The sequence below is a fragment of the Rhizobium sp. 862_C5_N1_2 genome, assembly GCF_051811205.1.
In the GTDB taxonomy this organism is placed as follows: domain Bacteria; phylum Pseudomonadota; class Alphaproteobacteria; order Rhizobiales; family Rhizobiaceae; genus Rhizobium; species Rhizobium leguminosarum.
In genome coordinates this window covers 3925695-4022500 of the sequence record NZ_JBPWPT010000001.1, presented here as the reverse complement: position 1 = coordinate 4022500, position 96806 = coordinate 3925695, and the positions used below count along the sequence as shown (strand labels likewise).

The 96806-nt window shown below is 60.6% G+C and carries 76 protein-coding genes, 1 tRNA gene, 2 rRNA genes, 3 pseudogenes and 1 riboswitch (1 of these 83 only partly in view); of the genes and pseudogenes, 37 read left to right on the top strand and 45 right to left on the bottom strand.

Annotated features, from left to right (window positions below; genetic code table 11):
- Positions 1 to 161: 161 nt before the first annotated feature.
- From ACD590_RS19895 to ACD590_RS19870, 6 genes are all read left to right on the top strand, one after another.
- Positions 162 to 3041, top strand: a 23S ribosomal RNA gene (locus ACD590_RS19895).
- 242 nt (positions 3042 to 3283) lie between these two features.
- Positions 3284 to 3398 (top strand): 5S ribosomal RNA (rrf, locus tag ACD590_RS19890).
- Positions 3399 to 3646: 248 nt separating this feature from the next.
- A tRNA-Met gene (locus ACD590_RS19885) sits at positions 3647 to 3723 on the top strand.
- Between the two features lie 545 nt (positions 3724 to 4268).
- Positions 4269 to 5270 (top strand): NADH-quinone oxidoreductase subunit NuoH, encoded by a 1002-nt coding sequence (nuoH, locus tag ACD590_RS19880; RefSeq protein WP_024319306.1) that lies wholly within the window; start codon positions 4269 to 4271, stop codon positions 5268 to 5270.
- A 10-nt stretch (positions 5271 to 5280) separates the two neighbouring features.
- Complete coding sequence (locus tag ACD590_RS19875; RefSeq protein ID WP_017961924.1) at positions 5281 to 5847, top strand: NADH-quinone oxidoreductase subunit I; 567 nt, start codon at positions 5281 to 5283, stop codon at positions 5845 to 5847.
- Positions 5848 to 5893: 46 nt separating this feature from the next.
- Positions 5894 to 6334 carry a CBS domain-containing protein gene (locus tag ACD590_RS19870; protein ID WP_018243737.1) on the top strand — a complete coding sequence of 147 codons (441 nt, stop codon included), beginning with the start codon at positions 5894 to 5896 and terminating at the stop codon, positions 6332 to 6334.
- 56 nt (positions 6335 to 6390) lie between these two features.
- Here ACD590_RS19870 and nuoG read toward each other — a convergent pair whose 3' ends face one another.
- The 14 genes from nuoG to ACD590_RS19800 all read right to left on the bottom strand — a co-directional run bounded on the left by nuoG (position 6391) and on the right by ACD590_RS19800 (position 20771).
- The gene (gene nuoG / locus ACD590_RS19865) at positions 6391 to 8958 is read right to left on the bottom strand and encodes an NADH-quinone oxidoreductase subunit NuoG (protein WP_439003217.1); all 2568 of its coding nucleotides are present in this window, start codon (positions 8956 to 8958) and stop codon (positions 6391 to 6393) included.
- Positions 8959 to 8991: 33 nt separating this feature from the next.
- A complete protein-coding gene (nuoF, locus tag ACD590_RS19860) occupies positions 8992 to 10257 on the bottom strand; it encodes an NADH-quinone oxidoreductase subunit NuoF (protein WP_439003216.1) in 1266 nt (421 codons plus the stop codon).
- A gap of 4 nt (positions 10258 to 10261) precedes the next feature.
- Positions 10262 to 10774, bottom strand: a complete 513-nt coding sequence (gene nuoE / locus ACD590_RS19855) for an NADH-quinone oxidoreductase subunit NuoE (RefSeq protein WP_182566445.1) — start codon at positions 10772 to 10774, stop codon at positions 10262 to 10264.
- 16 nt (positions 10775 to 10790) lie between these two features.
- On the bottom strand, positions 10791 to 12005 hold the full coding sequence (nuoD, locus tag ACD590_RS19850; RefSeq protein ID WP_018243733.1) for an NADH dehydrogenase (quinone) subunit D: 1215 nt from the start codon (positions 12003 to 12005) through the stop codon (positions 10791 to 10793).
- Positions 12006 to 12034: 29 nt separating this feature from the next.
- On the bottom strand, positions 12035 to 12571 hold the full coding sequence (locus ACD590_RS19845) for an NADH-quinone oxidoreductase subunit C (protein ID WP_427149402.1): 537 nt from the start codon (positions 12569 to 12571) through the stop codon (positions 12035 to 12037).
- Positions 12568 to 13071, bottom strand: a complete 504-nt coding sequence (locus ACD590_RS19840; protein ID WP_018446419.1) for a NuoB/complex I 20 kDa subunit family protein — start codon at positions 13069 to 13071, stop codon at positions 12568 to 12570. The genes ACD590_RS19845 and ACD590_RS19840 overlap by 4 nt, the downstream gene beginning before the upstream one ends.
- Positions 13059 to 13424, bottom strand: a complete 366-nt coding sequence (locus ACD590_RS19835; protein ID WP_018243731.1) for an NADH-quinone oxidoreductase subunit A — start codon at positions 13422 to 13424, stop codon at positions 13059 to 13061. Before ACD590_RS19835 ends, ACD590_RS19840 begins: the two co-directional genes overlap by 13 nt.
- Positions 13425 to 13558: 134 nt before the next feature.
- Positions 13559 to 15016, bottom strand: a complete 1458-nt coding sequence (locus tag ACD590_RS19830) for an NADH-quinone oxidoreductase subunit N (protein WP_018446420.1) — start codon at positions 15014 to 15016, stop codon at positions 13559 to 13561.
- Complete coding sequence (locus tag ACD590_RS19825; RefSeq protein WP_018446421.1) at positions 15013 to 16488, bottom strand: NADH-quinone oxidoreductase subunit M; 1476 nt, start codon at positions 16486 to 16488, stop codon at positions 15013 to 15015. The genes ACD590_RS19830 and ACD590_RS19825 overlap by 4 nt, the downstream gene beginning before the upstream one ends.
- A gap of 8 nt (positions 16489 to 16496) precedes the next feature.
- Positions 16497 to 18257, bottom strand: a complete 1761-nt coding sequence (locus ACD590_RS19820) for a Na(+)/H(+) antiporter subunit D (protein WP_018446422.1) — start codon at positions 18255 to 18257, stop codon at positions 16497 to 16499.
- A complete protein-coding gene (locus ACD590_RS19815) occupies positions 18250 to 18504 on the bottom strand; it encodes a hypothetical protein (RefSeq protein WP_439003215.1) in 255 nt (84 codons plus the stop codon). Before ACD590_RS19815 ends, ACD590_RS19820 begins: the two co-directional genes overlap by 8 nt.
- The gene (locus tag ACD590_RS19810; protein ID WP_018243726.1) at positions 18501 to 19964 is read right to left on the bottom strand and encodes a monovalent cation/H+ antiporter subunit D family protein; all 1464 of its coding nucleotides are present in this window, start codon (positions 19962 to 19964) and stop codon (positions 18501 to 18503) included. Before ACD590_RS19810 ends, ACD590_RS19815 begins: the two co-directional genes overlap by 4 nt.
- A 4-nt stretch (positions 19965 to 19968) precedes the next feature.
- Entirely contained in the window at positions 19969 to 20271 is a 303-nt protein-coding gene (nuoK, locus tag ACD590_RS19805; RefSeq protein WP_017961910.1) for an NADH-quinone oxidoreductase subunit NuoK, read from the bottom strand.
- Positions 20271 to 20771, bottom strand: coding sequence for an NADH-quinone oxidoreductase subunit J family protein (locus ACD590_RS19800; RefSeq protein WP_017961909.1), 501 nt, complete (start codon positions 20769 to 20771; stop codon positions 20271 to 20273). Before ACD590_RS19800 ends, nuoK begins: the two co-directional genes overlap by 1 nt.
- Positions 20772 to 21729: 958 nt before the next feature.
- On the opposite strand from ACD590_RS19800, the pseudogene ACD590_RS19795 reads away from it, so the two are divergent.
- A pseudogene (locus ACD590_RS19795) lies at positions 21730 to 22290 on the top strand (phosphate acyltransferase); the annotation flags it as partial.
- A 36-nt stretch (positions 22291 to 22326) separates the two neighbouring features.
- Positions 22327 to 23505 (top strand): acetate/propionate family kinase, encoded by a 1179-nt coding sequence (locus ACD590_RS19790; protein ID WP_018243723.1) that lies wholly within the window; start codon positions 22327 to 22329, stop codon positions 23503 to 23505.
- 259 nt (positions 23506 to 23764) lie between these two features.
- Here the strand turns inward: ACD590_RS19790 and ACD590_RS19785 are convergent, their stop codons facing one another.
- The 5 genes and pseudogenes from ACD590_RS19785 to ACD590_RS19765 form a co-directional block, all read right to left on the bottom strand.
- On the bottom strand, positions 23765 to 25084 hold the full coding sequence (locus tag ACD590_RS19785; RefSeq protein WP_439003214.1) for a glucoamylase family protein: 1320 nt from the start codon (positions 25082 to 25084) through the stop codon (positions 23765 to 23767).
- 5 nt (positions 25085 to 25089) lie between these two features.
- A pseudogene (locus ACD590_RS19780) lies at positions 25090 to 28990 on the bottom strand (GH36-type glycosyl hydrolase domain-containing protein).
- Between the two features lie 30 nt (positions 28991 to 29020).
- A complete protein-coding gene (locus ACD590_RS19775) occupies positions 29021 to 31486 on the bottom strand; it encodes a phosphoketolase family protein (protein ID WP_182566436.1) in 2466 nt (821 codons plus the stop codon).
- 404 nt (positions 31487 to 31890) lie between these two features.
- Positions 31891 to 32559, bottom strand: coding sequence for a CBS domain-containing protein (locus ACD590_RS19770; protein WP_439020944.1), 669 nt, complete (start codon positions 32557 to 32559; stop codon positions 31891 to 31893).
- Positions 32560 to 32659: 100 nt separating this feature from the next.
- Positions 32660 to 34348, bottom strand: coding sequence for an ABC transporter ATP-binding protein/permease (locus ACD590_RS19765; RefSeq protein ID WP_439003212.1), 1689 nt, complete (start codon positions 34346 to 34348; stop codon positions 32660 to 32662).
- 548 nt (positions 34349 to 34896) lie between these two features.
- Between ACD590_RS19765 and ACD590_RS19760 the strand changes: the two genes are divergently transcribed.
- Together ACD590_RS19760 and ACD590_RS19755 are read left to right on the top strand one after the other, a co-directional pair.
- Positions 34897 to 37419: a methyl-accepting chemotaxis protein gene (locus tag ACD590_RS19760; protein WP_018243716.1), complete on the top strand. Its 2523-nt coding sequence runs from the start codon at positions 34897 to 34899 to the stop codon at positions 37417 to 37419.
- Between the two features lie 266 nt (positions 37420 to 37685).
- Positions 37686 to 38498: a hypothetical protein gene (locus ACD590_RS19755; RefSeq protein ID WP_439003211.1), complete on the top strand. Its 813-nt coding sequence runs from the start codon at positions 37686 to 37688 to the stop codon at positions 38496 to 38498.
- Between the two features lie 92 nt (positions 38499 to 38590).
- On the opposite strand, the gene ACD590_RS19750 is transcribed toward ACD590_RS19755, so the two are convergent.
- From ACD590_RS19750 to ACD590_RS19705, 10 genes are all read right to left on the bottom strand, one after another.
- Positions 38591 to 41761 carry an efflux RND transporter permease subunit gene (locus ACD590_RS19750; RefSeq protein WP_439003210.1) on the bottom strand — a complete coding sequence of 1057 codons (3171 nt, stop codon included), beginning with the start codon at positions 41759 to 41761 and terminating at the stop codon, positions 38591 to 38593.
- Positions 41762 to 41802: 41 nt separating this feature from the next.
- On the bottom strand, positions 41803 to 42999 hold the full coding sequence (locus ACD590_RS19745) for an efflux RND transporter periplasmic adaptor subunit (RefSeq protein ID WP_018243713.1): 1197 nt from the start codon (positions 42997 to 42999) through the stop codon (positions 41803 to 41805).
- Positions 43000 to 43179: 180 nt separating this feature from the next.
- Positions 43180 to 43944, bottom strand: coding sequence for a DUF4239 domain-containing protein (locus tag ACD590_RS19740; RefSeq protein WP_018243712.1), 765 nt, complete (start codon positions 43942 to 43944; stop codon positions 43180 to 43182).
- Between the two features lie 138 nt (positions 43945 to 44082).
- A complete protein-coding gene (locus ACD590_RS19735) occupies positions 44083 to 45216 on the bottom strand; it encodes a calcium:proton antiporter (protein WP_018243711.1) in 1134 nt (377 codons plus the stop codon).
- Positions 45217 to 45511: 295 nt separating this feature from the next.
- Complete coding sequence (locus ACD590_RS19730; RefSeq protein ID WP_018243710.1) at positions 45512 to 46219, bottom strand: SDR family NAD(P)-dependent oxidoreductase; 708 nt, start codon at positions 46217 to 46219, stop codon at positions 45512 to 45514.
- 177 nt (positions 46220 to 46396) lie between these two features.
- The gene (locus ACD590_RS19725; RefSeq protein ID WP_439003209.1) at positions 46397 to 46747 is read right to left on the bottom strand and encodes a ribbon-helix-helix domain-containing protein; all 351 of its coding nucleotides are present in this window, start codon (positions 46745 to 46747) and stop codon (positions 46397 to 46399) included.
- Between the two features lie 24 nt (positions 46748 to 46771).
- Positions 46772 to 47368: a DJ-1/PfpI family protein gene (locus ACD590_RS19720; RefSeq protein WP_112905321.1), complete on the bottom strand. Its 597-nt coding sequence runs from the start codon at positions 47366 to 47368 to the stop codon at positions 46772 to 46774.
- 106 nt (positions 47369 to 47474) lie between these two features.
- Complete coding sequence (locus tag ACD590_RS19715) at positions 47475 to 47867, bottom strand: DUF779 domain-containing protein (protein WP_112905319.1); 393 nt, start codon at positions 47865 to 47867, stop codon at positions 47475 to 47477.
- A 166-nt stretch (positions 47868 to 48033) separates the two neighbouring features.
- Positions 48034 to 49542, bottom strand: a complete 1509-nt coding sequence (gene adh, locus ACD590_RS19710) for an aldehyde dehydrogenase (RefSeq protein WP_247265226.1) — start codon at positions 49540 to 49542, stop codon at positions 48034 to 48036.
- Positions 49543 to 49708: 166 nt separating this feature from the next.
- Positions 49709 to 50668, bottom strand: a complete 960-nt coding sequence (locus ACD590_RS19705) for a helix-turn-helix domain-containing protein (RefSeq protein ID WP_018243705.1) — start codon at positions 50666 to 50668, stop codon at positions 49709 to 49711.
- Between the two features lie 209 nt (positions 50669 to 50877).
- On the opposite strand from ACD590_RS19705, the gene msrB reads away from it, so the two are divergent.
- Positions 50878 to 51363: a peptide-methionine (R)-S-oxide reductase MsrB gene (gene msrB / locus ACD590_RS19700; RefSeq protein ID WP_018243704.1), complete on the top strand. Its 486-nt coding sequence runs from the start codon at positions 50878 to 50880 to the stop codon at positions 51361 to 51363.
- 49 nt (positions 51364 to 51412) lie between these two features.
- On the opposite strand, the gene ACD590_RS19695 is transcribed toward msrB, so the two are convergent.
- Together ACD590_RS19695 and ACD590_RS19690 are read right to left on the bottom strand one after the other, a co-directional pair.
- Positions 51413 to 52621 (bottom strand): TIGR03862 family flavoprotein, encoded by a 1209-nt coding sequence (locus ACD590_RS19695; protein ID WP_439003208.1) that lies wholly within the window; start codon positions 52619 to 52621, stop codon positions 51413 to 51415.
- 68 nt (positions 52622 to 52689) lie between these two features.
- Positions 52690 to 53112: a MerR family transcriptional regulator gene (locus ACD590_RS19690; RefSeq protein ID WP_018243702.1), complete on the bottom strand. Its 423-nt coding sequence runs from the start codon at positions 53110 to 53112 to the stop codon at positions 52690 to 52692.
- Between the two features lie 71 nt (positions 53113 to 53183).
- On the opposite strand from ACD590_RS19690, the gene ACD590_RS19685 reads away from it, so the two are divergent.
- The 6 genes from ACD590_RS19685 (at position 53184) to ACD590_RS19660 (ending at position 61320) form a co-directional block, all read left to right on the top strand.
- The gene (locus tag ACD590_RS19685) at positions 53184 to 55457 is read left to right on the top strand and encodes a heavy metal translocating P-type ATPase (RefSeq protein WP_439003207.1); all 2274 of its coding nucleotides are present in this window, start codon (positions 53184 to 53186) and stop codon (positions 55455 to 55457) included.
- Positions 55458 to 55620: 163 nt separating this feature from the next.
- Positions 55621 to 55844: riboswitch (cobalamin riboswitch) on the top strand.
- Between the two features lie 265 nt (positions 55845 to 56109).
- Positions 56110 to 56331 (top strand): glutaredoxin-like protein NrdH, encoded by a 222-nt coding sequence (gene nrdH, locus ACD590_RS19680; RefSeq protein ID WP_018243700.1) that lies wholly within the window; start codon positions 56110 to 56112, stop codon positions 56329 to 56331.
- Positions 56332 to 56345: 14 nt separating this feature from the next.
- Positions 56346 to 56750 carry a class Ib ribonucleoside-diphosphate reductase assembly flavoprotein NrdI gene (gene nrdI, locus ACD590_RS19675; protein ID WP_018243699.1) on the top strand — a complete coding sequence of 135 codons (405 nt, stop codon included), beginning with the start codon at positions 56346 to 56348 and terminating at the stop codon, positions 56748 to 56750.
- The gene (nrdE, locus tag ACD590_RS19670) at positions 56729 to 58933 is read left to right on the top strand and encodes a class 1b ribonucleoside-diphosphate reductase subunit alpha (protein WP_439003206.1); all 2205 of its coding nucleotides are present in this window, start codon (positions 56729 to 56731) and stop codon (positions 58931 to 58933) included. The genes nrdI and nrdE overlap by 22 nt, the downstream gene beginning before the upstream one ends.
- Before the next feature lie 87 nt (positions 58934 to 59020).
- Positions 59021 to 59995: a class 1b ribonucleoside-diphosphate reductase subunit beta gene (nrdF, locus tag ACD590_RS19665; RefSeq protein WP_026188536.1), complete on the top strand. Its 975-nt coding sequence runs from the start codon at positions 59021 to 59023 to the stop codon at positions 59993 to 59995.
- Positions 59996 to 60099: 104 nt separating this feature from the next.
- Entirely contained in the window at positions 60100 to 61320 is a 1221-nt protein-coding gene (locus ACD590_RS19660) for an adenylate/guanylate cyclase domain-containing protein (protein ID WP_018243696.1), read from the top strand.
- A gap of 4 nt (positions 61321 to 61324) precedes the next feature.
- On the opposite strand, the gene queE is transcribed toward ACD590_RS19660, so the two are convergent.
- The 4 genes from queE to ACD590_RS19640 all read right to left on the bottom strand — a co-directional run bounded on the left by queE (position 61325) and on the right by ACD590_RS19640 (position 64353).
- The gene (queE, locus tag ACD590_RS19655) at positions 61325 to 62053 is read right to left on the bottom strand and encodes a 7-carboxy-7-deazaguanine synthase QueE (RefSeq protein WP_439003205.1); all 729 of its coding nucleotides are present in this window, start codon (positions 62051 to 62053) and stop codon (positions 61325 to 61327) included.
- Positions 62050 to 62406: a 6-carboxytetrahydropterin synthase QueD gene (gene queD / locus ACD590_RS19650; RefSeq protein WP_018446446.1), complete on the bottom strand. Its 357-nt coding sequence runs from the start codon at positions 62404 to 62406 to the stop codon at positions 62050 to 62052. Before queD ends, queE begins: the two co-directional genes overlap by 4 nt.
- Positions 62406 to 63116, bottom strand: a complete 711-nt coding sequence (gene queC / locus ACD590_RS19645; protein WP_439003204.1) for a 7-cyano-7-deazaguanine synthase QueC — start codon at positions 63114 to 63116, stop codon at positions 62406 to 62408. Before queC ends, queD begins: the two co-directional genes overlap by 1 nt.
- Before the next feature lie 184 nt (positions 63117 to 63300).
- Complete coding sequence (locus ACD590_RS19640; RefSeq protein ID WP_112905307.1) at positions 63301 to 64353, bottom strand: LacI family transcriptional regulator; 1053 nt, start codon at positions 64351 to 64353, stop codon at positions 63301 to 63303.
- A 307-nt stretch (positions 64354 to 64660) separates the two neighbouring features.
- Here ACD590_RS19640 and ACD590_RS19635 point away from each other — a divergent pair, with 307 nt between their 5' ends.
- From ACD590_RS19635 to ACD590_RS19620, 4 genes are all read left to right on the top strand, one after another.
- A complete protein-coding gene (locus tag ACD590_RS19635) occupies positions 64661 to 65920 on the top strand; it encodes an ABC transporter substrate-binding protein (protein ID WP_112905305.1) in 1260 nt (419 codons plus the stop codon).
- 114 nt (positions 65921 to 66034) lie between these two features.
- Positions 66035 to 66988, top strand: coding sequence for a carbohydrate ABC transporter permease (locus ACD590_RS19630; RefSeq protein ID WP_130771960.1), 954 nt, complete (start codon positions 66035 to 66037; stop codon positions 66986 to 66988).
- A complete protein-coding gene (locus tag ACD590_RS19625; RefSeq protein ID WP_112902594.1) occupies positions 66985 to 67953 on the top strand; it encodes a carbohydrate ABC transporter permease in 969 nt (322 codons plus the stop codon). Before ACD590_RS19630 ends, ACD590_RS19625 begins: the two co-directional genes overlap by 4 nt.
- 3 nt (positions 67954 to 67956) lie before the next feature.
- Complete coding sequence (locus ACD590_RS19620; protein WP_028734729.1) at positions 67957 to 69072, top strand: ABC transporter ATP-binding protein; 1116 nt, start codon at positions 67957 to 67959, stop codon at positions 69070 to 69072.
- A gap of 108 nt (positions 69073 to 69180) precedes the next feature.
- Here ACD590_RS19620 and ACD590_RS19615 read toward each other — a convergent pair whose 3' ends face one another.
- From ACD590_RS19615 to ACD590_RS19605, 3 genes are all read right to left on the bottom strand, one after another.
- Positions 69181 to 71424, bottom strand: coding sequence for a glycoside hydrolase family 2 protein (locus ACD590_RS19615; RefSeq protein WP_439003203.1), 2244 nt, complete (start codon positions 71422 to 71424; stop codon positions 69181 to 69183).
- Between the two features lie 203 nt (positions 71425 to 71627).
- Positions 71628 to 72626, bottom strand: coding sequence for a LacI family DNA-binding transcriptional regulator (locus ACD590_RS19610; protein WP_439003202.1), 999 nt, complete (start codon positions 72624 to 72626; stop codon positions 71628 to 71630).
- Between the two features lie 9 nt (positions 72627 to 72635).
- A complete protein-coding gene (locus ACD590_RS19605) occupies positions 72636 to 73643 on the bottom strand; it encodes a Gfo/Idh/MocA family protein (RefSeq protein WP_028734727.1) in 1008 nt (335 codons plus the stop codon).
- Positions 73644 to 73846: 203 nt separating this feature from the next.
- On the opposite strand from ACD590_RS19605, the gene ACD590_RS19600 reads away from it, so the two are divergent.
- The 5 genes from ACD590_RS19600 (at position 73847) to ACD590_RS19580 (ending at position 78940) form a co-directional block, all read left to right on the top strand.
- Positions 73847 to 75139, top strand: coding sequence for an ABC transporter substrate-binding protein (locus ACD590_RS19600; RefSeq protein WP_018243686.1), 1293 nt, complete (start codon positions 73847 to 73849; stop codon positions 75137 to 75139).
- Between the two features lie 105 nt (positions 75140 to 75244).
- Positions 75245 to 76132, top strand: a complete 888-nt coding sequence (locus ACD590_RS19595; RefSeq protein ID WP_130717970.1) for a carbohydrate ABC transporter permease — start codon at positions 75245 to 75247, stop codon at positions 76130 to 76132.
- A 1-nt stretch (position 76133) separates the two neighbouring features.
- The gene (locus tag ACD590_RS19590; protein WP_166480760.1) at positions 76134 to 77045 is read left to right on the top strand and encodes a carbohydrate ABC transporter permease; all 912 of its coding nucleotides are present in this window, start codon (positions 76134 to 76136) and stop codon (positions 77043 to 77045) included.
- A gap of 19 nt (positions 77046 to 77064) precedes the next feature.
- Positions 77065 to 78147, top strand: coding sequence for an ABC transporter ATP-binding protein (locus ACD590_RS19585; protein ID WP_439003201.1), 1083 nt, complete (start codon positions 77065 to 77067; stop codon positions 78145 to 78147).
- Between the two features lie 43 nt (positions 78148 to 78190).
- Positions 78191 to 78940, top strand: a complete 750-nt coding sequence (locus ACD590_RS19580) for a ThuA domain-containing protein (RefSeq protein WP_018243682.1) — start codon at positions 78191 to 78193, stop codon at positions 78938 to 78940.
- 1 nt (position 78941) lies between these two features.
- Here the strand turns inward: ACD590_RS19580 and ACD590_RS19575 are convergent, their stop codons facing one another.
- The 3 genes from ACD590_RS19575 to ACD590_RS19565 all read right to left on the bottom strand — a co-directional run bounded on the left by ACD590_RS19575 (position 78942) and on the right by ACD590_RS19565 (position 82256).
- Entirely contained in the window at positions 78942 to 79853 is a 912-nt protein-coding gene (locus ACD590_RS19575) for an SMP-30/gluconolactonase/LRE family protein (RefSeq protein ID WP_018243681.1), read from the bottom strand.
- 301 nt (positions 79854 to 80154) lie between these two features.
- On the bottom strand, positions 80155 to 80976 hold the full coding sequence (locus tag ACD590_RS19570) for an SDR family oxidoreductase (RefSeq protein WP_018243680.1): 822 nt from the start codon (positions 80974 to 80976) through the stop codon (positions 80155 to 80157).
- A 92-nt stretch (positions 80977 to 81068) separates the two neighbouring features.
- Positions 81069 to 82256 carry a phytanoyl-CoA dioxygenase family protein gene (locus ACD590_RS19565; protein WP_439003200.1) on the bottom strand — a complete coding sequence of 396 codons (1188 nt, stop codon included), beginning with the start codon at positions 82254 to 82256 and terminating at the stop codon, positions 81069 to 81071.
- Positions 82257 to 82351: 95 nt separating this feature from the next.
- Here ACD590_RS19565 and ACD590_RS19560 point away from each other — a divergent pair, with 95 nt between their 5' ends.
- On the top strand, positions 82352 to 83377 hold the full coding sequence (locus ACD590_RS19560) for a LacI family DNA-binding transcriptional regulator (RefSeq protein WP_047623160.1): 1026 nt from the start codon (positions 82352 to 82354) through the stop codon (positions 83375 to 83377).
- Between the two features lie 63 nt (positions 83378 to 83440).
- A complete protein-coding gene (locus tag ACD590_RS19555) occupies positions 83441 to 84658 on the top strand; it encodes an adenylate/guanylate cyclase domain-containing protein (RefSeq protein WP_018447041.1) in 1218 nt (405 codons plus the stop codon).
- 16 nt (positions 84659 to 84674) lie between these two features.
- Here the strand turns inward: ACD590_RS19555 and ACD590_RS19550 are convergent, their stop codons facing one another.
- The 4 genes from ACD590_RS19550 to ACD590_RS19535 form a co-directional block, all read right to left on the bottom strand.
- Positions 84675 to 85454, bottom strand: coding sequence for an SDR family oxidoreductase (locus tag ACD590_RS19550; protein WP_018447042.1), 780 nt, complete (start codon positions 85452 to 85454; stop codon positions 84675 to 84677).
- 82 nt (positions 85455 to 85536) lie between these two features.
- Positions 85537 to 85932 carry a DoxX family protein gene (locus tag ACD590_RS19545; protein ID WP_018447043.1) on the bottom strand — a complete coding sequence of 132 codons (396 nt, stop codon included), beginning with the start codon at positions 85930 to 85932 and terminating at the stop codon, positions 85537 to 85539.
- A 152-nt stretch (positions 85933 to 86084) separates the two neighbouring features.
- Positions 86085 to 87233, bottom strand: coding sequence for a galactonate dehydratase (dgoD, locus tag ACD590_RS19540; RefSeq protein WP_047623156.1), 1149 nt, complete (start codon positions 87231 to 87233; stop codon positions 86085 to 86087).
- Positions 87234 to 87299: 66 nt separating this feature from the next.
- A complete protein-coding gene (locus ACD590_RS19535) occupies positions 87300 to 88055 on the bottom strand; it encodes a FadR/GntR family transcriptional regulator (RefSeq protein WP_003543153.1) in 756 nt (251 codons plus the stop codon).
- 213 nt (positions 88056 to 88268) lie between these two features.
- Here ACD590_RS19535 and ACD590_RS19530 point away from each other — a divergent pair, with 213 nt between their 5' ends.
- The 9 genes and pseudogenes from ACD590_RS19530 to ACD590_RS19490 form a co-directional block, all read left to right on the top strand.
- A complete protein-coding gene (locus ACD590_RS19530) occupies positions 88269 to 89252 on the top strand; it encodes an arabinose ABC transporter substrate-binding protein (protein ID WP_439003199.1) in 984 nt (327 codons plus the stop codon).
- A 69-nt stretch (positions 89253 to 89321) separates the two neighbouring features.
- Complete coding sequence (gene araG, locus ACD590_RS19525) at positions 89322 to 90827, top strand: L-arabinose ABC transporter ATP-binding protein AraG (protein ID WP_026188534.1); 1506 nt, start codon at positions 89322 to 89324, stop codon at positions 90825 to 90827.
- Positions 90828 to 90948: 121 nt separating this feature from the next.
- Positions 90949 to 91899: an L-arabinose ABC transporter permease AraH gene (araH, locus tag ACD590_RS19520; RefSeq protein ID WP_018243671.1), complete on the top strand. Its 951-nt coding sequence runs from the start codon at positions 90949 to 90951 to the stop codon at positions 91897 to 91899.
- A pseudogene (locus ACD590_RS19515) lies at positions 91896 to 92782 on the top strand (aldose 1-epimerase). Before araH ends, ACD590_RS19515 begins: the two are co-directional and overlap by 4 nt.
- A 3-nt stretch (positions 92783 to 92785) precedes the next feature.
- Positions 92786 to 93565 carry an SDR family oxidoreductase gene (locus ACD590_RS19510; protein WP_439003197.1) on the top strand — a complete coding sequence of 260 codons (780 nt, stop codon included), beginning with the start codon at positions 92786 to 92788 and terminating at the stop codon, positions 93563 to 93565.
- Between the two features lie 147 nt (positions 93566 to 93712).
- The gene (locus tag ACD590_RS19505) at positions 93713 to 94144 is read left to right on the top strand and encodes an OsmC family protein (RefSeq protein WP_439003196.1); all 432 of its coding nucleotides are present in this window, start codon (positions 93713 to 93715) and stop codon (positions 94142 to 94144) included.
- 256 nt (positions 94145 to 94400) lie between these two features.
- Entirely contained in the window at positions 94401 to 95009 is a 609-nt protein-coding gene (locus ACD590_RS19500) for a TetR family transcriptional regulator (protein WP_018447050.1), read from the top strand.
- A 49-nt stretch (positions 95010 to 95058) separates the two neighbouring features.
- Entirely contained in the window at positions 95059 to 96198 is a 1140-nt protein-coding gene (locus ACD590_RS19495) for an efflux RND transporter periplasmic adaptor subunit (protein ID WP_018447051.1), read from the top strand.
- A gap of 26 nt (positions 96199 to 96224) precedes the next feature.
- Positions 96225 to 96806: the start of an efflux RND transporter permease subunit gene (locus ACD590_RS19490; protein WP_130717952.1), read on the top strand. 2565 nt of this gene lie beyond the right edge of the window; only the first 582 of its 3147 coding nucleotides appear in the window; the start codon lies at positions 96225 to 96227; its stop codon lies off the right edge, out of view.

Below are 96806 nucleotides of genomic sequence, written 5' to 3'. Positions count from 1 at the left end.
TTAGAAAGCGTGATTGTAAAAGGTAATCACGCATGTTTGGCCCGACTGCACGGCAATCGCAAGGTTGTCCGGATGGTCGGATTTGGCACCCCGCGAGGCGAAAGCGAAGCGGACAAGGTCTGCCAAATCAAACAAAGACGATGAGCATTGGCAATGAGAACGATTAAGTGTCGTAAGGGCATTTGGTGGATGCCTTGGCATGCACAGGCGATGAAGGACGTGATACGCTGCGAAAAGCCGTGGGGAGCTGCGAATGAGCTTTGATCCATGGATCTCCGAATGGGGCAACCCACCTTAAATACCTAGAAAATCTGTTTTGTTGCTTTGGCTGCGAGGGACTTCCTTCGTAGCGCAAAGCGCGTCGCCGGTTATCCGGCGCGCCGTCCGCAGGCCTTTGGCCGTGAGGACAAAACAGGTTTCTAGGTATTGTGATAAGGTATCTACACCTGAATACATAGGGTGTAAGAAGCGAACGCAGGGAACTGAAACATCTAAGTACCTGCAGGAAAGGACATCAACCGAGACTCCGCAAGTAGTGGCGAGCGAACGCGGACCAGGCCAGTGGCAATTGTGATTAAAGTGGAACGCTCTGGAAAGTGCGGCCGTAGTGGGTGACAGCCCCGTACGCGTAGATATCATGATTGTCCTAGAGTAGGGCGGGACACGAGAAATCCTGTCTGAACATGGGGAGACCACTCTCCAAGCCTAAGTACTCGTGCATGACCGATAGCGAACAAGTACCGTGAGGGAAAGGTGAAAAGCACCCCGACAAGGGGAGTGAAATAGAACCTGAAACCGGATGCCTACAAACAGTCGGAGCCCGCAAGGGTGACGGCGTACCTTTTGTATAATGGGTCAACGACTTAGTGTAACAAGCAAGCTTAAGCCGGTAGGTGTAGGCGAAGCGAAAGCGAGTCTGAATAGGGCGATTTAGTTTGTTGCATTAGACCCGAAACCGAGTGATCTAGCCATGAGCAGGTTGAAGGTTGGGTAACACCAACTGGAGGACCGAACCCGCATCTGTTGCAATAGATTGGGATGACTTGTGGCTAGGGGTGAAAGGCCAATCAAACTCGGAAATAGCTGGTTCTCCGCGAAATCTATTTAGGTAGAGCGTCGAGCGAATACCCCCGGGGGTAGAGCACTGGATGGGCTATGGGGACTCACCGTCTTACTGATCCTAACCAAACTCCGAATACCGGGGAGTACTACTCGGCAGACACACGGCGGGTGCTAACGTCCGTCGTGAAAAGGGCAACAACCCTAACCTCCAGCTAAGGTCCCCAAGTCATGGCTAAGTGGGAAAGGATGTGAGGATCCCAAAACAACCAGGATGTTGGCTTAGAAGCAGCCATCATTTAAAGAAAGCGTAACAGCTCACTGGTCTAAATAAGGGTCTTTGCGCCGAAAATGTAACGGGGCTGAAGCCATGCACCGAAGCTGAGGATTTGCGAGCAATCGCAAGTGGTAGCGGAGCGTTCCGTAAGCTGATGAAGGGAGACCCGTGAGGGCTCCTGGAGGTATCGGAAGTGCGAATGTTGACATGAGTAACGATAAAGAGGGTGAGAGACCCTCTCGCCGAAAGACCAAGGGTTCCTGCTTAAAGTTAATCTGAGCAGGGTTAGCCGGCCCCTAAGGCGAGGCAGAAATGCGTAGTCGATGGGAACCACGTTAATATTCGTGGGCCTGGTGGTAGTGACGGATTGCACAAGTTGTTCATTCTAATTGGATTGGATGGGCAGCGGAGCGGTTCCAGGAAATAGCTCCACCGTATAGACCGTACCCGAAACCGACACAGGTGGTCAGGTAGAGTATACCAAGGCGCTTGAGAGAACTATGTTGAAGGAACTCGGCAAATTGCACGCGTAACTTCGGAAGAAGCGTGACCCCATGCTAGGCAACTATTATGGGGTGGCACAGACCAGGGGGTAGCGACTGTTTATCAAAAACACAGGGCTCTGCGAAGTCGCAAGACGACGTATAGGGTCTGACGCCTGCCCGGTGCTGGAAGGTTAAGAGGAGAGGTGCAAGCTTTGAATCGAAGCCCCAGTAAACGGCGGCCGTAACTATAACGGTCCTAAGGTAGCGAAATTCCTTGTCGGGTAAGTTCCGACCTGCACGAATGGCGTAACGACTTCCCCGCTGTCTCCAACATAGACTCAGTGAAATTGAATTCCCCGTGAAGATGCGGGGTTCCTGCGGTCAGACGGAAAGACCCCGTGCACCTTTACTATAGCTTTACACTGGCATTCGTGTCGGCATGTGTAGGATAGGTGGTAGGCTTTGAAGCGGGGACGCCAGTTTCCGTGGAGCCATCCTTGAAATACCACCCTTATCGTCATGGATGTCTAACCGCGGCCCGTTATCCGGGTCCGGGACAGTGTATGGTGGGTAGTTTGACTGGGGCGGTCGCCTCCGAAAGAGTAACGGAGGCGCGCGATGGTGGGCTCAGACCGGTCGGAAATCGGTCGTCGAGTGCAATGGCATAAGCCCGCCTGACTGCGAGACTGACAAGTCGAGCAGAGACGAAAGTCGGTCATAGTGATCCGGTGGTCCCGCGTGGAAGGGCCATCGCTCAACGGATAAAAGGTACGCCGGGGATAACAGGCTGATGACCCCCAAGAGTCCATATCGACGGGGTTGTTTGGCACCTCGATGTCGGCTCATCGCATCCTGGGGCTGGAGCAGGTCCCAAGGGTTTGGCTGTTCGCCAATTAAAGCGGTACGTGAGCTGGGTTCAGAACGTCGTGAGACAGTTCGGTCCCTATCTGCCGTGGGTGTAGGAATATTGACAGGATCTGTCCCTAGTACGAGAGGACCGGGATGGACATATCTCTGGTGGACCTGTTGTCCTGCCAAGGGCATAGCAGGGTAGCTATATATGGACGGGATAACCGCTGAAGGCATCTAAGCGGGAAACCCACCTGAAAACGAGTATTCCCTATCAGAGCCGTGGAAGACGACCACGTTGATAGGCCGGGTGTGGAAGTGCGGCAACGCATGAAGCTTACCGGTACTAATAGCTCGATCGGCTTGATCGTTCTCATTGACTATGCTCATCTCAAGGCGACCGCAAAGCGGTCGTCCGGATCGATGATGCAAGACCTTTGTCCTGACGCGCCAATGGCGCTGCGGACGGCCCGCGCTACCAAGCGCGACGGCCTCTGGCCTGTATGGGTGCCACAAGCATCCGCAGTCAGAAGAGGTTCCAAAGACGTGTTCAAAAAAAGAAAACAGGCTAATGCCTGCCAGCTTCTCAAAACATATAGTTGCGCTTTGCCGACCTGGTGGTTATGGCGGGGTGGCTGCACCCGTTCCCTTTCCGAACACGGCCGTGAAACGCCCCTGCGCCCATGGTACTTCGTCTTAAGACGCGGGAGAGTAGGTCGCTGCCAGGTCTGCAAAGCGCAACTAATCAATCTTCTCATCACCAAACAAACGGCCCAAAGCCGAAACAAAAGGGCCGCTCACAAAGCGGCCTTTCGTGTTATAATACACCAGCAAATCCCAGCGATTTGCTCATGGCGCGGGGTGGAGCAGCCCGTTCGGCCTGAAATCGATCCACTGGATCGATTCCTTCACGGCCTCACCTCGTCAGGCTACGCCTGACAGCGCTCCCGGGCTCAAACAGCTCGGAATACATTAACGCGGGGTGGAGCAGCCCGGTAGCTCGTCAGGCTCATAACCTGAAGGCCGCAGGTTCAAATCCTGCCCCCGCAACCAGATACACAAAGGCCCGCCTCGTGCGGGCTTTTGTGTATCTCGTAACGGGTCGAGGATTTAACGCCTCCTCAGGGGCCCGCCAAGAAGGCGAAGCCGACGCAGCGGGACAGAAACTTCAAATCCTGCCCCCGCAACCAACGATACTTGCAAATTTGCCCATGCAAGTCGCTTGACAGAAAGCTCCTCGACATAACCCTCGAGGAGCTTTTTGCGTTTCTGCTGGGTGTCCAGCTCCCCGGACGTCAGCTGACCTGCCACGGAACTTTCATCAGGCAGCGATGAGAGCCTCGGCGGTTTTTGATACGCAAGATGGCGCGTGCAACTGGCGGAAACGCGAAGCTTTCATCTTGCACAGCGAAACCACTCGTCTCAAAACGTCCTGAGCCCGGACACATCATAGCCAGCGACGACATAACTGCGACGGCATTGTATGAGGTGCGTCGCCGTTGTACCATGTAGTCTGACAAGTGCGCGCAGTGCTCATTGTATAGCCGGAGCCAAAGTCTGGTCGTGCGCTTCAACCCGATGACTAAGTAGCCGGGATCATGGAACTTATCGTCGCCCTTGGCCTGATCGTCTTGAAGGTCGCGTTGCTGATTGCGATCCTGCTGTTGCTACCCTTGCCGCTAACCTGGCTGGAACGCAAGATCGCCGGGCACATGCAGCAGCGGATGGGGCCGATGCGCGTGGGGTGGCACGGGCTGTTGCAGCCGGTGGCGGACGGAATCAAGCTCCTGACCAAAGAGGATCACATCCCGGCCGAGGCCGACCGGTTCCTGTTCAAACTGGCGCCAATCCTGGCGCTCGCCCCGCCCTTTGTGGTGTTCGTCGCGATCCCCTTCGGCGAAACTGTCTCGGTCCTCGGCCACGAGATCACGCTCTACGTCTCCAACATGAATGTGGCGCTCCTTTTTGTTTTCTCGGTGATCGGGATCGAGGTCTATGGCGTCATCTTCGGCGGCTGGGCCTCCAACAGCAAGTACGCTGTTCTGGGCAGCCTCAGGACCTGCGCGCAGATGATCAGCTACGAGATCCCGATGGGGTTCGCGGTCATCGGCGTGGTCATGCTGGCGCAATCCATGAGCCTGCTCGAGATCGTGCGGGCGCAGGCCGATGTCTGGAACATCGTCTACCAACCGGTCGGATTCTTCGTGTTCTTCGTCGCCGGGCTCGCCGAAGCGCAGCGCATTCCCTTCGACCTGGCGGAGGCGGAGGGTGATCTGGGGGCCGGGTTCCATACCGAATACAGCGGTATCCGCTTTGCCTTCTTCATGGTCAGCGAATATGCCATCGTATTGCTTGTGTCGGTCCTGGTGGTGATCCTGTTCTTCGGCGGTTGGAACGGAGTTCTGATTCCCTTGCCACCGCTCCTGTGGTTTGTGCTCAAGATCGCGTTCTTCGTCTATGTGTTTATCTGGTTCCGCTTCACTTTCCCCCGCTACCGCTACGACCAACTGATGGCGATCGGATGGAAAGTCTTGCTTCCTCTTTCAATGGCGAACATAATTATAACCGGTGTACTTTTAGGGGTCGTAGCGGCTCCGTAGCGAGGCGGCGATGTCGCGCGCGCAGGACAGAGTTGGAACATGGATTGGTTGGGCGTTCTTTGCCGATCTGGCGAGCGCCTTGGCTCTGACCTTCGGCTACATGTTCTCCAGATCCGTGACCATGCAGTATCCGGACAAGGAAAAGTGGCTGCCCTACTCCCGCTATCGCGGGCATCACTTCCTGACGCGTGATGAAGAGGGGGAGATCAAGTGCGTGGCCTGCGAACTCTGCGCGCGGATCTGTCCCTGCGACTGTATCGAAGTCGTCCCCTACGAGGACGAGAAGGGCAAGCGGCACCCGGCCAAATTCGAGATCGACACGGCCCGCTGCCTGTTCTGCGGGCTGTGCGAGGATGCCTGCCCGGCGGATGCGATCGCGCTTGGCCAACAATACGAATTCTCGAGTTTTTCCTCAGCTGACCTGGTGATCGGGCGCGATGATCTGCTCGCCAAGCCGGGTAAGGCGGCGACCGGCGGCGGCGTGGTTGCCGCGCGCCTGAATACGAAGAAGGACGTACTTGTCGAGACGAAAGAGACGCAGGGCTACAACTGGTGGCGGAATATCCGGCGAACATGAACGCGCGCCAGCTGTCAAACCGAAGCGCTCGGAAAGAGAGGCTCAGATGTTTGTCGGTGAAATCATGAAAAACAAGGGTGTCGGGGTCATCGCAGTTGCTCCCGATCAGACGATGGTGGAGGTACTGCGGCTGTTTCGAGACAACAATATCGGCTTCGTCGTCGTCAGGCGATCGAACGGCAAATACCTCGGTACGCTGTCGGAGCGGGACTGCTGCAATGCGGTGGCGGAATACGGGGCCGAGGCGGCGGCAAAGCGGGTCGCGGACATCATGAACCGCAATGTGGCGACGTGTTCGACACAGGATTTGCTGCCCGTCGCGATGGGGATCATGACCCAGCGGCGTACACGCCATGTGCTGGTCACGGATGGAGGCGACGTTGTCGGCGTGGTCAGCATCGGCGACGTGGTTAAACACAGGCTCGACGAAGCGCAGCGTACAGAGCAGGATCTGCAGGATTACATATGCGGGACCAGGTATCACTGAAGACGCCGGGGCGGGCAGCTTGCCGCAGAGCCTTGCGGTGCCCCGACCCCAAATCTTCAGACCCCACGCCAGATCCGGCCTGGGCGGTCGACCTCAAGAGTGGCATGCGCCTTCTGAACTTCCACCGCGCATGGATATTCGCCCCGCCGCAGCAGGCTGTTGAGACGCAAGGCTCTATAGTTTTCCGGAACGAAGACGAGGCCCTTGGGAAACTGCCTGTCGACCTTGAGCTGCGCCGTCAGTTCGCCCTGGCCGGAACGCACGATTACCTGATCGCCATCCGAAAGGCCAAGCGCCGCGGTATCCTGCGCGCTCATCGCGACATAGGGATCGTTGGCGACCGTGTTCAGGATGTCCGACCGTTCGGAAAGATATCCGTTGTGGAACAGGCAGTCGCCGGTGATCAGCATGAGCCGGTCGGCTGCTGTCGGGACGGGCGGCGGCGCAGGGAGCATGCCAGCCGATAGTGTTGGCACCGCCTTGGTGAAAGCGCCGTCGGCGCCAAGCCCGTCCTGCGTCAACCCCTGATAGGCCGGAACCAGCCGGGCAATCTCGTCGAAAATTTCGGGTTGCGTCGATGGCCGCAGCGCCTGGCTGCGTAGCGCCGCGACAAAGTCGACAATCGCCAGATTGCCTCGCGCCTCGAAAACGGGCTCACGGAATTTGCGAACATTCTGGATCCGACCCTCGTTGTTGGTGAACGTTCCAGATTCCTCGCCGTAGCCCGCCGCGGGCAAGACGACCTCGGCCATGCCCGCCGTATCCGTGAGGAACGCGTCCTGCACGATCAGGAGATCGGCGGCGCCAAGCGCCCGCGTCACAAAGTTCCGGTCGGGATAGGCGACCAGGGGGTCGGTTCCGACGATGTAGAGCGCGCCCATCCGCCCACCGACACAGAGGTCCAGCATGGCGTCGAGATCCGCGCCGGGTTCAGACGGGATTTCGGCGCCCCAGTTTCGCGCAAGAGTTGCGCGCGCCACGTCATCGGCGACCACCCGCAGCCCCGGCAGAGCCGCCGGCAGGACCCCCATGTCCCAGGCGCCCATCTGGTTGGCACGGTCGAAGAGAAACTGCATCGCCGGGCCTTTGCCGAGCAGGCGGAGAACGTGCAGCAGGTTGTTGAGCTGCCGCAGCGTCGCGCGCGCTTCGGGTGATCTCAGGAGGTCGACGCTGACAAGCACGGTGACGCTGCGGCCTTCCTTGAGCGCGGCGGCCAGGCGATCCGGCCCGTCACTGCCGGCGCCCGCCGCCGGCCTGTCGATGTCCGCAAAAGCGCCGCCCGGCAAGGCCTGACCAGCTGCCGCCACAAGACCGGCCACCACCGCCGCAAGGCTTGCCGCTTCTCCGCCCGGAGGCACACGAACCACCACCCTGGCATCGGCGTCCAGACGCGATGGCCGCGCCGATAGCATGAGCAATCCGGTCTGCCGCCGCCGCGCCCCGTCCCGCAGCAGGTATTCGGTGACTGGGTTCTCCTCGGTTATATTGCCTCCGACGACGAGCACGCAGTCGTTGCCGATTACGTCGTCCAGCGGCGTGCGGCTGTAGAAAGTTCCCAATAGCGGGCCGAGCGTATCGAAGGGCGCGGCCCAGCGTGACGAACAATCAATGTTGTTGGTCCGGAATACCGTTCGCATCAGCTTCTGGAACTGATAAAGCACCTCGTTGGGCAGGCGAGGCGAGGCCAGCCCGCCGGCATCCTTGCTCTCGACGGCCAACAGTCGCCGACGCAGATAGTCCCCCGCTTCGTCCCAGGAAACCGGAACCAGGGCGCCATCCTGACGGATCATTGGCTGCTTGATCCGGTCCCGGCTTGCAACGAAATCGAGGCCGAAGCGTCCTCTCACGCAGAGAGTTTCGTGGTTGACACCTTCGTCCCACTTCGAGCGCACCCGCATGAACTCGCCCTTGCGCGTGCCCACCGTCAGCTGGCAACCGGTGCCACAATGCGGGCAGACCGTGTCGGTCTCTACGAGATCCCAGGGGCGCGCCTTGTAGCGGTAGGGGAAGCTCATCAGCGCGCCGACCGGGCAGACCTCGACGCAATTGCCGCACTGGTCGCAACTCGCCAGACTGCCCTCGAAGCCGGTGACGGCGGTATCCATGCCTTTTTCGACGGTGCCTAGCGCCACCGCACCGACGACCTCCTCACACATCCGGACGCAGCGCTGGCACTGGATGCAGCGGTTGACGTTCATGATGATGACCGGGCTCAGACGAATGTCCTCGGAGTGGAACACACGTTTGTCATCGCGGAATTGGCTTTCGCGTGGCCCGTAGGCCATTACCATGTCCTGAAGCTCGCATTCGCCGCCCTTGTCGCAGATCGGGCAGTCGAGGGGGTGGTTGGCGAGCAGCATGTCGAGCATGGAAGAGCGCGTTTCCTCGATCAGAGGCGTGTTCGTCCGCACGACCATGCCATCGGTGGCCGCAGTGGCGCAGGACGGCTGCAACCGCCGCACGCCCTCGATCTCCACCAGGCACATGCGGCACGAAGCCAGCGGCGGCAGCCGCTTCAGATAGCAGAAGGTCGGGACGTCGATGCCCAAACGCTGGGCGGCCTGCAGCACTGTCGAGCCAGCTTCAACTTCCAGCGTTTGTTCGTCGATCGTGACTTTAAGCATGGTTTCCTCACAACCCTGATCCAGCACACTTCTTCAGTGAAACGGGCACCTCCGCTCCTCGACATGGGCGACGAATTCATCTCGGAAATGCGCGAGTGCTGCACGCAATCCCATCGCTGCACCGTCACCCAAGGCACAAAACGTATTGCCGAAAATGCCCTTGCAGAGCATCTCCAGCTGCTCCAGATCGCCGGGTGCGCCATCCCCGCCTTCAACCCGGCGCAGGACCTTCACGACCCAGTTCAATCCTTCCCGGCAGGGCGTGCACTTGCCGCAGGACTCATGGTGGAAGAACTCGATGATCCTGGTGGCGACCTTGACCATGCAGGTGCTATCGTCGATCACGATAACGCCAGCCGAACCGAGCATCGAGCCGGCGGCAGCCAGCGAGTCAAAATCCATCCTCACGTCCAGCCCGTGCTCAGGGATGACCGGCGCTGAGACCCCGCCCGGGATCACCGCCTTGATCTTGCGTCCCGGCAACGCCCCGCCGGCATGTTCCTCGACCAGCTCGCGCAGCGGTATGCCCATCGGCAACTCGTAGAGGCCGGGTTTGCGCACCTGCCCACTGAGGCAGTAGAGCTTCGGGCCGGGGCTCTTGTCCGGGCCGATGCCGCGGAACCAGTCCGCGCCCCGCGCCACGATATGCGGCACGCAGGCCAGCGTCTCGACATTGTTGATCACAGTCGGGCTGGCGTAGAGCCCGGCCATGGCCGGAAACGGCGGCTTCAATCGCGGCTGCGCCCGCTTGCCCTCGAGCGACTCGAGCATCGCAGTCTCCTCGCCGCAGATATAGGCGCCTGCGCCGCAGTGGATGTGGACGGCGAAATCGAAATTCGAGCCCAGAATGCCCGTTCCCAGATAACCCTTTTCGTGTGCCTCGGCGATCGCCTGCTCCAGGCGACGGATCGCCGTCACATATTCTCCGCGGATGTAGACATAGGCGGTTTTGGCCCCAATCGCATAGGCGCTTACCGCCAGCCCCTCGATGAGTTGATGCGGATCGCGCTCCATGATGATCCGGTCCTTGAAGGTGCCTGGCTCGCCCTCATCGGCGTTGCAGCAAAGATATTTCGGCTTGTCGACCTGCTTCGGCACGAAACTCCATTTCATGCCCGTCGGGAATCCGGCACCGCCGCGACCGCGCAGGTTGGACTGTTTGACGAGGTTAACGACCTCGTCGGGCGTGTATTCGCGCAGCGCCTTCGCCAGTGCCTGGTAGCCGCCGCCAGCCTCGTAGGTCGACAGCAGGTGACTGTCCGGCACGGCGACATTCTTGAGGAGAACCGGCTCGAACATGGCGCTACTCCCCCGGCGGCCGCGCAGAGGCGTGCTCGACGCTCGCAACCCGCCCCACCGTGGCCCGCAGGCTGTCCAAAAGTGCATCTATCCGCGCGACATCAAGGGCGCCGTGGTAATCGTCGCCGACCTGCATCACCGGCGCCATCTCGCAGGCACCGAGGCACTCGACGGAGGAAAGCGTGAACAGCCCGTCCGGCGTGGTGTCGCCCTTCCTGATCGCCAGCGCCGTTTCCAGATGCTTCAGCAGGTCCTCGGCTCCGCACAGCATGCAGGAAACATTGTCACAGAGTTGCAGGTGGAACATGCCCACCGGCTCGGTATGGAAGAGCGTATAAAAGGTCGCCAGCTCGTAGACCCAGATCCGTTCGACTCCGAGAATGTCGGCGACTTCTTCCAGCACCTGACCAGGCAGATGGCCATGCTCCCTCTGCGCGATCAGAAGCGCGGGCATGATCGCAGAGCGCTGGTCGGGATATCGCGCCGCTGCCTCTCTTATCTTTTCGCGCATGGTCATTGCATTCAAATCCCTGCTACTTGTCCACCTCCGCCATCACGGGGTCGAGACTGCCGAGCACGGCGATCATGTCCGCCAGATAGCGGGCGTTGGTCACCCCGAACAGTCCCTGAAGGTTGACGAACGAGGGTGCCCGCACCTTCATGCGGAATGGTTTTGGCGACCCGTCGCTGATGATATAGAAGCCAAGCTCGCCCTTTGGCGCCTCGATCGCCGAATAGACCTCGCCCTTCGGCACCTTGAAGCCATAGGCCGACAGGTCGAAATGCTGGATCAGTGCTTCCATCGAGCAATGCACCTTGTCCTTGTCCACCGGGAAGGCGATTGTTGGCATGTCGATCTGAAACGGCCCCTCGGGCATCTGGTCGAGGCATTGCTCGATGATCCGGACGCTCTCGCGCATTTCCTCGACCCGACATTGCCAGCGCGCATAGCAGTCGCCCTCGTCGCGCGTGATGACGTTGAAGTCGAGCCGGTCATAGATCTCATAGGGCTCGTCGCGACGGATGTCCCAGTCGACGCCCGAAGCGCGCAGGTTCGGACCGCTCAGGCCAAGATCGATGGCGTCCTCGGCGGAGATCACGCCGATCCCCTGCGTGCGCTTCAGGAACACCCGGTTGTTTTCGAGCAACCGCTCATAGTCGCGGATCCGGTTCGGGAAGATGTCGCAGAACTCCCTGATCTTGGGAAGGAAACCGTCAGGCAGGTCCTCGCGCACTCCGCCAACCCTGCAGAAGGACGTGTGCATGCGCGCACCGCTGATCATTTCCAGGAGGTCCATGATCATTTCGCGCTCCCGCATGGCGTAAAGCAAGGCGGTCATGGCGCCGAGGTCCATCGGCAGCGCGCCGGTGATCAAGACATGGCCGGAGATCCGCGCCAGCTCGGCCATCATCACGCGGATATATTGTGCGCGGATCGGTGCTTCTATGCCGAGGAGTTTCTCCACCGCCAGCGCGAAGGCGAGGTTGTTCGACGGTGGACAGAGGTAGTCGAGCCGGTCGGTGAGCGGAAAAATCTGGGTGTAGGTGAAGCTCTCCGCCAGTTTTTCGGTGCCGCGATGGAGGTAGCCGATGTGTGGGTCCACGCGCTTGACGTACTCGCCGTCCAATTCCAGGACGAGCCGAAGAACCCCATGCGTGCTGGGGTGCTGGGGGCCGAGATTGAGAAGCACCTCCTTGGTGTCGAACGCTTCGCCTTGCGGCCTGATCAGTTCGGTGACTTCGGTCATTTTAAGTTCCCGGCGTGGAGCGGCCTCCCTTATGGAATGTTCTTGGTGGCGAGGTCGGGCTGCGTCGGTGGCGTGCCTTCGGCGCCAAACGGGTTCAGCTTGTCTTTGTAGCCACGGAGCGGAAAATCCTTGCGCTGTGGGAAGCCCTCGAACCCTTCCCACATGTAGATCCGGCGCAAATCCGGGTGGCCCGCGAACCTGATCCCGTACATATCCCAGGCTTCGCGCTCATGCCAATTGGCGGTTCGCCAGATCCCCGTCACCGACGGGACCCGCGGCGGATCGGCGAGGCGGCATTTGATGCGAACGCGAAATTTGTTCGGTAGCGAATAGAGGTGGTACACCGTCTCGTAGCGTGGCATCTCAGGATAATGATCGACCCCGCAGATGTCCGACAGGAAGTTGAACCGCAACGCCGGGTGTTCCTTCAGAAACCGGCAAAGCTCGACGATCATGTCAGGCGGAGCGGCGAAGGCATGTACACCATGCGCGAAGCCAAGATCGTCGATTGCCTCGCCGAAACGCTCCGTGATCGTAGTGCGGATGAGGGGCGTCTCCACACTCATGACGCTGCAACCCGACCCAGAGGAGTCCCGGCCAGTGCTCGGGATTTTTTGATCTTCTCCTGAAGTAGCAGGAATCCATGCATCAGCGCCTCGGGCCGCGGCGGGCAGCCGGGCACATGCACGTCCACCGGCACGAAGGTTTCCGCTCCCTGCACCACCGCGTAGGTGTTGTAGACCCCGCCCGAGATGGCGCAGGTGCCCATGGCGATGACCCAGCGGGGCTCCGGCATCTGGTCATAGAGGCGGCGCACCACGGGCGCGAACTTCCGCGTTACTGTGCCGGCGATGATCATCACATCGGACTGGCGCGGCGAAGGCCGGAACACCACGCCGAACCGGTCGAGATCATAGCGGGCGCACCCCGCCGAGATCATCTCGATGGCGCAGCAGGCAATTCCGAAGGTCTCGGGCCACAGCGCCGAGCTCCGGCTCCAGTTGATAACGCTCTCGGCCGTGGTGAACAGCACGCTGTCGCGGATCGCGTTGTTTACGCCTCCCATTCGAGTGCTCCCTTCAGCCAGGCATAGGCGAAGCCCACAAGAAGCAGCACTATGAAGACGAACATCTCGACAAAGCCGACCAGCCCGATGTCTTTCAGGACGGCGGCCCAGGGAAAGAGGAACATCGTCTCGACATCGAAGACGACCAGCAGGATCGCAAGGATAAAGAACGGCACTCTGAAGCGCCCCGCGGCGGCCTCACCCGCGGCGTCCATGCCGCACTCATAAGGCATGTTCTTTTCGGGATAGGGATTGGACGGACGCAGCAGCGAAGAGACAAAAAGCGTCGCGCCCGTCACCAGAACGACTCCGACGATCATAAAAAGAACCGGCAAGAATTCCATCGCAGCCATATCGCACTGCACCGGTTACCCACTGAGTGCTTTCCTCAGGCCGCGACCGTCCTGTTCAGGACCGTAATGCAGTCGCCCCGGGAAGCAACTTGGGCAATCCTTTCTTGAGCTTTGAGTTTATTCCGTCGGACAGATCATTGCAAATTCAATCGGTCAGCCGCCAACACGGAATGCTGGGCAAGTCTTAAAAACCAGGCGGGGAACAGGCCGATGCCGATGGTGCCCGCAGCAGTGAAGGCGAGCGTCGCGCGCACCAAGGGCGTCAGCGCCGGGTCGAACGTCCTTTCCGGCTCGCGCATGTAGATCACCATGACGATGCGGATATAAAAGTAGGCGGCAACAGCACTCAGCAGCACTGCGATCACCGCCAGCATGACGAACCCTCGCTCGACGAGCGCGACCAGCACGTAGAACTTGGCGAAGAACCCGGCCGTTGGCGGAATGCCGGCGAGCGAGAACAGATAGAGCAGCATCAGAAGCGCGAGCCCGGGACGGGACTTGGCGAAACCCGAGTAGTCTTCGATAACCTCGCCCGAGAAATTGCCGTTCCGCATCATGATGACAGTGGCGAAAATGCCGAGATTCATCAAGGAGTATATCAGCAGGTAGAGCATCACGCTGGCGATCCCGTCGGCACCGCCGGCCACCACGCCGAAAAGGGCGAACCCGGCATGGGCGATGCTGGAATAAGCGAGGAGCCGCTTGAAATTATCCTGCACCAGCGCCACGAAACTGCCGAGCGCCATCGTGACCACGGCAATGACCGCGACGATGATCCAAACGTCCGAGGCTGCTACCAGCGGGTTGAGGAACACCCGCAGGATCACTGCGAACCCCGCCGCCTTGGGGCCGACTGACATGAAGGCGGTGATCGTCGTCGGCGCGCCTTCATAGACGTCCGGCAACCACATATGGAACGGCACCGCGCCGACCTTGAAGACCAGCCCCGCGACGATGAAGACCACCGCCAGCAGCAATCCGGGATCGAGCGGATCGCCGGTGACCGCCGCAGCCATCCCGTCCAGCTGCGTCGTGCCGGTGAGCCCGTAGACCAGCGAAACGCCGTAAAGGAAAATCCCGGTCGAGACCGCGCCAAGGATCACGTATTTCAGCGCCGCTTCGTTTGACCGCCGCTCTCGCCGCAGGAATCCGGTCAGCACATAGGTGCAGAGCACCATCAGTTCGAGGCCCACATAGATCGAGAGGAGATCGGTCGCCGAGGCCATGATCATCATTCCCGAAAGCGCAAAGAGCAGCAGGACATAGTATTCGCTGCTCCCGATCCCCTCGATATCCGCATATTTTCGCGAAAGGAGGAATGTCAGGATGGTGGCCAGGTAGAACACGAACTTGAAGAAGACCGCGAAGCGGTCGGCGACGAACATGCCCGTATAGGCCGGCCGCACCTCGCTCGAAAGAATGAGTGTCGCCAAGGCGGCAATCAGCACGATCGCGACGGAAGCCCAGACCAGGAAATATTCCTGCCCCCTGCGCACAAGCTGTCCCAGGATCAGCAGGATGCAGGCTCCAGTGATCACCACGATCTCGGGCAGGCTTGCGAGAGCCGACTGGAAAAGTGCTGCGGCGGTCATGGGCCGCTCCCCTTATCGTGCACCTGAGCCAGCAAATGCTTCACCGAGACGTCGATGATGCCGAGAAAGGGTTTCGGATAGAGCCCGACCCACAGCACTAACACGGCCAGCGGCAGGGTCGCTGCCAGCTCGCGGGCGTTCACGTCGCGTATCTTGAACCGGACGCCGACGCTGGCCGGACCAAGCGCGACTTTCCTATACATGCCAAGCAGATAGGCCGCGCCAAGCAACGCGCCCAAAACGGCGGCCGCGCCGATGGCCAGGTTGGCCGCAAACCCGCCCGACAGGACCAGCAATTCGCCGACGAACGAATTTGTTCCCGGCAGCGCCATCGACGACAGAGTGAACAGCGCAAGAAACGCGGTATAGACGGGTGCGGCCTTCATCAGCCCGCCATAATCAGCGATGCTGCGGGTATGGGTCCGCTCGTAAATCAAGCCGACGAACAGGAACAAGGCGCCCGTCGTCACGCCATGATTGAACATTTGCAGGATACCTCCTTGGAGTCCGCGGAGGTTCAGCGCAAAAATCCCCATGGTCACGAAGCCCATGTGGCTGATGCTGGAATAGGCCACCAGCTTCTTCAGATCGTCCTGCGCCAGCGCAAGCAACCCGCCATAGACGATCGCAAGCGCCGAAAGCGAAAGCATCAGCGTCGAATAATACACCGACGCCTCCGGCAGCATCGGCAGCGAGAACCGCAGGAACCCGTAGGCGCCCATCTTCAGGAGCACCCCTGCAAGGATGATGCTGCCTGCCGTCGGCGCCTGCACATGGGCGTCCGGCAGCCAGGTATGGACCGGCACCATCGGCACCTTGACGGCGAAGGCGATCAGGAAGGCGAAGAACAGCCAGGACTGGACCGGGAACGGCAAATCCTGCGCTGTCAGCGCGAGGATGTCGAAGGTCTCGCCGCCGTTGAAATAGAGCACGATGACACCGATGAGGAACAGGAGGCTGCCCGCCAGCGTGTAGAGGAAGAACTTGAACGCCGCATAGATCCGGCCTTCGCCACCCCAGACGCCGATGATCAGGTACATCGGGATCAGCATTGCTTCCCAGAAAACGTAGAACAAGAACAGGTCGAGCGCGCAGAACACCCCCAGCATCAGCGCCTGCATGGAGAGCAGACTGACCATGAACGCCTTGACCTTGCGGTCGATCGCAACCCACGAGGCGAGCACACAGATCGAACCCAGCAACGCGGTCAGGAACACGAAGAGCGCGCTTATCCCGTCGATACCAAGCGCATAAGTGATCCCGAGCGCGGGCACCCAAGGGCGCTTCTCTGTGAACTGCATCTCGTGGGTCGTGGTGTCGAATCCGGCCAGCATGGCAATGCAGAGGGCGAGGTCAAGGATTGTGACACCCAGCGCTGTCCAGCGCACCGCATCGTCGCCGCGGAGAAACATCAGAACCGCTGCCCCGGCGACGGGCGTGAAAATTATGAAGCTCAGAAGCGGCAATCCCATCGCGCCCCCTATCGCCATACCACGGCGAAGACCACGGCGGCTGCGATCACACCAGCGATCATCGCCAGCGCGTAATGGGTCACGACGCCGGTCTGGAGCCGCCGGAGCCGCCCGCCGCCGCGCAGGATCGAGCGGGCGACGCCGTTCACGACGGCGTCAACGCCGGTGACATCGATCCGCAGTCCCATTCGCGCCGCCCCATGCAGGAAAGGCAACACAGCAGTCTCGGACACGTCGCTCACCGCCTTCTCGTAGCGCGCCAGCGGTTTTCCGGCGATCCACATGAAGACCCGTGCACCCTTGCGGTAGAACCAATCGGTGTCGATGCTGATCGTGTTCTCGGGGTCGAGCGCCCTGAGGAATATGACAAAACCCAAGGCGGTGAACATCAGCACGCCAAGGCTTTCGGTGACATGGACGCCGGTGTAAGGTTCGTAGTCCACCGGATAGGGCAGAAGATCGTAAAGCGGCTGAGGGAACACCCCGATCGCGATGCAGAGCACCGCCGCCATGCCCATCGCAACCAGCATGTTGCGGGGCGGCTCCCGCGCCTCCAGCCCACGGTCGGTGCCAAAGAACATGTAGTACGGCAGCTTCAGTCCGGTGTGCAGGAACGTCCCCGCCGACGCCATCGTCAGCGCGAGCACCATCACAGCGCGGTGATCCTGTCCGGCGGCGGCCACCACCATCGACTTGGTGACGAAGCCCGAGAAGAATGGAAATGCCGAAATCGCGAAAGCGCCAACCATGTAGAGCGCCACGGTCACCGGCATGGTCTTGTAGAGCCCACCAAGCTCGGTGAGCTTGCGCCGGCCGGTGACGTAAATCACCGCCCCAGCACCCATGAACAAGAGCGCCTTGTAGAGGATATGTGCGAAGGCATGACTGGTGGCCCCGTTCACCGCCATCTCGGTGCCGATGCCGACGCCCGCCACCATGTAGCCCACCTGGCTAACGATGTGATAGGCCAGTAGCCGCCGGCAGTCGTTCTCCAGCACCGCGTAGACGACGCCGTAGAGCGCCATCGCGGTGCCGAGCCAAACGAGAAGTTCAGTTCCCGGAAACGCTCGCGCCAGCACATAGACGGCGGTCTTGGTGGTGAAGGCGCTCATGAACACCGCGCCGGTGACAGTCGCCTCCGGGTAAGCGTCGGTCAGCCAGGCGTTGAGCGGCGGCACAGCGGCGTTGAGCATGAACCCGGCAAGGATCAGGTAAGCGCCGACGCCCATCTCGCCTGCGATCGGGCCGAAGAGCAGCGAGCCAGTCGAGAGCCCGTAGAGAATGACGCCGCCAAGTAGGACGACGCCGCCAGTGATATGGACCATGAGATACCGGAACCCGGCGGCGATCGCCTGTCGGCCGCCCTGGGCGAAAACCAGATAGGCAGAGGCAAACGCCATGCCTTCCCAGAACAGGTACAAGGTCAGGTAGTCGCCGGCGAAAACCACGCCAAGCGCGCTGCCGACATAGACGAACGCAGCGACATGCTGGCCGGGGCGCGTCAGGTGCAGAGCATAGACCGTTCCGATCAGCGCCATAATGGTGAAGACCGTTGCGAAGACGATGCTCAGCTTGTCGACCTTCGCGATGAGGATTTCCTGCCCGATGAACGATGCCGCCCCGTAGCTGCCTGACTGCATGGTGAGCACGGTGAGGATCGCAAGTATCGGGATCAGCAGCAGATAGGCCTTGCGGATGGACCCGTTCAGAAAGGGGATCGGCAGGGCACCGAGAATGAACAGCAGGGCGGGATGGACGAAGTCAGTCATAATAGTCCTCGCGCCGCATGAGCCCAGCCCGATGGCCGAGGAACTTGGAAACGAAAATCAGCAGCACGCAGGATAAGAAGCCGTAGACGGCCGACCAGCCCGGCAGACGGTCCCACGGGTATTCGGCGTGTTCGCGCGGCACCAGGAAGTCGGCGATGACGATCAGGACGAGCACCAGATAGAGAAGCCGACGCCGTTCGGTCGCATACTTTCCGTCGCCAAAGAAATCGACAAAGCGCTTTATCACCTGACAACTCCTTCCGCCAAGGCGACGAAATAGTCGGGGAAGATGCCCATCGCCACCGACAGGATGGCGGTCGCAACTAGCGGGATCGTCACCATCGGAATTTCACGGACCGTTGCCGGGCTCCCTTGCGCCTCCGTCCCGAAAAAGGCGACATAGCTGACCGGCAGGAAATAAGCGGCGTTGAGGACCGAACTCGCTAGGAGCACGATCAGGAACGCGATTTCCCCCGCCTCCACCGCGCCTCGCGCCAGATACCACTTGCTCACGAACCCCGCAGTCGGTGGCACGCCGATCATGCTGAGTGAGCCGACGAAGAACGCCCCCATCGTCCAGGGCAACCGGCGGCCGATACCAGCCATGTCGCTGATGTTGCGCTTGCCAGACGCGCAATAGATCGACCCGGCGCAGAAAAATAGTGTGATCTTTGAGAATGCATGCGCCGCGATGTGGATGATCCCGCCGACCATCGCGACCGGCGAGAGCAGAACCGCGCCCAGCACGATGTAGGAGAGCTGGCTGACCGTCGAATAGGCGAGCCGCGCCTTCAGGTCGTCCCGCGTCAGGGCGTAGACCGACGCCATCAGAATCGTGAACGAGACCAGATAGGCCGTGGCGATGCCCAGTCCTAGCCCGTCCACCAGCCCCGTGCCGAACACATGGAACACCAACCGCAGCACGCAAAACACGCCCATCTTGACCACGGCCACGGCATGCAGGAGCGCACTGACCGGTGTCGGCGCCACCATCGCGGCAGGCAGCCATGCGTGCATCGGCATCACCGCAGCCTTGGCGAAGCCGAAGAGGTAGCAGAAATAGACGACTGTCAGCAGCGCCGCCGAAGCATCGCTCCCTGCCAGCAGGCCCCCCGTGACAAAGTCGAGCGATCCCGCAATGTGGTAGGTCAGCGCCAGCGCGGCGAGAAGCACGCTCTTTGACGCTCCCATCAAATAGACCAGGTACTTGCGGCTGCCCATCCATCCCTCTTCGTCTTCGTGGTGGTAAACGAGCGGATAGGTAACGAGGGTGAGCATCTCGTAGAAGATTACCAGCGTGAACAGATTGGCGGCGAAGGCGCCTCCGACCGCTGCCGCGAGACTGGCGGCAAAGCAGGCGAAGAACCGGGTCTGCGCATGCTCGTTCAAGTGCCGCATGTAGCCGATGGAATAGATCGCCGCGACAATCCACAGCAGCGACGAGACGGTGGCAAACACCATGCCGAGCGCATCGACCCGGAAAGCCAAGTCAATCCCCGGCAGAACCTCAAACAGGCGCAATTCGACCGTCCCGCCCGCCAGCACCGTGGGCGCCATCGAGACGACAATTGCGAACATGGCGATTGCCGCCAATGGCGAGACGATATCGCGGAGTTTCTCGCGGTTGTTCAGGAGAAGAACTGCAAGGGCCGCCAGGCCCGCGACGGCGACGGCAAGTAGCGGCCGGATCGATACCACCGGGTCCAAGCCTCTATCCTTTCATCATGGTCACGTCGTCGACCTTGAGGGTAGATTTGTTCCTCACGAGGGCGACCAGGATTCCGAGGGCGACGGCAACCTCCGCCGCGGTGATTGCGATGACGAAGATCGCGAAAATCTGACCGCGGAAATCGGCGTAGTAACGCCCGAAAGCGATGAAATTGATGTTGACCGAGTTGAGCAACAGCTCCAGCGACATCAGCACGACCAGAATGTTGCGCCTGAGCAGCACGCCCGCCGCTCCGATCACGAACAGCGCCACTCCGAGCAAAATATACCACCAGAGCGGAACCATCACCGCTGCTCCTTCTGCGCCAGCACGATGGCCCCGATCAGGGCGGCCAGCAGGATGACGGACGCAACTTCAAACGGCAGGAGATAGTCGGCGAACAGCGTTGTGCTGAGCTGCCTGACCTGATCGCCACCGCGCACGGTGACGGGCTGCGTGAGCGAAAAGCGGCCGCTCCAGAGCACCAGCGCAACCATCTCGATCCCAAGCAGGACGAGCAACACCAGAGCCGCCATGTTGCCGCCCGGCAAGAACCGTTGCAAGACCGCTTCGCGCACATCGATCATCATGATCACGAAGACGAACAGGACCATAATCGCGCCGACATAGACAAAGATCTGGATGACCGCGAGCAGCGGCGCCTCGAGCAAGACGAAGATTGCCGATATCTGCAGGAAGCACGCCATCAATGCCAATGCGCTGTGAACCGGATTGCGCGCCATGACCAGCGTCAAGGCGGTGATCACGGACACCGTAGCGAACAGAAGAAAGAACCCCTGATCCATCGACGCCGACCCTCCGACGCGAACTGCTACCCGGCGCGAGACGGCCGGATTTGAGATTGCGCCGCAACTTCCGATGCGTTCAAAAATTGTGCCCTAAAATCGGATTTTTCACAAGATTATTGTCATTGGCGGAGCAAGACCGGGTCGGTCCGGATGTGGCGAAGGTCGCTTGCGAAGCGCGCGCTTTCGATAGCGCCGTACCGATTTTATTGTTCCATAGGCAAATGGCTTGAGCCGGTCGGTACCGACGTTTTGTTACGGCGTAGTGGGAAATTTCTTCCAAATAACACCGGCTGTTCCGCCGAAGTTACAAGTCGCTGTGGCTTCAGGCCCCCGCAACCAAATCTTTCCCTCCAAAAAACAAAACGCTCCTCGTGGAGCAGCCCGCTCGGCGGGCAATCGAGTCACTGGATCGATTGCTTATTGGAAGCCGCTGGCAAACACGCATGCCCGTAGGGCCGCCGGCAATGAGATCGAGGACGAACATCGCTCCGCCGCTGCGGCCCGACTTTCGGAGATCAATCTCGCGAACTACCGCGTCTTTGCCTAGCCAGCCGTCCGGGCGGCCATTACGCCGCCGGTGGCCGATGCGGCATCCCCACCCCTTGCGCCTCGGCTACGAAAGTCGTGCCAGCGCAGGTCGATTGACGCTGGCTGGGTTCAAGACGATGATGCGAGAACAGTATTTCGTCCTCTTGATCGACGAGCCCGGGTCCTTGGGACAATTCCGGCACTCCTGCCGGCGGACATGGACGAGCGCCGAAAGGCCTTCGAGGCCCTGCGCGAGCTGCTGGTGTCGTCGGGCGTTGGAAGCCGGCGGGAGCCGATTGCCTCGATCGTGTGGCCGAGCTGTTCAGCCTCGGCAAGGAGGAATTCGGCAGCAACCCAGTCCGCGGACCGGCAAGCAAGAGCGCTCGCGTTCGCAACGCATCCTGATCGAAGCAGAGGGAGCTTCCCAATGACCGACCTTTCCACGACCAAACCTGAACAATCAAAATACGACCGACTGATTGCCGCTGCACGGGAGGTTGCGCCTGCCGTCACGATCGTGGCGCATCCCTGCGACGAGACGTCATTGCAGGGCGCGCTTGACGCCGAGAACAGACTGATCGTACCGGTCCTGGTGGAGCCCGCCGCAAGAATTCAGACGGTGGCCGCGGAGAATGGGCTTGATCTGAAAGAGCACGAAATCGTCGACGTTCCAAATAGCCACGCCGCTGCGGCGAAGGCAGTCGTCCTGGTACGAGAGGGAAAGGGCGAGTTCCTCATGAAGGGCAGCCTCCATACGGACGAACTGATGCGCGACGTCACGGCCCCCGCCACCGGCCTGCGCACCGAACGCCGCGTCAGCCATATCTTCGTGATGGATGTGCCTGACCACGCCGACACGCTCTTCATCACCGACGCGGCGATCAACATCTCTCCCGACCTCGATGTTAAACGCGACATCGTGCAGAATGCAATCGACCTCTGGACGACGGTCGGGCTCGGTCAGCCCCGTGTGGTGATCCATTCCGCCGCCCGGCGGCGTGTGACACAAGTGGCGGCCTGAACCATGGACGCGATCCTTGTCGTCAACGCCGGCTCGTCAAGCCTAAAGTTCCAGATCTTCGAGATCGCCGACACCGGCCCCAATTGCCGCATTCGCGGCCAGATCGATGGCATCGGAGTACGGCCCCGTCTAGCGGCGAGCGCCGCCGACGGAACGGTCCTGGTTGATCGTCGATATGCGCCAGACGTAGTCGACCACCTGCCGGCGGCAATCGCTGAAATCCGTGCGTGGTTGCTGACCCTTAAGGGTTTCACGCTCCGTGCCACTGGTCATCGCGTCGTTCATGGCGGCCCGGACTATGCGAAACCGATCCTCATAGACCGCGACACACTCGACAAGCTTGCGACTTTCCAGGAGCTTGCTCCGCTGCACCAGCCGAACAACCTCGCGCCGATCCGCCTCGCGATGGAAATCAATCCGGATGTGCCGCAGGTCGCCTGTTTCGACACCGCTTTCCATCGCGGCCACGCCCCGCATACGGATTGCTACGCCTTGCCCTGGGACTACTACGAGCACGGAGTACGACGATACGGCTTTCATGGCCTGTCCTACGAATACATTGCCGAGCGGTTGGCCGAAGTCGCGCCCGGAATCGCCGGTGGACGCATCATAGTTGCCCACCTCGGCAGCGGTGCGTCCATGTGCGCGCTGAAGGACGGACGCAGCCTTGAGACTACGATGGGCTTCACGGCACTCGATGGCTTGCCGATGAGCACCCGCCCGGGCCAGATGGATCCCGGCATCGTGCTATACCTGCTCGATCACAGAGGAATGACCATGGGGGAGGTTACGGACCTTCTCTACAGGGCGTCCGGTCTGAAGGGGCTGTCAGGCATTTCGGCCGACATGCGCGATCTTCTTGCCAGCGATGACCCGCGTGCGGCCCTCGCCATCAATCACTTCGTCCATCGCTGTGCGCTCAGTGCCGGCATGCTTGCCGCCGCGCTTGGAGGTCTTGACGCTTTCGTCTTTACGGCTGGCGTCGGGGAGAATTCGCCGCCAATCCGCGCTCGCATCGCCGAACGGCTTGCCTGGCTGGGAGCCGAACTCGATCCCGCGGCCAACGAAGCGGGCGCGGTGCTCATTTCCACTTCTGCGAGCCGCGTCGCGCTCTACGTCCTGCCGACGGATGAGGAACTGATGATCGCCCGCCACACGCTTGCACTCATAACAGCACCCTGAAACCGATGTAATGCGCATGATCAACCCTTTCGGCCCGAGAAGCGCCGCGCGCCCAATCACTGGGTAGGAGCTCTATGTGGACGGCGGCTATCATATTGTCGACTGAGCATGCGGCGAACAATACAGCCGCCGACCCCTTGATCCCGCCAAGTTGAAGTAATCCAGCTCGCCTTCGCATGCCCGGAAGATACCAATTGACAACGAAGGCGAGAGTTGGCATCCGCGGGCGTGAGGCGATAGAATCCAAGCGGCATCCAATCTAAAGCCAGCCCCCTGAAAATCCCGCACGTCTCAACCCGGTCACGATGGGCTTGCATTGGCGCATGATGTTCCAGAGCAAGCCGGTCCGATAGTTTTCGATCATCAGCACCACCGGTCCTTGGTCGATGCCGAAGTGATAAGGGCTTACCCACCATCCGGCTTGACTGTTTTCCACCGCATATGTCTGGTTAAACGACGGTTTGAAGCCGTAAAGCCGCGTCATGCCGAGCTTCATCCGCGCAAAGTTGCGGACAGTTGGCACGACAATCTCCGGCGCGAACGGCAGCGAGGCGACAACGACCCATGGCGCGATAGTCCCATCGTCAGGTCCGAAAGGAGCCCCGCGGGCAACGTAGTCGAAGAACTCCCGATCGACCCCAGCTATCGTCCGCTTGCCCCAACCCGGGCCGTCGCATGCGGTGAACCCCCAACAATGTTCGCCATACCCTACAAAGTTCATCGGGTTGCGGATTGCGTATTGTTGCTGGATATATGTCGCATGCCGACTGTTTTCGAAATAGTCGGTGTCATGGTGGCGCATGAACGCATCGCGGATGCCTCGAAAGTCTATCCACATGTGCGACAGTTGATGGGTAAAAAGCGGTCCTGAATACAACAATTCGCGGCCGTAGATATTCCGCCATTCGTAGGTTTCAGTGTAGGTGGCATAGCACTCGGGCGGCAAAGGGTGAGTTGGGGATCCCAGACCAATGATGTAGAGCAGCAGGCCTTCATCATAGCCACGCCACCGATAGGGGATGAAGCCACTCTCTGGACGCCAGCCATGCGTTAAAGTTGCACCGTCATCGCAGGCCCAATTCCAGTCGGCGCGCTCGTAAAGCGCCATCGCGAGCTGGCGGATTTCAGCCTCAGCGGCCGTGTCGCCATCAAAGTAGGTGGCAACGGTCAAGGCACCCGCGAACAGGAAAGCCGAGTCGATTGTCGACAACTCGCATTGCCAAACCCGGCGCCCCGTTTCGATGTCTAGGAAGTGATAAAAAAACCCTTTGTAGCCGGATGAATCCGGCTCCGGCCCCTGCGGGCATGCCATCAGGTATCTCAAGCGATTGCGGGTGATCTTTGCCGCAAATTCGCGGATGAGGACGCCGCGTTCTACAACCACGGGGATGGTCGCCAACGCCATGCCGATCGCCGCGATGCTTGCCGGGGCGTTCGGTTCTGTCTTGTCGCGCACCAGGCCGTTGTCCGGGTTTGTGCATTGGAGATAGTACAAAAGAGTGGTGAATTGCAGCCGAGCGAGGTCCTGGTCCGTTGGCATGCGGTCGAGATCAGCGTCGGTTGAGAGCATTTCGGGCATGGCCGCTAACCAACTATGATGTGGACGTTATGTATGCGTCCGTCATCCACGAGCGAGACGGCTTCGTTCGCGACTGGTTCACCGTCCAGGGTGACGGAGTGCACGCCTCGGCCGATGCCCTTCGCGTTGTCGAAACGGATGCGGTAGGTCGCTGATCCATATCGGTATGCGATCTCATAGGCCGGCCAGCCTGCCGGAACGCACGGCTCGAACCGCAGAAACGGCCCTTGCTGGCGAAAGCCGAGGATTGCCTCGAGCGCTACGCGGTAGAACCAGCTGGCCGATCCGGTGTACCAGGTCCATCCACCGCGCCCAGTGTGTGGCGGCGCGCCATAGATATCGGCGCTGACCGCATATGGTTCCACCTTGTAGCGTTCGACTTGATCTCGCGTGGCGCCATGACAAATCGGATTGATCAGGTTCCAAAGCTTTAAGGTGAGATCGCCGTCGCCTTGCAAAGCGGTCGCCCAGACAACCCAGGTTGCCGCATGCGTGTATTGGCCGCCATTTTCACGGATGCCCGGGACATAGCCCTTGATGTAGCCGGGCTGTAGCAAGCCTTCGTCAAAAGGCGGGTCGAAGAGTTTGATCAGCTTGTCCTCTTGGCGTACCAGCCGGTCGTGGACCGCACGCATCGCGTTTGAAGCTCGTCCAGCATCGGCTTCGCCCGAAATGACAGCCCAGGCCTGCGGGATGGCGTCGATCTGGCATTCGTCGTTCAGGTCCGACCCGAGCGGCGTGCCATCGTCAAAATAGGCCCGGCGATACCAACCACCGTCCCAGGCGTTGGCCTCAAGGGCTGTGCGCAGCGCCTCGACTCGCTCGCGGCACCAGGCGGCTCTGCTTTGATCTCCACGCGACACTGAAATCTCGGCAAATGATTTCAGGACCGTGAGGAAGAACCAGCCGTTCCAGACGCTCTCTCCCTTGCCTTCGGCGCCGACCTTGTTCATGCCGTCGTTCCAGTCACCGGTTCCCATGAGAGGAAGGTCGTGGCTGCCCAATCGATAGCCATGCTCCAGCGCACGGATGCAATGCTCGTAGATGGAGCCGGACTGTTCGCTGGTCGCCGGCTGGCTGAAGTCTTCCTCCTGGTCTTCTTTCAACACCGGCGACGTGATGAAGGGAACCATCTCATCAAGCAGTTGAACGTCGCCCGTCGTGGACACGTAGTGGTGAACGACCAGAGGCAAGAAATAGAGGTCATCGGTGATCCGGGTACGCACGCCGATACCGGATGGAGGATGCCACCAGTGCTGGACGTCCCCCTCCTCAAATTGCCGTGCTGCCGATCGCAGGATCTGGGAGCGGGCCTCGCTCGGAGCGCTGTAGACCAGAGCCATCACGTCCTGGAGCTGATCCCTGAAGCCGTAAGCGCCTCCGGACTGATAATTGGATGTACGCGCCCAGACACGGCACGCCAGAACCTGGTACAGCAACCAGCGGTTCATCATCAAGTTCATCCCGACATCGGGCGTGGTCACCTGGATCGAGTTTAGAATATCGTCCCACTGGCGGACAACAGCCGACAGGCTACTGACCGCACGCTCGGAGTCGGCATGCTCGTGGACCAGCCTGCGGACTTCATCGAGGTCGGTAGTCTCTCCCAAGACAAAGACGATTTCTCTGCTTTCGCCGGGTGACAAGGAGATATCCACCATCAGCGCAGCGCAGGGATCCAGCAATGGACCGAACCGTTCTACAAGATTGGCTCGCAGCATAGCCGCTGGCTGAAATACGGAACCATAGTTGCCAAGAAACTCCGCGCGGTCAGATGTCGCCGAGCGCGCCGGCTGACTGGCGGCTGCGAAAGCCAGCTTCCCGGCAAAGGCTCCGCCCCAGGGGTTTCTGGCGACGATGGCGCCCGACCGCGTATCCCGCGTGCAGACAATCCGCGTCGCCGCGTCTTCGCGGTGGGTCCCAAGTACCCACTCAGCGAAATAGGTTGCGGTGACGTGCCGAGCCCGAACATCATTGTTAGTAAGCCTGAGACGAATGATCTTGACCGGATCGTTGAGTGAAACGGAGACCGTCAGCTCTTGATCGAGGTGACGGCAGTGACCGATATAACGGCTGTAGCCTTGGCCGTGTCGAACGGTCACCGCCGCACCAGGACCGATGGGCAGGGGTGTCGGCGTCCAGATATCTCCGGTTTCCTCATCCCGCAAATAGAGGACTTCGCCCGGCGCATCCGTAACCGGGTCGTTCGACCACGGTGTTAGCCGGTTCATCTGGCTATTCTCCGACCATGTGTAGCCGAGACCGGCTTCAGTCGTCAGACAGCCAAAATGCGGGTTTGCGATCACGTTGCTCCAAGGCGCAGGCGGCAGGGCGGCGGCTTGGGGTTTCAGCGCGCTCACGTGCACCACATACTCCTGTCCATCGGCTGTGAAGCCGCCGAACCCATTCCAGTATTGCAAATCCTCGGCTGGTTTAGGCGGAGGGGCTGTGGGTTGCTCGCTCAGCCCAGTGGTGATGGTGGGCGAAAGAGGTGACGTGGCCGGGAAGGGCCGGTTGAGTTGATCGCTGAGTTCACCGCCGGTTCCCAGCAGAGCGATGCGCGCCGCCGCGGCGATGGTCGCCAGGTGGTCGCTTTCGGTACCGGGCTCGGAAAGGATAAAGATTCCGCCGGGTTTGCCGATCATGTCCGCTTGCGGGCCTGATTGCAGCTTTTCGGCCAGCCGCTTGGCGCTTTCTGCACCACCCCCGTCAAGCAGGATCAGGTCAAATCTCAAGCCCCTCCGTCGAGCGAAATCATGGCCCATCGTCACCTGGCGAACGAGCGCATGATCCCCATCGCCATCCGCGCGGACCAGCACGATCGGGAGGTCGCCGGAGATACCTTGAGCCCAGAGGGCCGCTTGATCCCATCGATCTCTCGGGATAACGGGCGCCTGCCGCATGGCCTGGTTCGCAAATGCGACGCTCCCGGCCAGCCGATTGAACAGCGAGATATCGTCGGGCTTCAGGTTCAGTGTCCGGAGCTCACTTTCGTATTTCCTTGACGCATCGGAGAAAGCTCGTTCGACCGCGTCGAACTTGGCGTATCTCTCGGCGATGCGCTGCACGGCCGACTGATCGTCTGCCGCTCCTGTGACAAAGGCGACGCGCGCGTCGGCGCCTGGCGCCAGACGAACCGTTCGCCGCAGACAGAAAATCGGGTCGAGGACAGGGCCGGTTGTTCCGGAGAGCGATGCGCCCACGTCGAATACCGAGGGGTTGGTTATCGTCCGGCCTCGGCCAAGAAATCTCAGCCGATCGGTTTCATATTCGGCCGCTTCGGCAGACGGCACGTTCGATGAGGAAACGTGAACTGCCCAAGTGGCTTTCTCCCCGGCAGCACGTGGCCTGCGGCGGGCAAACAGAGCGCCTGTCGCCTCGTCAAACCGGGTTTCTATAAATAGCTTGGCAAAACCCGGATGCGCCATATCCGCGCGACGATTGATCAGGCAGACCTCGGCATAGCTTGTCAGTTCGAGGGTTCGTTCCCGTGTACCATGATTCATGATTCATGATCATGAGCACACGCACCTCCGCGTCCACATCGGACGCGACACAGATCTTCGAGACGATTTCAATGTCACCGGCGTGACAGACAAATTCGGCCCTGTCTCCGTGAAAGGCGTGCTTGTAGACATTTAAAGGGCGAAATATTGGCTGCTTTCCGATGGACCAGAGATCGTTGTCCGTCAGATCCCTGATATAACAAAATTGGCCCCAGCAATCGCGGGTGCTGTCCTCGCGCCACCGGGTAATGTCAAGGCCTTGCCACATTCCGTAACCGGCCCCGGCGGCCGTGACCAGCACACTATACCGATCGTTGGAAAGCAAGGCGACCGCGGAGCCGGGATTCGCCGGCTCCGCGATATTGTCATGTCGTGCTGCGTCGGACGTGCTCGTTGCCACTGGAACCTCCGTTCGATTGGACGCCGCCGCTCAAGCATTATCCCCTTCGGTCGAGGTTCTTTGGGACCTTACCGGCTGGCCTTTCGAGCCCCATTTCCAGCCGCTGATTGCTGGCATGTCGTCGCCGTATTTCTCGATGTATTGCCTGTGTTCGATCAGCTTCTCGCGAATTGCCTGTTTGAAATAGGCAGCGCGCGCACCGAGTTGCGGCAGCCGGTCGATGACGTCCTCGACCAGATGGAAACGGTCCATTTCATTCAGGACCACCATGTCGAACGGCGTCGTCGTCGTTCCTTCTTCCTTGTAGCCGCGGACGTGTAGATTGCCGTGATTGGTACGGCGGTAGGTGAGCCGGTGAATGAGCCACGGATAGCCGTGGAAGGCGAAGATGATCGGCTTGTTCTTGGTGAACAGTGCATCGAAATCGCGATCCGGCAGCCCGTGTGGATGCTCGGATGGCGGTTGAAGTTTCATCAGGTTCACCACGTTGATGACGCGAACTTTCAGTTCCGGCAGGTGCTCCCGGATCAGCTCGACTGCCGCCAGCGTCTCAACTGTTGGAACATCGCCACAACATGCCATCACGACGTCTGGCTCACTTCCCTTGTCGTTGCTTGCCCATTCCCAAATGCCGAGACCCTCGCTGCAATGCTTGATGGCCTGATCCATCGTGAGCCACTGCGGGGCGGGCTGCTTGCCTGCGACAACGACGTTGACGTAGTTGCGGCTGCGCAAGCAGTGATCCGTCACCGAGAGCAATGTATTGGCGTCCGGCGGCAGATAGACCCGGACAACCTCCGCCTTCTTGTTGACCACGTGATCGATGAACCCCGGGTCCTGATGGCTAAAGCCATTGTGGTCTTGCCGCCAGACGTGGGAACTCAGGAAGTAGTTAAGCGAGGCGACCGATCGCCGCCATGGAATGTCGTTGCACACCTTCAGCCATTTGGCGTGCTGGTTGAACATCGAGTCGATGATATGGATGAAAGCTTCATAGCAGGAAAAGAAGCCATGCCGGCCGGTCAGCAGGTAACCTTCCAGCCAACCTTGGCATTGATGCTCGCTGAGCACCTCCATCACTCTGCCATCGGGCGACAGATGATCATCTTCCGGATAGATCTCCGCCATGTAGCAGCGGTCGGTGACCTCCAATACATCCTGCCAGCGATTGGAGTTGTTCTCATCGGGGCTGAACAGTCGGAAGTTCTTGCTGTCCATGTTCATCTTCATGATATCACGGAGAAACTTACCCATCACCCGCGCCGCCTCGGTGTGGGTTTGCCCGGGCCTTGGAACGGAGACTGCGTAGTCGCGGAAGTCGGGCATCTTCAGGTCCCGCAACAGCAATCCACCATTGGCATGCGGATTGTCGCTCATCCGACGATGCCCCACGGGGGCCAGCGCCGCCAGCTCTGGCTTGAAGCGGCCATTGTCGTCAAACAGTTCCTCTGGGCGGTAGCTCTTCATCCATTCCTGCAGAATTTGGATGTGCTCCAACTTGTCCATGTCGCCCATCGGCACCTGGTGCGCCCGCCAGTAGTCCTCGCACTTCTTACCGTCGATCTCGGGGGGGCAGGTCCAGCCTTTCGGCGTGCGGAAAACGATCATCGGCCACATCGGACGTTTCACGTTGCCCTTGGTGCGGGCTGCTGCCCATATTTCCTGGATATCCGTCACTGCTGTGTCGAGCACGCCGGCCAATTGCTGGTGCACGCTTTCTGGGTCACTGCCTTCGACGAAATATGGCGTGTAACCCATGCCTTCGAAGAATTTCCTTAGCTCTTCACGGGGAATGCGGGCCAGGAAGCACGGGTTGGCGATCTTGTAGCCGTTCAGATGCAGGATCGGCAGCACGCAGCCGTCGCGAGCCGGATTGAGGAACTTGTTGCCGTGCCATCCCGTCGCAAGCGGCCCCGTTTCGGCTTCCCCGTCGCCGACAACGCAAGCGACAATCAGATCCGGGTTGTCGAACGCCGCCCCGTAGGCGTGGCTAAGGGCATAGCCCAGCTCGCCGCCCTCGTGGATGCTGCCGGGGGTTTCCGGCGCAACATGGCTGGGGATGCCGCCGGGGAAGCTGAACTGCTTGAACAGCTTCTTCATGCCTTCGTCGTCTTGGCCGATATTGGGATAGACTTCGCTGTAGGTGCCTTCGAGATAGGCGTGCGCAACCAGCGACGGTCCGCCATGTCCCGGTCCGATGACGTAGATCATTTCAAGATCATCGCGTTTGATCACGCGGTTGAGGTGCACGTAAAGCATGTTCAAGCCCGGCGACGTGCCCCAATGGCCAAGCAGCCGTGGCTTTATATGCTCGCGTTTCAATGGTTTTTTCAGCAGCGGATTGTCGAGAAGATAGATCTGACCCACCGACAGATAGTTCGATGCCCGCCAATAGGCGTCCATCGACTGTAATTCTTTTTTCGAAAGGGGGCCGCCCGTTGCTATCTTCTTGTGTATGGCGACCTTTGCGTCTCCAGTCGTCTTGAGCGAAACCATGGTATCTCCTCCTCTGAGCCCAGATTGCTACGGTAAGATCTTCCAAGGCGAGAAATCGTCGAGTTTTTAAATGCCAGGAGTTTTTAAATGCCAGCGATTGAAGAGGGCGGTGCGATGCTTGGCGGAAGGAATGCTAAGCGCGAGGCATAGTCTGCCCCGCGATCGTTATCGACCGAATATGCGATATGGTGCCCGTTTCAATCAGCCTAAGGCGCTGGCACGCCGTTGCGGCGGTCCATCACCAATGCCTCCAGCTCCTATGTATCGCCCTGCCGTCAAAAACGGCTTCGTGCCAGGCTGTCTATGCGTAAGAGCTAATACTCACGAAACGCGTCTGAAGCACAGTCAAATTCGAAGGTGTCTGAGGTTTAATCCGAAGCCGATGGCAAAGAGCCCGCTGACTCTCACGGACGATCGCCGGAGAAGTGTTCAACCACTCGCGTCACGCCCCTGACACTTTCGGCAGCGACGCGCGCTGCCCTCTTGCATTCCTCCGTGTCGATGCTTCCCCACAGGTGGGCCACACCGTCAGTAACCATTACGGCCATGTCTTTTCCTAGAAGACTTGAATTTTCGCTGAGGCGTATCGCAATGCTGCGACGGATGGCCTCGTCACCTGGTGCGGTTTCATCACGATCGGCAGCAACGATCGCCTTCAGCAGATCTGCACGACTGATGATGCCAATCGGCACGCCATCTCTCATCACGGGAATACGTTTTATCCGGTGTTTCTGCATCAAGGCTGAGACCTGGCCCAGAGACGTGTCCTCGCCTACGACGACCGGGTCGCGGCTCATGACGTCGGCAACTTTCCACGCGTTGCTCTTGACGTAAGCCGTGGCTTTCTCTTCGGCGGTAAGGGCAAACGTTCCGAGCTCGGCGGCGGCTGCCCCTCCTAACTCCGTTCTCCGCAGCAGATCACCTTCACTGAGTATCCCGATCAGGCGACCCGCATCGTCGATGACCGGGACGCCACTAACCTGATTTGCGAGCATGATTTCGGCGGCTCGCCGAACGCTGTTATCCGGTGATACACCGACAAGCTTCGTGGTCATCACTTCTTTGACTAGCATCTCCGCACGACCTTCCCCCAAAGAGGGCAACGAGGATTTGCTAAATTAAACCTGTTGTGGGTGTACGACAACCAAATTAACGGCGTTGCCGCGCCCTGTCTCAGGCGCGGTTCACCGTCCATGTCCAGCTGCCATCCTCACCGCATTCCAACACCGCATCGTGGCAATCGCGCAGGACGTCAGTTTCCGCGTTGTTGATGCAGGTGATCGAATTTTCAGAAAGTATCTGCAGGATCCTGGGAAATTGTTCGAGACCGAGCGTCGTGTCGATTCGATCCAGGAAGACGAACTGCGGGGCCGCGAGAAGAATATTGACGAGTGCGAGGAGTTGCTGCTCCTGCAGCGAAAGCAACATTTCCCAATCCTTCTCGGCATGTAGCCCGCCCGCCTGTGCTAGCACCCGTTCGAGATTGAGCTCGTGCAGGAGCTGGATGATGCGGTCGTCGGGGATTTTGCTCGAGCGTACGTTGCGTACGAGAATCTGGTGCAGCGTGCTTGTCGGCAGATAAGGCCGCTGAGGGAGAAAGAGTATATCGTCGGGACCTGGGCGAATGATGCGCCCGGAGCCCTTGAAGGAAATGCCGGCTGTCGCTCTAAACAGCGCGACGCGTGCAGCTTGAGCCGGCCCCGTGATCAAGACACGCATCCCGATGGGGATCGAAACCGACAAGTCTTTGACGACAGGAACTTCGCTCGCCGATGACAGCAGAGTCAACGTCTCATAGGCCAGACGCCCTTTTTCTTCGACAATCGCGATACCTGATCCTGCGGGTGCTCGTACCTGTTCTGTAGCCTCCATCAGCGAGCTAAGCCGCGCCACGACCGCAGCGAACGTCGAGATGGACTGGAACTGGGTTATGATCAGCGAAAAAGCTCCCACCAGCATTGCGAAAGCTGCGCCGGACTGGGTGATCACGCCGAAGTCGATGTCCCCTCTCATGTAGGCAGGAGCAATGATTAAGGCGGGAATGATTTGGATCAGCCAGTTGTAACCCGTGGTGAAGAATCCCACGTTGCGATTGATCGCGGTGACTTTGCGAAAATTGGTGACCGCATCCTCGAGTCGCTGCAGTAGACGAAAGCTCTGCTGTTCTTCGCAATGCGCCAGCACAATGGATTCGGCGTTTTCTCGAACTTGAATTAGGTCGGAGCGGAAGCTGGCCTCTTTGTCGAGTTGATCGTAGTTGAGTTTGATGAGCGGTCGCCCAAGCGCGATCGTCAGGTACGACCCGCAAGCGGCATACAGAACGGCCACCACAAACAGCAGGGGACTTATCGACCACAGCACACCGGAAAAGGCTATGATTGTGAGGCTGCTGTTGAGTACCATCAGGACGAAGGACAGCGTAGTGACCGTGAATACACGCATGTCCTCAGTGATCCGCTGGTCGGGGTGGCTAAGCTGTCCCGATACATCCAGCTGATAATAAGCCCTGTCGGCGAGATAGAGATTGATGGCCCGCCGGGTGAGGAATTCCCGCCAGAGCAGCGCAAGGCGTTCCTCAATGAACCGGGAGACGACCGCGACGATGGTGAATGCCGCAAAGACCCCGATATAGAATATTGCCTGCCGGATGAATTCGGGCGTTTCGCGATTGGCGATCGCGGTCATGAAGTTACGGCCGACGTAACTGTTGACGACGTTCAGGCTGCTGAGCGCGAATAAGAGCGCCACGAGCCCGGCAAACATCAAGCCAGCTTTGCTGCCGACCTCCGATGTCATGAAGACCCTGACCGCTCGTACGAAGCGAACGGCGGTCACCTTGAAGGGAATTTGTCGCGTGTCCATGGCATCCCTTTTGGCAAGCTCGAGTTAAAAGTAGGAATGGCCTCTTAGTCGTTGGGCAGCGCCAAAACCGAACGTCTATGAGAAGGCCGTAAAGTGAAGATCTGCGGGATAATCTGACCAATATACTCCCTCAACCGGCGGCCTGCTCACACTTCCTGTGACGTCGTCGGCGATGAATCGGCAATGAGGATCGCCTCCACGGCGAGGTCGCGCATCAACAGACATACGCGGAGCGTGCAGCCAGCCATAGATGGGCGAATAAGCCCCTTGGCTCTTGATAAGAGATAATCGATACCAACTACGTCCTCGTAGAGCGGGTGCATTGCCTGTTCAGCGCAGACGACAAGGAGGGCTTTTTGCGTTTCCAGAAGTTCCTCAGCAGGGGCCGCTTATGATGAATACCCGATCTGCTTACATGCTTGTTCGAGTGTCTGAACCACGCCCTTCTCCCCGATAGGCGAAGCGTGCATGGTCCTCGGATCAACCCATTTATCGGTTCTTAAGCAAAGAATGACAGCTTAGCTGCAATCGGTGGTGAGGGTGCATTCGTGGTAAATGGCTTGATGTCGCGGGTTCGCATTCAGACGAAGGTGCTCGTACTTTTGGCACCATTCGTCATTAGTCTATGCGCAGTGGGACTGACGGGGTACTACGCGTCCAGCCTGCTCGAGGGACGGATGGAGATCTCCAACCATGTCTTGCAGTCCCTGAACGGGTTCAAACATGTTTCTTCCAGCATGACCGGCTTTCTGATGAAACCGTCGCAGGAAGCTCGTGATACCGCGCTTGCGGACGCCCGAGAGCAACTGGCAAACCTGAAGCAGACGATCGAGAGGCTAAGGCCGACGACCGATGTGCGGCTTCTTGACCGGGCGCTTGATCAGTCGCAAATCATCCCGCAAAAGATCGAAGCGATCTGGCAAATCGAAACGGGACAGCAGAAAATTCTCAGTGATGTGGACGCTGCTTCCGCTGCACTACTTGACCTGCAAGGGCAGGTTGGCAAGCGCTCGTTCATGCTGATGGCCAGTGCGAAAAAGATGGAAAATGCCAACAAGAGCGGCCTGAGCAATTCCGTCTCCATCAGCGCCGCCGCCAGTGTCGCGACAAAACTTCGCAATGACTATACGAACGCGACGACGCCGGCTGACAAAGTAAGCCTGCTAGCCAAATATGCGCCCGATTTGCAAAAGGCAAAGGAGCAGCTTTCGCCTGCTGTAGCGACCGAAGCCCTCGCCGCGCAGTATGCCGCTGCTGTGGATGCCATCGCCAACGCTTCGAAGGTGTCGCCTGACATTTTGGATGTCCCAGCAACGGATACCGCCGTCGCCAATCTTGCTGCAACTGGCGACAGTCTCAAGACGATTGGCGACGATCTGATGCGGACCTCCGTGCTTGCGCTTGCCGCGTCGGACAAGGATATCTCTCAGGCGACGAATGTCGGCAACGAACTGCGCGCCATCGTTAACAGCAACAACGAGATCCGCGTCGGCTTCGCCGAACTCGCCGGCAATCCAGACGACGCACGAGTGAAAAAAGTCCAGCAGTCGATCTACATGTATCAGACCGAGCTCGGCCGTCTCGCCGGCGTGGTGAACGACGATCCCGTCTTTGCCGAAATTCCGAAGAAGGCTCAACCCGTCCTCGATCTGCTTGCGGCGGACGCGGCAGCGCTCTCCGAAGGTGCGGTGCGCAAGCTGGCTGAGTTCGACAGCGCTGCGGGGCAGATCGACAACACCTGGAACCTGCTTGCTCAATTCGCCGAGACGCAGAGGCAAAATGCTGGGCAGGATCGTCAACAGGCCAATAGGATATCCGGCGGCGCGATTGTCATTGGCATCCTGATTGCTATGACCGCAGGTGCCGCGCTGGTCGTCACCCTGAAGGGACCGATCACCCAGATTACCGCAGCGATGCGCAAGATCGCAGAGGGAAGGCTCGATACCACAATCACCGGCGAGGCACGGGGCGACGAAATCGGGGAAATGGCCCGTGCGCTTTCCGTCTTCAAACAAAATGCGCTGTCGAATGTCGAAATGGAACAACAGGCCGAGATCGCACGTAGTGATGCGGAATCTGAGCGCGCCCACAACGAACTCCAGCGACGTAGCGCCAAGGCCCAGGTTGACGCCGCAATTGAGGCGCTTGCAGACGGACTCACACGGCTGTCGCGCGGGGAGTTGAATTTTTCGATCGATACGCCCTTTGCCGCCGAACTCGACCGGATCCGTATCGATTTCAACATGTCGGTGGCGGGTCTCAGGGAGACGCTCTGCGATATCCGCGAGACGTCTTCCCTCATTAGCGACAATGGCCGACAGATGGCGGAAGCCGTTGATGACCTGGCCAGTCGAACGGAAAAGCAGGCGGCTGCACTTGAAGAAACCGCAGCGGCGGTGGAGGAGATTTCTTCCGCCGTCAACACCTCTTCAGGACGGGCAGCAGCAGCGCTTGCGCTTGTCCAACGCGCCAAACAGGGCGCCGACGCCTCGGCTTCAGTGGTCCAAGACGCGGTTTCGGCCATGGGACGGATTGAGGACGCGTCGGGCAAGATCGTTCAGATTGTCAGCGCTATCGACTCCATCGCCTTCCAGACCAATCTCTTGGCCCTGAACGCGGGAGTCGAAGCGGCGAGAGCCGGTGAGGCCGGCAAGGGCTTTGCTGTCGTGGCGCAGGAGGTGCGGGAGCTGGCGCAGCGATCGGCTCGCGCAGCCAAGGAAATCGGCGAGCTCATCAATAATTCCGTTCGAGAGGTTGCGTCCGGCTCCGAATTCGTCGGCCGCACGGGCGATGCGCTGACGGAGATTTCCAGCGAGATCGTCCACATCGTCGGCCATATTGAACTCATCGCCTCGTCAAGCCGCGAACAGGCAACGACACTTCATTCGATCAACGCGTCGGTGAACGATATTGATCGTATGACGCAGCAAAATGCGGCGATGGTGGAAGAGACGAATGCTGCCACCCAACAGCTATCGTCCGAGGCGCTTGCACTTACCGACATGATTGCACGCTTTCGGCTTGAAGGCCGCGAGAGCCCGGCTTCAAGAGGATACGAGGCTGCGGCATGACGGCAGCACGTATTCGCAGAGCCTGTTAACTTGCTTTGATATGCATGGTTTCCGATCAGAAAGCTGATGAGTGATACGTTTCCCTTGATCAGTTTTCAGGCGCGCGATCGTTGCTAAAATAGCAATATTCTAATATACGTGGAGCCGGCGTTTTAATATTTTCGCAACGGCAAGCAACGTCCCACCGAATGGCGGGCGTTTATTATACTATTCACCAGGCGTTCGATTTCATGAAGTAGATCAGGGATTTATAGGGGGAGGAATAAATGCGGCAATGGGCATCTTCTTTACTGACGGCTCCGCATGGAAGGCGTCGTCTTTGGTTTGCTGTCTTGGGATTGCAAGCGCTCTGTGTAGCGGTGTTCTCAGCTGGAGTCGCGTCCGCGCAGGCGCCGACTGAAGAGCAGCGCAATGCGATCAGGGCGGAATGTCGATCCGATTTCATAGCGCAATGTTCAGGGGTGACGCCGGGCGGCATCGAGGCGCTCACTTGTCTGCAACAGCATGATGCCACACTGTCGGCTGGCTGCCGGAAGGCGGTGTCGGCGGTGAGCAAACCCAAGTCGACATCCGCGGAGCCGGCTCCGGCTGCGCCCGCGACCACTGGGTCGACCACCCCAGCGCCGGCGACGGGCGCACCGGCACATCAGCCGACGCAGGCGCAGCGCAATGCCGTCAAATCGGCCTGCCAACGCGATTTCATGACGCAATGCTCGGGCGTCACACCGGGCGGCACGGAGGCACTCAGCTGCTTGCAACAGCACAATGCCGCTCTATCGGCGCCGTGCCAGCAAGCCGTTGCGGCCTTAGGAGGATCAACTGGGGGAGGATCAGCCGGATCAACCCCAGCCACCGGCGGTGCTGCTGCGACGGTTGCGACCACGCCTGCTCCTCGGGCCATGATGCCGGCCTTCTCGCCACGCGAGGAACTGATGATCCTGCGCGAAACCTGCGGATCGGATTTTCAGGCCCTGTGCCGCATGGTGCCTTTGGGTGGAGGGCGGGGTATCGCTTGCCTGCGGGACAATCTGCAACGTGTGTCGCCTGCCTGCCACAGGGTCCTGACCTCGGGATTATAGCGTCTGTTCGAAACTCGCGCTGTGAAGTGCCGCCAACAACCTGCGCCGGCGCGAAACCGCAGGTGATCGCGCAACAGGTTGTTGCAACAGCCTTACTGAACCTTCGGCATCTCTGCCTCTGCGACGCCTGCGGTCTTTGCGCGGCCTTTCCAATATTCCTCGAGGCGCTGCAGCACGACGTAAAAGGACGGTACGAAGAGCACAGCGAGGCAGGTCGAGGCGATCATGCCGCTGAAGACCGATATGCCGATTGACTTGCGGGCCGATGCGCCGGCGCCGGTCGCCAGCACCAGCGGCAGGACGCCGAGGATAAAGGCGAAGGAGGTCATCAGAATTGGCCGGAAGCGCAGGCGGGCGGCCTCGACGGCCGCGTCCAGGATTTCCATGCCCTCCGCCCGCTTTTCCCGCGCATATTCGACGATCAGGATGGCATTCTTCGATGCAAGCGCGATCAGCAGAATAAGGCCGATCTGCGTATAGAGATTGTTGGCAACGCCGGCTGCCGTAAGTGCTGCCACCGTGCCGAGGAGGGCGAGCGGCACGGCGAGAATGACGGCGAAAGGCAAGATCCAGCTTTCATACTGGCCCGCGAGCACGAAATAGACGAGGAGCATGGCGAGCGCGAAGATGAAATAGATCTGCCCTCCCACGGCCTTCTCCTGATAGGACAGCGCCGTCCACTCGAAACCTGTGCCCGGCGGCAGTGTGCGATCGGCAATCTGCTCCATGACGTCGAGCGACTGGCCGGAACTGAAGCCGGCGGCAGACCCGCCAACGATGGTTGCTGTGGGGTAGAGATTGTAGAGGCTGATCAGAGACGGGCCTTGCGTCGTCGAGACATCGACGACCGTGCCGAGTGGCACCATCGTCCCGTCACCGGCTTTGACCTTCAGATTGCGGATGTCTTCGGCGCTGACCCGGAAATCGGAAGCGGCTTGCACATAGACCTGGAAGGTGCGGCCAAATTTGTTGAACTGGGTCACATAGCTCGATCCGACATAGCCGGAGAGAGCGGAGAAGACCTGCCCCACCGTAATTCCCAGCGTCTCCGCCTTGATGCGATCGACGGAAACGGCGAGTTGCGGCACGTTCGAGCGAAAAGGCGTGCTCAGCCTTTGCAGCGACGATTGGGCACTGCCGTTCTTGACGATCGTATCGGCAAGCGATTGCAGCAGCGGGTAGTCGGAAATGCCGTTCCTGATTTCGACCTGCATGGTAAAGCCGCTGGCATTGCCGACGCCCTGGATCGGAGGCGGGACGACCACCAGCGTCTTGGCGGCCAGCAAACTTTGCAGCGCGCTATTCAGATGCTGGTAGATCGACAGCAGATCCTGCCCCTTCTGCTTGCCGCGCTCGTCCCAATCTTTCAGCACGACATAGGCAACGCCGGCATTCTGCAGGCTGGCATTGTTATCGAGAACGGAAATGCCGCTGATGGTCAGCACCTGATCGACGCCCGGTGTGGCTTCGGCGATCTTGCCGACCTCTTCCATCACCGCGTCGGTGCGCTCTTTCGAGGCGCCGTCGGGCAACTGTGCGCTGATCAGCACATAGCCTTGATCCTCGATGGGCAGAAACGCAGTCGGTAGGCGGGCGAGCCCCCAGACGGCGACTCCGATCAGCGCAAATGCTGCTATGACCATGATACCGCTGTGGCGGGTCATCGATCCGATCAGCCCGGCATAGCTGCGTTCACCCCTGTTATAGACCCTGTTGAAGCCGCGATAGAAGACGTTGCGTCTCTCTGGTGGGACTGGCGGTCGCAGCCAAAGCGCGCATTGCGTCGGTTTCAGGGTGACGGCATTGATCGCACTGATCAGCGCCGTGGCGGCGATGACGAGGGCGAACTGCCGATAGAGCTGCCCCGTCAGGCCGGGCAGGAAGGCGGCCGGAATGAAAACGGCCATCAGCACCAGCGTAATGCCGATGACCGGGCCGAGCAGTTCCTCCATCGCCTTCTCGGCCGCCTGTCGGCCGGACATGCCCGCCTCGATGTGCCGGGCAACCCCTTCGACGATGACGATGGCATCATCGACGACGATGCCGATGGCGAGAACGATGGCAAACAGCGTCGACAGGTTGACGGTGAAGCCCAATGCCGCCATGGCCGCGAAGGCGCCGATGATGGTAACCGGAACGGTGGTTGCCGGCACGAGCATCGCCCGCCAATCCTGCAGGAAGACGAGAATGACGATGAGAACGAGAACACCCGCCTCGATCAAGGTGACGTAAACCTCGTTGATAGAGGCCTCGACGAATTTCGTCGTGTCGAACGGCACGTGATATTCGAGGCCCTGCGGGAAGCTCTTCGAGAGCTCCTGCATTTTCGTGTTCACCGCCTGGGCCACCGCGATGGCATTCGCCTCCGGCAGCTGAAAAATGCCGATACCGGCCGCCGGTCGACCGTTCTGCATGAAGGACTGGCTGTAGGTTTGGGCGCCGAGTTCGACGCGGCCGATATCGCGGATGCGGGTAACGCGGCCGCCCTGTCCGCTCTCGACCTTGACGATGATGTTTTCGTAGTCTGCCGCCTCGTTCAGCCGGCCATTGACGTTCAGCGTGTATTGGAAGACCTGCCCTTTCGGCACCGGCGGAATGCCGATCTGGCCGGCAGCGACCTCCTGGCTTTGCTGCTGCACGACGCTGACGACATCCTGCGGTGTCAGGCCGCGCGCCTGCAGCAGGTTCGGATCCATCCAGATTCGCATGGCATACTGGCCGGCGCCGAACACGGTAACGTTGCCGACACCCGGCAGGCGGGCAAGTTCATTCTGCAGGTTGATGACGGCATAGTTCGACAGGAACAGGCTGTCATAGCGGCTATCGGGCGAGGTCAGGGTGACGAACCCGAGGATCGCCGTCGATTTCTTTTGCGTCGTCACGCCCTGAAGCTGCACCGCTTCGGGAAGCGATGACATCGCTATGGCAACGCGGTTTTGCACCAGAACCTGGGCCTGGTCCGGATCCGTTCCGATGGCAAAGGTCACGGTCAGCGAATAAGTGCCGTCGCTGGCGCTCGTCGACTGCATGTAGAGCATGTCCTGCACGCCGTTGACCTGTTGCTCGATCGGCAGCGCGACGGTGTCAACGAGGGTTTGGGCGTTGGCGCCCGGAAAGCGTGTCGTCACCTGTACCGTCGGCGGGACGACATTCGGATATTGCGCCACAGGCAGTTGGAAAAGGGCCACCGCGCCGATGAGCACGAAAACCAACGCCAGAACGTTGGCGAGTATCGGTCGCTCGATGAAGAAGCGCGAGATCATGCTGTTGTCCTTAGACGTTCAGATGAACCATGGTGGCGAATTCATTGCGTGGTGGTCTTGGCTTTGGCATCGCCGGCGGCAGCTGCCGGCGGGTTCATTTCTATTTTCTCGGGCGTGACCTTGCTGCCGGGGATGGCCTGCTGGATACCTTGGGTCACGACCCAGTCGGCCGGATCGAGACCGGAGTCGATGACGCGGAGCGCACCTTCACGCTGGCCGGTCTTGACCTGCTTCTGCTCGATGACGTCGTCCTTGCCGAGGACAAGCAGGTAGCTGCCCAACTGGTTCGTTCCGATGGCGTCGTCGCGCACCAGCAGAGCCTTGTCGTTATGGCCGACCGGCACCCGAACCCGCACGAAGAGACCGGGCAGCATGGCGCGGTCCTTGTTGTCGAACAGCGCGCGCACTTGAAGCGTGCCTGTGGAGGCATCGAGCTGCGGCGAGACGTAGTCGAGATGGCCCTTGTGCGGATAACCTTGTTCCGTCTGCAGGCCGATCTCCGCAGGAATGCTTGGAAGGTCCGTCTGCTTGAAGGTATGACCCTGCTTCGCCAGGCTTTCCTTGATCATCAGCACCTGAGTTTCGCTGACGTTGAAATAGGCATAAAGCGGATCCGTCTGCACGATGCTGGCGAGTTTGGTGGGACCGGATACGCCGACAAGCGCGCCGATATCGACGAGGTGATCGGTGACGGTGCCGTCGAACGGGGCAAGCACTTCCGTATATCCGAGATTGATCGTCGCGAGATCGAGATTGGCCTGGGCATTGAGGATGGACGCATTCGCCTCGTCGAGCGTTGCCTTGGCGCTGTCGACGGCGGTCTGCGTGGTGACCTGTTGCTTCGACAGATTGAGCTGGCGGTCATACTCCTGCTTGGCGCCGACTTGGGAAGCCTGCTGCGAGGCGAGTGACGCCTTCGCCTGATCCAGTTGCGCCTGATAGGTGTCGCGCTCGATGCCGAAGAGCTTGGTGCCCTTCATCACCGTCATGCCGTCCTGGTAGTCGATCGATTGTAGATAGCCCTGGACGCGCGCCTCGATATCGACAGCATTGAGCGGCGCGGTATTGCCGGTGAGTTCGAAATAGAGCGTTACCGGTTGCTGGAGCGGCTGAGCGACGCGAACCGGAGGTGGCGGAGGGGGAACGTAGGTGTTGCCGCTTTCTTCGCAGCCCACGAGAATTGCCATGCCGGCAAGCACCACGGACAGGTGCAGACCCTGATACAATCTCACACGCATTGCCGCCGCCCCGATGTTTACGAGCCCCAGTCTTCATGCGTGCCTCGGCGGAGACGACCCCTCTCCGAAAAGTTCCGGGCATGCGATATTATGTCGCGGCATTGCTGCAAATTGCAATAGCGGCTGGCGCACAATTAAACTGTGTCGAAGCTCACTCTCGACGGACGCCATGACGTGGCTCTAGGGTTTCCCGAGGCGTTCGATGGCAGACTGCAAAGGTGCATCCGAAACATGGACCAGCCCGACATAGGGATTGGCCATATCCGAAATCAGGAAAATCGCGCCCGCAACGGACAGGGCGCAAACAAGCAGAATTGACAGCACCGTCGGATTGACCGGTGCCTGCAGCCCGAAGGTCGCGAAAAGCAGCGCGAGCCAACAGACGAGAACGGTAAGGAAGGCCCAGGGCAAACCCTCCTTACCGGATTCGACCAGCAGCCAGTGGGTTTCGGCTACCATGCCGCTCACCTCCAGAGCACGCGCCTGGAGAGAGCGTTGCGCCGCATCCTTCGGCGCCAGGGATCGAAGGTCGGCCTGAACCGACTCTATATCCTGATATTCTCCCAGCGCTTTGGCGGATGGCTCGTCGGTGGTTTCGGCAGTCCAGCCGCGGCTCAGTCGTTTCTCGATGAGTTCACGCAGCAATTGCCGCGCCTTGTCGGTTTCCGGCCCGTATTGTGCCATGACGCGGTCAAGCAGCAGTACCCGTGCGGCCGCCGTTCTCATCTCGACCTCGGCGTTGTCGTAGGTCGACTTGGCGGATGCGATCAGCAGGCCGAGCGCCAGGGCCGACAGCGTTCCCACCACTGCGGTTGCCAGCCTGATGACGTCCTTGGATTCCGCATTGAGATGGTGATGGGGCAAGCGGGCACGCACGATCAATCCTATCGACGTCGCCATCGACAGACATAGAAATACAAGCCCGCCAACCACTAGTGAGCCCAAGTCCGGTCTCCGTATCGCCACGTAAGTCGTGCAGCCATCTTGCAAGCTGTGCAATAGCTCCCGTCATCATAGCGGAAGACAGACCAAGCGCGGGAATCTTTAATTGCCTGCCCTCGCGCGGCCGCCATCGGGCGGGGTTCATTGCTGGAAAATGAGCAGCACGTAAGCCAGGAAAAGCACCAGATGGACAGCGCCTTGCATGAGATGCGTGCGACCGCTGGCAAAGGTGATGATGCTGACGGCAAGAGTGAGCAGGAGCATCACCAGATCTCCATGCTCCAGGCCGAGTGTCACGGGGTGTCCATAAAGCTGACTGACAACGAGCATCGCCGGCACCGTCAGCCCGATCGTCGACAGCACCGAACCAAGGAAGATATTGACGGAACGCTGAAGATTATTGGCGATGGACGCACGCACGGCGCTGATTGCCTCAGGCGTAGCGACCAGGATGGCCATGACAACACCGCCAAATGCGGTTGGAGCATGCAGGGTTTCGATAATGTAGTCGATCGGCAGGGCAAGCTGTTCGACGAGAAAGACGACGGGAGCCATATAGGCGAAAAGCAGAATGGCATGAGGCCAGACCGGTCCGTGGCGAGGGACACGTTCGCTGATGGGCTCGTGCCGGTTGCTGTCGTCAGTGAAATAGTCCCGATGGCGGCCGGCCTGAAGAAACAGAAACGTAGCGTAAAGGCCGACCGATATTATACCCAGTATCAGTTGTCTCGGTGCGGATGGATGCTGTCCGTCCGGGCCTGCAAGAAATGTCGGCATCACCAGGCTCAGGGTCGCCAGCGGTACGATGACCCCGAGATAGGCGTTGGCGCCCTGCAGATTATGTTGCTGTTCCGGTCGCCGCCATGCGCCCAGCAGCAAGGACAGACCGACCATGCCGTTCAGGATGATCATGACGACGGCGAACAGGGTGTCGCGCGCAAGCGTGGGATTGTTCTCGCCGTGAAGCATGACGGCTGATATTGCCATCACCTCGATCGAGGTGATGGCAAGCGTCAGAATGAGCGTGCCGTAGGGTTCCTTCAGCCGCTCAGCCAAATGATCCGCGTGCCGGACAACCGACAGAGCGGAGCCAAGGACGGCAGCGAACAGCCACGCGAAAACGACAGTGAACCAAAGCGGATCGGAAAGCTGCCCGAAGAGCTGCTCCTGGAAAACAAGAAACGCCAAGCTCGTTGCGACGCTGACGCCCAGGAACCATTCCTCGCGTAGCAGGCTGTTTGCGCCGACAGCGCGCAATGCCGGACCGTCCGTCATCGAAACCACCCGCCTTCTGGCAAATGCCGCCGCAATGCGATCCTCACGACCATTGTGTCCGCCCGCTGTCTTGTGCCCGTCACATGAGCGGGCGGAGACGAGGCTGCCTTAAGGCGAACCGAACCTCAAGCCAGATCGTGTGTCACTGATTAAAACTTGCAGGTCTCTGTAGTCTCATCACCCATTGCTCACGACAAGGGGACTGCCGCCGAAACGGAAGGCAAGGCGAGGCCGGCCAAAGCTCGGCGCGGCGGTTGAAGCGCGTTTCGACGGCGGGCTCACGCCGCGTCTTCCACTATTCGCGGCCGGTCGCGGGGATTGCTGCGCCAGTGACGACGGCTGCGGCCGGCGAAATCAGGAAGGCGATGAGGCGGGCGATCGATTGCGGCGACACCCAGCCATCGGTCTTCGCATCGGGCATGGCCGCGCGATTCTCAGGCGTGTCGATTGTCCCGGGCAGGATGCAGTTGGCGGTGATGCGGTCGTCGCGGCATTCGGCAGCGATCGCCTCGGTCAGACGGATGACAGCGGCTTTCGAGGCGGCGTAAGCGGCCTGCTTGGCGCCGGCCTTCAGGCCGGGCGCGGCGGCGATATGAACGATGCGGCCGTAGCCGGCGGCTTTCATGGTCGGGAGAACCGCGGCGCTGATCGTCAGCGCAGTGCGGGCGTTTGCGGTCATCATCGTCTCCCACTGCGCGGGGGCCTCCGGCCCGACCGGCCCCATCTGGAAACCGCCGACGGTATTGACCAATGCGCTGACACCGCCGAAGCGCTTTACGGCCCGGGCGACGGCGGCGGCGCAGGAAGCATAATCGGTGAGATCCGTTCCGGCGATCGACAGAAACTCGGTGGAGGCAGGAAGATCACCGGCCAAGGCTTCCAGCTCACTGCTCGAACGGTTCATGCAGACGAGTTTTGCGCCGGCGTTGGCAAGCTCGCGGACAACGGCGCTGCCGAGGTTGCCGCCGGCTCCGGTGACGATCACGGCTTTCTGGTCGTTCATGGCAATCGATCTCCTGACGGTGCCGGTGCTGGATGATGCCGCGCATTGTTGATCCAGGCTGGCCGGCAGTGCAAGCCCGCTGGGGAAGACAAGGTCAGACATCTTGCGGAACTGCCCGAGGAGTTATCCGCGGGCAGTTCGGTCCGTCATTGTCCGATGGTCCGGTCGGACCGGCTTTCAGTGATACTTCGCCCGTTCTCGGCCGAGAATTCCACGGGCGTCGAGACCGGAGATTGGGCGGGTGACGTCGGCCGGGATGTCACCTGCGAGCTGCAAGTCAAGATAGCGGGCGCAGCAGACCCGCAGGAAGGATGTGAAGTTTCCAAGATCATGGCCGGCATCGATCGATTCATGATGCAGCCGGGTGATCAGCTGGACGACGTTCATGCCGTCGCGGCGGGCGATCTCCTCGAGCTTCGACCAGAAGAAATTCTCCAGCCTGACGCTGGTGACCATGCCGTCGATGCGCAGCGACCGGGTGGCGCTTTCCCAGAGCCGCGCATCCGCCTTGATGAACAATTCACACATGTCGTCCTCCCGGTGCCGCCCTTCTTAGGCGGCGTTGGTTTCCAGCAGTGCTGCGGCATCGAGCACGGCCATGAACTGACGCAGCCACGAGGGATGGGCGGGCCAGGCGGGTGCCGTGACCAGATTGCCGTCCGAGACTGCATCGCTGATAGCGATGTCGGCATAGATGCCGCCGGCAAGTTCGACTTCCGGCCGGCAGGCGGGATAGGCCGAGCAGGTGCGGCCCTTCAAAACCCCGGCAGCGGCAAGCAGCTGTGCGCCGTGGCAGATGGCGGCGACGGGTTTTCCCGCGTCGAAGAAGTGCCGCACGGATTTGATGACGTCGGCATTGAGGCGCAGATATTCGGGCGCCCGCCCGCCGGGGATGACGAGCGCATCGTAATCTTCGGCGCGCACGCTGTCGAAGGTGGCATTCAGAGCGAAATTATGGCCGCGTTTTTCGGAATAGGTTTGGTCGCCTTCGAAATCGTGGATGGCAGTGGCGATGGTGTCGCCGGCCTTCTTGCCGGGGCAGACGGCGTCGACTGTGTAGCCGCAGGCGAGCAGCGTCTGGAACGGCACCATCGTTTCGTAATCTTCGGTGAAATCACCGGTGATCATCAGGATCTTTGAGGCTGGCATCGTTTCCTCCCTTTGAAACCAACTGGCGGAGAGTAGCAAACAGCGACAGAGTGCAGGTACTATGGGAATACTACAGGCAAAATTCGTACCCGATAAGGCGACGGCATTAAACCGCCCTGACCTTCACATCAGGCACTGTGCAAGCCTCGCCGCCGCCGAAGAGGCGGGAGCGGGTCAGGAAGCGTTTCTCCCGGCCATTGTCGAGCGAGAACATGCCGCCGCGGCCCGGTACGACGTCGATGATCAGCTGCGTATGCTTCCATGCCTCGAACTGGCTGGCGCTGATGTAGACCGGTACGCCGCCGATCTCGCCGAGCTTGACGTCGTTGTCGCCGATCATGAATTCATTAGTCGGATAACACATCGGCGAGGAGCCGTCGCAGCAGCCGCCGGACTGGTGGAAGAGGATATCGGGATGATCCCGCTTGATTTCTGCGATCAAATCGAGAGCTGTGTCGGTTGCGAGAACACGCGCTTCGCCGTTGACGGTGGTTTCCATGGCTGCCTCCTCCGGCGGATAACCCCGAAAATCGGATCGATTTTCGGAAAGGTCATACGCAAATTCAAAGCGTTAGAGCGTCCTACGGGATGCGTGGCGCTCTAAAGACAAGGCCTTCTCCCCGTGTCGGGGAGAAGGCTTTTCATCATAACATCATCGGCTGCTCTCAGAAGAAGCCGAGTGCTTTCGGGCTGTAGCTCACCAGCATGTTCTTGGTCTGCTGGTAGTGGTCGAGCATCATCTTGTGGGTTTCACGACCGATGCCCGACTGCTTGTAGCCGCCGAAGGCGGCATGGGCCGGGTAGGCGTGGTAGCAGTTGGTCCAGACGCGGCCGGCCTGGATCTCGCGGCCGAAACGGTAGCAGCGATTGGCGTCGCGGCTCCAGACACCGGCGCCGAGGCCGTAGAGCGTGTCGTTGGCGATTTCGAGCGCCTCCTTCTCGTTCTTGAAGGTCGTGACCGAAACCACCGGTCCGAAGATCTCCTCCTGGAACACACGCATCTTGTTGTGACCCTTGAAGATCGTCGGCTTGACATAATAGCCGTTCGCCAGCTCGCCGCCGAGATCGTTCCGCGAGCCGCCGGTCAGTACCTCGGCGCCTTCCTGCTTGCCGATGTCGAGATAGGCGAGGATCTTTTCCAGCTGCTCCGTCGAAGCCTGGGCGCCGATCATCGTCGCGGTGTCGAGCGGGTTGCCCTGCTTGATCGCCTCGACGCGTTTCACGGCCTTTTCCATGAAGCGGTCGTAGATCGATTCCTGGACGAGGGCGCGGCTCGGGCAAGTGCAGACTTCGCCCTGGTTGAGGGCAAACATCGCAAAGCCTTCGAGCGCCTTGTCGAGGAAGTCGTCGTCTTCCGCCATCACGTCGGCGAAGAAGATGTTCGGCGATTTGCCGCCGAGCTCCAATGTCACCGGAATGAGGTTCTGGCTGGCATACTGCATGATCAGCCGGCCGGTCGTCGTCTCGCCGGTGAAGGCGATCTTGGCGACGCGCGGGCTGGTCGCCAGCGGCTTGCCGGCTTCTATGCCGAAGCCGTTGACGATGTTGAGCACGCCGGGCGGCAGCAGATCGCCGACGATCTCGGCCCAGAGCAGGATCGAGGCCGGTGTCTGCTCGGCGGGCTTCAGCACGACGCAGTTGCCGGCGGCAAGTGCAGGTGCCAGCTTCCAGGTGGCCATCAGGATCGGGAAGTTCCACGGGATGATCTGACCGACGACGCCGAGTGGCTCATGGAAGTGATAGGCGACGGTATCGTGGTCGATCTCGCCGATCGAACCCTCCTGGGCGCGAATGCAGGAGGCGAAGTAGCGGAAGTGGTCGATCGCCAGCGGAATGTCGGCCGCCATGGTTTCGCGGATCGGCTTGCCATTGTCCCAGGTCTCGGCCTGGGCGAGCAATTCCAGCTTGTCTTCCATGCGCTGGGCAATCTTCATGAGGATATTGGAGCGCTCGGCAGCGGAGGTGCGGCCCCATTTTTCCTTTGCCGCATGGGCGGCGTCGAGCGCGAGATTGATGTCCTTTTCATCGGAGCGGGGAATGTCGCAGAGCTTGCCGCCGGTGACGGGCGTGAGGTTTTCGAAGTATTTGCCTTCGACCGGCTCGCGCCACTCGCCGCCGATATAGTTGCCGTATTTCAGCTTGAACGGCGACTCGACGATTTTCTGATGAAGCATGTCATCCTCCCTTGATGATCCAGGTTCCCAAGCGAACCAGTGAGAGGAAAATGAGCATGTTTTGGCGGAAGGAACAGGGCGGGTCTTCCATACCGCAGTGCACAGTGTCGCAGACCTGCGACAGCATCGGGTTACGATTGCTCCAGGAGCGGGACCTTTGCTCCGATCAGTGGAGATCGAGCTTATTCATCTTCCTGTGTAGCGTGGCGCGGCTGATGCCGAGCGCGATCGCGGCCTGCGAAACATTGCCGCCGGCGCGCGACAGCGCCCGCAGCAGTGCCGCCTTCTCCGCCTCGACCATCTCGTCCTGCTGGGAAACGCCAGCCTCGTGCAGGGCATCGGCTGCCGGAATGCCGGCGGCGATGCGTTTGTCGTCCAGCTGCAACGCGACGCGGGCGGCGCGCGTCGCGCCGAGCACCAAATCGTGCCTGTCGACGGCCAGCAAAGCGGCGGCGGAATTGGTGCCGGCCGGGACCATCAGGAAACGGGCGCCGGCAAAGGCCGAGCGGAAGAGGTTGAGCTCGATGCGCATCGCTGCATCGCGCACGGTCTGCGTCAGGATCGCCAGCGTCATCTCGTTGACGTCTTCGCGACATGCGGAGATGTCGAGGGCTGCGGCCACCCGGCCACGATGATCGCGGATCGGCGCCGTCGTGCAGCTGAGGCTGGTATTCGAGCTGAAAAAATGCTGATCGCGGAAGATGGCGACGGCACGCTCGTCGGCAAGTGCAGTGCCGATACCGTTGGTGCCGATGCTGGCCTCTGTCCAGACCGAGCCGGTCCAGAGCCCGAGTTCGCGGAATTCCTTGTCGTCGCCGGCAGCGCCCCGGCGCTCCAGCGCGATGCCGTTCTTGTCGGTCAGAAGCAGGCAACAGCCGGCCCTGCCAACGGTGGTAAAGAGACGATCGAGCTCTTCCGTCGCGCTGGCGATCAGCTGATCGGACTGCTCGCGCGCACGGCGGAATTCCAGGTCGGTGAGGCGCAGTGGAGCCCGCTGGTCCTCGGGGGCGAGCTGGTGCATGGTCATGCACCGCCGCCATGAGGCGACAACAGGAGAACTGGCTGCCGCAGAGTCGCGCTGGGCAGACGTGTAGACGTACTCGGCGTGCGCTGAGTGTTCGTGCATCGGCTCCTCCCACCGAATTTCAGCACACTCTGATGGAAAAGCGGCTGGTTTGCAATCGGCCGGCGCTGGCGCTCGTCAGCGTGCGGCGCCTGCTGACGAAAGTGGCTGAAATCACATTTCGGTGTTTGGGCAGCCATGGCGTAACAAATGACCTCTCTCCCTCGTAGTTCTGTACGGAAGCAAGGTTTGCCAGATGAGGAGATCCGACCATGCTGAACAGACGATTGTTGCTGATGGGCGCTGCTTTTGGGGCGCTTGCGGTTCGCTCAGGCCCGGCCGGCAAGGCAATCGCCGGCGAGAGGTTTGCGGTGACCCACACCGAGGAGGAATGGCGCAAGCTGCTGACGCCGGATCAATATGTCATCCTGCGCCAGGCGGGGACGGAACATCCCTTCACCAGTGCCTTGCTGCATGAGGAGCGAAAGGGCAATTTCGCCTGCGCCGGCTGCGACCAGGACCTCTTTTCCTCGACCACCAAATTCGACAGCGGCACTGGCTGGCCGAGCTTCTGGGCGCCGCTTGAAAATGCCGTCGGCACGACCGGCGACACGACCTTCAGCATGGCACGTACCGCCGTGCACTGCAGCCGTTGCGGCGGTCACCTCGGCCATGTCTTCGATGACGGCCCGAAGCCAACCGGGCTTCGCTACTGCATGAATGGTCTCGCTATGACCTTCCATCCGGCCTCGGTCTGATTGAGGATGATCTTGTTGTTTTGCCTCAAGGCTGACAGCTTCCAGCGCTCTAGCGCTGCAGCCAGGCCTCGATGCCACGGGCTGCCGCCCGGCCGGTCGCCAGGCAGGCGGTGAGGAGATAGCCACCAGTCGGCGCCTCCCAGCCGAGCATTTCGCCGGCGACGAAGGTGCCCGGCAGTGCCTTCAACATGTAGCTCTCGTCGACGCCGCTCCAGCGGATGCCGCCGGCTGAGGAGATCGCTTCGGCGATCGGGCGGGTTTCGATCACCGGCACCGGCAGGGCCTTGATCATGCGGGCGAGACGCTCCGGATCGGTTCGGTCGCGCTCGGGAGCGAGTTCGCGCAGCAGCGCCGCCTTGACGCCGTCGAGGCCGGCGCCCTTGCGCAGGCGGTTTGAAAAGCTCGATTTAGCGTCCTGCCGCGCAAGGTCGCGGCTCAACCTGTCGATGGTGCGGCCGGGTGCAAGGTCGAGCGTCAGGGAAGCGCTGCCATGGTTCGGCAGCCGGTCGCGCAACGCGGCCGTATGGGTATAGACGAGGCTGCCTTCGATGCCGCTGCCGGTGATGACGAATTCGCCGGGAAAAGTGCCGGCCTCGGACGTGGCGGTGACTGATTTTACCGGCTCGCCGGCGAAACGCTCGCTGAAGTTCCCGCTCCAGCCGACGACGAAGCCGCAATTGGCGGGTTGAAAAGTGTCAATTTCCACACCCCTGCCGGCCAGCCAAGGTACCCAGGTAGCATCCGAGCCGAGGCGCGGCCAGCTTGCGCCGCCGAGCGCCAGCAGGGCTGCGTCGCAATGGACGATGCCGCGCCCTTCGGGCGTTTCGAAAACATAGCCGTCTTCGGCAAAACCGGTCCAACGGTGGCGGGTGCGCAGCGTGGCGCCCTGTGCCTCCAGCCGCCTGAGCCAGGCGCGCAGCAAAGGCGAGGCCTTCATCACCTTCGGAAAAACCCGGCCGGACGAGCCGATGAAGGTTTCCGTCCCGAGCTCGCTTGCCCAACTCCTGATATCATCAGGGGTAAAGGCATCAAGAGCGGGGCGCAGACGGGCGGAGGCCGCTCCGAAGCGCGTGGTGAAACGGGCATAATCCTCGGAATGGGTGATGTTGAGACCGGACTTGCCGGCCAGCAGAAACTTGCGGGCAAAGGTCGGCATGGCGTCATAGACGGTCACCGCATGACCGGCACGGGAAAGCAGTTCGGCAGCCGCGAGACCCGCCGGGCCGCCGCCGATGATTGCAATCCGCTTCTGGTTCATTGATGTCTTCGCCCGATTCTGTCTCGTTCAGTTTTGGCGCGGGCGCGGATCGCCTGCAAGGGCGGAGATCAGTGGTGGGGATGCGTGCACTGGCCGTGGTCGGCGAGAACCTCGATGACGCGGCATTGGTCGACGCGGCCGTGGCCGCAGCCTTCCACCATGGTTTCCAGCTCGGCCTTCAGCGCCCTCAGGCTGCGGATGCGCTGCTCGACCTCGATGAGGCGGGCCTTGGCAATGGCGTCGGCCGAGGCACAGGATTGGTGCGGATCGTCCTGCAGGGTGAGTAGCGTGCGGATCGCCTCGATCTCGAAGCCGAGTTCGCGGGCGTGGCGGATGAAGGCGAGGCGGCTGATATCGGCGGGTTCGAAGGAGCGCTGGTTGCCCTCGCTGCGGCTCGGCGCCGCGAGCAGCCCGATGCTCTCGTAATAACGCACCGTCGGTACCTTGACGCCACTCTGGCGGGCGGCTTCACCGATCGTGATCCTTTTCATAATTTTCCTCTTGCACCTCTAGTCGCTAGAGGATGTAGGAGGGATGCTTCTATTTGACAAGGAAGCGGTTCATGGCTGAGAGCGAAACACGATACCGGGTTGGCGGCATGGATTGCGCCGCCTGCGCAACCAAGATCGATACGGCGGTCAGACGCGTGGCGGGTGTCGCCGATGTTTCCGTCTCGGTGATGGCGGGCACGATGACCGTCCGGCATGATGGCAGCAGCGATCTCAAGACGATTGAGAAGAAGGTGACCGGGCTCGGCTATTCCGTCGCGCCGCTTGCCGGAAACGCTGCGCCTGCGCATGAACACGGCTCGCAGCACCGTCATGACCATGGACATGATCACGGTGATCACGCGGGCCATGACCACGACCATGAAGGGCACGATCATGCAGGCCATAGTCATGACCACGACCATTCTCACGATCATGCCGAGAAGGAAATCGAGGGGCTGCACGGGCACGACCATGCGCCGATGGCCGGTCACTGGTGGCAGAGTAGGAAGGGCCGGCTGACCATCCTTTCGGGTGCGGCACTCGTTGCCGCCTATGCCGTCGGCCATCTCGTGCCGGCGATCGCGTCCTATGCCTTCATCGTCGCCATGCTGATCGGGCTGGTGCCGATCGCTCGGCGCGCCGTCATGGCCTCTTTATCAGGCACACCGTTTTCGATCGAGATGCTGATGACGATCGCCGCTGTCGGCGCCGTCATCATCAATGCCGGCGAAGAGGCGGCAACCGTTGTGTTCCTCTTTCTGGTCGGCGAGTTGCTGGAAGGGGTGGCAGCGGGCAAGGCGCGCGAAAGCATCCAGTCGCTGACGGCCCTGGTGCCGAAGAGTGCGCTACTCGAAGACAATGGGCAGACACGGGAGGTGCCGGCGGAAAGCCTTTCGGTCGGCGCCATCATCATGGTTCGTCCTGGCGACCGGATCTCGGCGGACGGCATCATCATCTCAGGCGAGAGCGCGATCGACGAGGCGCCGGTGACGGGCGAGAGCACGCCGGTGCGCAAGGGCGTCGATGCCGTCGTTTTTGCCGGCACGGTGAATGGCGATGCGGTCCTCAGGGTTCGCGTCACGGCGGCTGCCGCCGACAATACCATCGCCCGCGTCGTCAAGCTGGTGGAGGAAGCTCAGGAATCGAAGGCGCCGACCGAACGCTTCATCGATCGGTTCTCGCGCTATTACACGCCCGGCGTCGTCGTGGTCGCAGCGCTTGTCGCGGTCGTTCCACCGTTGCTGTTCGCTGGGCCGTGGGGCGAATGGGTCTACAAGGGCCTTGCGATCCTTTTGATCGGCTGCCCCTGCGCGCTCGTCATCTCGACGCCGGCGGCGATCGCCGCCTCGCTTTCATCCGGTGCGCGGCGCGGGCTGCTGATGAAGGGCGGCGCGGTGTTGGAAACGCTCGGCAAGGTGACGATGGTCGCCTTCGACAAGACAGGCACGCTGACAGAAGGCAAGCCTCAAGTGACTGATATCATTTCCTTTGGCCTGAGCGAGGCGCAGGTGCTGTCGCGCGCGGCGGTGCTGGAGCAGGGTTCCAGTCATCCGCTGGCGCTGGCGATCCTCAACCGCGCCAAGGCGGACGGCGTTCCCGTGCCGCCGGCCTTCGAGCTTGAAGCGCTGCCGGGCAAGGGTGTCAGCGGCAAAGTCGGCGGTGAGGCGCTGGATCTGCTGTCGCCGCCTGCCGCCCGCGAGCGCGGGACGCTCAGCGCGGAACAGGATGCACGCATCACGGCGCTGAACGACGAGGGCAAGAGCGTGTCGGTGCTGCTCGTCAACGGTGTTGCGGCCGGCCTGATCGCCATGCGTGACGAGCCGCGTGAGGATGCCGAGGCCGGGCTCGCTGCGCTCAAATCAGCAGGCGTCAAGGCGATGATGTTGACGGGCGACAACAAGCGGACGGCAGCAGCCGTTGCCGGTATGCTCGGCATCGATTGGCGCGGCGAGATGATGCCAGAGGATAAGCAGCGGGTCGTCGGCGAATTGAAGCGCCAGGGCTTCATCGTCGCCAAGGTCGGCGACGGCATCAACGATGCTCCGGCGCTGGCCGCTGCCGATATCGGCATCGCCATGGGCGGCGGCACCGATGTGGCGCTGGAGACGGCGGATGCCGCCGTGCTGCACGGACGCGTTGGCGACGTGGCGCGGATGATCGAACTTTCCAAACGCACGATGCGCAACATCCTGCAGAATATCACCATCGCACTCGGGCTGAAGGCGGTGTTTCTGGTGACGACGATCGCAGGGATCACCGGGCTCTGGCCAGCGATTCTTGCCGATACCGGCGCCACCGTGCTGGTGACGATCAATGCACTGCGGTTGCTTCGGATAAAAATATGAATGTCGTTTGAGGAGCCGGCTTCTGCCGGCTCTTTTTATGATGGGTTCTCCACAGCGCTTTTCCGTTAACGCTTCGTTATCCACATCATACACAGCGCGGCGATTCGTTGCCGCCATTGCTGCGCCGCCACAACAACTTGTTGACGTCATGATCGATTCGCGTACCATATCTAGTGTTCGAGGTTCCGTCGATTCGTGAGGATCGGCGGCTAAGACGGGAATTCGGTGCGCTTCGCCATCATGGCGCGGCAATGCCGGGGCTGCCCCCGCAACTGTAAGCGGCGAGCAACTGTCCGATTTCAGGTCACTGGAGCATGATGCTCCGGGAAGGCTGGGCAGGCGCTTTGACCCGTGAGCCAGGAGACCTGCCTCGAACGAAACGTCCACGGGCGGGGTGTCCGGAAGGTCGCGTTGCATGGCTGCGGGGAATCTCCGCATCGCGTTTCGCAGGCCCGAACCTCCGCATGAGCCACTTCGGGGTGAAGTCATGTCAGAATTTCAGTTCAGGCCGCCACCCACTAGAGGTAGAGGGCGGAGTACGCCCAGCGGCTAAATAGCCGCACAGCTCAAAATCATCAGAGAATTTTTCGACGGATATCGACAGATTTCCGATCGATGTCCTGCGCCCAATCGCATCGTCACGAGGAATATCATGACCATTACCGTCTACAGCAAGCCTGCCTGCGTCCAGTGCACTGCCACCTACCGCGCCCTCGACCGTCTGGGCGTCGATTATGACATCGTCGATATCTCGCAGGATGCCGAAGCGCTCGATCGCGTCCGCAGCCTCGGCTACATGCAGGCGCCTGTCGTCATCGCCGGCGAGCAGCATTGGGCGGGCTTCCGTCCCGACATGATCAGCGCGCTCTCCTGACCTGAGGACAAGCGATGGGCCTGATCGTCTATTATTCCAGCCGATCCGAGAACACCCATCGGTTCGTCGCCAAGCTCGGTCTGCGCGCGGCGCGCATTCCGCCAGGTGGCGCAGACGCGTTCCATATCCGCGAACCCTTCGTGCTGATCGTGCCGACCTATAGCGGCGACGGCGGCAAGGGTGCCGTTCCCAAGCAGGTGATCCGTTTCCTCAACGATGCGGAAAACCGAGGACACATCCGCGGCGTGATCGCCGCGGGCAACAGCAATTTCGGCGAGACATACGGGCTCGCCGGCGACGTGGTCTCGCAGAAATGCCAGGTGCCGTACCTTTACCGGTTCGAGCTCATGGGTACCGAAGACGACGTCGCCAAGGTCAAACACGGAATGGAACGATTTTGGACACGGGAACAAACCTGACGCGGGATGCGGGCGCAAAACCGCATCAAACTTTTGCTCAGCCCGCCGGGGAGAGGCCGCCGAAAGCAGCCGAAACCCTCGACTATCACGCGCTGAACGCGATGCTGAACCTCTATGACGATGAGGGGCGGATTCAGCTCGACAAGGATCGTTTGGCGGCCAAGCAATATTTCCTCCAGCATGTGAACCAGAACACAGTGTTCTTCCACAATCTGAGGGAAAAGCTCGATTACCTCGTGACCGAAGGATATTACGAGCAGGAGGTTCTCGACCAGTATTCCTTCAATTTCGTGCGGGATCTGTTCGACCAGGCCTACGCCAAGAAATTCCGTTTCCCGACCTTCCTCGGCGCCTTCAAATATTACACCAGCTATACGCTGAAGACCTTCGACGGAAAGCGCTATCTCGAGCGCTATGAGGACCGCATCTGCATGGTGGCTCTGGCCTTGGCGCGTGGCGACGAGGCCCTTGCCCGCGACATGGTCGACGAGATCATTTCCGGCCGCTTCCAGCCGGCAACGCCGACCTTCCTCAATGCCGGCAAGAAGCAGCGCGGCGAACTGGTTTCCTGCTTCCTGCTGCGCGTCGAGGACAATATGGAATCGATCGGCCGGTCGATCAATTCGGCGCTGCAATTGTCGAAGCGCGGCGGCGGCGTGGCGCTGTCGCTGACGAATATCCGCGAGGCAGGCGCGCCGATCAAGCATATCGAGAACCAGTCCTCGGGTATCATCCCGGTGATGAAGCTGCTCGAAGACAGTTTCTCCTATGCCAACCAGCTCGGGGCGCGGCAGGGCGCGGGTGCGGTCTATCTCAATGCCCATCACCCCGATATCATGCGCTTCCTTGACACCAAGCGCGAAAATGCCGACGAAAAAATCCGCATCAAGACGCTGTCACTCGGCGTCGTCGTGCCCGATATCACCTTCGAACTCGCCAAGAACAATGAGGATATGTATCTGTTCTCGCCCTATGACGTGGAACGCGTCTATGGCGTGCCTTTCACCGAGATTTCGGTGACGGAAAAATATCGCGAGATGGTGGCGGATGCCCGCATTTCGAAGAAGAAGATCAAGGCGCGCGAATTCTTCCAGGTGCTTGCCGAAATCCAGTTCGAGAGCGGCTACCCCTACATCATGTTCGAGGACACGGTGAACCGGGCGAACCCGATCGCCGGACGTATTTCGATGAGCAATCTATGCTCGGAAATCCTGCAGGTCAGCGAGGCGAGCGAATATCATGACGACCTTTCCTACAAACATCTCGGCAAGGATATTTCCTGCAATCTCGGCTCGCTGAATATCGTGGCGGCAATGGATTCGGCAGATTTCGGCAAGACGATCGAGACCTCGATCCGGGCGCTGACAGCCGTTTCCGACATGAGTCACATTTCCTCGGTTCCCTCGATCGAGAAGGGCAATGACGAGAGCCATGCGATCGGCCTCGGCCAGATGAACATGCACGGTTATCTCGCCCGCGAGCGTATCTTCTACGGCTCCGAGGAAGGCGTCGATTTCACCAATATCTATTTCTATACGGTGACCTATCACGCAATCCGCGCCTCGAACCTTTTGGCGGTCGAACGCGGTACGAGCTTCAAGGGCTTCGAGAATTCGAAATATGCCTCCGGCGACTATTTCGACAAATATACAGAGCAGCTCTGGGAGCCGGCGACGGAGACGGTCAGGGCGCTGTTCGAGACGTCAGGCATTCACATTCCGACGCAGGAAGATTGGGCCACGTTGAAGAAGGCGGTGATGGCCTCCGGCCTCTATAACCAGAACCTGCAGGCGGTTCCGCCGACGGGGTCGATCTCCTATATCAACCACTCGACCTCCTCGATCCATCCGATCGTCTCGAAGATCGAAATCCGCAAGGAAGGTAAGATCGGCCGCGTCTATTATCCGGCGCCGTTCATGACCAACGACAATCTCGACTATTATCAGGATGCCTACGAGATCGGGCCGGAGAAGATCATCGACACCTATGCGGCGGCGACCCAGCATGTCGACCAAGGCCTGTCGCTGACCTTGTTCTTCCGCGACACTGCAACGACGCGCGACATCAACAAGGCGCAGATCCATGCCTGGAAGAAGGGCATCAAGACGATCTACTACATCCGCCTTCGCCAGATGGCGCTGTCCGGCACCGAGGTGCAGGGCTGCGTATCCTGCACCTTATGATTTGATTGCGGCTGACGCTGCAAGAAGCGGGAGGGTTCCGCAGTTCCCTTCGCCATGCAGACGCTGACGCCCGAAAAGGACCACCCGATGAACATGCAAATCAAACCTGCGTCCCGCGTGCGCGCCATCAATTGGAACCGCATCGAGGACGATAAGGATATCGAAGTCTGGAACCGGCTCACCGGCAATTTCTGGCTGCCGGAGAAGGTGCCGCTTTCGAACGACATTCCGTCCTGGGCGACGCTGACGCCGGTCGAGCAGCAGCTGACCATTCGCGTCTTTACCGGTTTGACGCTGCTCGACACGATCCAGAACGGCGTCGGTTCCATCCGGCTGATGGAGGATGCGGTGACGCAGCATGAGGAGGCGGTACTTTCCAACATCTCCTTCATGGAGGCGGTGCATGCGCGCTCCTATTCCTCGATCTTCTCGACGCTGTGCTCGACGCCTGACGTCGACGATGCCTATCGCTGGTCGGAGGAGAATGAATTCCTGCAGCGGAAATCGGCGCTGATCATGGAGCAGTACGGCTCCGACGATCCGCTGAAGAAGAAGGTCGCGAGTGTCTTCCTCGAAAGCTTCCTGTTCTATTCCGGATTCTACCTGCCGATGTACTGGTCGAGCCGCGCCAAGCTCACCAACACGGCCGACATGATCCGACTGATCATCCGCGACGAGGCGGTGCACGGCTATTATATCGGCTACAAGTTCCAGCGCGGGCTGGAGCGGCTCGGTGAGGAGAGAAGGCAGGAGATCAAGGATTTCGCCTTCGAGCTGCTGCTCGAGCTCTATGACAACGAGGCTAGATATACCGAAGCGCTCTATGACGGCGTCGGGCTGACCGAGGATGTCAAGAAATTCCTGCACTACAATGCCAACAAGGCGCTGATGAATCTGGGCTATGAGGCGCTGTTCCCGGGTGAGGCGTGTAAGGTCAATCCGGCAATCCTGTCAGCGCTTTCGCCGAATGCCGACGAGAACCACGACTTCTTCTCCGGCTCCGGTTCCTCCTATGTGATCGGCAAGGCTGTCGCGACAGAGGACGAGGACTGGGATTTCTGAGGCTTGATCGCAGTCTCCCTCTTATCATTTGCTCTCTCATCGCCCACATTCAGCGGAAACTAAATTTGGTCCTCGCCTGTAACGTGGCGTAGCGGGAGTTTTTGATGTCGTCTTTTTTGAGCAAGGCCGGGACTGCCGTCGAGGCGGGCGAAGGCGTCTGGCCGGTCCGCAGAAGACGGATTCTCGACTGGCTGGTGAACGAGACGCGCGGCGAGCGGTTCATCGACAATATCCTGGTGGAGATGTGCGAGAAGCTTTTGGCATCAGGAGTGCCGGTGGCGCGGGCGACATTGCATTTCAGGATGAACCATCCGCAATGGATTGGCGCCCGCATCCTCTGGAAGGAAGGCCTGGCCGAGGCGAAGATCAACACATTTGCCTATGGTATCGAAAATACGCCGGAGTTCCTGAAGAGTCCCGTCAACGCGATCCATCAGGGGGCGGAGGAGGTGCGCAAACAGCTGGAAGATACAGCCGACGACGAGGATTCATTCTATCAGGAACTGCGCGACGACGGTCTCACGGAGTATATCGCCTGGCCAGTCGAGCACACTTTCGGCAAACGGCACGTCGCGACATTTTCCACCAGCCGGCCGGGCGGTTTTACGAACGAGCATGTCGATTTCCTGCGCGATCTGCTGCCGGCACTGACCCTCGTCAGCGAAATCCGGCTGAAGAACATCATGGCGCGCACGCTGCTGCAGACCTATGTCGGACCGCATGCGAGCGAACAGATCCTGTCGGGCGTCACGACGCGCGGCAGCGGCGCGACCGTCGGTGCGGCAATCATGATCTGCGACCTGCGCGACTTTACTGAGATTTCCGATCTCTGGCCGCGTGACGATGTCATCCATCTGCTCAACGATTACTTCGACGCCATGTCGGATCCGATCGAACGGTATGGCGGAGAAATCCTGAAGTTCATGGGCGATGGATTGCTGGCGATCTTCCCGCTGAGCAAGGACACGGCCTGTCACGATCTGCTGCAGGCGATCCGCGAAGGGCAGGCGCTGATGGCGCAATTGAACCAGCAGTATGCGGGCAACGGACGCGAACCGCTGCGCTACGGCGTCGGCGTGCATGTCGGCGACGTCATGTACGGCAATATCGGCTCGCGCCGGCGGCTGGATTTCACCGTCATCGGCCCGGCGGTCAATGTCGCCTCGCGGCTTGAAACCTTGACTAAGGAGGTCAAGCGTCCGGTACTCTTGTCGCGGGCCTTTGTCGAAATGGCGGACTGCGCGAAAGACATGGACAGCCTCGGCACCTTCCCGCTGCGCGGGCTCGGCGAGCCGGTCGATGTCTTCGCCTTTCCGGAGCGCTAGAAACTTATACTCCTCGCTTGTTACCCCAGAGCAGCACATGCAGTTGGGGTAGTACGCGTACCGCAAACCATTGGTCGGCCGTCACCCTTTCGACAAGCCAGTGCATCCGATCCATCACGCCGTCGATATCAATGCGTGCGTCCTCGTCATCGGGCGGCGGCGGCGTATGATTGCCGGGCTGAAGGAACAAGGGAATTTGGGGATAGCGCCGACCCGCGCGCTGGGCGAATTCGTAGTCGGCATCGTCGAAGACGACAATCTTCAATGCGACCTCCGGTCCGCCGGCGGCCAATTGAAGGCAGTGATCCACCTGGTCCCAGTCCGTCAGCATTCCGCTTGATGGCGGTTTGGGGCTGATGACCAGGATATCGAGATCGCGAAACCAAGCCTGGGCCACACTTCCCTGTGTTTCCAGTGCAAAGCGGTATCCTTGGGAATGGCCGAGTTCGATCAATGGCCTTAAGGGCTGTATCGCCGGATTGCCTCCGGAGAGAGAAACCGTCAGTGGCTTGCCCCCCGAGAGTTCCGTGACCTTATGCCAGACCGCCTCAGTGGACATGGGAATCCATTGATCCCGGAACGCGCTGTCGACCGCGTGAAGACTGTCGCACCAGGAACACCTGAAGTCACAGCCGCCTGTCCTCACGAACACCGTCGGCAGCCCGAGCAAGGCACCTTCACCCTGTATGGTCGGGCCAAAGATTTCGCTGACGCGAATGCTCCCCACGCTCACGGCCTGTACTCCGCCCAGGTTTTGGGGGTCTCGCTGACGCGAACGGATGAGGTCTCTGGAAAGCGCTGCTTGCACCAGTCGTAAAAGTGCCTTGCCAGAAATTCCGAGGTGACTTTCGAATGGCCGAAGACGTCGTTCAGGTGACGATGATCGAATGTTTCGTCGATATAGCGCTTGAGTGGCGAGAGGTCGTGATAATCACGAACGAAGCCATCATCATTCAGGCTTTCCGCAGCTAGTTCGACGATGACGATGTAGTTGTGACCGTGAAGCCGAGCGCATTGATGGTCGGCAGGCAGGTGATCCAATTGATGCGAGGCGGAGAGATGAAACTCCTTGGTGATGCGGTACATCAACGCACCTCCGTGGCCGAGTATCGCGACACGGCCGCTTTCCAGAAATCGCGGTCTTCGTACTCCGTGGGATCGGGAACACCGGCAAGATGGAAAGCTTCACGGCGTTCCACGCAGGTTCCGCAGCGTCCACAGTGAAGCTCGCCGCCTTTGTAGCAGGACCAGGTCTCCGAAAACGGCGTGCCGTGTTTCGCGCCGTCAACAACGATCGCCTCTTTGGAAACATCGACATAGGGGGCAAGCAGTTTCACGCTGGCATAACCTTCCAGCGCTTCATTCTGCATGCGCTGGAAAGCATCGATGAAGCCCGGTCGGCAGTCCGGGTAGATGAAGTGGTCGCCGCCATGCACGGCGACGGCAACGGCATCTGCCTTTTGCGCCGCAGCCAGACCGAACGCAATTGCCAGCATGATGGCATTGCGGTTCGGCACGACGGTGGCTTTCATGGTCTCCTCGGCGTAGTGGCCATCGGGAACCTCGACATTGTCCGTCAGGGCCGATCCGCTGAGATGACCGCCGATGCTGGCGATGTCGATAATATGATGGGGAACGGAGAGCCGTGAGGCACAGCTGGCGGCGAAGTCGAGTTCCTTGCGATGCCGTTGGCCGTAGTCGAATGAGACCAGGCCGATAAGTTGCTTTTCCGTCGCGACCTTGTGGGCAAGCGAAACGGAGTCCAGTCCGCCTGAGCAGACGACGATGGTTTTCATATTTTGGATCCCTTGTTTTGACCGGGTGGGCTGCGACCGGATTACGCGGTGCTTCTAGGACAAATCACGCGTCATGGAAACAGTTTTGAAGCGTGAGCGTCATTGCGGAATGAGATGTCGTTGATTTCGCTGGGGTTTTCATGGCTTTTTGGTCTGATGCCAACGCTCCCCACAGCCGGGTAGCCTAACCGATCGGAAAGTTGATCTGCGGCGGCAGAAGAAGCTGCAGATCCTGGGCGTCCGGATTGTTGATGCGCTGCAGCAGCATGCGTCCCAGATCCTCGCCGGCCGCCGTCAGGTCCTCGTGGATCGTGTCGACCTTCGGCTGCAACTGACTGAGAAGGCGGGACGTCTCCTTGGCGACGATATCGTAATCGGCGGCCAGTATGCGGCCGGCATCGCTCATGCCGCTGATGACGGCAAGCGCCGAAACTTCGCCGGGGCAGATGAAACCATCCGGAGCATCCGGAGCATCAGCGCGGCTGCTAATGAAGTCGCGCAGCACGCCTGCTGGCGTATCGAGATCGACTGCCTCGGGGATCTCATAGGCGATGCCCGCCTCCCGCACCGCCGTCATGAAACCATGCAGGATATGCTGGCAGAAGGTAAGCCGTTTCGGCGGCAGGATCACCGCCACCTTTTTGCGGCCCTTGGTGATCAGCCGGCGCGTCGCCTCATAGGCAAAGGTGAAATTGTCGTAGTCGACATAGGGGTGAGGCGTCGAATATTCGGTGCGGCCATGACAGATGAAGGGAAAGCCGGTCTCGAGCAGCAGGCGGACGCGGGCATCGAGCGGTTCGGTGCGCGTGAAGATCAGCCCGTCGGCGAGGTGATTGCGGATGATATATTCGGCGGCCTCGATATCGGTCGTCGACAGGAAGTTCGGGGCGACGACAAGATGGTAGGAGGTCTCTTTCAGCGCCTTGGCGATGCCGTACATGATCGAGGTGCTGAAGCCGACCACTTCCTCGTGCGAATCGAGCAGGATAGCGATGACATTGGTGCGGCCGGTCTTCAGGCGCTGCGCGGCCCGGTCAGGGAGATAGCCGATCTCGCGGGCGATGCGGTGCACGCGTTGACGGGTCTCGAGCGAAATCTGCGGCGCATCGGAAAGCGCCCGTGACACCGTCGTCACGGCAAGGCCGGCGATCGTGGCGATCGTTCGCAAGGTCGGCTTGCCGCGCTTATGCGTGATATCGAGATTTTCGCCGCGCTGCGGTCGGGACGGTTCGGTCACCCTTGGCTTTCCATGCTGGAATTGCCGATACCATAACACGATGAATCCGGCGTGCAATCGATGAATGAAAACGTTTTAAATTTTAACGTTCTGTTAGTCACGGATTAAATATGAATTATATTCAGTAACTTACGGAAATAACCATATTTTCTCGAGAGTCGAGAAAGGGCTTGACGACAGGAGGCTTATAACGTTTTAAATTGTCAACCGCGCGGAGGAGTGCGGCCGTATGCTGACCGCTGGAATGGCGGGAAGCATCGGGCGGCAGGGAGGGTCCCGCCGCCGATTTGCAAATGGGAGGAAATTCATGCGCAAGTTTTTGAGCTCGGCAGCTATTGCTGTCGTGATGATGGCTGGCCTCAGTGCTGCCCATGCCGCCGATGTGAAGGAAGTGCAGATGCTGCACTGGTGGACGTCTGGCGGTGAGGCAGCGGCGCTGAACGTATTGAAGCAGGATCTTTCGAAGGAAGGTTTTGCCTGGAAGGACGTGCCGGTTGCCGGCGGTGGCGGCGATGCGGCGATGACGGCGCTGAAGGCGATGGTCGCGGCCGGCACCTATCCGACGGCCTCGCAGATGCTGGGTTATACCGTGCTCGACTATGCCCAGGCCGGCGTCATGGGCGATCTGACCGAGACGGCGAAGAAGGAAGGCTGGGACAAGTCGGTTCCGGCAGCGCTGCAGAAGTTCTCGGTCTATGACGGCAAGTGGGTTGCAGCTCCCGTCAACGTCCACTCGGTCAACTGGCTGTGGATCAACAAGGCTGTGATGGACAAGATCGGCGGCACCCAGCCGAAGACCTTCGACGAGCTGATCGCACTGCTCGACAAGGCCAAGGCCGCCGGCGTCATCCCGCTCGCCCTTGGCGGCCAGAACTGGCAGGAAGCGACGATGTTCGATTCCATCGTGCTGTCGACCGGCGGTCCGGAGTTCTACAAGAAGGCCTTCAACGACCTCGACGAGGAATCGCTGAAGTCCGACACGATGAAGAAGTCCTTCGACAATCTGGCGACGATCATCAAGTATGTCGACCCGAACTTCTCGGGCCGCGACTGGAACCTGGCGACCGCCATGGTCATCAAGGGTGATGCGCTGGTGCAGGTGATGGGCGACTGGGCCAAGGGCGAATTCGTCGCCGCCAAGAAGACGCCGGACACCGACTTCCTGTGCTACCGCTTCCCCGGCACCGACGGCAGCGTGGTCTACAACTCCGACATGTTCGGCATGTTCAACGTCCCCGATGACCGCAAGGCGGCCCAGGTGGCGCTGGCAACGGCAACGCTGTCGAAGAGCTTCCAGTCGGCCTTCAACGTCGTCAAGGGTTCGGTGCCGGCTCGTACCGACGTTCCCGACACCGACTTCGACGCTTGCGGCAAGAAGGGCATCGCCGACCTGAAGGCAGCCAACGAAGGCGGCACGCTGTACGGCTCGCTGGCGCAAGGGTACGGCGCACCGCCGGCGATCGCCAATGCCTATAAGGATGTCGTCTCGAAGTTCGTCCACGGCCAGATCAAGACCTCCGACGAAGCCGTCAAGCAGCTCGTCCAGGCGATCGACGACGCCCGCTGAGGCCACTGTCGACTAAAAATGCTTCCCCGCCTGCTCGCGGGGAAGCTTCAGGCTCCGCGCCGATCATGCAGGGATGATCATGCGGGACCGATTTTGGGGAGGAGATGACATTCCATGAGCACCGTTGCGACCACCGATCCGGTTTTGACGCCGAGGCAATCGACGGCGATCTCGTTGAGGGGCCGGCTGCAGGATGCGCTGCCGAAGATCGTCCTGGCGCCGAGCTTCGTCATCACCATCATCTTCGTCTACGGCTTCATCGTCTGGACGGCCTATCTGTCGTTCACCAATTCCAAGACCTTTCCCTCCTATGCGCTGACCGGCGCGCGCGCTTATCAGCGGCTGTGGCGCTGGACCTTCGAGAGCGATCCGCCATCTTCCTGGTACACCTCGATCACCAACATGGCGATCTTCGGCTTCCTCTATATCGGCATCTGCCTGGCGCTCGGCCTGTTCCTCGCCATCCTGCTCGACCAGAAGATCCGCGGCGAGGGTCTGCTCCGGCCGATCTTCCTCTATCCGATGGCGCTCTCCTTCATCGTCACAGGCGTTGCCTGGAAATGGTTCCTCGATCCCGGCCTCGGGTTGGAACAGACGCTGCACCATTTTGGCTGGACGAGCTTCCATTTCGACTGGATCAAGAACAAGGACTTCGTCATCTACACCGTCGTCATCGCCGGTGTCTGGCAGGCGTCGGGCTTCGTCATGGCGATGTTCCTGGCCGGCTTGCGCGGCATCGACGGCGAGATCATGAAGGCCGCGCAGATCGACGGCGCTTCCCCATTCCAGCTCTATCGGCGCATCGTCATCCCGCTGCTGCGGCCGATCTTCCTGTCCGCCTTCATCGTGCTCGCCCATATGGCGATCAAGTCCTACGACCTGGTGGTGGCGCTGACCTCGGGCGGCCCCGGCGGCTCGGCCTGGCTGCCGTCGAACTTCATGTATGAATACACTTTCAAGCGCAACGAGATGGCCGTCGGCTCGGCCAGCGCCATCATCATGCTGATGACCATCTCGGCAATCATCGTTCCCTATCTCTATTCCGAACTGAAGGAGAAGGCGCGATGAGCAGCGTGACCTCTCCAATAGCAACCTCGACCGCACCGCTGCCGCATGGCAGCGATCACAGGAACAACACCCGCTGGATCGGCCGCACCGTCATCTACGGCCTGCTGCTGATCTTTGCCGTCCTCTATCTGATGCCGCTCTTCGTCATGCTGACCACCTCGTTCAAGACCATGGACGAGATCCAGAACGGCAACATGCTGGCGCTGCCGCAATCGCCGACCTTCGATCCCTGGATCAAGGCCTGGGGCGAGACCTGCGTCGGGCTGACCTGCGCCGGCATCAAGGGTTACTTCTGGAACTCGATCAAGATGGTCGTGCCGGCTGTCGCGATCTCCACCATCATGGGGGCGTTGAACGGCTATGTCCTGACCAAATGGCGCTTCCCCGGCCACACACTGGTGTTCGGGCTGATGCTGTTTGCCTGCTTCATCCCGTTCCAGTCGGTGCTGTTGCCGATGGCAACGATCCTCGGCTCGCTCGGCCGCTTCGGCATGACGCTGCAGAATGCCACGGGCTGGAACTTCGGCTTCGGCAATCCGACCGTCAATCTGGTCTTCGTGCATGTCGTCTATGGCCTCGGCTTCACGACGCTGTTCTTCCGCAATTTCTACGAGGCCTTTCCGACCGAACTGGTGCGGGCCGCCCAGGTCGATGGCGCCAGCTTCTTCCAGATCTTCCGCCGCATCATGCTGCCGAACTCGCTGCCGATCATCGTCGTCACGGTGATCTACCAGTTCACCAATATCTGGAACGACTTCTTGTTTGCCTCTGCTTACGCCGGCACCGGTGAATCCATGCCGATGACGGTGGCGCTGAACAACGTCGTCAACACCTCGACCGGGGTGGTCGAATACAATGTCAACATGGCGGCTGCGATGATCGCAGCCGTGCCGACGCTCATCGTCTATATCCTCGCCGGCCGCTACTTCGTGCGCGGTCTGATGGCGGGCGCTGTCAAAGGGTAATCCATGGCCTTCCTCGAAATCTCCGGTCTCAGAAAACGCTTCGGCGCCGTCGACATTCTCAAGGGGATCGACCTCGAACTCGAAAAGGGCGGCTTTCTCGTGCTGGTCGGCCCGTCCGGCTGCGGCAAGTCGACGCTGCTCAACACCATTGCCGGGCTGGAGACGATCACCTCCGGCGATATCAAGATCGACGGGCGCGACATTAGCGGTCTGCATCCCTCCAAGCGCGACATCGCCATGGTGTTCCAGTCCTATGCGCTCTATCCGAACATGACGGTGGCGGGCAATATCGCCTTCGGCATGGAGATCCGCGGCGTGCCGAAGGAGGAGCGTGTCAAGGCGATCGGGCAAGTCTCCGACATGCTGCAGATCGGCCATCTGCTCGATCGCAAGCCGAGCCAGCTGTCCGGCGGCCAGCGCCAGCGTGTCGCCATGGGGAGAGCGCTGGTGCGCAATCCGCAGGTCTTCCTGTTCGACGAGCCGCTCTCCAATCTCGATGCCAAGCTGCGCGTCGACATGCGCACCGAGATCAAGCGGCTGCATCAGCGCATGGGCACCACCTTCGTCTATGTCACCCATGACCAGATCGAGGCGATGACGCTGGCGACCAAGATCGCCGTGCTGAAGGACGGCGTGCTGCAGCAGTTCGGCACGCCGGCCGAGATCTATAACAGCCCGTCCAACATCTTCGTCGCCGACTTCATGGGATCGCCGGCGATGAACCTCTTGACCGCCACCGTCGAGAACGGCGCCGGCGGGCTCGAGGTCTCGCTGGAGCGGCCGAATGCCGCCCCGCTGAGGCTCCCCGTCATCGCAGGTAACAATGGCCTGACCGCCTATACCGGCAAACAGGTGATCTTCGGCATCCGGCCGGAGGCCTTGACCGATCCCGATGGCGCCGACCGCAAGGCGCGCTCGCTGACCGAGGGCGATTGCCTGATCGAGGTGGTCGAACCGGCCGGCTCCGATACCTTCGCCGTCACCAAGCTCGGCGGCAAATCCGTCGTCGCCCGCCTGCGCGCCGATACCGGCATCGCTCCAGGACAAAACACCCGCCTCGCATTCAATCTCGACAAGGCCGTCTTCTTCGATCCCGAGAGCCAGCTCAGGATTTCGTAACAGTCATTAGAGCGCCGCGCGTCTATAAGACGCGCTAAGGACGCTCTAACACTTTGCGTTTGCACATAATCCTTTCCGAAAATCGATTTCGATTTTCGGGGTTATGCGCTAGACAGCCGTCACGCTGAGCGACACCGGCGCGAAACGCGTCGAAACCACTTCGATGGTGATTTCGCCAGTGAATCCTGTCGCCTCCAGCCAGAAGCCGGCCGTGCCGCCCTGGAGCGGCACATTGCTCGGGCCGACGATCCTTGCCGGGCCGTGCACCTTCAGCGAAATGCTGTCGTTCATGAAAGGCAGGCGCTGGCCGCGCTGGTCGAGGGCGCGGATGATGACGCGCGTGCTATCGCGTTCACGGGCTTTCAGCGTGCTGCTATCGGCAACGACCTCCAGCGTCGTCGGCAATGGATCGGCCGCCAGCGTCAGGCTGGCCACCGGCTCGCCGCCGATATAGCCGGTGAAAGTGCCGTCGATCCATTCGAGACCCCAGGTGCCGAGCTCGTCGGCAGTGAAATGACGATGGTCGAGCACGACGGGCGGATGCGGCAGATGCGGATAATTCTCGCGATCCGGACCGATGCGCTTGCTGAGCGCGCCATATCGCAGCTCCACCTCGTCGCAGTTGGTCAGGATGATCAGCGGCAGCACGCCGCCGATATTGCGTTCGCCGCGCGCCCAGAAGGTCGCCGGCTTCATGACGATCTCCTCGGAAGGGTCGCACTGGCTGATATAGGCATAGGCTGCGAATTTCGGCTCGCGGAACATGTCCAAGACGCCGTGATAGCAGATGCGGTCGCCGGAGCCGAAATCCTTGTGGGTGTTGTAATCGAACATGCACCAGCCGATGGCGCCGGAGATATCAGGATCGCCATAGGCGGCATTCAGCACTTCCAGGTGACGGCGTACATGCTCGGCCTGACGCTGCTCCTGGTCATAAATCTTCGTCGGGTGCATGTGGCCGTTGAACTCGGTGATGAGGTACGGCACCTTGTGCGACAGTCCGGTATTTTCCTGCTGGCCGCGTAGCGCGGTGCGCGGGCGGTTGGCGCCCGGCAGTTCCTCGTTGCCGAGGATGAAGTCGTTCATCGTATAGACGTCTTCGAGCAGTTCGCTCTCGGTGAGATAACGCACGCCGCCGGTCTGACGGGTGCTGTCGAGTTCGCGGGCGAGACGGTTGGACTCGGCGTAGAAATCGTGATTATCCTGCGATTCGTTGATGCGCACGCCCCAGATGATGATCGAGGGGTGGTTCCAGTCGCGCTCGATCATGCGGCGGACGTTTTCGATCGATTCGTGCTGCCAGTCGGCATCGCCGATATGCTGCCAGCCGGGGATCTCCTCGAAGACCAGCAGGCCGATGGTGTCGCATCGGTCGAGGAACCATTTCGACTGCGGATAATGCGAGGTGCGGACGATATTGCACTTCAGCACCGTCTTCATGATGTCGGCGTCGCGCTCCTGGGCGGAGCGGCCGGCGGCATAACCGACATAGGGGAATGCCTGGTGGCGGTTGAGGCCGCGCAGCTTCAATGGCTTGCCGTTGAGGAGGAAACCTTCCGGCGTGAATTCGGCGGTGCGGAAGCCGAATCTGGTCGAGAGACGGTCGGAGCCATGTTCGGTCCTGAGCTCGACGGTGACGTCATAGAGCGTGGGATCGGTGATGTCCCAGAGGGCGATGCCGGTGAGGCCGCCGAAGGAAAGCCTGGTGCTGTCGCCGATCGTTTCGGTTGCGGCGGTGGCGACCACCGTGCCGTCGGCCTGCTTCAGCGTCGCGGTGACCGTCGCCGAGAAGCTGCGGCCCTCGGGATTGGCGATGTCGACGCGTATGGTTGCCGATTTCTCCGGGCCGAGAACGTCTGTGGTTTCGATCTTGAGATTGCGGATCGAGACCGGGTCGGTGACCTTCAGCCAGACATCGCGGTAGATGCCGGCATAGGTCAGATAATCGATGCGGCCGCCGAAAGGCGGAATGTCAGGGTTTTCGCTGCCGTCGATCTTGACGGTGACGAGGTTCTCGCCCTTGGCGAGCTTGCCGGTGAGGCGGGCTTCGAAGGGGGTGTAGCCGTCCTTATGGGCAATGATTTCCTCGCCGTTCAGATAGACGACGCTGTCGGCCATGGCGGCGTCGAAGACGAGCGAGACTTCGCGGCCCCCGAATTCCGGCAGCCAGCGCAGCACCTTCTGATAGGTGAAGGCGCGCTGGTAGCTGGTCTCGTCGAAATAGCTGAAGGGCAGTTCGACGGCGGTATGCGGCAGGCTGACCGACTTGGCGGCATCGAAAGTTTCGAGCAGGCGCTGGCCGAAGCCCTCGTGGAAACTCCAGCCTTCATTGAAGGAAACGACGGAACGCATTTCAGGCTCTCCAGATTGCGGCATCAGGGACATTGCGGCGCCTCTCGGCGCGTGAAAATCGGGTCATCGGTATTCCTCCTCGATGCAATGGATGAGCGAGCCGCTTAAGCACGTCACAGCGAACTTGATTCATGCGACGGGCTTTAGCTTTTTTCATGCATGTCGTCATCCCGGAACCGCTGTACACTTCCAGGCGACATGCATCAGGCAGTCGAGCCCCAGCGGGCGGTGCAGGTGAGCGTGATGCTGTGCGGGCCTTCGATCTGGGCGTCATGGCGTTCGATCAATTCGACGACGGCATCGATGAAGGCGACGTGGTCGAGGCTGAGCGTGGTGAGGTCGTTGCAATCCCAGGCGGCCATGGCGATGCCATCCTGGCCGACGACGGCGATATCATCAGGGGTGTTCTTGCCGAGCACCCGGCGGGCCGCATCGCGTGCGCCGATCGCCATGACATCATTGCCACAGATGATGGCGTCGACCTTGTCCCGGTGCAGCAGGAGCACGGCTTCTTTGAAGCCGGAATCATAGGAATAATCGCCGAAGGCCTGCGTCTCGAAGGCGAGGCCGCGCTTGGTCAGCGCATCAGCGAACCATTTGCGCCTGAGCTTGTCGATCCAGCTGGAATTGGTGCCGGAGAGGTAGGCGAAACGCTTCTTACCGTCGCGGACGATCTTGTCGATGATCTCGTCGGCGGCCTCAGAGCCGTCGATGCGGATGCTGGAGACGTTTTCGTTGTCGAGCGGCTCGAAGGAGACGATGATCGGCTTCGTCGTGTGGAAGATATCGACGGCATCCTGCATCGATACCATGTCGGAGAAGACGACGACGTGATCGACCTGATAGGTGGAGGCAAGGCGCATCAACTGCAGCCGGTCGGAATGATCGGCGCAGCAGAGGATGATCGGCAGCAATTGTCTGGCCTGCAGGCGGTGGACGAGAAGCTGCTGCTCCTCGGCCTCGCAAGGGTTGCCGATCGCATTGACGACCAGGGCGACGAGGCGCGAGCGCTGGTTGTTCAGCGAGCGGGCGATAGCGTTCGGCTGGTAGCCATGTTCACGGGCGACGGCGAGGATGCGGTCGCGCGTCGCGCTGCCGATGCGTGAATCCGGCGAGAAGGCGCGGGAAATGGTGGCGGAGGAGACGCCGGCGAGTTTCGCCAGTTCCTTCGATGTGATCCGCCGTCTGCTCATACCGCTCATCTTCAGCGCCTATTGGGCGACGATCCTGACGGAAGCGCCGTCGGCCGCTGCCGATTCCTTGATTGCATCCCATAGCCTAGCGAATCTGAGGCCCATTTCAACGGAGCCGGAGTTTTCCATCTTTCCCTCGCGAATGGCGAGGAAATTCTTCATCGGGTTGCCGAGAATCTCGGCCTCCTCGCGCGGCTCGGCGGTGCGGCCGACACTGATCTCGCGCCAGCCGCCCCAGGCGTCGATGCGCACGATCGCCTTTGAATAGAAGAAGGTGATGTAGGAGGCGCAGCCCGGAGGGCCTTCGCCGGCGGCCGTCAATGTCGCCAGCGCGCCGCTTTTCAGCCGGGCGGAGACGGCGGTGGCGATATCGACCTGTCTGCCGTGGTTGTTCATGTAGGCCGACACACTGTCGAAATCCGAATTGGCGAGCAGGCAGACGGTGTTCATCATATGGGCGCCGGTATCGAACATGAAGCCGCCGCCGGAGATATCAGGCTGCTGCTTCCAGTGGCCGTCATAGTTGGACGACCAGCTTTCCCAGATCATGCCGGATATGGCGATCAGCTCGCCGAATTCGCCGGCGAGAGCCCGCCGGCGCGTGTCGAGCACCAACGGCGAGAGGCCGCCCTGGAAGGCGGTGACTATGGTGACGCCGCTCTTTTTCTGCGCGGCGATCAGCCTCTCGGCCTCGGCGACCGTCGTCACCATCGGTTTTTCCAGGAAGAGGTCGAGGCCGGCCTCGGCAACGGCGGTTGCCTGCTCGGCATGGAAGGCATGCGGGGTAGAGACGTAGACGATGTCGAGTTCGCCCCGGCATTCCGCGAGCATCCGGCGATAATCCTCGAAGCTCTTCGGTTGTGGTGCGCCGGCGGCGAGGCAGACGTCGATCAGGCGCTGGCGTGAAGCCGCCGTGGTGTCGGCGAGTGCAGCAAATTCGACCTCCGGCATCTTGACCCAGCTCTCGGCATATTCCGCCGCCTTCAAGCCAGCGCCAATGACACCGAGGCGCAATTTCCTAGTCATGAAAATTCCTCCCTGAATGCACTGTGCACACGATTACACAAACGGAATAGCGATGGCAATATCTATATAGATAAGCAATATCAGTATATTAAAACTCGCGTTCGAATCTTTTCAAAAACCATCTTGTCAGTGTTGGGAATGCGTGTACATTTTCGCAACCGGTGCTGGAGGGCGCCGTGTCTCTAAAAAAGGGAGGACTTCAATTGAAGAAGATGGTTCTTGGCGGCCTATGCGCCGTTCTGTTGAGCGCGGTTTCGACGCTGGCGCAGGCTGAAACAATCCGCATTGCAAATCACGGTCAGGCCGGCATCGACGCGATGAAGTCGACGGTCGAGCGGATCGAAAAGAAATATGGCGTCACCGTCGAGGTCATCGAATATCCGGCGCCCGACAAGGACTACCTGACCAAACTTCTGACGGAGCTCGGCGCCGGCAACGCGCCCGACCTCTTTTCCATCCCGACCACGGCTGCGGTCGCCGACATGGTGGAAGCCGGCTACCTCGCGCCTGTTACCAAGGAGTTCAAGGCTTGGGATGGCTACGCCAAGCTCTATGACGTCGCCAAGGAGCTTGCCGTCAGCCCGGATGGCGAAACCTATGTGATGCCGTTCATGCTCGGCATCCAGGAAATCTATTATCGCAAGGACGTTCTCGAAAAGGCCGGCATCTCGACCGAACAGCCGAAGACCTGGCGGGAGCTTCTCGACCGCGCGGCCGAAATCAAGCAGAAGACCGGCGCCTACGGCCTGCTCTTCCCGGCCGGCGTCTCGTGGGGAAGCGGCGCCTTCGACGAAGGCTTCCAGCATCTGCTCGTCGGTTCCAAGACGCCGCAGCTCGTCGATGCCGACGGCAAGCTCGACCTCAATGGCGAAGGCATCAAAGATGTCTTCAACGTTTACAAGGAATTGATCGACAAGGATCTGATGCCGACGCAGCCGTTGCTCGGACCCGAGCCCTGGGTCGTGCCGAAGTATCAGATGTTCCCGGCCGGCAAGCTCGTCGCCACCACCTGCGGTTCCTGGTGCTATATTTTCGACTGGGGTCGCGAAAGCAAGAACCCCATCCCTGACGTGACGAAGGTGGTCGGCACCTGGACCGTTCCCGGCCAGAGCAGCGGCCAATATGTGCTTGCCAATCTCGCTGCGCCGTGGGCCGTCAATTCCAAGTCGGCCAATACCGAGCTGGCGATCAAGGCGCTGATGGAGATCGGCTCGATCGAGACGCAGGTTTCCTACGCCGCCCGCATCGGCAACATCCCGGCGAGCAAGGATGCGGCTGGCAATGCCGAGTTCCAGAAGCTGACGGAATTGGTTCCGATCCATGCGGCGGCCGGGAACGGCGTGTTCCTGAAACAGGCCTCCGGTTTCGGCACGGTTTCGGAAGGTGTGGCGCGGGCTACCGAAGCGCTGCTGCGCAAAGAAACCGATGCTGCCGGCGCCCAGAAGATCCTCGTCGATTACGTCAAGGAAACGCTCGGCGACGACATGGTCAAATAAGCTCCGGCACCCACTCTTCCGCCAGGACGGGGACGCGGCGCCATCGCCCGCGTCTTCCCGCTTTCATTCGATAAGCCGGTTCCATCGACAAGGTTGTGAGCTTCCATGGCCCGAAACTCTCATGAAAAGCGTGCCGAGCGGCAATGGTTGCTGATCCTGCTGCCCTCGCTGGTGCTGCTTCTGGCCTTCGTCATCTATCCGGCCCTCTATTCCATCTATCTGAGCTTCACCAACGAGGCGCTGACCGGGGCCGCGGCGCTGCGGCCCCGCTTTGTCGGTCTCAGGAATTACACGCGGCTCTTCAACGACGCGAAGTTCTGGAATTCGCTATTCGTCACCTTCGTCTTCGTCATCGGTTCGGCGGTGATCGGCCAGTTCGTGCTCGGGCTGATCTCGGCAATTGCGCTGCGCCGCCCGATCCGCTTTCGGCGGGTGTTCTCGTCGATCATCCTGTTGCCGAACGCGGCCCCTGAAGTCGTCGCCGGTTTCATGTGGATCTCGATGCTGGCGGGCGGCGACAATGCCACACTCAGCCGCATCGTCAGCTTCTTCGGCGTCACGCCGGCGGACTGGCTGCAGGTCTTCCCGCTGTCGATGATCATTGTCGTCAACACCTGGCGCGGCATCGCCACGGCGATGATCCTGTTGACGGCCGGCCTCAGCACCATTCCGGCGGAGATTTATGAGGCAGCGCGCATGGACGGCGCCACTCCATCGCAGATGTTCCGCCGCATCACCCTGCCGCTGATGATGCCGACGATCCTGCTCTATATGCTGATCTCGGCCGTCTCCACCATCGCCGTCTTCGGCCTCGTCTATGCGCTGACGCGCGGCGGGCCGGGCGGGGCGACCGAGGTGGTCAGCATCTATATCTACAACCAGTCCTTCACGGCGTTCCAGCTGGGCTACGGTGCTGCGGTCGCCGTCGTCGCGCTCGTCATCTCGCTGATCCTTGGCATCGCCTATGTCCGGGCCATGAAGGTGGAGGTCTGACATGGCCGTCGTTTCCCCGAGCGAAATTGCAAATAGGGGTCGGTCCGACCTCATTGCCTATGCGACGCTGTCGCTGATCTCGATCTTCTGCGCGGTACCCTTCTTCTGGGTGCTGATCGCCTCGTTCGACGGCAATGCGCAGCTCTTCCTGCATTGGCCGGAGCAATGGACCTTCGCCAACTATGTCAGGGTCTTCACCAAAGAGGACGGGGCGAAGTGGCTGTTCAACTCGCTGTTCGTGGTCGGCGGCGCGACGCTGCTCGTCATGGTGCTTTCCGGACTTGGCGGCTATGCGCTATCGCGCACCCGGGCCTGGTGGAAGCTGCCCTTCCTCTACGCGATCCTGCTCATCCGGGTGCTGCCGCCGACGGCGCTCGTCGTGCCGCTCTACAAATTCCTGCTGACGCTGAACAACGCGGAAGCGGCGGTGCTTAGGCCGATCTTCGGCAGCTATGCCCGCGATATCATGCGCTGGACCGGTTTCATCGACGGTTATCTCGGGCTGATCCTGGTGCTTGCGACGATGCAGTTGCCGCTGGCGCTCTGGATCATGAAGACCTTCTTCGACGGGCTACCGAGGGACTACGAGGAGGCGGCGCTGATGGATGGGGCAACACTTATCCAGCGCATCCGCCGGGTGCTGATCCCGCTGGCGCTGCCGGGGCTGGCTGCGGCCGGGCTTTTCGCCTTCATGTCGGCCTGGGGTGATTTCCTGCTGCCGCTGATCCTCCTGTCGTCGCCGGAGTTGCAGACGCTGCCGCTCGGTCTCTTCCGCGCCTTTCTGCGCATCAACGAGATCGATTACGGCCTGCTGACGGCGCTGGCATTCATCTACCTGCTGCCTGCCGTCGTCGCCTTCGGTTTTGCGCGGCGCTTCCTCGTCCAGACATTTTCGGGCGGCGTGAAGGGCTGAGATCAAGAAAGAGAAACAAATGATCAATCTCAGAAACGTTCGCAAGTTCTACGGCGCGCTCGAGGTCATCAAGGGCGTCGACATCACCGTGGAAGACGGCGAATTCGCGGTGTTCGTCGGTCCGTCCGGCTGCGGCAAGTCGACGCTGCTGCGCATGATCGCCGGCCTCGAAGGCATCGACGATGGCGACCTCATCCTCAACGGTAAGCGCATCAACGACGTGCCGCCCGACAAACGTGGCATCGCCATGGTGTTCCAGTCCTATGCGCTCTATCCGCATATGAGCGTTGCCGAAAACATCGGCTTCTCGCTCAGCCTGAAGAAGGTGCCGGAGGCAGAGATCCGCCGGCAAGTGGAGGGTGTTGCCGAGATCCTGCAACTCACCGACTATCTCGACCGCCGCCCGGCCGCGCTTTCCGGCGGCCAGCGCCAGCGCGTCGCGATCGGTCGCGCTATCATCAAGAAGCCGGCGCTGATCCTGTTCGACGAGCCGCTGTCGAACCTCGATTCGGCGCTGCGCGTGCAGATGCGCGCCGAGCTGCAACGCCTGCACCGCGAACTGAAGGCGACGGTCGTCTACGTCACTCACGACCAGGTGGAAGCGATGACGATGGCCGACCGCATCGTCGTGCTGAACAAGGGCGTGGTAGCGCAGGCGGGTGCGCCGATGTCGCTCTATCATGAGCCGGACAACGAATTCGTCGCGACCTTCATCGGCTCGCCGAAGATGAACGTCATTCCTGTCACTATAACGCGGCCGGCGGCCGGCAAGGTGCATCTCAACAGCCCGATCGGGCTTTCGTTCGATCTCGCCGATGCCAACGGCGCGCTGCCGCAGGGCGATGCCAAGCTCGGCATCCGGCCGGAGCATCTGAAGATCGCCGCCGAGGGCCAGGACCACTTTACAGCCGAAGTCGTCATCGTCGAGCGCCTCGGCGTCGAGACCTACATGACCGTCGGCTCGCAAGAGCAGCCGATCGTGGTGCGCGCTGAGGGCGATATCGCCGTGCGGCCGGGTGACCGCGTGTCGCTGACGGCCGATCCCGCCGCCTGCCATCTGTTCGATTCCGCCGGCCGGGTGATCCGTCCGGCAACCGCCTGACAATTTCGCCTGAAACATCACAGCCTAGACATCGAGGAATGCCATGACAATCAAGGTCACCATCTGGAACGAGGGACGCCACGAGCAACTCCACAAGGAGGTTCAGGAGATCTATCCTGATCGTATCGACGGAGCGATCGCTGCCGGCATTGCCCATCCGGATTTCGAAATTCGTCGCGGCACGCTGGATGATCCTGATGAAGGTCTACCGGACAGCGTGCTCAACGATACCGACGTGCTGCTCTGGTGGGGGCATATGGCCCATGACGAGGTCAGCGACGGGCTGATCGACCGTGTGCAGCAGCGCGTGCTGAAGGGCATGGGCCTGCTGGTGCTGCATTCCGGCCACCACTCCAAGCTCTTCCGTCGGCTGATGGGCACCAATGCCAACCTCTCCTGGCGCGAGACGCCGGATGGCGATCTGGAGCGCGTCTGGGTGGTCAATCCTTCGCATCCGATCGCCGAGGGGCTGCCGCCCTATTTCGAGGTCAATGCCTCGGAAATGTACGGCGAGCCCTTCGACATTCCGCAGCCGGACGAGCTTGTCTTCATCTCCTGGTATTCCGGCGGCGAGGTGTTCCGCAGCGGCTGCACCTTCCAGCGCGGGCGCGGGCGCATCTTCTTCTTCAGCCCCGGCCACGAGACCTACCCGATCTATCACGACAAGACCGTGCATAAGGTGATCTCGAACGGCGTCCGCTGGGCGCGGCAGAAACACACTGATGGCCGCATCCTGGAAAACTGGCATCGGGCCGAGCCGCTGCACGGCCGCCCCGATAGACCGAAGGCCTGATCTATGGATATTGCGCGCCGGTCGTCTTGATATAAATCGAATAGACCGAACGCGTTGCGGTGATGAAAAGCCGGTTTTTCTTGGGGCCGCCGAAGGTGAGGTTGGACACCGTCTGCGGCACCCTGATCTTGCCGAGCAGCGTTCCGTCGGGCGAAAAGCAGTGCACGCCGTCGGAGGCACTCGTCCAGAGATTGCCGGCGACATCGAAACGGAAACCGTCGGGATGGCCAACATCGAGGCTGCAGAAATAGCGGCTGTTGGCAAGCGTCCTGCCGTCGATGACGTCGAAAACGCGGATATGGCGCGGCACGTCATGTTTTGCGGAGCCGGAATCGGCAATATAAAGCTTCGTCTCATCGGGCGAGAAGGCAAGGCCGTTCGGCTGGATGAAATCCTCGACGACGGCGTCGATCGCCCCGCTTGCCGGATCGATCCGGTAGACGTTGCGCGTGGGCTGCTCGGGCTCGGCCTTGTGGCCCTCGTAATCCGACAGGATGCCGTAGGTCGGATCGGTGAACCAGACCCCGCCGTCGGAGTGTACGACGACGTCGTTCGGCGAGTTCAGCCGTTTGCCCTGGTAGCTGTCGGCGAGAACGGTGATGGTGCCGTCCGTCTCGGTGCGGGTGACGCGGCGGCCGCCATGTTCGCAGGAGACCAGCCGGCCCTGCCGGTCGCGGGTATTGCCGTTGACGTAGTTGGAGGGCGAGCGGAAGACGGAGACCGTACCGTCCGGTGTCCAGCGCATCATGCGTTCATTCGGGATATCGCTCCAGAGAAGGCAGTTCAGGTCGGAAAACCAGACCGGGCCTTCCGTCCAGCGGCAGCCGGAATAAAGCTCCTCGAGGCCGGCGCTGCCGATGACCATTGCACCGAAGCGTTCGTCGCGGATCTCATAAATCGGATTGTCGCCCATGCCAGTTCCTCCCTGAATGCTGCCGTTCTTTTCCTAGCGGCAAAAAGCTGGAGGTGCCAGAGCCCGGCGACGGAATTGCCGGGCTCCGGTTTTCCTAGAGCCGTTCCTGGTCAGCTTGAAGCATTCTGTTGGCTCAAACGGAGTCGGATGGTCGACCGGCCGGCGCGCGTCGTAGCCAAGCTCTACGGCCAAGCCGGCCGGTCGATCAGCCGGCCCGTTTCAGTCAACCCGAAGGGCCGGGCATCTTTGCCCTGACGAAAACCTGCTCCGGCAGAATGCTTCAAGCTGACCAGGAAAGGCTCTAGAGAGCCGCGACCGGATGCGGCGAGCCGTCATAAGCGCCCCAGATCGACTGGTCGAAGCAGATGACCGAGCCGGTCATCAGGCCGGATTCGGAAGACGACAGGTAAGCGCAGGCGCGCGCCACCTCGTGCGGATCGACGAGGCGGCCGAAGGGCTGGCTTGCCGCCGCCTTCTCCAGCCAGTCGGCAGGTGCGCCGTGATATTCGCGCTGGATCCGGTCTTCGCCTTCGGAGGCCATCCAGCCGATGTTCAGACCGTTGACGCGGATGCGGTTGCGCAGGAGCGCGTAGGCAGTGTTCTTCGTCAGCGTTTCCAGCGCGCCCTTGGAGGCGCAATAGGCGGCGATGAAGGGCTGGCCTGCTTTGGCTGACATCGAACCGATATTGACGATCGTGCCCTCGATCTTTTCACGGCGCATGACCTTCACCGCTTCCTGCATCAGGAAAAACGGCGCGCGCACATTGACGGCGAACATGGCGTCGAAGAGCTCGGGGCTGGTATCGAGGATGGTGCCGCGATCGGTGATGGCGGCGGCATTGACCAGCGCATCAACACGGCCGAAGATCTCGTCACAGGCGCGCACGACATGCTGTGCATCCTCGACCTTGCCGAGGTCGGCTTTGACGTAGACGATCCGGGCGCCGGTCGCGGCCGAAATCTCCGCCGCCTTTGCCTTGCCCTTGGCTTCGTTGCGGCCGCAGATGACGATGCCTTCCGCGCCGCGTTCGGCGAAGAGACGGGCGATGGTCGCGCCCAATCCTTGCGTGCCGCCGGTGACGATGGCGATCTTGCCGTCAAGGCGGCCGTGGTCGGTGCTCATGTGGTTCCTCCAGTGTGATGATGCGCGGATAGCCTCCCGCGGGTGCGGGAGGCTTTTATCTCAGTGCGGATGCAAGAGGCCCGAGCTCCAAATCAGCTCAACTTCCTGTGCGCCTGCTCGGCAAGTGCTGCCGCAAAGACTTCATCGCTCCAGCCTTCCTTCAGCGCCTCATGCATCAGCTGCGCCTGTGTCTTCGGCGCCAGTCCGCCAAGCGGCGGGTCGCGGTCGAGATTGGTCGGGAAGGAGTAGCCCTCGGCGCAGGCGGCGACGGCGTTGGCGATTTCGTCAGGCGAGAGTTTTCCCTGCAAGGTCTTCAACGCGGGAAACAGCCTGGCGCTCATCCGCTCGCGATTGACGGTTTCCATTGCCCGGCCGAAGGCGGAAGAGACCTGCAGAAGGTTGGCGACACGCTTGATGTCGGCCGCGCGGTTGGTGCCGGCGGCATGGAAGAGGGCGGGATTGAAGAAGACGAGGTCGCCTTTTTCGAGCGGCAGCTGGACATGATTGGCCTCGAAATAATCGCGGAACTCCGGCCGCTTTAGCGCGAGGTAACCCGGCACATAGGTTTGGCTGTGTGGCAGGAAGAGCGTCGGGCCGCTTTCGAGCGGCATGTCGCAATGGGCGACCGCACCCTGTAGCGTCAGCACCGGCGAGAGCCGGTGCACATGCGCCGGGAACTGTTCGATCACCTTTGAGGACTGAAAGCCGAGATGGTAATCGCGGTGCGCCGACTGCGCCGCACCACCCGGATTGACGCGGTTGACCTGCGCCGTCATCTGGTAGCTCGGACCGAGCCAGGCTTCGCTGGCCAGCGCGATTATGGTGTTGCCGTAATATTCGGCGAAATTTGCCGGATCGGCGAGACAATGTTTCTCCAGCGAATTCCAGATGCGGTCGTTGGCGCCGGGCTTGGCGAAGTGATCGCCGCCGCCGCTCGCGGTGCGGCGCTGTTCCTCGATGATCGCGTCGAAGATCGTGCTGGCGCGGTCGATGACGGCGGTGTCTTCGTAAGCATGCTTGAACACGACGACACCAGGACCCTCGCCGAAAGCTTCGCAGATTTCGGCCAACACGGCGCGTCGGCCTTCTGCCGTTGCGGCCGCTGCCATCACCTTGCGGCTGTCATAGATCAGCACGTTTTTTTCGACCGCAGACGCCGAGGGGTAATCGGCAAGTACAGTCGCCTTTTCCGCAAGGCTGCGGAAATCATCGAGATCGCAGGCCTCTTCGCTCAGCCAGACACGGTCGGCGCGCAGTTTCTGCTGGTTGTCGGTTTTCATAGCGGGCTCCTCCCTCTTTCCGATGGGGGCACTATACGCCGCAGTGCGCGGTGATATAGATCAGAAATCCATCAAAAAACCATCAGGCCAATCGCATGGCACATCTCTTTCTCGTCAAGGACATCGCCTTCCAGGCCGGACTCAGCACCGCCACCGTCGACCGGGTGCTGAACGGCAGACCGGGTGTGCGCGGGCAGACTGAAATGCGGGTGAAGGCGGCGATCGCGGAGCTGGAGAAGCAGCAGGCCGGGGCGATGGGCAGCGGCCGCGTACTGGCGGTCGATATCGTCATGGAGACGCCGCAGCGTTTCAGCGACGCGGTGCGCGCCGCCTTCGAGGCGGAGATGGCGACCTTCCTGCCCGGCGTCTTCCGCTGCAGGTTCCATTTCGCCGAGGTGATGAAGCCGGCCGAACTGGTGCAGCTTCTCGACCGCATCCGGCTGCGCGGCACGCACGGCATCGTGCTGAAGGCGCCTGACGTAGCCGAGGTGGCTGCCGCTGTGGCGCGGGCGGATGCCGCCGGCATTCCCGTGGTGACGCTGGTGACCGACTTGCCGAATTCGGCCCGCATCGCCTATGCCGGCGCCGACAACCGGGCGGCAGGAGAGACGGCCGCCTATCTGATCGGTGAATTTCTCGGGACTGATGGCGGCAAGGTGCTGGTAACGCTGTCGAGCGGACGGTTCCGCGGCGAGGAGGAGCGCGAAATCGGCTTCCGCCGCGTCATCCGCGCTCGTTATCCCGCCATCGGCATTACCGAAATCAGCGAGGGGCACGGCACCGATGCCGCGACGGGAACGCTTGCCGCGGCAGCGCTTGCGGCCGACCCCGCGATCAACGCCGTCTATTCGATCGGCGGCGGCAACCGGGCGGTGTTTGCGGCCTTCGACGTGGCCAAACGTCCCGTCCGCGTTTTCGTCGCCCATGATCTCGATGCGGACAACCGCGCCTTGCTTGCGGCGCGCCGGATCGGCTTCGTGCTGCATCATGATCTGAGAACTGATGCGCGCTCGGCCTTCAGGGCGATCATGAGCCGCGCGACTGCATTGCCGCGAACGGTTCCGGCCTCGCTTTCATCAGTCGAAATCGTCACGCCTTACAATATGCCTGCGGGCGACTGAGCCAATTGGCTTTCCTTCCATGCCGAATTCGGGCTACAGATTTGGCACGGGTGAAGGTGGAACATGGATTACAGCGACGTCAGCACGATTGCAGCCTGGATCACGGAGCAGGGACTGAAGGGCGCTTCGGAAGCCGAGCTGATGACCGGCTTCTGCTCGGCTTGCCGGGATGCCGGCCTGCCGCTCGACCGCGGTCTGGCGCTGATGGATACGCTGCATCCGGTGCATGAGGGCCGCGCCTTCCGATGGGACAGCGTCGAGGAGATCCAGACCGAGTTCGAATATGGTCCGACGATCTCGGGGGAGGCGGCGTCGAACTGGCAGCGTTCGGCCTTCTATCATCTTTGGTCCCGCAACGAACGGGAGATACGCCGGCGTCTCGGTTTCGGCGATCCGATCGATTTCTCTATGCTCGATACGATTGCTGAAGCCGGCCACACGGATTTCGTGGCGATGATGCATCGTTTTTCCGAGGCTGGCACGATCGGCGAGATGGATTGCTTCTTCTCGCATTTCGCGACGAAACATCCTGAGGGCTTTTCCGATCATGACCTCGCCATCCTGCGCAAGCTGGTGCCGGTGTTGGGGCTGGCGATCAAATGCATCGCGCTTGGACGTATCGCCCGCACCATCGCCGAGGTCTATCTCGGCGAGGACGCCGCGCGCCAGGTGATGGAAGGCAAGATCAGCCGCGGCAAATCGGAGCGGATTTCCGCGGCACTCTGGTTTTCCGATCTGCTGAACTACACCAAGATCTCCGACAGCGTGCCGCCGGAGGAGATCATCCCGCTGCTCAACGACTATAGCGAGGCGGTGATCACAGCGGTCCACGAGTCCGGCGGCAACGTGCTGAAGCTGATCGGCGACGGTGTGCTCGCCATCTTTAAGGGCGAGGTGCCGGCGGAGACGTGTCGTGCGGCGCTGAGCGCCGAATCGTTGCTGCGGGAAAAGCTCACCACGCTGAATGCCGCGCGCGCGGCCGACGGCCGGGCGACGACCGACGTCTATATCGGCCTGCATATCGGCGATGTCTTCTACGGCAATATCGGCAGCCAGGATCGGTTGGACTTCACCGTCATCGGACCCGCCGTCAACGAGGTCAGCCGGATCGCCTCGATGTGTCGTTCCGTCGATCTCAACCTGTTGATCTCCTCCGATTTCGCCGCGGCGATACCGGAGCAGCAGCGTACCGCACTCGCCTGCGTCGGACGCTATGCGTTGCGCGGCGTGCAGCGCGCGCAGGAACTGTATACTCTCGACAGCGCCCGGCTGAACAGCTGAGTTCCCGACTGCAAGGCTATCGCAACAGGCCCTGGCCGCCGTCGATCCAGATCGGCGTACCGGTGATGTGTCGAGCGCGGTCGGATGCAAGGAAGAGGATTGTTTCGGCGACGTCCTCGCTCTTGCCTGCCTTGCCGCCGGCAATCGGGATATCCCCCTGCGGCCAGATGACGGGAACCTCCGTCTCTTCGCGATGACGACTGTCGGTATTGGCGCTGATATTGGTCTCGATCTCGCCGGGGCAGACGGCATTGACGCGGATGCCATGTCGACCGAGTTCGAGGGCGAGCTGCTGGACCATGGCGACCTGGCCCGCCTTGGTTGCGGTGTAGGCGGTGGCGCCCGGGGTGGTGAAGGTGCGGGTGCCGTTGATCGAGGAGACGACGATGATCGAACCGCCGTGGCGCTTCAGATGCGGAACCGTCAGATGCAGGGTCAGATAGGTGCCGCGCAGATTGACGGCGATGGTCTTGTCCCATTCTTCCGGTTTCAGATCGTCGATCGGCGCCCACACACCGTTGATCCCCGCATTGGCGACAACGATGTCGAGGCCGTCGAAGGTGTTGGTCAGTTGCTCCACGGCGCCCCGCATTTGAGCGTCGTCGCTGGTATCTGCCGTCAACGCGATCGACTGGCCGCCGGCGGCCTTGATCTCGGCGCAAGTTTTTTCGACCTCTTCGGCGGTGCGGCTCAATGCTGCGACCCTTGCACCCTCGGCGGCGAGCCGCAACGCGGCCGCTTTGCCGATGCCCGAACCGGCGCCTGTCACCAATGCGATTTTTCCCTTCAGCTCCATGGGCGGGCTCTCCTTGCCGTTTTGCCGACATGCCAACTCTTCGGCGCGGCAGTTGGTTCCGGAAGGAGGCGGGTCGTCGCAGTTATCTTAGAAGCGTTTGCTTCAACGCCCATTTCTCCGGCCCGTGGACCGCCGCAAAGAGCAGTCCGGCGAGGAAGGTAAAGTGATCGATGAAGAAACCGAACTCGGCCTGGTTCTGCTGCCAATGGGACGGGCCATGGAAGGCGAAGGCAAGGAAGATCACGTAGATGCCTGCGAGCAGGCTGGCCTCGGTGAAGAAGGCTCCTGATATAAAGGCGAGCGCCAGTGCGATCTCGAAGAAGGCGGCGATCCAGGTAAGGAACGTCGCCATCGGAAAGCCGGCGGCGGTGATATAGCCTGCCGTCGCGCCGATATCGGCGAACTTGAAGCCGGCCGCCATGAAAAAGATGAAGCTGAAGATGATGCGGGCGACGATGATTGCAATTGCTCTGGCCATTCTGAAATCTCCTCTTTGAGCTTCCACTATGACGGACAGGACACGTGATATCCTACACGGGGAATGAAAAAGGCCGCTTGCGCGACCCTATCACTTTGAATTGCGCATAATCCTGTCCGAAAGTCAGTTCCGATTTTCGGGGTTATGCGCTCTCACCATTCGGCGAAGCTGCCGTCGGCGTGCCGCCAGATCGGGTTGCGCCAGCGATGACCTTCCTTCGCGCGCTCGATGACATAGGCCTCGTCGACCTCGATGCCGAGACCCGGACCCTGCGGGATCGAGACGAAACCATCGGCATAGTGGAACACCTCCTTGTTGGAGATGTAGTCGAGGATGTCGTTGCCCTTGTTGTAGTGGATTCCGAGGCTCTGTTCCTGGATGAAGGCGTTATAGCTGACGGCATCGACCTGCAGGCAGGCGGCGAGCGCGATCGGGCCCAGCGGGCAATGCGGCGCCAGCGCCACGTCATAGGCTTCGGCCATCGCCGCGATCTTGCGGCATTCGGTGATGCCGCCGGCATGGGAGAGATCCGGCTGGATGATGTCGACGTAGCCGTCGGACAGAACCTGCTTGAAGTCCCAGCGCGAAAAGAGCCGTTCACCGAGCGCGATCGGCGTCGAGGTATGGTTGACGATATCGCGCAGCGCTTCCTTGTTTTCGGAAAGCACCGGCTCTTCGATGAACATCAGCTTGTAAGGGTCGAGCTCCCTCGCGAGAACCTTCGCCATCGGCTTGTGCACGCGGCCGTGGAAATCGACGCCGATGCCGATATGCGGGCCGATCGCCTCGCGGATGGCGGCGATGGTCTCGACCGCCTTCTCCACCTTTTCGTTGGTGTCGACGATCTGCATTTCCTCGCAGCCATTGAGCTTGATCGCCTTGAAGCCACGGGCAACCACCTCCTTGGCATTGTTGGCGACATCCGAAGGACGGTCGCCGCCAATCCAGGAATAGACCTTGATACGGTCGCGGAGCTGGCCACCGAGCAAGGAGTGGATCGGCTGGCCGAGCGCTTTGCCCTTGATGTCCCACAGCGCCTGGTCGATGCCCGAGATCGCGCTCATGTGGACGGCGCCGCCGCGATAGAAGCCGCCGCGATACATCACGGTCCAGTGGTCTTCGATGAGGAAAGGATCCTTGCCGATCAGGTAGTCTTCCAGCTCATGGACGGCGGCCTGAACGGTGAGCGCACGGCCTTCGACGACCGGTTCGCCCCAGCCAATGATGCCCTCGTCGGTCTCGACCTTCAAAAACAACCAGCGCGGGGGAACGATATAGGTGGTGAGTTTGGTGATCTTCATCGCTGTTCTTTCAGTCTCTTCCCGGGTTTGCGATCGACGGCGCGTTCGCAGATTTGTGGTGATCGGTCATTTCGTTCTGCCGATCGCTTTTTCGGCGGCGGCTAGATCGCGCACCGCAAGATCGAGCATGCGGTTGGCGCATTCACGGGCTCCCGCCTTGTCGCGCATGCGCAGGGCCTCGACCAACTGACCGTGAACGAGCACCGCATCCTCGCGATTCTCGACGCCGATATTGGAGGCATGCAGCGCATATTTCAGCGCCGCGTGAATGGCGCTCGACAGGCGGCGGAAGACCTGATTGTGGCTGGCGGTGAGCAGCACCGTGTGGAACATGACGTCGGCATCGGTGAAGCTTTCCGGGTCGCGGGCGCTGTCGCGCATCTGCCGCCAGGCATTGTCGAGATCGGCGATCTCCTGGGCGCTGGCGCGCTCGGCGGCATATTCGGCGGCTGCCGGCTCGATGGTGCGGCGGGCTTCGAGAATGCAGCCGAGCAGGTCGAAATCCTTGATATACGGACCCATCCATTCAAGCACGTCAGCGTCGAGGATATTCCAGTCGTCCTTATCGCAGACGGTGGTTCCGATGCGTGGCTTGCCACGGACAAGGCCTTTGGATTCCAGCACTTTCAGCGATTCGCGAATGACGGTGCGGCTGACGCCGTAGAGCTCGCAGAGATCGTTTTCGCGGGGCAGCGGCGAGCCCGCGGGATAGCGGTCCGCACAGATATCCTGAGCGATCGCCGCCGTGACGTTGCGGCGTACGCGCGGGCGGCGCTCGATGCGGCGGCTTTCGGCCCCGCTCTGTCGCTCGATTGTTTCCAACTCACCTCTCCGCTCTGTCTCGCGTGCTAGGCAATCGAACCTGATTATCCGAATTCGATCCGCTTTGCGACGCTTCCTCCCGGCATCTCGTCAATAATCCTATTATTCTAATCATCATACATTGGCAATTGACTGGTATGATGATTTGTCATAATTCATTGGACGTTGCCTGGGAGGCAGCTGCTCGGTTTTTGAGAGTTTAGGGAGAGAGACATGCGCTTGTTCAAAGCAGCCATTCTGGCTGGCACTTTCGCCATTCTGGCAGCCGGCTCGGCATTTTCCGCGGACGTCAAGATAGGGTTCATTGTCAAGCAGCCTGAGGAGCCGTGGTTCCAGGACGAATGGAAATTCGCCGACCAGGCCGCCAAGGAAAAAGGCTTCACCGTCGTCAAGATCGGCGCCGAAGACGGCGAGAAGGTCCAATCGGCGATCGACAATCTCGGCGCTCAAGGTGCGCAGGGCTTCATCATCTGCACGCCGGACGTCAAGCTCGGCCCCGGCATCGTCGCCAAGGCCGAAGCCAACCAGCTGAAGCTGATGACGGTCGACGACCGCCTCGTCAGCGCCGACGGCAAGCCGCTGGAAGACGTGCCGCATATGGGCATTTCAGCCACCAAGATCGGCGAGACCGTCGGCCAGGCGATCGCCGACGAAATCAAGAAGCGCGGCTGGGACATGAAGAATGTCGGCGCCGTGCGGGTCTCCTATGACCAGCTGCCGACCGCCGTCGACCGCGTCGAAGGTGCGATCTCTGTGCTGAAGTCCGCCGGTTTCCCGGCCGAAAACATCTATGATGCGCCACAGGCGAAGACGGATACGGAAGCGGCGCTCAACGCGGCGACCACCGTTCTCAACAAGCATGCCGACGTGAAATACTGGGTCGCCTTCGGCCTCAACGATGAAGCCGTCCTCGGCGCCGTCCGTGCATCCGAATCGGTCGGCATTCCGGCGACGAACGTCATCGGTGTCGGCATCGGCGGTGCGGAATCGGCGATCAATGAATTCAAGAAGCCGGCGGCAACGGGCTTCTTCGGCACCGTCATCATCTCGCCGAAGCGTCACGGCTACGAGACGGCGCTCAACATGTACGACTGGATCGCCAACGACAAGGAGCCGGCAAAGCTGACGCTGACCTCGGGTTCCCTGGCGCTGCGCGACGATTACGAAAAGGTCCGCAAGCATCTTGGCATCGAGTGATCGTCCTTCCAGCATGATATCGTCCGGCGGCCGCGTAGCGTGCCGCCGGTCTTTCTCGACGGAGCGATGATGGCTTTCCTCGAATTCAGCAATATCTCCAAGGGTTATCCCGGCGTGCAGGCGCTGGCGAATGTTTCCTTCACGGTCGAGAAGGGCGCCGTCCACGGCCTGATGGGCGAAAACGGTGCCGGTAAATCGACGCTGATCCGCGTACTGTCTGGCGATCAGGCCGCCGATGGCGGCAACATCCTCATCGACGGTGAGGAGCAGAAATACGGGTCCGTCCGCGACGCCTTCCATGCCGGCGTCATCGTCATCCATCAGGAACTGCAACTCGTTCCGGAGTTGACGGTCGCCGAAAATCTCTGGCTCGGACGCTTTCCGGCCAAGGGCGGCGTCATCCATTCGAAGGCGCTGATCGAGACGGTGCGGTCGAAACTCGAGGAGATCGGCATCGATGTCGATCCGTCGGCCAAGGTCGCCTCGCTTTCGATCGGTGCGCGGCAGATGGTCGAGATCGCCAAGGCCGTCATGCTCGATGCGCGGGTGATTGCGCTCGACGAGCCGACCTCCTCGCTTTCCTCCCGCGAAAGCGAAATCCTGTTTTCGCTCATCGACAGGCTGAAGGCGAAGGGAACGGTCATTCTCTACGTCTCGCATCGCCTCGACGAGATCTTCCGCCTCTGCGACAGCCTGACGGTGCTGCGCGACGGCAAACTTGCCGCCCACCATCCTCAGATCGCCGAAACCACGCGCGAGCAGATCATCTCGGAAATGGTCGGACGCGAGATCAGCAATGTCTGGGGATGGCGCGAACGCGCGCTCGGCGACGTACGGTTGGAGGTCAAGGGCCTGTCGGGGCCGAGGCTGCGTCATCCGATCAGCTTTTCCGTCCGCCAGGGCGAAATTCTCGGTTTCTTCGGCCTGATCGGCGCCGGCCGCAGCGAGATGGCGCGGCTGCTTTACGGCGCCGACACCAGACATCAGGGCCAGGTCACGATCGACGGCGTAGCCGTTGCGCCGAACAATCCGAAAGCGGCGATCAATGCCGGCATGGTGCTTTGCCCCGAGGACCGCAAGTTCGACGGCATCGTCCAAGGGCGATCGATCGAGGAGAATATCGCGATCTCGTCGCGCCGGCATTTTTCGCCTTTCGGCATTCTGAGCCCGAGACAAGAGGCGGCGCTGGCGGATCGGTTCATCGCCAAGCTTCGGGTGCGGACGCCCTCGCGCAAGCAGGACATCATCAACCTCTCGGGCGGCAACCAGCAGAAGGTCATTCTCGGCCGCTGGTTGTCCGAGCAGGGCATCAAGGTCCTGGTCATCGACGAGCCGACACGCGGCATCGATGTCGGGGCGAAATCGGAAATCTACGAAATCCTCTACGAGCTTGCGGCCGGCGGCATGGCTATCGTGGTGATATCAAGCGAGTTGCCCGAAGTCATGGGCATTTCCGATCGCATCATGGTGATGTGCCAGGGCAGGGTGGCGGCCAATGTCACCCGCCAGGATTTCGACGAGCGCAACATCCTAACGGCAGCGCTTCCCGACAAGAATGCCGCAGGCACCATTTAGAGCGGTTCAGCTTTTCATAGAAACGCAGAACCGCTCTAACTTTTTGTTTTTACGCAATTCCGGACGGAAAACCGCTTCGCACTTTTCCTGAAATTGCTCTAGGACCAGGAATATACGGACGATGAATTCGTTGAAAAAAATCCTTCTCGGCGAACAGGGGCTGGTGGTGATCTTCGCTGCCGCCTTCGTGATTGTCTCGCTCTTCGTTCCGAACTTCCTGACCGAGCGAAACATGCTGGGGCTGCTGCAATCGGTCGTCACGATCGGCATCGTCGCCTGCACGATGATGTTCTGCCTGGCATCCCGCGATTTCGACCTTTCGGTCGGATCGATCGTCGCCTTCTCCGGCATGATCGCGGTGATGGTCTCGAATGCGACAGGCTCCATTCCCGTCGGGCTGCTCGCCGCCCTGCTTTGCGGCGCCGTCGTCGGCCTCGTCAACGGTATCGTCATTGCGCGTTTTCGGGTCAATGCACTGATCACCACGCTTGCGACCATGCAGATCGTGCGCGGGCTGGCGCTGATCGCGTCCGATGGCCGCGCCGTCGGCATCAACGATCCCGATTTCTACCAGCTTGCTCTGTCGCGCTTCCTGACCGTGCCGACGCCGATCTGGATCATGCTGATCCTTTTCATCCTCTTCGGGTTCGTGCTCAACCGCACCGTCTTCGGCAAGAACACGCTGGCGATCGGTGGCAATCCGGAAGCCTCGCGGCTTGCCGGCGTCAACGTCGTCAACATGCGCATCTGGATCTTTGCGCTGCAGGGGCTCGTCTGCGGCATTGCCGGCATCCTGCTTGCCTCGCGCATCACTTCCGGCCAGCCGAATGCGGCGACAGGGCTTGAGCTTTCGGTGATTTCGGCCTGCGTTCTCGGCGGTGTTTCGCTGGCCGGCGGCCGAGCGGCGATGAGCGGTGTCATCGTCGGCGTGCTGATCATGGGCATTGCCGAAAACGTCATGAACCTCTTGAATATCCAGGCGTTCTATCAGTATGTCGTACGCGGGCTGATCCTGCTGATCGCAGTGCTGCTCGACAATTTGAGGTCTTCGGCTGCGGGGCGACGTGGATGAACCAAGGACGAGCCGGGGACGACATCGAACTGAGGCAAGGCGATCTCTCCGTCCGGGTCAGCCGTCGGGGTGCCGCCGTCACCGCCGCGACTTATCGCGGCATGCCCTTTCTCGTGGCGGCCGGCGGGCCGGAGGGAGCGATGGCGAATTTCGCGATGGTGCCGTTCGGCAATCGCGTGGAAGGCAACACCATGTCCTTTGCCGGACGCGACTATGGCTTCCAACCGAATGCTTCCGATCCGCTCTATCTCCACGGTGACGGCTGGCTCAGCCTCTGGCAGCTTGAAGACGCCAGCGCGGAGCATGCGCAGTTCTGCTTTTCCCGCAGCGCCGACAGGGTTTCACCTTATGCCTATCTTACGCGGCAAGAGATCCGTCTCGCCGGCGATGCACTGGTGCTGAGGCTTTCCGTGGAAAACCGCGGCGATACGGCTCTTCCCTTCGGGCTCGGTCAACATCCCTTCTTCGCGCGCACGCCAAAGACACGACTGGCGATTGCTGCCGATCGCTATTGGAGCGAGCGGCCGGACCATCTGCCAGAGAGCCTGGCCCTGTGCCTGGTTATTTTGATTTCAGATCTGAGACGCTTTTACCGCAGAGATGGATGAACAATGCCTTCGAGGGTTGGAATGGCCGGGCTGTTATCACTTGGCCGGAACTTGGAATCCGGGCGGCGTTGGAAGCCGACGGTGCGCTCGATCGCTTCATGCTGTATATGCCGGTCAACCGGAGCGATTTCTTCTGCCTCGAGCCGATGAGCCATCTGCCGAACGGGCATCACCTTCCTGATTTCGGTGGGCTCACGCCGCTTGCGCCAGGTGAGGCGCTTGCCGGCACAGTGACGATCCTGATGTCGACACTGGCGGTTCAACCGAAGGGGTGATAGATGAGCAGCCGTCTGCAGGGCAAGAACATCCTGATAACCGGTGCTGCGCAGGGTATCGGCCTTGCGATGGTGAAGGCTTTCATGCGGGAGGATGCCGCCGTCTTTCTCGTCGATCGCGATGGGGCGCTGCTGGCGCAGGCGGCGAAAGAGCTCCAGCGCAGCGGCGGCCGGCTCGGTTATCTGCCGGCCGATATTACCGATGCCGGAACGATCACGACGTTGGTCGCTCAGGCGAATGAAGAGATCGGACAGCTGAACGCGCTCGTCAACAATGCCGGGGTCAATGTCTTTGCCGAACCGCTCGCGACGACGGACGAGGAATGGAACCGCTGCTTCGACATCAATCTCAAGGGCGCATGGAACTGCTGCAAGGCGGTGCTGCCGGGCCTTATCGAACGGGGTGGCGGCGTCATCCTCAACATCGCCTCAACGCATGCCTTCACGATCATCCCGCACACATTTCCCTATCCGCTGGCAAAACACGCGCTGCTCGGGATGACAAAATCCCTGGGGCTCGAATATGCGGCCCGCAATATCCGGGTGAACGCGCTGGCGCCGGGCTATGTCTCGACGCAGAAGGTGATCGATTACTGGAACAGCTTTCCCGATCCGGAGGCGGCAAGGGCCGAGACGATGAAACTGCATCCCGGCGGGCGCATCGCGACGCCGGAGGAGATTGCCATGGCGGCCGTGTTCATGATCTCAGACGAGTGCCCGTTCATCAATGCCACCTGCCTGACGATCGACGGCGGCCTCAGCGTGCTGCAGCATCCCGCTTGAAGGGCTTCGATCCCGCTATTTTTACAAGCCTGTCGTCTTCTCGGGATAGAGCATTATATTGCCCATCGGGAAGGCTATCTGATCTCCCGCAGGCATGGAGCGGCCCCTGCCGCTTTCTGAAAGCACAATCGAAAACAGGAGGACGGCATGCAGATCAATCGTACGGCTTCGGCTCATTGGACCGGTGGCCTCAAGGACGGAAAAGGCCTGATCTCGACGCAGAGCGGCGCCCTGAAGGATTATCCCTACGGCTTTGCGAGCCGCTTCGAAGGCGTCGCCGGCACCAACCCGGAAGAACTGATCGGTGCCGCCCATGCCGGCTGCTTCGCCATGGCGCTGTCGTTGATCCTCGGTGAAGCCGGCTTTACCGCCGAGCATATGGAAACCTCTGCCAAGGTAACGCTCGAAAGCGTCGAGGGCGGCTTTGCCATCACCGCCATCCATCTCTCGCTCTCCGGCCGTATTCCCGGTGCCGATGAGGCGACCTTCACCGAACTCGCCAACAAGGCAAAGGCCGGCTGCCCGGTTTCCAAGGCGCTCGCGGCGGTTCCGATCACGCTCGACGTCAAGATCGTCTGATTTCCCTGCTGCCGGCGATGAGGTGCCGTGCGCGTTCGCGTCGCGGCACTTTTCAATTGCGCGATGTTCATTGTTCAGCCGCTCCAGAAAATCCCCCACGTTCAACGAACGCGGCCCACCGGCTGCATCAACCGATCGCCCCCACGCAGCTGACCTGAAGCTTCGTTGCGCTCCGGGATGTTGACAAGTGACGCCTGATATTTTACGACTGACGAAATTCAAAATTCGTCAGTCGTAAGTCGAGGCATCGAAAGTCATGGACGAGATCGCGGAAAACACGCTCGATGTCACCCGGCAGGAGAATGTCACACGCATTCTCGACGCGGCCGAACGGCTGTTTCGGCACTACGGCTACAGCAAGACGACGGTGGCCGACATTGCCCGCGATCTCGGCATGTCGCCCGCCAATATTTATCGTTTCTTCGCCTCCAAGGTGGAAATCCACCAGGCGCTCTGCGGGCGCATGCTCGCCACCGCTTATCAAATCGCCTACGACATCCGCCATCAGCCGATCAGCGCCAGCGAGCGGCTGCGCCGCTATGTCGAGACCCAACATCAGTTGACGCTCGATCTGATGCTCGACGAGATGAAGGTGCACGAGATGATCATCGTCGCGATCGAGCGCGACTGGCATGTCATCGAAAAGCATATCGACCGTGTTCATGATCTCATTGCCGAAATCATCGCCGAAGGCATTGCAGCCGGGGAATTCGCCGAGCAGGACCCGGTCGTTGCCTCGCGCTGCTTCGGTGCCGCGACGATCAATCTCTGCCATCCGCAGATGGTGGCGCAATGTCTTGCCAAAACGAACCGCGCAAGCGTCGACGAACTGATCGACTACGTGATCAGGGCGCTGAAGAAATAATGGACGGCAGCCGCCGTCGGAACCCCGAAACGATCCAGGAGTGCGGAAGATGTTTTCGCTCAAGACCCTCAGCCATCGCATGCCGTCCGTCGCCAGTCTCGTGCTCGTCGGCGCCATCGGTATCGGCGTTTCCGCCTGCTCGGAAGAGAAGGCTGAGGTCAAGGAAGTCATCCGTCCGGTGAAGGTCGTCGAGATCGCCAAGGCCGGCGACACCCGCAAGCTCGACTATTCCGGCTCGGTCAAGGCGCGTACGGAGATGAACCTCGGCTTTCGCGTTGCTGGCAAGATCACCGAACGCCTCGTGGATATCGGCGACAAGGTGAAGCCGGGCGACGTGCTCGCTCGGATGGACTCCACCGATTACCAGCTGGCGGTCAAGACGGCGGAAGCCAATCTGGCAGCCGCTGAAAAAGGCGTCGAAACCGCCGATCTCGTGAACAAGCGCAATCAGCAGCTCTTCGACAAGAATGTTTCGCCGAAATCCCAGCTCGAGCAAGCCTCGCTCAGTTACGATCAGGCCGTTTCAAGCCGCGATGCCGCCGTCTCGGCACTCGATCAGGCGAAGAACCAGGTGAGTTATGCGGAGCTGAAGGCCGACCACAACGGGATTGTCACGACGATCAATGCCGATGTCGGCCAAGTCGTTGCGTCGGGCACTCCCGTCGTCGCCGTTGCCGTCGACGGCGAAAAGGAAGTGCAGATCGCCGTTCCGGAAAATGACATTGCCGAATTCAAGCCGGGCAAAACAGTCAAGGCAAGCTTCTGGGCCGACGACAGGCTGGTGCTCGACGGCAAGGTGCGGGAGGTTTCCGGAAGCGCCGACCAGCAGTCGCGCACCTTTGCGGTCCGGGTGAGCCTGCCGAACGATCCGCGCGTTTTGCTCGGCATGACGGCGACGATCGAGGCCGATGTCAGCAACGGCAACAGCTATGTCTCGATCCCGCTCAGTGCCCTGGCTGAAAAGGACGGCAAGCAGATGGTCTGGACCGTCGACCGCGACACGGCGACCGTGCATGGCCGCGACATCAAGGTCGCCGATTTCACCGGCGACGGCGTGCATGTGACCGAGGGTCTCGATACCGGCGATCTCGTCGTTTCGGCCGGCACGCAGTTCATGAGCGAAAACCTGAAGGTGAAGGTGCCGGACCAGCAGTCGGCCCTGGCTGCCACCGACCAGACCGTTCGCTGAACGCGCCATAAAGAGAGAACAGGACCATGGACGCCACCACCACCGAAAAGCGGCCCTTCAATCTGTCGCGCTGGGCGATCGGACATCCAAGCATCGCCCGCTTCCTCTTCGGGCTGATCATCATCACCGGCGTGCTCGGGCTGATGCGCATGGGCCAGCGCGAGGATCCGGAATTCACCTTCCGCGTCATGGTCGTTCAGGCGATCTGGCCGGGTGCTTCCATCCAGGAAATGGAAGATCAGGTCGTCAACAAGATCGAGCGCAAGCTGCAGGAAACACCGCATATCGACTGGGTCAAGTCCTATACGCGGGCAGGCAGTGCGATCATCACATTGCAGGTCAAGGGCGACACGAATTCGCAAGAAGTGGCGGATGCCTTCTACCAGGTGCGCAAGAAGGTCGGCGACATCTCCAGCGAGCTGCCGCAGGGCCTGCTCGGCCCCTATTTCAACGACGAGTTCGGCGATACGTTCATCACGCTGCATTCGATCAGCGGCGACGGCTATTCCTATCCGGAACTGAAGAAGTTCGCGATCCAGGCGCGCGACATGCTACTGACGACGCCGGGCGTCGAAAAGGCCGTCATCATCGGCGACCAGCCTGAGAAG

Excerpts from the sequence above, each read along its gene's own strand:
- ACD590_RS19820 (WP_018446422.1), bottom strand. The coding sequence starts at position 18,257 with ATGACTGACTTCGTCCATCCCGCCCTGCTGTTCATTCTCGGTGCCCTG.
- ACD590_RS19560 (WP_047623160.1), top strand. The coding sequence starts at position 82,352 with ATGGCACATCTCTTTCTCGTCAAGGACATCGCCTTCCAGGCCGGACTC.
- ACD590_RS19495 (WP_018447051.1), top strand. The coding sequence starts at position 95,059 with ATGTTTTCGCTCAAGACCCTCAGCCATCGCATGCCGTCCGTCGCCAGT.
- nrdI (WP_018243699.1), top strand. The coding sequence starts at position 56,346 with ATGGGCCTGATCGTCTATTATTCCAGCCGATCCGAGAACACCCATCGG.
- ACD590_RS19870 (WP_018243737.1), top strand. The coding sequence starts at position 5,894 with ATGTTTGTCGGTGAAATCATGAAAAACAAGGGTGTCGGGGTCATCGCA.
- ACD590_RS19695 (WP_439003208.1), bottom strand. The coding sequence starts at position 52,621 with ATGAACCAGAAGCGGATTGCAATCATCGGCGGCGGCCCGGCGGGTCTC.
- ACD590_RS19595 (WP_130717970.1), top strand. The coding sequence starts at position 75,245 with ATGGCCCGAAACTCTCATGAAAAGCGTGCCGAGCGGCAATGGTTGCTG.
- ACD590_RS19610 (WP_439003202.1), bottom strand. The coding sequence starts at position 72,626 with ATGAGCGGTATGAGCAGACGGCGGATCACATCGAAGGAACTGGCGAAA.
- ACD590_RS19685 (WP_439003207.1), top strand. The coding sequence starts at position 53,184 with ATGGCTGAGAGCGAAACACGATACCGGGTTGGCGGCATGGATTGCGCC.
- ACD590_RS19840 (WP_018446419.1), bottom strand. The coding sequence starts at position 13,071 with ATGGGAGGCGTAAACAACGCGATCCGCGACAGCGTGCTGTTCACCACG.
- ACD590_RS19730 (WP_018243710.1), bottom strand. The coding sequence starts at position 46,219 with ATGAACGACCAGAAAGCCGTGATCGTCACCGGAGCCGGCGGCAACCTC.
- ACD590_RS19625 (WP_112902594.1), top strand. The coding sequence starts at position 66,985 with ATGAGCAGCGTGACCTCTCCAATAGCAACCTCGACCGCACCGCTGCCG.
- ACD590_RS19530 (WP_439003199.1), top strand. The coding sequence starts at position 88,269 with ATGCGCTTGTTCAAAGCAGCCATTCTGGCTGGCACTTTCGCCATTCTG.
- ACD590_RS19500 (WP_018447050.1), top strand. The coding sequence starts at position 94,401 with ATGGACGAGATCGCGGAAAACACGCTCGATGTCACCCGGCAGGAGAAT.
- ACD590_RS19565 (WP_439003200.1), bottom strand. The coding sequence starts at position 82,256 with ATGAAAACCGACAACCAGCAGAAACTGCGCGCCGACCGTGTCTGGCTG.
- ACD590_RS19845 (WP_427149402.1), bottom strand. The coding sequence starts at position 12,571 with ATGAGTGTGGAGACGCCCCTCATCCGCACTACGATCACGGAGCGTTTC.
- queC (WP_439003204.1), bottom strand. The coding sequence starts at position 63,116 with ATGAAAACCATCGTCGTCTGCTCAGGCGGACTGGACTCCGTTTCGCTT.
- nrdH (WP_018243700.1), top strand. The coding sequence starts at position 56,110 with ATGACCATTACCGTCTACAGCAAGCCTGCCTGCGTCCAGTGCACTGCC.
- ACD590_RS19770 (WP_439020944.1), bottom strand. The coding sequence starts at position 32,559 with ATGCTAGTCAAAGAAGTGATGACCACGAAGCTTGTCGGTGTATCACCG.
- nuoG (WP_439003217.1), bottom strand. The coding sequence starts at position 8,958 with ATGCTTAAAGTCACGATCGACGAACAAACGCTGGAAGTTGAAGCTGGC.
- nuoK (WP_017961910.1), bottom strand. The coding sequence starts at position 20,271 with ATGGTTCCGCTCTGGTGGTATATTTTGCTCGGAGTGGCGCTGTTCGTG.
- nuoF (WP_439003216.1), bottom strand. The coding sequence starts at position 10,257 with ATGTTCGAGCCGGTTCTCCTCAAGAATGTCGCCGTGCCGGACAGTCAC.
- ACD590_RS19720 (WP_112905321.1), bottom strand. The coding sequence starts at position 47,368 with ATGCCAGCCTCAAAGATCCTGATGATCACCGGTGATTTCACCGAAGAT.
- araH (WP_018243671.1), top strand. The coding sequence starts at position 90,949 with ATGAATTCGTTGAAAAAAATCCTTCTCGGCGAACAGGGGCTGGTGGTG.
- ACD590_RS19775 (WP_182566436.1), bottom strand. The coding sequence starts at position 31,486 with ATGGTTTCGCTCAAGACGACTGGAGACGCAAAGGTCGCCATACACAAG.
- ACD590_RS19545 (WP_018447043.1), bottom strand. The coding sequence starts at position 85,932 with ATGGCCAGAGCAATTGCAATCATCGTCGCCCGCATCATCTTCAGCTTC.
- ACD590_RS19690 (WP_018243702.1), bottom strand. The coding sequence starts at position 53,112 with ATGAAAAGGATCACGATCGGTGAAGCCGCCCGCCAGAGTGGCGTCAAG.
- ACD590_RS19790 (WP_018243723.1), top strand. The coding sequence starts at position 22,327 with ATGGACGCGATCCTTGTCGTCAACGCCGGCTCGTCAAGCCTAAAGTTC.
- ACD590_RS19570 (WP_018243680.1), bottom strand. The coding sequence starts at position 80,976 with ATGAGCACCGACCACGGCCGCCTTGACGGCAAGATCGCCATCGTCACC.
- ACD590_RS19615 (WP_439003203.1), bottom strand. The coding sequence starts at position 71,424 with ATGCGTTCCGTCGTTTCCTTCAATGAAGGCTGGAGTTTCCACGAGGGC.
- ACD590_RS19660 (WP_018243696.1), top strand. The coding sequence starts at position 60,100 with ATGTCGTCTTTTTTGAGCAAGGCCGGGACTGCCGTCGAGGCGGGCGAA.
- ACD590_RS19735 (WP_018243711.1), bottom strand. The coding sequence starts at position 45,216 with ATGACGGACGGTCCGGCATTGCGCGCTGTCGGCGCAAACAGCCTGCTA.
- ACD590_RS19705 (WP_018243705.1), bottom strand. The coding sequence starts at position 50,668 with ATGCACGAACACTCAGCGCACGCCGAGTACGTCTACACGTCTGCCCAG.
- ACD590_RS19755 (WP_439003211.1), top strand. The coding sequence starts at position 37,686 with ATGCGGCAATGGGCATCTTCTTTACTGACGGCTCCGCATGGAAGGCGT.
- queD (WP_018446446.1), bottom strand. The coding sequence starts at position 62,406 with ATGTACCGCATCACCAAGGAGTTTCATCTCTCCGCCTCGCATCAATTG.
- nuoH (WP_024319306.1), top strand. The coding sequence starts at position 4,269 with ATGGAACTTATCGTCGCCCTTGGCCTGATCGTCTTGAAGGTCGCGTTG.
- ACD590_RS19630 (WP_130771960.1), top strand. The coding sequence starts at position 66,035 with ATGAGCACCGTTGCGACCACCGATCCGGTTTTGACGCCGAGGCAATCG.
- nrdF (WP_026188536.1), top strand. The coding sequence starts at position 59,021 with ATGAACATGCAAATCAAACCTGCGTCCCGCGTGCGCGCCATCAATTGG.
- araG (WP_026188534.1), top strand. The coding sequence starts at position 89,322 with ATGGCTTTCCTCGAATTCAGCAATATCTCCAAGGGTTATCCCGGCGTG.
- ACD590_RS19550 (WP_018447042.1), bottom strand. The coding sequence starts at position 85,454 with ATGGAGCTGAAGGGAAAAATCGCATTGGTGACAGGCGCCGGTTCGGGC.
- ACD590_RS19830 (WP_018446420.1), bottom strand. The coding sequence starts at position 15,016 with ATGACCGCCGCAGCACTTTTCCAGTCGGCTCTCGCAAGCCTGCCCGAG.
- ACD590_RS19745 (WP_018243713.1), bottom strand. The coding sequence starts at position 42,999 with ATGCGTGTGAGATTGTATCAGGGTCTGCACCTGTCCGTGGTGCTTGCC.
- ACD590_RS19715 (WP_112905319.1), bottom strand. The coding sequence starts at position 47,867 with ATGGAAACCACCGTCAACGGCGAAGCGCGTGTTCTCGCAACCGACACA.
- ACD590_RS19635 (WP_112905305.1), top strand. The coding sequence starts at position 64,661 with ATGCGCAAGTTTTTGAGCTCGGCAGCTATTGCTGTCGTGATGATGGCT.
- nuoD (WP_018243733.1), bottom strand. The coding sequence starts at position 12,005 with ATGACCGAAGTCACCGAACTGATCAGGCCGCAAGGCGAAGCGTTCGAC.
- ACD590_RS19575 (WP_018243681.1), bottom strand. The coding sequence starts at position 79,853 with ATGGGCGACAATCCGATTTATGAGATCCGCGACGAACGCTTCGGTGCA.
- ACD590_RS19750 (WP_439003210.1), bottom strand. The coding sequence starts at position 41,761 with ATGATCTCGCGCTTCTTCATCGAGCGACCGATACTCGCCAACGTTCTG.
- ACD590_RS19605 (WP_028734727.1), bottom strand. The coding sequence starts at position 73,643 with ATGACTAGGAAATTGCGCCTCGGTGTCATTGGCGCTGGCTTGAAGGCG.
- dgoD (WP_047623156.1), bottom strand. The coding sequence starts at position 87,233 with ATGAAGATCACCAAACTCACCACCTATATCGTTCCCCCGCGCTGGTTG.
- ACD590_RS19555 (WP_018447041.1), top strand. The coding sequence starts at position 83,441 with ATGGATTACAGCGACGTCAGCACGATTGCAGCCTGGATCACGGAGCAG.
- ACD590_RS19725 (WP_439003209.1), bottom strand. The coding sequence starts at position 46,747 with ATGTGTGAATTGTTCATCAAGGCGGATGCGCGGCTCTGGGAAAGCGCC.
- ACD590_RS19785 (WP_439003214.1), bottom strand. The coding sequence starts at position 25,084 with ATGCCCGAAATGCTCTCAACCGACGCTGATCTCGACCGCATGCCAACG.
- ACD590_RS19585 (WP_439003201.1), top strand. The coding sequence starts at position 77,065 with ATGATCAATCTCAGAAACGTTCGCAAGTTCTACGGCGCGCTCGAGGTC.
- ACD590_RS19510 (WP_439003197.1), top strand. The coding sequence starts at position 92,786 with ATGAGCAGCCGTCTGCAGGGCAAGAACATCCTGATAACCGGTGCTGCG.
- msrB (WP_018243704.1), top strand. The coding sequence starts at position 50,878 with ATGCTGAACAGACGATTGTTGCTGATGGGCGCTGCTTTTGGGGCGCTT.
- ACD590_RS19800 (WP_017961909.1), bottom strand. The coding sequence starts at position 20,771 with ATGGATCAGGGGTTCTTTCTTCTGTTCGCTACGGTGTCCGTGATCACC.
- ACD590_RS19620 (WP_028734729.1), top strand. The coding sequence starts at position 67,957 with ATGGCCTTCCTCGAAATCTCCGGTCTCAGAAAACGCTTCGGCGCCGTC.
- ACD590_RS19875 (WP_017961924.1), top strand. The coding sequence starts at position 5,281 with ATGTCGCGCGCGCAGGACAGAGTTGGAACATGGATTGGTTGGGCGTTC.
- ACD590_RS19765 (WP_439003212.1), bottom strand. The coding sequence starts at position 34,348 with ATGGACACGCGACAAATTCCCTTCAAGGTGACCGCCGTTCGCTTCGTA.
- ACD590_RS19505 (WP_439003196.1), top strand. The coding sequence starts at position 93,713 with ATGCAGATCAATCGTACGGCTTCGGCTCATTGGACCGGTGGCCTCAAG.
- ACD590_RS19590 (WP_166480760.1), top strand. The coding sequence starts at position 76,134 with ATGGCCGTCGTTTCCCCGAGCGAAATTGCAAATAGGGGTCGGTCCGAC.
- ACD590_RS19835 (WP_018243731.1), bottom strand. The coding sequence starts at position 13,424 with ATGGCTGCGATGGAATTCTTGCCGGTTCTTTTTATGATCGTCGGAGTC.
- ACD590_RS19580 (WP_018243682.1), top strand. The coding sequence starts at position 78,191 with ATGACAATCAAGGTCACCATCTGGAACGAGGGACGCCACGAGCAACTC.
- ACD590_RS19825 (WP_018446421.1), bottom strand. The coding sequence starts at position 16,488 with ATGGGATTGCCGCTTCTGAGCTTCATAATTTTCACGCCCGTCGCCGGG.
- nuoE (WP_182566445.1), bottom strand. The coding sequence starts at position 10,774 with ATGACCATGCGCGAAAAGATAAGAGAGGCAGCGGCGCGATATCCCGAC.
- adh (WP_247265226.1), bottom strand. The coding sequence starts at position 49,542 with ATGCTTCATCAGAAAATCGTCGAGTCGCCGTTCAAGCTGAAATACGGC.